Origin of the sequence: Vibrio sp. Evd11 (assembly GCF_900382755.1) — a bacterium.
GTDB lineage: Bacteria > Pseudomonadota > Gammaproteobacteria > Enterobacterales > Vibrionaceae > Vibrio > Vibrio lentus.
In genome coordinates, this window is the sequence record NZ_OSDX01000018.1 from 1 (window position 1) to 84682 (window position 84682).

The following is an 84682-nucleotide window of genomic DNA, read 5'->3' on the forward strand; positions in this document are numbered from 1 at the left end:
TGCTTAGCATGATCCTCATTTCATTGAAAATCAAGCACCTTCAATGATCACCGGTATATTTCCTTAAATAATTCCAGCCTTAATAAACCCAAAACAATGTTATTAATTAAAGAGAATCTAATTTAACTTCATCTAATATAATTTCCACTAATAAAACACTCGCTAATAAAAAGCCACTAACAGAAACTTTCCTTAATATAAAACTTGAACATTATCTGGCACAGATCAAATTTAAAACGCTCGTTCTATTTATATATTCATCAAATTAATCAACAGATTTAGTAATAATGGGAATTATGATGATAATTATACTTTTATCACTTATCGCATTTATGAATAGAACAAAAACCTCTCGAGGCCTTTCTATACCTAGCCTGACAAAAGACACAAGAGTAGTGACTTAAATATCATTAAATCCAATAGATCAACAATCAATCAATATGAATCCAAATATGTGATCTAAATATAACTTTTCATTATAAATCTACTATAGATTGACCAAATCTTATAAAAACAAAAAATACATTAAAGGGGTCGATTTTAAAAACAAAAAAATAATTACAAAAATAACAATATAAAAATATTCAATAACCCTTCATAAATATTTAAATAATGCCATCGAATGGTAGGGGGATTATTGTCTTTGTAAAAAGCTAATAACAAATCTAACAGGGCTAACAGGGCTAAACGATGAAAAAAATCACTAAAACACTCGTACTATCTTCGATTTCAATCGGGCTACTTTCTTCTTTTGCTTTCACTTCTCAAGCAGCGCCAGTTCAAATTAACCAAGCTTCAGCTGAACAAAACATACCTCAAGTCACCTACGATACGATAATTGGTGAGAATGGCGTCTTTATTGATTTAGATACCGACAACTTTATTCTCAAACAGCAAGAGTGGTATCAGATCCAAGCCTATGTCGAAGGTGCTTTAGCACTGCCCGTGACAGAAGCCAGTATGAAGTCGACTTTAAGTATTCCTAACGACATTCCTTTCTCTAATTTTCAAGCACTGGTCGAGCAATACTCAAACATTCACGATACTGCCTTTTATTGGAAAAAAGACCTTTACCCAAGCATCGTTGGCCTTTCATTAAGCTTGGCCAATTACGCACAAATTAAAGACTACATGCTCACCCCTTTGAGCGATGCTTTGAATGAAATGTTGGCCAAAGCATTCTCGCCACTGCCGGAAGATATAGAAACAGTAGAACGCAACAGAAAAATGGCGATTGCTTACCTAAAAAGCCTGCAGAACTTTTCCATGAAATACCAACAAGAAGTGTCTGACGTTGGCGGAAGTCTATTGGAATTTTCAGCCACACTGGACACGCAAAAATTGCAGCTAGATGTGTTGGAAGGTACCCATAACGGTTATCTAAGCGATGATGGCAGTGCGCTTCAGCAACGAGTGAATGACATCAATGCACGTATCACTCAACTCAACAAAGATTACACTCACTACGTTACGGTCGCCTCTACCGCAGTGACTTATGCTTGGTTCCCTCTGGTTGCAGGGCCAATTATGGGCGTCTACGGCGATAAAGCAGAAAAAGCACGCAAACTTCGTAACGAATTACAAAACGAAGTAAAAGAGCTTCAAGAGCAGTTAACTTACACGCAAAAAATATATAACTCTTATCATCGCTCTTCGGAGAGTATCGAGATAATTTCTCAGCAAATTGAAAATGCGATTCCACATATTAATAAGCTGAAACTGAATTGGCAGAAAATGAATGCCGACTTCACTTCACTGCTCGTTGCACTAGAACAAGCTCAAGATAATGCCGATATCATGAGAGACGATACCATGCTTGGTGCGATAGGCGCGCTTGCCAATACAACAGTTGCAGAAAGTAACTGGAGTAATATTAGTGAGAAAGCAAAAGCGTTCGCAAACAATGCATATATCCAAAAAATGGATTAGTCCCTATACCTATCGAAAAGTAGCGCGACAGATAAAATCGACGCTATATACAGAAACGCTATACACAGCAACGAAAATGCTAAAAATATAACAAGATAGCCAAATTACCTTCCGAATAAGAAGCCGCACCTTAAGCAAATTAAGGTGGCGGCTTCTGCTACCCAAAATTTGGTGACTACTAATTTCGACAGGACATAAATATGAGACTTCTACCTATTATTATTTCTCTTTCATTTTCTCCACAGGCTTTTTCTAGCGACTGGCTTGAACTGAACAATTTACCCAATTCAACCGAATACCCAACCTGGGTTCAATCTGCCTATTCCGATGTTGGCGTCTTATCGCGTTCAACATCCGATTTACACATCAACCTAAGTGACTGGATTGCAGAGCAGAACCTCTATGTCACTAAGCCTTCAAAAGTTGTCATTTTTGCAGATACGATTGAGGTTCCAGAGAACTTCAACTTGCTCGTAAATAACCAAAACATCCTGATTTTTGCGCGTAAAATTGTTGGCCAAGGCACGCCGACATTTGTGCTCGGACAACAAGGCTCTGCTGCCTCAATTTCTGTGATTGCGGGCGAGATAGAGACACCGATTAATGTGCTCGCTTTCCAAAGCGATGGCAGCATTACGCGAGACGCTCTAACAGGGAAAATCGGTGATGGTGAATCCGTTGTCTTAGCAGGAGAGCACTACCGAAGAACCACCATCGACTCAAACATTACCGGACAAATGAAACTGGCTACCGAACCTTTTACAGACATTATTAACCGCTCTTTTGATATGGCTGCTAGCTTGTTCGATACCAACCCAGAACTTAGCCTCGACCTCATCAACTGGGTTGAACAGAGCTTACGTTACTCAGGTTCAGTGGTAGAAGACGATCCAATCCTTTCAGACCTTTACCTGCAAACGGTCGCGTTCAAGCAGTTCATTAGCTTCAGTACCAAAGAGAGCCACTACGTACCTTATCTCGACAAAGTACTTTACCAAGACAAGTACGAAGCGTACCTGAATGCGATGGTTGCGTATCAAGCTCAGTGGGACATTATTCAAGACAGAAGCACCGTCATTGAAGACAAGATTGAAGCGGCTAAGTTGGCACTCGCTAACATCGAAGACGTTCTTAGAGCACAAACTTCAATCATCACACAAACCCAGTCCAACATAGACAAGATAGGCGATAGCCTGACCGAAGTAGATAGCCAATACAAAGCTCAGGAGTTAGTGACTCTCGATGCAAGAACGACTTATCTAGTTGGCGTAGAGAATTGGAAAACCCAGCAGCAACTCAACGCAGCTTTGGCGATTTTCAAAGCAATAGCCGAGATTGGCAGTGCAGTGAGTGGCGTGTTCACAGGCAACCTTTCAGGGGTCAATGACCTAACCGAGCAATTGGCTAAAACCCCAGAAGCATTAGAAAAAGCGAAAAACCTCGTCACCAATATCAAGTCTGTCACGGGCATTCTTGATAGCGTCACTAAAACGATTTCTGGTATCTCTCAGCTCACCGCGGATATTAAATCAACTATCAAGTTCCAGAAGATATCGGAAGCGATGGATGGCTTTAACTTCAACATCCCAACCATCAATGAAAGTAATCTAGCGTGGGATCTGATGATCACCGAGATCCGCAGCAACTTAAGATATGCCGATAGCTTAGGAATAAAAGGGACGAGACAGTACTTACTTGAGCTTGAGAAACAGGTGCTTCTGGGTAAGGCAATTAACATCACCCAGCTTAACTTTGCTCAGGAACAAGCAAAGCTGGTAGACTTGTTGTTAACCAATAACGTAACCATCAATCAACAGCAAAGATTGAATGATGCAATTGGGGGTTATCAGATAGATACCGACAACTTCGATTCGATTGAACGTGAACTGTCGAGAGTGTTGATGCACTTCAAACGTCCGATGTACGTTGCTTTATCTAACTATGTTCAGGCATACGAATATTGGGCATTGAAGCCAAGCGAGATCACGCCTTCTCTCAACAAAAGCTACTTGGACTACCAATTTGATTTGGCGTCCATCGAAAGTGAGTATGTGAATGCTCTGTCTTCTTTCCAACCCGCGCCACAAGATTTCACCATCGATAACTACACCATTTCCAGCCCAGAACAACTCGAAAGCTTTGCAACAACCGGACAGCTCAACTTCTCTATTCCATTAGAGCAAGTCCAACTCTGTTCGTTTGACCGCGTTAGGCTATCCACGGTACGAGTGTTCTTAGAGGGTGAAAACTTACCTTATGGCAAGCAACTCAACCTGCGTGTCTCCAGTTCAGGCAACTATGCCGATCGATACGAAAATCAAGATTACCAGTTCAGCTCTAACCCCGTGTCACGCGCGTTCTACTATCGCATTGATGATCCAACCACCAACGACATCAGCATCATTACCGATGGCGCCGTAGCGAATAAGTTCGAATACGCGTACTTCCAGCCCACCCCATTCACTTCATGGAATGTCACGCTTAACAACTTTAATAAAACCGAGCAAGCGAACAACCAGTACCTAAAAGATATCGAACAGATTCGCGTCGAATTCTTAGGTAGCGGTATTCCTAACGGCAACAGTTGCTCTAATTAGCTAAGTGCTATTTAGTTAACCGAAGCGTTGCTTTAATCCAAACAACCGAGGTTTAGGGGATAAGCCAACAACAAAAAGGCCGACATTACGTCGGCCTTGTTCATTCTTTTCGATTTTAAGAACTAGGTTTACGTCCTAATCCATCAAGCTCTTCGACTTGATCGCCTTCTTAGAAAGTTCTTTGGCAAAGGCTTTTATATCAGCTTCAAATTCATCGACGCTTTGGCGGATTTCATCCAGCTGAACCGTCTGCATCACTCGGTTTTCCATTACGATTTGGCCGTTAACGATGGTCGTGTCGATATTGCTTGGATTCGCTTGATAAACTAATGTCGCGTATGGGTCGTAACTTGGCATCATGTTCGCTGATTGTGTTTCTACAATCACGATATCCGCTTTTTTACCTGCTTCAAGAGAACCGATTTGATCTTCCATGTGTAGGGCTTTTGCGCCACCTAATGTTGCCATCTCAATCACCTGCTCAGGAATCATGATAGTGCGGTCTGAATGCTTTAAGCGTTGCATGTTGGCGGCGTAACTTAAAGTACGCATGATATCGACTTGGTTAGAGCTCATTGGGCCGTCTGTTCCCAAGCCGATTCGCATATCAGCACGGTACATATCCCACGCAGGTGCAATTCCCGTCGCGCCTTTAGCATTCGCCATTGGGTTATATGAGATACCTGCATCGGCTTGTTTCAATAACTTTTGGTCGTTCTCTGAAAGGTGGATACCGTGAGCAATCACTACGCGCTCGTCAAGCACACCAATTTCATCCATGTATTCAACTGGCGATGTCGCTTTGGTTTCGTCTTTGATGCGCTTTTCTTCATTCGGGAATTCAGCAACGTGAATCAACACGGGTACATCGTATTGAGCCGACAGTTTATTGATTTCCTGGAGCTTGTCTTTGCTGACGGTGTACACCGCGTGTGGTGCATAAGCGGGTGTGATTAACTCATCGTTTTTGTACTGCTCGATAAAACCTTTGGCATATTCAATTCCGCCATAAGGTTCTTTAGCATCGACCACTGGGAACTTAATCACCGTCTCGCCAAGCACTGCACGCAGGCCAACTTCTTTGGTCGCCTTGGCCATTTCGTCCATGTGGTAATACATGTCGGCATAAGTAGTTACACCGCTTTGTGCCAATTCAATAGAACCAAGCTTAGTCGCGTTGTAAATCAGTTCACGACTCAGTTTTTCTGCTTCTAGAGGAAAGAAGTAAGCGAACAAGCGGTTCGAAATACCCTCTTCCCCTAAGCCACGAAACGCGATCATAGGTAAATGGTTGTGCGCGTTCACCATGCCCGGCATAACGATTCCATCTTGAGCATCAATCACCTTTTTGGCGTGATATTGAGTGATCAAATCCTCGTTACCAACTGCGATAATCTGGTCGTCTTTCACCACTACCACGCCATCATCAATCACATCCATTTCAGAGTTGATGGTGAGAACCTGCCCGTTGGTGATGATCAAGTCGGCGTTGTATGTTTGCGTCGCGACCGTCGAACCACAGCCAGCCAGTAGAACGGCGCTGATGGTGCATGCCAAGCTTTTAAGCGTCATTGCTAAACCTTAATGTTGTGCGTGTAATAAATATAGAAGTCTAATATTAGCTTCTAGCTTTGATAAAAATGACGGAATTGAATTTTTGCCGATACTATAACGCTAACTTTAAATAAAATGGCATACCTAATCGAGCCAAATTCAAGATAAATAAGTTATTGCACAACAGGTCACAAAAGTAGCTTTGCACATATGCTCACTCACATGCACAAACAAAAAAGGCCTGCAATCGCAGACCCAAAAAAACGTTCAAATACCTTTAACTTTTCACGCCACAGCCTTTAATCACCAACTGTGTGATGAATTCAGCGGCATCTTCATAGTCTTGATCATCGAGCTGTTCTTTCTGCATCACGCTGCAAATCTGCCAGCCAAAATCGGCGTAAGTTTGAGTGGCCGCCCAAATGGTGAACATCAAGTGGTGTGCGGGAACATCATCCATTAAGCCTTGTGCTGACCACGTTGAGAACTTATCAAGAATCATCTGGGATTGCTTATACAGTTCATCACCGATCTCTTTCGGCAACACTTTCGCACCCGACATCACTTCATTGGCAAATACTTTAGAGGCATGTGGATGGTCGCGAGAAATAATCAGTTTGGTTTGAATATATTGAGATAAAGCTTCAACAGGATCGCTCAGCTCTTCAATCGGACGAGATGCTTCTAGCAAGGGCTGAGTGACGGTTTCAAGCACAGCGTTGTAGAGCTTATCTTTAGAGCTGAAATAATAGAATACGTTAGGTTTGGGAATGTCGGCCGCTTTTGCAATGTCAGCCATTTTTGTTGCGGCATAACCATGAGTGGCGAATTGTTCACACGCGACTTCGATGATTAAATCTTGATTCTTTTGTCTGATCCTAGACATATTGCATCCTTTACAGCTCGTTACTAAAATCATAGTAATCAACGTGCTTCATTAGTCCAGAAGATAATCTCAGAACTCAAGGTCACCGCATTGATAACAATAAAATGGCCGCTCTATTTGTTAAGAAGCGACCATTCCATACTGTGTTTTGAACTGTTCAAGTTAAAGAATCAATATTGCGCGGAAGTCATTCACATTGGTCAGCGTCGGCCCCGTGGTAAGAAGCACATCGACTTGCTTGAAGAAATCGTAGCTGTTGTTGGCATCGAGATAGTCTTGCGCTTTAAGCGACAAGCTCGAACCTTGCTGCCATGTTTGTGGGGTAATCCACGCACCCGCATTGTCTTCCACGCCATCAATCCCGTCGGTATCAGCTGCCAATGCAAATATGTTGTCTTGGCCTTTAAGCTCATTATACAAGCTCAATAAGAACTCACAGTTACGCCCACCGCGACCATTGCCTTTAACGGTTACTGTGGTTTCCCCGCCGGAAAGTATCACGCAAGGCGTCTCGAATGGGTGCTTGTTATTAGCCACTTGCTTAGCCAGCGCTGCATGAACCTTCGCCACTTCTCGCGCTTCTCCCTCTATGCAATCACTCAACACATAAGCCGGAATACCCAAGCCTTCAGCTTCTGCTGCAGCGGATTCCAATGCCGACATCGGGGTGGCGATAATATGGTGCTCCGCGTTCTTCCAACAGGCATCATCTGGCTTAATGGTCTCTGACTCTGGATTATTTAGCCATTCAAATGCCGAGCGTGGTGTTTCTATTTGATAACGTTCTAAAATGGCCATCGCATCAAAACGCGTGGTGGTGTCGGGTACGGTTGGGCCCGATGCAATCACACTGATGTCATCACCCGGCACGTCCGAAATCGCCAGTGACACTACCCTTGCTGGATACGCAGCTTTGGTGAGTCGACCGCCTTTTATCGAAGATAGATGTTTGCGAACACAATTCATCTCATCAATAGCGGCGCCTGATTTGAGCAGCGCTTTATTTATTTGTTGCTTCTCCGCCAAGCTGATGTCGCCACCGGGAAGACTTAGCAAAGCGGAACCGCCACCCGACAGTAGGCAAATAACCGTGTCATCTGCGCTCAAGCTACTCACCAATTGCAGCATACGTTGGCTCACTTCTAAGCCCATCGCATCTGGCACGGGGTGCGCTGCTTCAATCACCTCAATGTGTTCGCAAGGTGCGGTGTGTTCGTAGCGGGTCACGACTAAGCCTTCAAGATCACGCAGTGCGAGATCTTGCTGTTGTTTAACTTGCCAGACGGATTCGAGCTCTGCTGCCATTGATGCGGCCGCTTTTCCTGCTCCTATCACCACAGTACGCCCAGCTTGATTAGCAGAGCGATAAAAAATGTCTTGAGGAAGAAAAGGTTCGATGTGATTTTTAGGGAGTGCCTGATTTACAGCACTTGAGAAAAGGGTTTGTAGAAACTGCTTAGCATCAATGTCCATCAGCCACTCCTTAGTTGACGGAGAAAAAAAGAACCCCGATACAAGGCCAAAGGGTGCCTGCTAAGATCAAGTTGGAAAGGAACAACTTCAACCTCTGCCTCGTATCAGGAACGCGTATAAAAGGAGACGAAACTACGCGATTTATAAACAAACTGTTGAGCTACGAATCGATAGCAGCCCCAATTAATTAACGGATAATCGGTTGATTGACTAACCACTAAACGGACAAACCGTTAACTAGATTAACGAATCGAGTGGTCAGAACGTTTCTCAATCGCTTGGATAAGCGCAGAGTGGTCCCAGCCTTCACCGCCCATTTCGGCACACTCGCCAAACAGATCTTGTGCATTTGCCGTGTTCGGTAGCGCAACCCCTAGCTCCTGTGCGCCCGTTAGCGCAAGATTCAGGTCTTTCTGGTGAAGCGAGATTCTAAATCCAGGATCAAATGTACCTTCAACCATGCGCTCGCCATGCACTTCCAAGATCTTAGAGTTAGCAAAGCCACCTAATAGCGCCTGACGTACGCGTGCTGGATCAGCACCTGCTTTCGAAGCAAATACTAACGCCTCAGACACGGCTTCGATATTCAGAGCAACAATGATCTGGTTCGCCACCTTACAGGTTTGACCCGCACCGTTGTCTCCCACCAGCGTAATATTCTTACCCATGATTTCAAATAGCGGACGTGCTTTGTCAAAGGCGTCTTGCTCACCACCCACCATGATAGTCAGCGCAGCATTAATCGCGCCTACTTCACCACCTGATACCGGAGCATCAAGGTATGACGCGCCGCCTTCATTAATTCGAGCTGCAATTGCTTTGGTCGCGATTGGCGAGATCGAACTCATGTCGATAACCAGTTTTCCAGCTGCACCGCCTGCCATTAGGCCTTTCTCAACGCCATTGTCACCAAACAGGACATCTTCAACTTGTGGTGTATTCGGCACCATTAGGATAATGATATCTGCTGCTTCAGCCGCTTCCGCTGGTGAATGACAGACCGTTGCGCCTGCTGCCACAAGGTCGGCAGGTGCTGCATTAAAGTGATCCGACAGAATTAAATCGTGACCTGCTTTTTGAAGGTTACTCGCCATAGGTTTACCCATGATGCCAGTTCCGATAAATGCAATCTTAGACATGTTGTTCTCCTTAACGTTTGAGGGTTACCAGACGCAATTAACGGTACTGGTGTAGCCAACCAAGGCCTTCTGTCGTGGTTGTTTTTGGTTTGTATTCGCAGCCCACCCAGCCTTGATAGCCAAGCTCATCAAGATAATTGAGCACGAATGGGTAATTGATTTCTCCGGTACCCGGTTCGTGTCGGCCTGGATTATCCGCCAGTTGCACGTGTGCGATTTGGCCAATGTTTTGTTGCATGGTCGGCGTAAGATCGCCTTCCATAATTTGCATGTGATAAATATCGTATTGGATAGAAAGGTTATCGCTCCCTACCTCTTTGATGATCGCTTTGGCTTGCTCAGTCGTGTTCAAGAAGAAGCCCGGAATATAACGGGTATTGATCGCTTCTATCACTAAGCTAATGCCTTCTGCTGCTAGCGCGTTTGCCGCGTAATGCAGGTTAATCACAAACGCCGATTGCGCGTCTTGTTGGGTCACACCTTGCGGGACAATCCCGGCTAAGCAATTCACTTGAGTACAACAGAGTGCTTTTGCGTAAGCGATGGCTTTAGGTACACCCGCTTGAAATTCTTCAACTCGTGCTGGGTCGACCGCGATACCACGGTCGCCAGCGTCCCAATCACCCGCGGGCAAATTAAATAGCACTTGCTCTAGGTTATTAGCGTCGAGCTTTGCTTTGATTGCCTGAGCATCAAAGGCGTAAGGGAAAAGATATTCCACACCTTGAAAGCCCGCTTCTGCAGCGGCCTCAAAGCGATCCATAAAATCAACTTCCGTGAATAACATTGACAAGTTTGCTGCAAATTTTGCCATGACTCTGTCCTTATTCTTTATTTGGTGGAGCTACGGTTGCTTAGTAAAGCTCCGATTTCTTGGAGGCTTTTCCGTAGAGCTAAACCTCAGCTCTACGGATACACATTACTTAATGATTACTTGTACGCTAGTGCCGTTGGAGCATCGCCGCGGCTTTCGGCAAGTGGCTCAAATTCGTTGATGGCGTTGATCTCTACGCCCATCGCAATATTGGTCACTCGCTCAAGAATCAGCTCAACAACAACCGGTACTTTATGCTTATTCATCAACTCTTTGGCTTGTTCAAACGCAGCGGCAATTTGCTCTGGTTCACGAACTCGAATCGCCTTACAGCCTAAACCTTCAACAACCGCGACATGGTCAACACCGTAGCCTTCAAGTTCTGGCGCATTCTGGTTATCGAACGCCAGTTGGACACAATAATCGATACCAAACTGGCGCTGTGCTTGGCGAATCAAACCTAGATACGAGTTGTTCACCAACACATGAATGTATGGCAGGTTGAATTGAGCACCTACTGCCAGTTCTTCGATCATAAATTGGAAATCGTAATCACCAGAGATGGCAACGATATCGCGATTTGGATCAGCTGCTCTTACACCCAATGCGGCTGGTGTTGTCCAACCTAGTGGGCCTGCTTGACCACAGTTGATCCAGTTACGCGGCTTATAAACATGCAGGAACTGAGCGGCAGCGATTTGCGACAAACCAATGGTGCTCACATAGCAAGTATCACGACCAAATGCCTTGTTCATCTCTTCATAAACACGCATAGGTTTCATTGGTGCTTCATCGAAATTGGTTTTGCGCAGCATGGTCGATTTGCGTTCCTGACACTCACTTGCCCAAGCATTTCGGTTCGGCAGTTTGCCAGCATCACGCCACTCTTGCGCCACTTCAACCATTAGCTCTAGTGCTGCTTTCGCATCAGAAACAATACCTAAGTAGGGGCAGAACACGCGGCCGATTTGGGTTGGTTCAATATCAACGTGAACAAACTTACGACCTTCGGTGTAAACATCGACAGAGCCGGTATGACGGTTGGCCCAACGGTTACCGACACCAAACACAAAGTCAGAGTTAAGCATGGTTTCGTTGCCGTAACGGTGAGAAGTTTGTAGCCCTACCATGCCTGCCATTAATTCATGATCATCTGGGATCGAGCCCCAACCCATCAAGGTTGGAATCACAGGAACTCCAGTGATCTCGGCAAACTGTTGCAACAATTCGGACGCGCCAGCATTAATCACGCCACCACCCGATACAATCAGCGGTTTTTCCGATTGAGACATCATGGTTAATGCTTTCTCAACCTGCGCGCGGGTTGCTTGCGGTTTGTAAGGTTCTAGCGGTTCATAGGTATCGATATCAAACTCAATCTCAGCCAGCTGAACATCAATCGGTAGATCAATCAGGATTGGACCTGGGCGACCCGAACGCATTAAATGAAAGGCTTTTTGGAATGCGCGTGGCACTTGTGCAGGTTCCAGCACCGTAGTCGCCCACTTAGTCACTGGTTTAGCGATAGATTCAATGTCGACCGCTTGGAAATCTTCTTTGTGAAGACGAGCACGTGGCGCTTGGCCGGTGATGCATAGAATTGGAATCGAATCAGCAGACGCAGAATAAAGGCCCGTGATCATGTCCGTTCCCGCAGGACCAGAAGTACCAATACACACACCTATATTGCCTTGATTAGTACGCGTGTACCCTTCAGCCATATGGGATGCACCCTCTACGTGACGAGCTAAGACGTGGTCGATTCCTCCGAGCTTTTTCATAGCCGCATACATAGGGTTTATTGCTGCGCCGGGAACACCAAATGCGATGTCTACACCTTCACGTTTAAGCACTTCTACCGCTGCTTCAATCGCTTTCATAATTGCCATTCGAACCTCCAGTTCAGATTGTATACAATTAAACTAACTTTTGTGTACTATGAACCATCCTCACTATTTATCAACCCCAGAATGAAACAATTTTATTACATCAACCCATCACATTAAGTACGCACTTACCCTGAAAAGCTTACAATTCATTGCTTTACATAAAATATCTTTACGTAAAAATAAATTACAAAAAGATCAAATGATAAATAAATGTTAAATACCGTTTGCTTGTTTACAATTTCTACAATATAAATATCCTTAAAAAGAGCATTTTGTATACAAAGTGGCATCGTATTGTTTAAAGGAGACAACAATGATGAATGACGTAAAAGAGAGAGAAGAAGTACAATGTATGCAGGTACTTGGGAAGATGGACAACTCCGAGTACAAAGAGATCTTGTCTAAAGATGCATTAAAATTCTTAGAAGCTCTCGTCAATAAGTTTGGAGATCGCCGTCATACCCTGCTAAGTGACCGCGACGTAAAACAAGCTCAATATGACGAGGGTGAGTTACCCAATTTTAGAAAAGACACCATTTCCATTCGCCAGAATAAAGAATGGAAAGTGGCGACACCGCCACCAGAGCTACTCGATCGCCGAGTAGAGATCACCGGGCCTATCGAAAGAAAGATGGTGATCAACGCGCTAAACTCAGGCGCGAAAGTCTTCATGTGCTGCTTTGAAGATGCGTCTTCTCCTACTTGGGCCAATATGGTCGAAGGGCAAATCAACCTAAGAGATGCCAACCTTGGCACCATTAGTTATTTCGATGAGAAGAAGCAGAAGCGTTACCAATTAAACGACGATCCTGCACTGCTGATCGCACGCCCACGAGGGATCCACCTTCCTGAGCAATCCATCCAATTCAACAATCAGCCTATCGGCGGTTGCTTGATGGACTTCGCCTTGTACTTTTTCCACAACTATCAATCACGTGCACAACAAGGCTTAGGCGTTTACTACTACATTCCAAAGCTAGAAAGCATGGAAGAAGCACAATGGTGGGACGATATTTTCAGCTTCACCGAAAACTATTTCCACGTACCCAAAGGCACCATTCGTGCGACGGTTTTGATTGAGACACTTCCAGCCGTATTCCAAATGGAAGAGATCTTGTACGCCATGCGTGATCACATCGTGGCAATGAACTGTGGCCGTTGGGATTACATTTTCAGCTATATCAAAACGCTGAAGAACCATAAAAACCGCATCCTGCCAGATCGTCACGGAATCGGCATGGATCAAGAATTCCTCAACGCCTATAGCCAACTGTTGGTACGTACTTGTCATGCTCGCGGTGCACTGGCGATGGGGGGGATGTCAGCCTTTATTCCGGCAAAAGATCCGCAAGAAATGGCGCGTGTAACCGCCAAGGTTATCGAAGATAAACAAAGAGAATCTCAGAACGGACATGATGGTACTTGGGTAGCACACCCTGCACTGGTTGATTTGGCGATGTCGATATTCGATAAGCACCTCGATGGCAAAGTAAACCAATTGGATTTCCAAAGCCCAGAGCATGTAATCAACGCTGACACGCTACTCAAGCCTTGTGAAGGCAGTCGCGACGAAGCAGGAGTACGTAAGAATATACGCATTGCGCTTTATTACATTGAGGCTTGGATTCAAGGCTACGGCTGTGTACCTATCTACGGCCTTATGGAAGATGCCGCGACTGCTGAGATCTCGAGAGCCAATATTTGGCAATGGATCCACCACGGGGTAACACTCGATGATGGCCAAACCTTTACCAAATCACTATTCCACTCTTGGCTTTACCAAGAGCTAGACACCATAAAACATGAAGTCGGAGACTCGCGCTATGCAGCAGGTCGATTTGAAGAGACAGCTGATCTTTTCTATCAACTTTCTACAGCCGAAGAGTTCGCTGCCTTCCTCACTTTACCCAGCTATGGGCTATTACAAGAGTCCAGTTAGGACTCTTGTACCGAGCTGAATCAGTCAATGATTATTCACAACAGAGTAATGGTTGGCTGGCTTAGCTTGGTACACGGCCCCTTGAAAAACTAGGAGATAACATGGGAAGTTTGACTCTACAACAAGCGTTAACCATCATCGATGGCACCTTACAAGCAGGAAACAAGATCCACACTGAGCCTTTGACGGTCGCCGTCTTAGACAGCGGTGGCAAGCTGATTTCTTTGCAACGTCAAGACGGTTCTAGCATGATGCGACCAGACATCGCGATCGCTAAAGCGTGGGGAGCACTCGCACTGGGTTGTTCCTCGAGAAAACTCGCCCAAGATGCTGACAACCGACCAGCATTCATCTCCGCCGTAAACGTGCTGGCACACGGAAACATGGTGCCAGTTCCAGGGGGCCTACTAATTCGAGATAAGGACAAAACGGTACTTGGAGCCATTGGTGTCAGCGGTGACATCTCAGACATCGATGAAAGCTGCGCCATTAATGGTATTGGCTGCGCAGAGCTGTTCAGTGACGAGATGCTGCAAGCTTAACTAGCCAACTCGCTGTACTTGAGGTTCTTAGACAGGAATAAAAAAACCGAAGCCAGATAGCTTCGGTTTTTTATGAATCTAAAGGAAGATCAGCAAAACTACTCGTAAGCACTCAACCATGTTTTCAGCAGTTGGTTGGTGTTCTTCTTCTGGCTCGCAGACAAAGATTTAACCAGCTTTTTTTGCATTTCGACATGTTCAGTCATCATTTGGTCAATCAGAATAAGACCATCTTTGGTTAACTGAACACTCACGCTGCGTCTGTCTTCTTTGCTGTGCTCACGACTGATCAGCCCTTTAGCTTCCAATTTATCAAGGCGATTGGTCATCGCACCTGATGTCAGCATCATCGAATCTATAAGCTCAGAGGGAGTGAGTCGGTAAGGCTTTCCAGAACGTCGCAAGGTGGCTAGCACATCAAACTCACCGAGTTTCATGTCGTATTTTTTATGAAGCTCGGCAACCTGCGTCTCCATATACTTGGCAATACGCATAATCCGGCCCATCATTGCCATAGGCTCAGTTTCTAGCTCAGGCTTTTCCTTTGCCCATTGCTCTACTACGCGGTCGATAGCATCCATTTGCAATCTCGCTCCGTTATTAGTCTTGATTACTTCAAACTAGTTTAACATAAAGATACTTTACAACCACTAGTTCTCAGTATACAGTTCACACAATAGTTATCTTAACGTAAAGATATTTTAAATGAACATATTATTAGCAATGATCCCCGCGTTCTTTTGGGGAACAACCTATGCAGTGACGCAATTTACGCTACAGGAGTGGCCACCATTATTATTAGGTGCTTTGCGTGCGTTACCTGCTGGTTTGTTATTGCTAGCGGTAAAACCAACGCTGCCTAAAAAGGGCGAATGGCAGATCATTTTCACACTGGGCCTTATCAATATCGCGACCTTCTTTGGCTTGATCTTCGTAATGGCGCTAACGCTGCCTTCGGCCATCTCTGGCGTGGGTATGATCTCTGTGCCTGTATTTGCGATGATCTTTCACTGGGTAGTGAAAAAGCAGCGCCCGCATCTAATTCAAGCCCTTTCTGGTATTGGCTTGATCACCTTAGCGTGGATACTGTTTAACCCAAGCCAAATCACATTAAACCCGATCGGTTTAGGTGCCATGTTCGCCGCAATCATGTGTATTGTCATTGGCAGCAGCATTACCAAGTCACTGGGTAACCGCATGCACTGGTGGAAGGTGTTAACGTGGCAGCTTATTCTAGGCGGTACGATTTTGTCTGTTGCGTCTGGCGTTCATGCGTTCATCGACCCACAACCTTATGTTAACGCTGTGACTCATTTCGATACTCGTAATGCTATGGGCCTGTTGTGGGTGATTGGGCTAAATACGGCACTTGGTTACGGCATGTATGTGTGGTTACTACAACGTATGTCAGTGGTTGATTTCACGTTCGGTGGCATCGCAAACCCAGTAGCTGGGATCGTGACCGGTATGGTGTTAATGGGTGAATCATTTACAGCAGTCCAGTATTCACTAATGACCGGCATGATAGTGATGTCGCTGCTGCCGCAACTTATTATGGCAGTAAGACAAACCAAAACGGTCAAACCCATTACGCAGTAGAATCTATCGACTGTACTGAGAAAAAACGCGCCTTATACAGGCGCGTTTTTTGTTGGAGGCCAGGCTACCGGTGAACCAAAGAATCGTGCCCTACTTAATATGTCGAACCTTGGTCATCAACAGGGCTAAAGCAGTAAATAATTGAATAATGAAGCAGATAACAAAGATATTGGGTACGCCGAATTCTGATACCAAATAACCAGAAGCCGCCAAACCAAAGGGCATCAATAATTTAAACAGAGACCCCGTAATACCTGCAACTCGGCCTAAATGTTGCTCATCGAAAACTTCTTGGCGGTAACTCCAGATGCAAATACTGCTGTACACGCCAATCGTACTCACCCACATAAACGCGCCCATTAATGCCCATTTACCATCAAGACTAAACAGCCCATCACCAACAAAAGATGACATTAAAACTCCGCTAGCTTGGACGCCGTCTATGAATAATACAGGAATAATAAAACCGACCGCTTCAAGTGCAATAGAGACCATAAGTAAAACACCTAAGCCAATGCATTGACGAGCTTTGTCAGCAGTAAAAGAACCTAATAGGCCGCCAACTCCTGAAGCCGCAATCAAATACCCCACCTCCATATGATTGAGTGCCAATTCAGCTTTGGCAAAATAGATGGCTTGAATCCAAAAAATAGCACCCGTTGTGTTAATCACCATGACCACTAAAGTGATGTGCCACATGTTCTTATTCGCATACAAAATTAACCAGCCTTCTTTCAACGCGCTAAAAACCGACTGATGCGCAACGGGTAACGACGGCTTAAACTCCAACTTATTAAGCTGCCAAAAAGCGAGTAAGTACATGACTGCAATAAGTAAGAACACGTTGTGTAAAGCTGATAGGAGAAGCAATCCACCAGACAACACTGGACCAACCGTTTCTAGCAAACTGTACAAGGAACTCATTCTGGCAGTAGCTGTATTTTGCATTTGTTGAGGTAACACATTTTTCATCATCCCAATTCGCGCATTGTGATAGCCATAGTTAAACGCCATCATCAGGAATGCACACGGGAACAAAGCATGTAGAGGGTTGGAAAGCCAACGCACTGCAATATATGAGACAACCAACACCAACACTTGTCCAAGTAACATGCATTGCGACCACTGCTTCTTATTGAATTTATCAACCCACACACCAATGAACAGCGCCAATAAAAGATTGGGTAAAAACTCCACCGCTCTCATCCAGCCCATCATCTCTGAAGACTGCGTTAACTCGTACACCAACAAGGGCAGAGCAAGGTCATAAACCTTGGTCCCAAAAGCGACGAAGAACGCCGTCGAAAACAACACAATAAAGCTCGAGCTTTTCCAAATAGAGGACGTCGCCTCTGCTTTTTCTACACCTTCCATTTTTCATTCCTTTTAAAAACAATCGAATAACCCTATTATCGAGATTAAAAGATGAAGAAAAATAGAAATATAAAAAAAGGATTTCACCTTTATGCATTACTGGAAGGCACTGGCATTTTTACGTTCTCGGGTACTCATTAACCAACCAACTAAACTTTCGCTTACAGAAATTACTGAAGCTCTGGGTTGTACCAAACGTAACGCACAACTGATTATCAAAAAGCTAATAAACGAAGGCTGGATTGATTGGAAGTCAGGCGTTGGACGGGGCAACCTACCCATGCTCACTCTACTCAAAAACGTGAACCATGAGTTAGAACTGAGGATTGATGAGTTACTATCGGAAAACAAGGTCGACCAAGCTTTATAGCTTATTGAAGAGTCGCAACGTGATCAGTTTCTACTTGGTTATATCAGCCGCTATCAGAGCTTGCCGACTACGCTCGATATTCTGCAAATCCCTTTCTATCGAGGCACACATAGCCTAGACCCGATTGAAGTGACACGACGCACTGAAGCACACATCACCCGTTACTTGTTCAGTAACTTACTGCGTTTCAACACACGTACTCACTCGTTTGAAGGTGACCTTGCAATTGACTGGTACCAAGATGAAAATCGTTGGTATTTCACTTTGCGAAAAGGCTTAGTGTTTCATGACGGCTCATCGATTCTAGCGCAAGACATCAAAAGCCATTTCCAACGTTTGCTCAACAGCTCTCATCACAGTAGTCAGCAGTTTAATTGCATCTCAAATATCACGGTTGTAGACCCACTTCACCTCTATTTTGATATCAATGCCAACGCAGGATATCTTCCATCACTGTTATCTGGATCTGCTGCAGGTATTACGAAAAAGGTAGGAGATACGATTGTTGGTAGTGGCAGTTTTAAATTGGTCGAACAATCTGAATGGCTTACCAGGCTGGAAGCATTCAAACACTATCATGGTCACCGCCCTTGGGTAGATGGCATAGAGATATGGAATGTCGGCGATAAAGCCAAAGACTATGAGATGCACTGCGATATTGTTCATTCGCACCCGCATTACCAACACTCCTCAATATCGTTCGAGCTTGAAGAGATGGAACAGTGGGAAAAAGGTTGTGAACACGCATTGATAAACCCACATCGCCATCCTTGGTTCGGAGAAGCAAAGCGCGTTAAATCACTGAATGAATTACTCCGCATACTTGGTGTCGCTAAAGATATTCCTCAGCAGAGCATCAGGTATGCCTGTGGAATGCTTGCCACTTCTGACCAGCCATCAAGCTCTAAACTTATTAACACCAGTGACCAAAAAGTATTGAAAGCCGTCCAACATCTGGCTGACTCACTAACCAAACCGACCCAACCAATAAAGATTCTGACCTACCAATTGTTTGATCACATCAAAATGGCTCGCCATTATTGTGAGCGATTAAATAAACTTGGTTTTGCTTGCGAATATCAAGTGCTCGAATTCCCGGACTTTTGCCAAAAAAGCAATCTACAAAATGCGGATATATTGATCAGTGGTGAAGTGTTTTCAGACAATCTCGACAGCAGCTGGATGGGATGGCTACAAAGTTCTATTGCCTTAGAGGTTTGTTTAACTGACAAGCAAAAACAGTGGCGTAACAAAAGCCTTGAACAGCTATGGGGTCTCAATGACTACCACCAGCGACAATCGGCCTTTCTAGAGCTTGAGGCACAATTAATAGAGTTCGGTGTTTATAGACCGATTTTCCACGTAAAACAGCAACTCAATTATGCTAAAACAGTCAATCCCGTTGAACAGTTAGCGAATGGTTGGATCGATTTCAACCAAATCACTATGCGTCGCTGAGTAGCAATATTTCTAGATAAGAAATCACCCCTTTATAGTCTGATTAAATAAAGGGGCTTTTTGCTTCATATCATGTCTTTCATATCAATTGAGTATACAGCGATCGACTTAAATCAGTTTCGCCGCTTCGGCCTCAATTTCAACTTTCCATCGCTCATCAAAGAGTCCTTGAACGAACAATAATGTCGTTGGAAGTCCACCAACATCAAAGGGCAATCGTTGCTTAGCGACTTGGTAATCAGACATGTCATTCCGGTCAACTAAGTACAGCCTTACACTGATTAAATCTTCGATATCCATTTGGTTTGCCTGAAGCACGCCTCGCAGATTTTTCCAAGCCAGTACAACCTGTTGTTCCGCACTTTCAGCCACCATCCCTTCGCGATCAATCCCTAGTTGCCCAGCGATGTGCAACCGCGTTGAACCTGCGGGGATCAACGCACATTGATGATAATTAGCGGCCGGAGCGGGTACTGAAGAAGGGCTCCATATCTTATTCATCATTACCCCTCAGAGGCTGTGACGATTTTTGACATGACGGTGATAATTGGCATATCCGTAAGCATCGCGCCTAAACGGTCAAAATCACCAATATCTTTGCGCCAAGCAATGTATTCATTAAAGTGAGCGGTACTTTCCCATTCTTCACGTAAAACCAAGGCATTTTCTGCCAAATCTTTTTGATAAAGCTCCGCAGAAAGGTTGCCGTTAAAAGTACGAGTATCTGGCAATATTTCGTTAAAAAACTCACCGATCTCTGCCGTTTTATCTTCAGTATGGCTCAAGGTAAATTGCACTAAAATAGTCATCATTCTCTCCGTTTTCTTATTTTGTTAAGGTACGAGGAGAATCTTACTTGTTTGTTTAAATAGATAAATACAGTAATATTTGAAACATAGTTCGATTTAGTAAGACAATGAACCACCATGAAAAACGAATTGCATCGCATGCAAGTGTTCGCCCAAATTGTAGAATCGGGCTCCATAACGAAAGCGGCTGATAAGCTAGACCTCTCAAAGTCTGTCGTTAGCCATCACTTACAAGGGCTTGAGCAACACCTTGGTGTGAAATTACTCACTCGAACAACACGTCGCCAATCCTTAACCGATGCTGGACAACGTTTTTATCAACGATGCTTAGAAATGCGAAAATTAATGTCGCTTGCGGAAGAAGAAGTGCGCGAGTCCTGTTCTGATTTTGCAGGCACTATCACCATCACATCCCCACACACATTGATGACACATCTGATTGGACCTGCAATGTGTGAGTTTATGAAAAGTCACCCTCGTATCGAGCCTCAGCTATTGGCTAACGATATGCGCTTAGATCTTATCGAAAAATACATAGACCTGTCGGTTACCGTTGGGGCTCTTCCTGATTCAACGTCTCGTGCAATTAAGCTCGGAGAGCTTCATCAGGTACTGTGCTGTCACCCTGATTATCTTACTAAGGCGCAAATACCGCAGCCAATCACGCCAAGTGACCTCTCCCAATACGACTACATTGCCAATCAGTGGGAAGGTATCAACAGTCAAAGAAGCTTTGAAATTAATAAGGGCAAGGTAAGTACGTATCAATTCAGGGCAAGTCGAATCGGAGATAGCGTTCCGACCATCCGCATGATGGCCTTAAATGGGTTGGGGATTGCCTGTTTACCTAAACAAGCAATTGAAGTAGACCTGAAAAAAGGGACATTGGTAAACATCTTGCCCAAAGATCAAGTTCTTAAAGCCTCTTTCTATGTCGTACATAATTATGGGTTACAGGTGCCAGTCAGAATTCGCGCCTTTATTGAACACCTAAAACAACACGCTGAATCTTATTCTTAATATCTTTCAACCAAATTGCCATGCGTCGCTAAACTGGCGATTTATCGACCAACATTAAACCTCACAAAGAACAATGACTTTGTTTAAGCTATTTAAAATGAAATAATTTTCTTCAATACAACTATATTAAAGATTTAATTTCCACATAAAACTCAAATTAGAGATAAAAAGGCAAAACTTTTCTCCGACTACCTTTCTATACTGTGCCACGTCATTAAGGCGCCACAAGCCTATGATTTAAATAATTATTAATGAGTAGTCACCATGAATTCGAAGTCTCTAACTATCTTGCTTTTCGTCTCTGTTTGCTTAATTTGGGGAACCACTTGGTTCGCTATGGAAGTGGCATTGCATTCTATCCCACCTATTTTTGCCACTGCACTGCGCTTTTTCCTTGCAGCACCTCTGCTAGTCGTTTTAGCGAAAGTCTTTAATCAACCACTACTGTTCCCGAAAGGTAAGCGTCAATGGTTACTTATTGTGGCACTGATGTACTTCGCGATTCCGTTTACTTTGATGATCTACGGCGAGCAATACATCTCTTCGGGTTTAGCTTCGATCATCTTCGCGAACATGCCGGTCGCTGTCATGTTAATGTCTGGCTTATTCCTAGGCCTACGATTGGCAAAGCATCAAATATTCGGTTTGATCACGGCTGTTGTGAGCCTATGTTTAATCCTAGGCAGCGAAATGCAAATGGGTGGCGATGACTACTTAATGGGTACCGTTTGCTTAGGGCTTGCTGTCGCCATTCACGCTGTTATGTATGTGTTGGTTCAGAAACACTGCAAGGGTATTGAAGTGCTGACTTACAACGCATTACCGAGCTTTATTGCTTCCCTATTCTTGTTCGCTGTCTCGGCTATCGGTGAAAACGTCAATGTTGAATCATTCACTTGGGATTCGATTTCAGCCGTGATTTACCTAGGCTTTATCGCGAGTGTTGGGGGCATTGTTGCTTACTTCAAGCTAGGACAGGTTTCGTCACCTTTCCAAGCTTCTATCTGCTTCCTGATTTTCCCTGTAGTTGCTCTACTTATCTCTTGCTACGCCAATGGTGAAGTTCTGTCTGAACAGTCATTGTTTATGATGATTCCCCTACTTTGCGGCATCTTACTCACCAAGGCACCAAAGGGAATTTTCAAGCTGCGTACAGAATTAAAAACGGTAAGAAACTGATCCGACTGAAATCTGTTTAGCGGATTAGATATACCCATCCCACATATACAAAAAAGCTCCAATATCACTATTGGCGCTTTTTGTTTATTTCATAAGATCTGGACCAACATTAGCGCCAGCTAAACACCCGAACTTCATTTCCCTCTTTTGGCTTCTTAGGAATGTTTAAAGACAACGCCAAAGAAACCACTGCCATTGCTGCACCAATATAAAAAACTGTCGCAGGGGAAGACAACCAAATCACACCAAACGCGACTGGAATAACAACCGCGGCAATATGGTTGATGGTGAAAGAGACACCCGCGGTTGAAGCCATATCAGCAGGATCTGCTATTTTCTGGAAGTAGGTTTTGATCGCCAATGCCAACGCAAAGAACAGATGATCGACAACATACAGCGCGGCTGCCCATTCCGCCGTTTGTACTAAAGCATACCCAACGAACACACCAATCAAACCGACATACTCGAAGATCAGCGCCTTCCGCTCACCCACCACACCAATAAACTTACCAATGCGTTTGGCGAACAAGAAGTTAAACAGGTAGTTGATCAAGAACAGTAGCGTGATGTCAGCAGCCGAGTAACCGAACTTCTCTACCATCAAGAAGCCTGCGAACACCGTGAAGATTTGTCTTCTTGCGCCGCTCATAAACGTTAGCGCGTAGTAGAGCCAGTAACGCTTCCTCAACACCAGTTTTTTATTTTGCTGAGTCTTGGTTTGAAACTCAGGGAAACCAAAGGTCATCACCAATACTAAAATGAAACCGATGCCCCCAGTGATGCCATACACCAATGCAAAATCAAGCTTGAGTTGTTCTAACATCACCCAAATTGAGCCATAAGTGATTAACGAGGCCAACGCGCCAACGGAGATCATCTTACCTAACATCTCTGGCGCTTCTTCTTTACTCAGCCATTGCAGTGACAAAGACTGCTTCAGCGTTTCAAAATAGTGAAAGCCCGTCGACATCAAAATCGTAGTCAGCAATAAGCCTGTGAGTGTAGGAAATAAACCGGTAATCGCCGTGCCTACGGTTAACATCGCCAGCGATATCAACATAAAGCGTTGCTCACGAATGAATGCCAACACAAACACCACGGTAAACGCTAAGAAGCCTGGGATCTCACGAACACTTTGCAACAAGCCAATATCGGCACCATCAAAGTTCGCTTTCTCAATCACGAAGTTATTCAACAGAGCCATCCAGCTCGAAAACGCGATTGGTACAACAATCGAAATCAGTAATAAGAAGTTTTGCGGCGTTTTCCAGCTCGCTGTTGATGCACTCATGACAGCCAAATCCTAAATAGTAATCCAGTATCATACTCCGGTTTTATGGCAATTAACAAACGATTAACTTTTGTTTTGCTAGTGTTTATGGAGGGCATAAATGCATGGTGCGGAAACAGAACAATAAGAGGTTCTATCGAACCTTGAAGGACTCCTGTTCGTTTAACTCATTGAGCACTCGTAAGGTCAATTGCTCAGTATACGGGTTGATCTTCCAGTGCTCTGGGCTCCAACCTTTTACGAAACGTTGAAAATCAGCCCACGCCACGTAAAACATAGGTCGCCACGCAGCTTCGATTTCATCAAACGAAAGCTGTGGCTGATAATATGCCAATGCCTCTTCCAAGTATCGGAAGTATGTCTCTAATATATGTAACTCAAGTTCAGCGCAATCTTGCGGCCTCACCGCACTGCTCATAAACAGAGCCACGTCTTTCATCGCACAACCATGACCAACGTATTGAAAATCCACTGCAGCCGCGTTTTCACTTTCGGGATCAAAGCAGAAGTTTGCGAGTTTGGCGTCACCATGCACCAAAGTTGGATACGGACACTCTCTGAGTAAACGATCGATATGTTGCGCTTGGTTCTTCAATGGTAAGTCGGCCAACGCATTGAACTCATCAGGACGTGTGTCTAAATGCCAGTAAGTACCTATTTCCCATAATGATGCAGACTTTTCTTGGTCTATATGGATATGCTTCGCATGAAAATTAGCAAGCCACTTTAGGCAGGCATCACGTTGTTTTTGCTCTTCTAGAGTGTAACCAAACGCCAGTTCAGACTGAGTATGTTTGGTCGCCAGATCGTCAGAAACAGCAAGCACATCAAACTGAGAAGTTAACGGAAAGCCGATCTCCGCTAAGTCTTGCATCACAATCAGCCACTCGTTCTCTTGTAACTCACATTGCAGCCCAACAGGCACAGGGCAGCGCTCATCCCATTGCTGAGTGAACGATTGATACCAAGCCGTTTCCACTTGATAAGAGTGCACCTTTCGCTGATGAGATAATTTGGTGTTCCAGCCTTTAGGGTGTTCGGCTTTATCTGGCAGTGCGACATGCTTAACGATCACACTCTTCAGTTCAGTCTGGCCTTTTTGAAAAAAGACTAAGCGAACTAACTCGCCATATCCGCCCCATAGGCGTTGAATCACTTGGATATCAAACCCTTGATGGCAACCCAGTGACGTCGCTATTTTTTGATAAAGCTCATTTTGATAAAGCTCGGGTTGATTTTGACTTGTACTCACTTTTGATTGAGCAAGATTGTTTGACGGTATTGATTGAGACATATAACTCGTTGCTATGCTTTATCGGATAGAAGATGCGACCATTGTTTTTGTCTGTTCATGTAGTGCACGACATAACTGCACACTGGAACAATTTTAAAACCCGCCTGTTCAATTTCAGGTAATACCGATTCCATCATCACCTTGCCAAAGCCTTTGCCTTGCAGTTCATCAGGGATACGAGTCGAAGTAATATGTAGCACGTCTCCATCCTTCTGATACTTAACAACTGCGAACTGGTTTGGTTCTAGCTCAACCGTGATCTGGCTAGCTTGTTGGTCCCATTTTATGGCCTTCATTCTCAACTCCCGCAAATAATTGGTACGCCAAACAATAAAAGTTTGAAGTATCAGTTCCTTGTAATAGACTAACGCAAGTGCATATAAATAAAACTAAGTACTTACAAACACAATAAATAATTTAGAGTTACCTGCTTCATATAAAACTAGCAAATAAAAACATCACTCTATAAATTAATATAAAGTACTTCTGTTAAACCTAGCACGTAATAACACCTTGTTAGCAAGTTACCAATATAACTAACAGACGCATGTTGGCGCATGGAGAAACATAATGAACGCACCACTGAAGAAGCCTTTGGAGCATAATCAGGCACTTCAAGATCCTCGAAATCGCACTATTTCCACGATTAATAGTACCGATGCCCTTGCCATGATTGAACATGGCAGTGAACTGACGTTAAACGTATCGACTCCAGTTGGCACTAAATTTCTAGCGACCACGAAGTTTATCGGCACACACAGTGAGAACTGTATCTTGGTTGAAGTCCCTGAGGTTTCAAGCGATGACCTACGCTTTTTCTTTCAAGAAGGGTTTTGGATGACGGCCAGAGCTTATTCCTTAAGAGGAGAAGGCGCGCTTATCCACTTTAGATGTCAGATTCATCATAATATTGGCGAACCTTTCCCAATTTTGGTGTTATCGACCCCAAGTACGATGCAAGTGACTCAACTTCGTAAAGAAACTCGTTATGAAGTGAATTTAGACTCCAGAATCATCTTTAATGATCAGCGAATGAATTGTGAGATACGAGATCTTTCGAAAAGTGGTTGTCGCTTTGTCACATCACCCACGTCACGACCAATTCAGATCGCCGATAGAGTGTCTATCGAGATCACCCCTGGAAACTACAACGGTCCATTTATTCCTCCGCTACGAGGCATAGTGTGTAATTTGCAAAAATCGACACACTACGCACGTTACGGCGTCGAATTTGATGATGTTGGCCGTGCCAATGCGAAGAATCTACTGGGTAAACTCAAATTCGATGGCACTAAGCTTCGTCTACGTAATGCTTAAGCGTTCATCAGTTCCGATTTAACATCTATCTGAGCGCCTCTCTAAACGTCGAAAGATCAAAGAACCCAAACAAAAAACAGCCATCGATAATGTCGATGGCTGTTTCGTTTTAGCTAAATCAAAGGATAACGGTTATTTACCCGACCTTACTTAGCTAACGCGTTGAGCTATTTATAAAGCGTATTCAGCTACTTACGTAAAGCATTAAGCTTAGCTTGAGCGATACCAAAGATAGTATCGATAGGATAGCTCCCTTCATCGCTCGCCTCACCTGCCGCTTTACCCGTGAACAGCTCAATCGCTTCTGTCACATGATCAATCGCCCAGATGTTGAACTCGCCCTTTTCAACCGCTTTAACGATGTCGCTGCGCAGCATCAGGTTGTGAACGTTAGAGCGCGGAATAATTACCCCTTGCTCATTTGAACGTCCTTTGATTTCACACACATCAAAGAAGCCTTCAATTTTCTCGTTCACGCCACCAATTGGCTGAGACTCACCAAACTGGTTCATCGAGCCAGTAATCGCGATGTCTTGACGGTTCGGTTGCTTAGAAAAAGCAGACACTACCGCACAGAACTCGGCCATACTCGCACTATCTCCATCCACGCCACCATACGATTGCTCGAAGGTAATATTGGTCGTAAGCGGGACTTTCGCTGTTTTACCAAATACCGAAGAAAGATAAGCCGATAAGATCATCACCCCTTTCGAGTGAATACTGCCACCTAAGTCTACGTTTCTTTCAATATCAATCACTTCACCATCACCATAAGCTGTGGTGGCAGTAATTCGGTTTGGCGCACCAAACATGTGATCGGTGGTGCTGAGTACTGACAACGCATTAACCTGCCCGACAGCCTGGCCATCAACGTGTATCAAAGTCGTACCGTTGGTAAACGTCTCCATTACGCTGTCTTGCAGTCGTCCTACACGCATCTGTTGATTAGACAGTGCTTGGTCAACGTGGGTGGAACGAATCAGGTTCGATTTCGCCCCTCTCGCGACGTAGTTAGACTCACGAAGCAGGTTCGCAATGTGTGCAGAATGCAGCGATAACTTGCCTTGATCACCAGCCTGACGTGAACTGTGCTCAATGATGCGAGCAATCGCTTTACGATCACAATGCAGCATATTGTTGTCGTGCACGATGCTCGAAATGAAGCGTGCGTAATGCATTTCAGAATCCGCGGTACGCTTCATCTCATCTTCAAAATCAGCCGTCACACGGAACAGTTCACCAAACTCCGCATCGTAATGCTGCAGCAATTGGTAAGTGCGATAATCACCAAACAAAATGATTTTCACATCCAATGGAATCGGTTCTGGATCAAGTGATACTGCGCCCGTTAAGGTCACCTCTTTCTCCAATGAAGCGAAGCTCAGTTGGCGTGAACGTAGCGCTCGTTTAAGCCCTTCCCATACATACGGTTGCTCTAACACTTTCACCGCATCCATCAGCAACACACCACCATTAGCTCGGTGTAAGCTGCCCGCACGAATCAAAGAAAAATCGGTAAATACCGTGCCTTTGAATGTCGCCGTTTCGACATAACCAAACAGCGAGTGGTAGTTCGGATTCTCTTCGACCACAATCGGCAGAGACTGTTCTTTTTGGCTAACAATGACGTTAACTTTGTAACGACGTGGCATTTTCTTATCCAAAGAAGCCGTCGCGATTTCAGCTTGCTCAGTGCTCTCTTCTAAGAAAATATCCGCGTTTTCGACAATATCCTTACGCAGTGCCGTGAGGTACTTTTTGATCTCTGGGTATTGGCTGTAATCTTGCTTCAACTGCTTAACAAAGTGGGTTATCACATCCCTTGCTGTATCATCATTTAGCTTTTGAATTTTCTCTGTGTAAGTCTCTTCAAGCTCGGTCAATTCACGGGAAATGGTTCGTAACCCCACTTCCAATCCATCAATGGTTTTATCGAACTGATCTTGCTCTTCCGGCGAAAGCAGATCAAAGCTCTCTTCGGTATGAAGCTCCTCGCCGTTCATTGCAACAAACTGGTAATCGCCCTGAGTGGTAATCGTTAGGTTAATACCCTTTTCTTTCGCTTCTTGGCTAATGCTTTCTAGCGCTGCTTGCTGTTTGGCCGCCAGCTGGTTTTTAAGCCTGTCTGCACGGCTAAAGTACATCTCGTTATCAAACGCAAGAGGCATACCTTTAAGCAATTTACGCATCAATTTTTCGATATCTTGCTTTAAATTGCTGCCAACGCCGCTCGGTAACTTGAGCACTTTAGGTGTACGAATGTCTTCAAAATTCGCGATGTAACACCAATCAAAAAGCTCCTCGACTTCTTGAGGGTGACGGTTGAGATAACGCAAGATCATGGTTCGTTTACCGAGACCATTGCGTCCTATCGCGTAAATGTTGTAACCCTTTTCCTTAATTGACATCGCGAACTCAACGGCTTTTTGCGCCCGTTCCTGCCCGACGATCTCGTCAATTGGAGCCAGTTCTTTGGTCGACTTGCAGGGTAGCTTCTCTAGCTCTGCTACCTGATACAGCTGTTCTGTATTGAGTCTTTGAATCGCCATGGCCGCCTCCTTAGTCCTTTATTACTTGGGTGTAGATAAAATCAGTGTAGATGTAATTTCCTATAAATTTAGTGACTTACGCAACATCGCTGTTCAACTGAACAAATAACACACAATTTGAGCCGATTATTAAGAATAAAGGGTTATTTTATTTACCAACCTAACATGTAAATGATTTTAATTTGCAATTGATAATAAATATCATTAACATTTCCTGATATTATAAATTGAGGATGTGGATATGGAAATTGAACGATGCTGGATGCACTACCTAAAAGCTGAACAGTTAATGGAACAAGGTCACTGGCCTGAAGCACAACGCCTTTATAGTGATGTTCTCAATTCTCTTCCTCACCACATCCAAGACGCGGCGTACCAAAGCGACATCAAACCCTGTCAGTTTGCTTGCCTATTGGCAGGGTTAAGAGACGCAAGCGTAGCTCAATCAGAAATACTTAACCGTCAGGGGCTGCAACAGCAAGCCTTCGACACATTGAATCAATCTTACGCGCTGATGCAGTTTATCTCTCTAGAAAGCACTGAACTGATTCAACGTACTTATTCACTACTGGAGAAGCAAAGTGAAGATCTACTCAATCACTTGATCGCTTTTTGCAGTGCTCAGCGCAGCTCACATTGGATGCTTGAGCTAGAACAAATTCAGCGTGCTCATCACCATTTTGGGCAACTTAAAACAACGTCAGAAGTTCAATCTTCACCTAATGTCTTAAATTGATAAGGATATATCATGTCGGACCGGGCCATTCTCAAAGTCAATAACCTCTCCGTTAGCTTCACAACCAATGATGGAATCATTGATGCGGTTAAAAAGGTTAACTTTACCCTTAACTCCAGCGAAACCTTGGCCATTGTTGGTGAGTCGGGTTCAGGTAAATCAGTCTCTTCCAACGCACTGATGCGTTTGCTTCCTGATAACGCCATTATTGACCCTCAATCTCAAATAGAGTTTGAAGGACAATCGATACTCGAAAAAACAGAACGCCAAATGCAGTCGATTCGGGGTGATAGAATCGGCATGATCTTTCAAGAGCCGATGACCTCTTTGAACCCATATCTGCGTGTAGGCATTCAAGTAGCTGAGGCCATCATGTGTCACCGTAAAGTATCGAAGTCAAAGGCCAAACAGCGCGTACTTGAGCTGTTTGAGCTTGTTCATCTGCCAATGCCAGAGCAAGCCTACACTAAGTACCCTCACGAGTTTTCTGGTGGTCAACTGCAACGCATCATGATCGCAATGGCCTTGATTAATGAGCCCGATATTTTGATTGCCGACGAACCAACGACGGCATTGGATGTGACGGTTCAGGCGGAAGTGCTTTCTTTGATCAAAGAGATTCAAAGCAAGATGGGCATGGCGATTTTATTTATCACCCATGACCTTGGCGTAGTAAAACACTTTGCAGACCGCGTTCTGGTGATGTGTAAAGGTGAGCTCGTTGAAGAAGGTATGACCCAAGCTTTATTCGAAAACCCAAGACACGACTACACACGCATGCTAATTAACTCAATTCCGAAAGGCGCTAAGGTTCCTGTTGAGGCATCAGCCCCAGAGCTATTGTGTGCCGACGACATCCGAGTTCAATTCTTGGTTAAATCACATTTCATCAAGAGCAAAAATCAGTATTTCGAAGCCGTCAAAGGCATTTCGTTGAACCTTAAACAAGGCGAAACGCTAGGCATTGTGGGTGAATCCGGATCAGGAAAATCGACACTGGGACGAGCATTAATCGGCTTGCTGCCAAGTACCGGGCGTATTGTTTATAAAGGCCAAGATGTCAGTTTATTAACCGACAAAGAACGCCATAAACTCAAGAAAGATGTACAAATGGTGTTCCAAGACCCTTATGGTTCTTTGTCACCACGTATGACAGTTGGGGAGATCATCACCGAAGGCTTAACGGTGCATCAACCTCAACTCTCTAAGAAAGAACGATTGGAACGAGCACGCAAAGCGCTGATTGAAGTACGTCTTGAACCTAATTCAATTAACCGTTATCCACATGAGTTCTCGGGCGGGCAAAGACAACGTATCGCGATTGCTCGTGCGCTGATTCTTGAACCTTCTTTTATCTTGTTGGATGAACCAACGTCAGCACTCGATCGCTCGGTACAACTGACCGTGATTGACCTGTTGAAAGATATTCAAACCAAACACAACATCGGCTTCCTTTTCATCAGCCACGACCTCTCGGTAGTGAAAGCACTTTCGGATCGTGTTTTAGTAATGCAGAAAGGGGAAGTGATGGAAGAGGGCTCGGCGGAAGAGATTTTCAATGCACCGAAAAATGACTACACCAAGAAATTGATTGAAGCGTCATTCGACTTAGAAAATAAATCGAAAAAAAATGCCGCTTAAATTGAACTAATTAACATTAACAGCGTCTTATAAGTACATTCTGAATAATCTCCTAATGGATTGAAATCTAGAATGGATATAGCAAAACTGGTTTGGCCGCCAAAAGAGAAATGTCGCATGGATGCGACATTTTTCGTTTCTGGCGTATATGAAAAATCAACTCAGTGATTCGAACCAGTGATTATGAAGGTTTGTTAAAATTAACGGACTTTAAACAGGGTTAGCTGGTAGTCGGGTCATAGTCGCAGAGCGGCTTCGTTCAACTCGTTTTTAGACATTTCTGTGTCAGTGAATTTGCTAATTTAGCTTTTGACGGATTATCAGGGGTATGGCAAAACCTCTGTTCGAGTGGCCAGTTTTCTCATCCACTACAATGCTCTGCACTATCACAAAGATAAATTCTTATTCATATAAGCGCAATAAACGCGGTAACATATAAAAAGTCGTAATTTAAAGCGTTGTATCTATGTTACTCCACAAGAAATATAACAAGATCTTACCAACGGAAGACTTCATATCTGATGAAGTTATCCTATCAAGTGCTTGGAAAAAGTCTCACCAACATATCAGAGGGGTCAACTGGTATGTCGACGGTTTAGACTTAGACAAATCTGCTCTTGAGCTTGATTTAAGGGTTTCCTCTCTGTCAGAAGCTCTTAGGGAAAACGACCTTGAGTTATCTCCTCTAAAGTTAATACCTGCGCCAAAGTCACACCCATGGAAATTCAAAAAATCGGATGATGAATCTACTCTCACTTGGACTCCAGAAAACAAAGATAGTGAAGAGGATGATTCTGATAACCCTCGATTGCCAATGAGGCCTTTGGCCCATGTTTCGATAGATGACCAGACAATTTTTACAGCATTGATGATGCTGCTAGCTAACCATGTTGAAACTGAACAAGGAGACACTTCTACTCTGTTCTCTGACGTGCACGATAAGGGTTTAATAAACTACGGTAATAGGCTTCACTGTAAATATATTGATGACAATGCATCATACTCTTGGGGTAACAGCAATACTTATAGTAAGTTTTTTACCGACTATCAGCGCTTTCTAGAGCGACCTATCTACTTTGGTCGTGAAGCTAAACGAGTTAAAACAAGCAAAGAAGAAATCTATGAAATTCATTTAGACTTTTCTAAGTTTTACGACTCAGTTGATCGGACGATACTCACAGGAAAAATCAAGGATCTGGTCAAAGAAATAACTGGCAAAGAAACTGATGAATGTATTAGCCACGTTCTAGATCAATTTAAAGATTGGGAATGGACAGAAGAATCTCAAAACCTATATACAGAGGTGTGTAAAAATGAACACATACAGACCCTAGAAGATAATCAAGGCATACCTCAAGGGCTCGTCGCGGGTGGTTTTTTAGCAAACATTTACATGCTTGATTTCGACAAGGACATTGCTGAACTGATAGGTCAATATCTAGATGAAAACGAAAACATATTACTAGTAGATGCTTGTCGTTATGTGGACGATCTAAGACTTATCATCAAAACAGATAGAAACGAAGTATCTGAAAATGAAATCCGTGAAGTGATAGCAGCTCGTTTCAAACCATATCAAGATAATTTAGGCCTTATCCTTCAACCCCAAAAAACCAAAGTTAAAAAATTCAGTTCTAAAGAAGGAGCAATCTCATCTAAGCTTGCACACATACAGAATAAGCTTAGTGGTCCAATGCCACTACATGAACTAGATGAACAACTGGGACACCTTGAAGGACTAATTGAACTAACAGATAACCTTGAGGTTGAAGACTGGGATAGTAACGAAGTCGAGAACGATTGTATAAGTGAGTTAGCTTTTATTGACAGAACTTTCAATGATGTACGTAAAGATACTCTCCTCCGTTTTACAGCCAACAAAATCCATTCACTTCTTCGCCAAAAGCGCAGCATGATCGCACAAGAAGTTACCCCTTCTGGAGAACCTATTCCAGGGGCATGGGATTATCTGCAAGAGAGAATGGCCCGAAAACTAATATCAAAGTGGACTAAAGATCCTTCTCTTTTGCTACTTCTAAAAAAAGGACTAGAACTATTTCCGCATGCTCGAATACTGCGTCCAATCATACAAAGCCTTGAGAATATCCGAGACCAAGATGACCTCGCTCTTACCACTTTCGCTGAGTATTGCTTAAGTGAAATACTTCGTCACTCTGCTACCGCAATACATACAAAAGATAGGTGGGCGTTTCCTGCTCATTCCGATCCAGAAAGCTACTTTGAATGCCTAGAGGATTACGCATGCAGTAAATTCGAAGCACTAGATTCCTTTGAGGAAGCATTCAAAGAACAGATTTTGTTCTTTAGTCTTGTTCGTAATGACTCACCTCTTAAAGAGGTTATTGATAGCGAACCATTTGATCTAATTACCCAGCTACTAAATGGTTTCCGCAACGTAAACCTCAAGCAAAAACCTACCGAGTTCACTACAGCGGTTTTACTAGCCAACCAACTAGCACTGGATAAACGAAAGGTCTTGCGTTCTGTTTCAAGCTCATTGGAATCGATCTATAGTCGGCCTGCTCGCCCGACACTTTCCCCCCATTCCCAAAGAGCTAGACAGTTAAATAGAGGAGATCTAAGCGATATATGTAAAAGACTTATGCTCAATAGTCCTGATCTCTTTGAGCAATTATACTTAAAAGCGAAATCAACTGACCTAAAATGGCCTAAGAAAGCTCATCTTTTTGCCAACTATCTTGGGTTAAATGATTATGCAAAAATCAAAGGAAGTCTATCGTCCTACAATAATAAGTCGGTATCACTTCTTTCAGTAATCAGAGCAGATGACAATCCATTTAAGCATGAGAATGGCATACTTAAACTCGTTCAATCGTCACTAAATGAAATAGATAAAAACAACTTCGATACACCTATAGACATTGCGAACACTAAGGTTCGATGTAGTGACTGGGATGACTTATTGAGACTAAAATCATCTTGTGAGCTGAAGGTTGAGTTAGAGTATTTTGGCGACGATACCGAGTTATTTCACACTCCCCCTAAGTGGCTAACAGATGAACACAAACCCCTCTATTACATTGGGATGTTCATTAGAAGCTGTCTACTTGGGTCTGTCGACTGGAGCAGCAGCAATAGCCTTCAGTCTGAGAAGCCTGCCTATCGGGGTATAAAGTCCAATATGCTGAAAAGGCAGATCGGAATGATGCATTCACCCGAAGCATTTGGTGCTAGTAAATCGCCAATGAGTGATTGGTTGTCTACATTATTGTTCAAGCTATTACAGTGGCCAGGGGTTGAAAGCAACAATAGCTTATTTTCATGGCCGAAAACTTGGACTCTAGGCGAGCTAGAAAAGTGCATAAACAATCGAACTGGTGACCAAGCTAGGTCATATTGTACGCTCTCCAACATGCCGACCTATACAGAGAAGGTTAGGTTGGATTGGCCAAAAGACAAGAAGCACTTAAATGTTGTGATGGTTCAGCCACTTCTACCTTTAACAAAAGACTTCGATCTCTATGGTTTAAAATTAGATACACCAACATACCGAGCTAAGCATAGAAGACACGTAGCTTCCGTTTCAGAGTTAGTCTTACACAACATAGCTAGCGTCGATAGTGTAAATGAAACTCCAAATCTTAAAGGGAAAGTTGATCTTATCGTTTGGCCTGAACTTTCTGTTTCACCCGATGATCTGGACATTTTAGAAAGGCTTTCAGATAAAACGGGAGCTATTGTTTTTGCTGGAATTGGCTTTAGTCACATTCATAACGAACGTGACCTCAACAATTCAGCTATGTGGATCATCCCAAATAAAGGAGCCAATGGCAGGAGGTTTATTAAACGCCTTCAAGGAAAGAAAAACATGACTGTTGATGAGGTAAACCAAATTACACCTTGGAGACCATATCAACTAATCGTAGAAATGATTCACCCTGCTTTTGAAGAAAAAGACGGCTTCAAGCTGACAGGCTCTATATGCTATGACGCCACAGATATAAAGCTAAGTGCAGACCTGAAAGATAAATCACACGCGTATATTATTTCAGCGATGAACAAAGACATTGCGACCTTTGACAGCATGGTTGATGCGCTCTTTTATCATATGTATCAGCATGTTGTACTAGTTAACAGTGGTGAGTTTGGTGGGTCAGTTGCGAAAGCTCCTTATAAAGAGCGATTCCATAAGCTCATTACGCACACACACGGTTCCCATCAAGTATCGATATCTACATTTGAGATGAATATGTTCGATTTTAGAGATTGCGGTCAATCACTTAGAACCAACAAGAAAACAAAGACACCACCAGCAGGAAGCATAAAATGATTTGCCTAGACACCAACGCAGCTCAGCTTTTGACCTTTGAATTTTGGAATGAACGTGCTGATATCATAATGGCAATTGTTGCCATTTTAGCTTTGATACTTACGCTAAAGCAACTACGGTCAGGTCGGCTGGAATCTCGAAGAGCGACCGCTTATGCCACTTACCAAGAGTATTTGAAAAACTGCGCAGAAAATCCCAAATTAGCCTATGGGAATAGAAACGAAATTGTTTTAAATGGGGTTACTCAAGAAGAGTACCCGTGGTTTGTTTCACAAATGCTATTCACATTTGAACAGGTTCTAGAAACATCAAAGTCTGACAAACAATGGAAAACAGCAATACGCTCGCAGCTTGAAAGACATGCATGGTACTTAGAAGATTCAAACACCATAAAACGAAAAGAGTGGAGTGACGAACTAACGGCTTTAATAGGTGTAGCTATATCAAACTGGCAAATTAAGAAGTGTGCGAATGTGCAAGATGAACCTGTAACGAATGCTTATTAGTTCCAATCTTAGGTCAACAGGATGTTGGCCTAATAAACCTTATGAGGTTAAACCAATACCCAAACACAGTTTGGGGCAGAAGTGTTTTAGCTTACCTGCCCCATATTGAACAGTGTGAATGCGCAAATATCAGCAGTGAGGATAGCTTTACTCAGCGACATTCCTGCACCACGGTTCGCACTGACATCAATACGAATCATCAAGGGCGCACCACCTTGATGCTTTTCTTGAAACTAACGATACAATGATTTGGTCGACTCTCTGACGATTAAATCAATCGGAGGCAACCTTGCTTCATGCCTCTCGCCAGATAACAAGTTCAAGATCGACTGAGCACACACTCCACCAATCTCTTCAATCGGCTGTCTTAATGTCGTTAACGCTGGTGTGAAATACTTCGACGTTGGCAAGTCATCAAAGCCAATCACAGACACATCTTCTGGCACTTTATAACCGTGGTCAGACAGCGCCTTAATCGCACCGTAAGCCGTTTGGTCATTAGCAGCAAACAAAGCAGAGAAGTGAACCTTAGATTCAATCAACTCTACCGTTTTCTCGTAGCCAGATTCACTACTGAAATCACCTTGTTTAACAAGTTTTGGCATTACTTTTATACCCGCCTCTTGAAGTGCTTTCTTATAGCCTTCAAAGCGATTACCTGCATCAGGCTGGCTTGATAAGCCCTTGATGTGAGCAATATTCACATGTCCTTGTTGCAGTAAATGTAGGGTTGCCATATAGCCACCCAGCACGTTGTCGATATTGATGGAGCGGACATTATTCTCAACAAAATCGTAGCCAACCATCACGATAGGGATATCTTGTGCATACTTAGCAATCTCTTCCTGCGTAATGCTTCCTGTCACGATGATCATGCCATCCACGTTACTTTTCGCCAGATACTCCAACGCGTGCATTTCTAACTTTTTCTGCCAATGCCCTGTTGCGATCACTAATGAATAACCTTGAGCAATCAGCGTTTTCTCCATGTCATTGAGGATACGACTGGTGTAGGGGCTATCAGGGTGTTGCACTAAGACACCAATAGTGAGCGAGCGTCGGTTGGTGTTTTCTTGCATTTGGAAGTTAGGTTTGTAGCCCGTATCTTTAATGGCTTGCTCAATGTTTTGGCTTTTATCATCCGACACATAAGTGGTTCGATTAAGGAAGCGAGACACGGTGCTGGGAGAAACACCAGCCAGTCTTGCTACATCGTATACTGTTGTTTTTTTTGTTTTAGTGCGCATCTCGATACCCTAATCAAGTGACATTCGGGGAGCTTTAAGCTCCCCATCAGTTTCAACCTGCATACCACTGCTTTCGTTGAAAATCGTGTCATTAAGTTAATACAAGTAGGCGAAGATCATCCCCGGTCTAAAGTAGCGACCAGCCGTGTATTTCAAGCCAGTACTCAGTAGCCATTTGTGCAAGCCAGCGAGCTTTTCTAACGGGATTTCACCGCTCAACATTTTAACAAAATTATCAGTATCTTTCGTCAATGTTGGGTTGATACGACCGTCAGACAGCACACAGTTTTGATATTTAAGTACACTTAGCCAGTTTTTCGCATCACTTTGCGACAATTTAAATGCTTCTATAAGATCTTTCTCATTGACAGACACAGAGCAATTGAACCCCTCTGGCGCTGCAAATGGAATTTTCGAATAGTCATAGAGTACGGTATACACGGTATCCATCAATGTTTCTGCTTGCTGCGATTTACCTGCTAAATTCAACGCTGTAGCCACACTAAACTGAACACCAATCCACACATCTTGTGCCTGAAATGCTTCATGTGGTGAACCATCGGCTAACGTCATATTCGCAACACCCAGCTCAGGACTGTTAATTTCGAAGTTATGCTTATAAACATAGTCCAATGCGCGTTGGATATTATCTTGCGGGAAAATACCTTCTAAACCGATGAGCTTAAGGTAGCTGTCAGCCAACAAGGCATCGCCAAAGCTGTTGTCGGAATCTGGCACTAAATCTAAGTATTCTTGTGTAAAAGCTTGTGGCGCGGTCTCACTCAGCAAGCGTTTCTTAGAGACTCTTTGAGATACCTTACTGATGTTGATGGAGGTATCCGTTTCATTTAGATAGGCATTGAGCGTGTTCTTGTCAGCAATCGCATCACCCGTCAAAGTCAGGCCTAAGGTTTCCAGAGCTTGATAGCCAGAACCGGTTAGATGCTTGGCTTGAACTGGCGTCACGAAGAAGTGGTAGTAACCCTCTTTCTCATCCCACAAGCTTTGCTCAACCGTCGCTAGCGCCTTTTGAGAGCGCGTTAAATAACCCGCGGCTAACTCGCTTTCATTCATCAATTTTGCAAGTTCGCTTGCCGCTTGTAGACCTGCCACCCAAAGGCTCGCGCAGTAAATAGAGATGCCGTGAGACGCAAGGTTATCAAAGGTATCGTCTGTGCCTCGGGTTAGTGGTAAATCATCACCTTCAGCAATCAAGTTCGATAAGAAATCGATGCTTTCAGTTACGGCTTGCCAGCACTCTTTAACCACAGAGATATCTTGAGTGTTTTGATAATGGCGGTACACCATCAGAATGTATTTCGGCGCTAAGTCCTTCCATTCTTTCACGTTGTGCCAACTGTAAGCGTCTGGCTGGATGTCGAATGGACTGCCCAAGTCGTGGATCACCGCACCTCGAATGGCACGCACGCCTTGGTACTTGTCATCAATCAATTCGGCATTCGGCGTCGCTTCATATTCCCAGTATCGGCGCTCGGTAAAGTCTTCCGCCAAAATGGCTTTAGAGAACGCTTTCATCACACAGCCATCAAGCTCAGGCAACAGATAAAGCAATGAGAATGAACCGTAGAAGTACACATCCAGAGAGTTAAAGAATGGGTAGTCGACACACTCTTTCACCAAGAATTTATCTTCTTTATCCCATACCGTTGATTCGGCTAGGAAGGACAATGAGTTCATCGCCATCGTCGCATAACGCAGTGCCGATTCTGGCTGCGATATTTTGCTTTGAGCTTGTTCGAGGAAAGCCGTTTGTTGTTCGACGATCTGTTGCTCAATCGCTTCTAGCTCTGGCAATACGTCTTCTAACATCGGCAGAGCTGGTTGCGTTTGCGGGTAAAATTGCGTGTAAGCCTTATCTGAATACCAACCATTAAGCATGACTTTGCTGTGCGCCATTACCTGTGCAAAACGCAGATCAACAGACTCACCCGCTTCCAATTCAACCTGAACCACCACCAATGCGCTCAGAGCTTCACGCCCTGTGTAGATACCAGTTTGAAACTCAGTGTTTGTGCGGCCTGTTTTCAGTGCGAACTCTGTTTGTTGAGCACTCTTAGAGGTGTAAAGCGTTGGCTTAACAGAAATCGAGACCTTGCCAGATTCCGTCAAATGGTTATCCGCTTGAACACCAAACACCACCTCGCCTTCAATATCGCTCTGATAAGGCGATTGGCTAGACAGCTGAACACCGGTAAAGCTGTGACTTTCGCCTTTTAAGTTAACCACTTTATGCTGCTGAGCGATAGGATTTTGAGATAAGGTACAAGCCGAATCTTGAATGCCATCGCGACCTTTTTGATAGGTTGAACCAATCAAGTTTTGTAGCGGTTGAGCAAGCGTAATCACGCGAGTTTGCGCTGAATTATTGGTTAATTCGAAGTGATTCCAGTGCATCGGTAAAGAACAAAGGCGTTTGTTCTCTTTAACGATCGGAGATACTACCTTGCGTTTTATATTAATATTTTCGAAGCTACTGTATTTATATTCAGCCAATGGATACAAAGCTTGATATTCTATATCTCTGCCATTAACACTATCTATATCATTATTATCACCCGCGGTAAGTGATAATAACTTCGTTGTATAATTTATTAGTAAACCATTAAAGAAATCTAAGGCGACATATAATTGACAAATTGTTGAAGCAGAATCTTCTTCAATCAATAATTGAGTCTTATTTGAAAATTCAACGTTCCACTTTGTAAAGTTAGCTTTATTTTCTTGGTAGAAGCGACCATTTTTTAATGCTGCTCGAATCAGGTTAATCGCATTCGATATGTTTTTGCTTTCTATCTTGTTGCCATCAAACAAGGCAGGATAAAAATTCAGGTGAACGCTCAGCTCTTGCTCATCATTGACTTGCAGCGTATCGATGGTCGGCACATTCATCACCGACGCATAAAAATCATTAAAATTAATAACTTGCTCTGAACAGTCGACAAATATTCCCGGAATAAAACTGAAATTGGGTGTTTTGCCGTTTGGCGTCAGTGTAAATGTGTTACCAATTCCGCCCACCGCCATACCGGTATTTTCTGGTGTGGTAGAAATTGGCGTGTACCAAGGTTGAATAAATTCAACTGCATCACCTTTTTTACATAAATGTTCCGAATTTCCTGTGTAGCTCGTATATGGAATTTTATTATTCATTTTAAAACCGCCATTGAATATTTTTTTCTTCTTGTTAATATCTTTTTAAAATGGAGACATCAACATGTTTAAAATTATAAATGAAAAATTTGGAAATATTGACTCAGTCACATTAATAAACCACCAACATGGTATAGAACTTCAAATAATCAATGGATTTGGTGCTGTTATTAATAAATATACCGTAAATAACAGTCCATTCTCTTTTATTTGTGGTTATCAGAATTATGATGAACTGATCAACCAACATCCGTTCTTTTCCCGCAGTGCTAAATTATTCCCTTTTCCAAACCGTTTAAACTTAGGTCGTTACAGTTTCGATAACCAAAACCATCAACTCCCAGCTAACTTTCCTTGGTCTGATCACGCCGTACATGGCCTGCTCTACAACCAACCTTTTTCAATCACAAACAGCGTAGCCACTGAAGAATCCGCCAGTGTGACGTTGCAGTATCAAACGTCATCTTTGCATCCTGCTTTCCCGTTTGCGTTCAACCTTGAAGTCACTTTCACTATCGATATCACGGGTAAACTCACTTCCTCAACGATCGTCTCTAATCTTGGTGATTCTGCATTCCCATTCGGTGATGCTTGGCACCCTTATTTCTCACTCGGCACTGAGCTAGCACAATGTGGACTCGCTATGTCGCCTTGCTCTGAGGTCATACACGAAAACGACCTACCCAACGGTGAAAAACTGGCTTTTGACCGTTTGTCTTTGGGTGATTCACTCACCAATCAAAGCTTAAATCACTGCTTTGAATTTGATTCCAAGGCAACCAACCAACTTGCGTTTACACGCTCAGATTCGTCTGCCGCTATTCGCTATCAACAAGATGCAAGCTACCCATTCGTTCAGCTGTACACGCCGACGAGCGAACAAAGTATTGCAATAGAACCAATGACTTGCCCAGCTGATGCATTCAATAACCAGATAGGCTTATTGACGCTTAGCCCGAACCAATCTCAGACCTTTACTTGGCAATGCCAAGCCAGCTATCAACCACAGTGATGCAACCAAAATAAAGCGACACTAAAGAGAAACCAAAAAGCAATAAAGGGCGCATAAAGCGCCCTTCTCTTTGTTAACCTAAAATCACCTCGATGGTGTGTTCACCAGATGTAAACACTGGCGCCTTGTTACCTGAAATCGGGTCACCATTGACCTTCATTTCAACCACACCCTTACACACGTTATTCGGGTTAGTGACATGAATATGGTATGTCGCACCACGGAACTGACGACGGACTTTGAACTCTGGCCACTCAGCAGGAATACATGGGTCCACCAACAAGCCATCCACTTCAGGGCGAACACCCAGAATCCATTGCGTACCCGCAACGTATGTCCAAGATGAAGTACCTGAAAGCCATGCATTTCGGCCTAAACCAAACTGCTTATGTTCGTCACCCAAAATGTTTTGTGGGTAGCAGTAAGGCTCAGATTCGAAGGTATCGATGTCGTCGTTCTTAGAAGCCGGATTAATCTGACGGTAGTACTCGTAAGCACGTTCGCCGTTGCCCATTTTCGCTTCTGCGATCATCACCCAAGGGTTGGAATGCAGGAATATACCGCCGTTCTCTTTCGCACCTGGTGGGTAAGTCGAAACACCACCTAGCTGCGGATCAAAGCCGTTGTAACCAGGAGTTGAAAGCTTAATGCCATTCGCTGTATTCAGCTTGTTGTAAACCGAATCTAGCGCCTGAGTTGCACGTTCTTGAGTCGCGAAACCAGAGATCACAGGCCAGCTTTGACCGTTGGTGTAGATCTGCCCTTGCTCATTTTTATGAGAGCCGATTGGCAAACCTTGCTCATCAAAGTAACGAACAAACCATTCGCCATCCCAACCGCACTCATTCACCGTACTCTGCATCTGTTGGTACTGATCGTTAAACTTAGCCGTCAGTTGCGCTTCGCCACGCAGCTCACACAAGTCCAACATGTCGAGCAGTGCTTTACCGTACATGTTCGCCACCATCATCGACTCGGCACCGGTTGGCAGGTTTACCGTGTCATTCCAGTCAGCAAAACCTAATAACGGTAGGCCGTGTTCACCAGTATTGGTGTAGGTAAATTCAATCGCGCGGCACAGATGGTTCCAAACCGTTCCCGTTTCAACAGGGTTGCCCGCTTTGTCTTTTTGATAGAACGGGATCTCTTTATTCAAGAAGTCTGCATTGCCCGTTTCTTTCACATATTGCGTCACCGCGTAGATGATCCACAGGTGATCATCACCGTAGTAATCCGGACGATCTTCCTCTTCACGAGAGTCACCGGCGTTCGCTTCCATCGTTGATGGGAAGAACTGATGCATCGCAGAACCATTGGTGTTCTGAACAGACAACAGACGCTCGATGAACTCACGCGCCTCTTCCGGCATGTGGGTAATTACGCCCAATGTATCTTGCGAAGAATCACGGAAACCGATGCCACGAGCACCATAGCCAAGCTGATACAGAGACAAGTAACGAGACCAGTTTTTGGTTGTGTGACACTGACGTGGGTTATGTACGTTCAGCATCGAGTTCATTGCTGGGTCTGGCGTTTCAACCTGAACCGCTTGTAGGTAACCATCCCAATGTTCAGCCAGTTCAGCGAAAGCAGAATCGACCACTTGATGGTCTCGATATTTAGCCAACAGAGGAAGTGCGGCTTCTAGGCTCTGTTCTTGCGCGATTTGTACAATCGTACGTTCGGTCTGCTCTGGAGATAACCAACCTAGACGCAGGTTCAGTGCGCCAATGTTGTCGCCACGCAAACACTCGGTGTTGCCTAATTCATCATTGTTTAGTGCTTCTGGCGCTGCCCATGTACCGTAGCCCAAATTACCTAGGAACGATTGGCGATCACCATCAAAAGACGTCGCAGGGCGATCCGCTGTCATCAGATTCACTGCGTAATCGCGCTTCATGAAGGCATACTGCTCAAGCACGGTATGACCCGACTCTTGCTGGTGCGCTTTTAGCGTCATGGTTTGTGGAACCCAGTCCGCATTGAGTAGCTGTTTAAGCGCATCGAAGTGCGTGAATTCGTAAACAGGCACCACATCAACGTGCAGTGCTTTGTCTGAAATGTTGGTGACTTTGATGTCTTGTAGCAGTACTTGGTCAGCTTTTGGTACAAAGAACGTCGCTTCACAACGTACACCGAAGGCTTCTGCAATGATGGTGGTGTATGACAAACCAGTGTGGTTTTCGAACTTATCTAACGGCTTCAAGGTTGGCGTGTAGAAAGGTGAGAACACCTCTACGTTGCCCGCTTCGTCACGTACCTTGAGGTACATGGTCGAGCCTTTAAAATCTGAGTTTGGCAGTTGAGCAATGTACTTAGTGATACGGTTAAGTGCAGGATCGCCCTTACACAACAGGACGCCACCGTTGCTATCTACAATACCACCGAAATCTAATGTGCCGACATAGTTACACCATTTGATCGGTGTACACGGTGTGGTTGCTACGTATTCTTTGTTTTTATCGTCAAAATATCCGAATTTCATCATCACTATCCCTAGCCCCTCCCAAATCAGGAGGAGCCAAAACAATTTGTCGTAAGTTGGTTGGTGTCAGCTCAATGGCTGATTTAAATTGACTGGCTAGCTCGTAATTGACTAGCTCGCTAGCGAGTTCTCACTCAGAGCATCAAACAAGTGGAAAGCATCCAAATCCAAGTAAAGCGTCAGATCTTTTACATCCACTTCAGCCGCTTGGGTTTCAACCATCAGCGGTTGACCGCCAATTTCTGTTTTCAGAAGAATGCTTGCCCCCAGTAATTCCTTGTCTTTGATTTTCACAGGGAATGGCAGCACGCGGTCGTGGTCAACTTGCTCGGCACGCAGGTGAATGTCTGTTGGACGAACACCAAAATGCAGCGCTAAGTTCTTAGATGCCAGAGACTTAAAGCGCTCAGGCAGTGGGATATGAACATCGCCTATTTCAACGAAGTACTCGCCTTCTTTTTCAATCAGTTTTGCTTCCAACATGTTCATTGACGGGTTACCAATGAATTGCGCGACAAACTTGTTTGCAGGACGCTGGAACACCTCGGTTGGTGTACCAACTTGAGCAACATAACCGTCTTTCAGGATCACGATGCGATCCGCCAGTGTCATCGCTTCGATCTGATCGTGGGTTACGTAGATCGTAGTGGTTTTAAGCTCGCGGTGTAGGTGTTTGATCTCTTCGCGCATCACGCCACGAAGTTTTGCATCTAGGTTAGATAACGGCTCATCAAACAAGAACACTTTCGGAGTACGAACCATCGCACGGCCCATTGCTACACGCTGACGCTGACCACCAGAAAGCTCTTTTGGCTTACGGTTCAGTAGCGGGTCAAGCTCTAGCATTTTCGCTGCTTTTAGCACTTCTACGTCGATTTCTGCTTTTGGCATGCCCTTCAGTTTTAGCGCAAAGGCGATGTTCTCGTACACCGTCATATGTGGGTACAGAGCGTAGCTTTGGAATACCATCGCCAAGTCACGGTCTTTCGCGTCGACTTTATTCATCAACTTGCCGCCAACCACGATGTCACCAGAACTGATGCTTTCAAGGCCAGCTAGCATGCGTAGCGTTGTCGATTTACCACAGCCAGATGGGCCAAGGAAAACCACGAACTCACCGTCTTCAACCGTAAAATCAAACTCTTTGACGACTTCAACATCACCGAATGATTTTTTGATGTTCTTAAATTCTACTTTAGCCATTATCTGTTCTCCTCAGCGCGCTCTAGCAGCATATTTCGGTACGCAATTGCACTCTGTTTCAATGTTCTTTCTTGGGTGGTGTAGTCAACATGGACAATGCCAAAACGCTGGCAGTAGCCAAATGCCCACTCAAAGTTATCCATCAGGCTCCAAGCGAAGTAACCGTCGACTTTCACACCGGCTTCAACCGCGTTGTGAACCGCCTCGATGTGGCCTTGGAAATAACGAACTCGTTGGTCATCCATCACTTGTCCGTTTACACGTTCATCGTTGCCCGCTGCACCATTTTCAGTAATGTAGATAGGCGGCATATTTTCGTAACGAGCATCCAGTCTTACCAATAAATCGGTTAAACCTTGTGGGTTAATTTCCCAACCGATATAAGTGTGTTCTGCGTCAGTCTGTTTTACTGATTCAATGTCGCCGTTCTCATTGAAGCGAGCGACATTGCGTGTGTAGTAGTTGATACCGATGTAATCGACCGGTGCGCTGATGATGTCTAAATCACCTTCAAGGATCATCGGCATGTTCATCGCTTGGCGCTCAACCACTAACTGCGGGTACTCGCCTTTTAATACTGGGTCGATGAACCAGTGGTAGTTCTCGGCTTCGCAGTAATCTGCTGCCGCTTGGTCTTGTGGCGTCAGCGGGTAAGCTGGCGTCGCGTTGAATACCACACCATGCTTAGCATGAGGGGCATTTTTACGAAGGATCGGCATAGCCAAACCGTGTGCCAACATTAGGTGGTGAGATGCTAAGTAGCCCTCTTTTTCACCCTTAATACCTGGCGCGTGTTCGCCCCAACGGTAGCCTAGGAATGCAGACACAAACGGTTCATTGAGCGTGGTGTACACGTCAATGTTATCGCCAAAGTACTTACTCACCACTTCTGCGTATTCTGCGAATTTGTAAGACGTTTCTCGGTTTAGCCAGCCGCCTTTATCTTCAAGGTATTGCGGAAGATCCCAGTGATAAAGTGTCACATACACCTTCATGCCACGAGCATGACACTCATCGATGATCTGACCGTAAAACTCTAAACCTTGTTGGTTCACGACACCGTCTTGTGGCAGGATGCGCGGCCATGCAATAGAGAGACGGTAAGCATCAACGCCTAAGCCTTGAATCATCTCAATATCTTGTTGCCATAAGTGGTAGTGGTCACACGCCACATCACCACTGTCACCGTTATCGACCTTGCCCGGCGTCTTACAGAAAGTGTCCCAGATAGACGGTGTACGACCGCCCTCTTCAACGCCGCCTTCAATTTGGTATGAAGATGTCGCGACACCGAATACAAATTCCTTACTGCGTAACTTTGAATCACTTGGAAGTTGATATTTATTCATTGTTATAACCCTTAAACCTAACCTTTGACTGCGCCGGACGTTAAACCACTGATCATCTGTTTCGATGCGAACAAGTAAGTAATCACGAGCGGTAAAATAGAAATTGTGGTGCCTAGCATTACCGCGCCCCATGGCGTATTCGGAATACCTTGAACACTTCGAAGTGCTTGCGTAATGACATAGTTATCTGGGTTGTTTAGCACAACGAGAGGCTGCATGAACATGTTCCAGAAGAAAACGAACTGAACAATCGCCAGTGTTGCCAGTGCAGGCTTCATCAGTGGCAGTACCACGCTCCAGTACGTTCTGAACTCACCAGCGCCATCCAGTTTCGCCGCTTCAAGTAGCTCTTTTGGAATCGATGCAATCACGTGCTGACGCATCAAAAAGATACCAAATGGTGTGGTGGTGAACGGTAGCCATACCGCCATGTGGTTATCCAACAAGCCTAAGAATTTCACGATCATGAAGTAAGGGATCAAGCTAAGCACAGGCGGAATCGCCATTGAGCCAACCAGCATGCCGAACAGCACGTTCTTACCGCGGAACTTAAACACAGCAAACGCGTAGCCACCCATGCTACAAAACAGCAGCGAGATGGTGGTGCCTAAGAAAGCCACGTAAATCGAGTTAAACATCGCTTTCCAAAACGGCATGATTTCAAGCAATTTGGCGTAGTTAATCGCCAGGCTATCGCCAATCGCAAAGCTAATGCCCGTACCGAAAATTTCAGAACGGTCACGCGTTGATAGCAGTGCTGACCATACAAATGGAAAGACTGTAATTAGCGCTGAAACAACCAGTAAGATACCTAGCATGACCATCAAGATCTTAGTCAGAATGAACATGCTGCGTTCACTTGGTATCAGTCCACTTAGTGGTGAGGTATTTGTCTTAATTGATGTCGACATCTTAATGTTCCCCTAAGCCTTTCTTACCGAAGAGTAAAAATTGAACCAATGTACAAGTCGCGATGAGTGCAAACAGTAACCACGAGATAGCAGATGCTGTACCCATTTCTAACCATTCCCAGCCCACTTTGTAGAGGTACATCGAGATAGTTAAACCAGATTGGCCAGTACCACCTGTACCACGTGTTAGTACGAACGGTTCTTCAAACATTTGCAGGTTACCGATGATGGTCATCGTGATAGCAAAGAAGATGAATGGACGAATCATTGGTAGTGAAATGTTCCAGAAGCGGCGGAAGGCATTGGCACCATCCATACGCGCGGCTTCTAAGATGTCTTTAGGAATCGTCATTAAACCTGTGGTGTAAAGGACGATGTTAAAACCGGTGTATTTCCAGAAAACCATGATTGCGATAGACGGCTTCACCATAGTGGCATCGTCTAACCAACGGATGGGTTGGAAATCGTTAACCCAAGCGAATGCCCAACCAAACAGCGTGCTATCGGCCAGCGCCATTAGCGTTTGGTTAATAATTCCTGAGTTAGGAGAGTACATATTGAAGAAAATCAGTGACGCTGCGACCGTTGATGTAATGAACGGTAGAAAGTACGCCGATGTTAGCCAGTGACGCATACGGTCACCCATTGAAACCAACATGTAAGCCACTGGAATAGCGACTAAGTGCTGAGCCACGCCTGAAGTGATCGCTAGCCAAAGCGTGTTCTTCAATGAACGCCATAGCCATGGGTCCGTTAAAGCAATGTGATAGTTCTCAAAACCAACGAACTCCATCGCATCCATGCCTCTTACCGGGTTCCACTCGTGGAACGACAGGTAAACAGAGAACAACAGCGGGAAGATCCCAAATACAGAAAAAATGATCAGAAACGGCAGAAGAAATCCATACGGTGTAAGCGCTTTCAAATTTAGACGAGAAAAAAGGCTTTTGTCCGCAGGTTCTATCGTTGTGCTCGCTGTATGATTCATAGTAACGACCTCTTAAAAAGGAAGCGCGTTATCCACGCTTCCTCACTTACTTAAAATAAAAACAAATTAAAGATTACGCGTGCGACGCTTGATTAGACGCTCTGCCTCTTTAAGCGCCGTCTTGATGTCTTTGCCTTCATCAAGCACTTCCATCAATGCGTTCTCTAAGATAATAGAACGTGCAACGTGGTCGCCTTGTGCTGGAGAGACTGGTTTGATGTTCTGTGCCACTTCAGCAAACAGTAGACGAGCTTTTTGCCCACCTAGGAATTCCATCTCTTCTTGGAAAAGCTCATCGTCATACGTGGTGATGTTCGCTGGGAAAGCAGCAATCGTTTCGAAGTGTTTAAGCTGTACTTCACGATCCGTCGTCATGTATTCAATAAGCGCCCAAGCTTCATCTGGGTTTTCTGATTGAGTTGGGATAGATAGGAATGAACCGCCCCAGCTGCCGTAGATACCATCAGGTAGGTTTTCTACTGCCCACTTACCTTTAGTTTCAGGAGCAATCCAGTTGTTTAGGTGACCAAGAAGCCAAGCGCCAGAAAGTTGAGTTGCAAATGTGCCGTTGCGGAAGCCTTCGTACCATTCGTTAGACCAAGCCAGAATGCGGCCGTCTAAGCCTTTGTCGCGAATCTCTTTTGCGACTTCAAAAGCATGAACAAAACGCTCTGATGTCACGACTGGATTGCCATCTTTATCAAAGTACAGACCTTCACCTTCAGGAACCGTCGTGAAGATAATCGCTTGTGCCACGTCGGCTGCCGAAGCGATAAGTTGTACGTTTTGTTCTTTCAGTTTTTCACCAGCAGCGATGTATGAGTCCCAATCTTTGATTGCGTCTTCTACATTAATGCCGGCTTTTTCGAACACGTCAGTGCGGTAGTACATAACGCCAGGACCAAGGTCGACAGGGATTCCGTACATATCGCCATCAGCGCCTTTGCCCTGTGCCCATGCGTAAGGTGCGAATCGTTCTTCGTACTTATCTGCACCGTAGTTTTCAGACAAGTTAACTAGGCCGCCAGAACCCACGAATGGACCAATTTTCTCAACGTCCACAACAATCACATCACCCGCACCAGAACCCGTTGCAAGGTTCGTTGTCAGTTTCGTGTGGTGGTCACCGTGGTTGTTCATAAGGTAATCAACTTTGATACCCGTTTCCTTTTCGAAATCAGGCAGTAATACCTTCAGGCTGCTATCGAAATCAGGGAAACCGTCGAAACGAATTTCTTTGTCTGCTGCATTTGCAGCTGTTGTACCTAATCCTAAAGCAACCGCGCATGAAAGCGCTAAGGTCTTAAATTTCATGTTCTATCCTTAATATTTTTATAGGGTAACTGGTAAATCCGATACCGAGTTTCTAGTGACCAACGTCGGCAGCAATTTAAAGTTCACGTCATGTTTTATTTTCTTTAGCTTTTGCAGAGTGAGCTGCACAGCTTCAATGCTCATCTCTTCAATTGGGAAATTAATGGTGGTCAAACTAGGGGTCAGATAGCGCGCGAAGATGGTGTTATCGAAGCCCACCAGTGATACATCTTTCGGAACTGACAGCCCCTCTTGATGCAGCACCTCAAAGGCGCCAAATGCCATGTGATCATTCGAAGCAAATACTGCGGTGAAATGACACTTACGATTCATCAGCTTCTTCATAGCACTGATGCCCGTCTCTTCAGTAAAGCCCGCTTCCGAGACTAAGGCTTCATCGTATGGCACACCCGCTTCTTCCAAGGCCTTTCGATACCCCTGCAAACGCCCCCTAGCGTCTGCTTTATCTAAAGGCCCGGTAATACACGCGATATCTGTATGTCCCTTTTGCAAAAGATATTGAGTAGCGAGTAGCCCCCCGACTTCGTTATCAATATCAATACAACTCATCGCCATTTCTGGGATGAAGCGGTTAATTAAAACCACAGGGGTCCCCTGTTCTTCCAATTCAATTAAATAATCATCACTGAGCAATTGAGTATGAAGAATCAAAGCATCAACACGACGCCCCAGCAGAAACTCCACAGACTCGCGCTGCCCTTGTTCGGTGTTCGAACCCGCTGTAACCACAGCGTGATAACCAAAGCGGCGCAGGTTTTCTTCTATGCAATGCAAGATGCCTGAATAGAAAGAACCGCCAAGTTCAGGAACAACAACACCAACACTACCGGTACGACTTGACGCCAAAGCTTGAGCGATAGAGTTCGGGCGATAACCCAATTCTTTGATCGCTTTTTCAACCTTTAATTTCTTGTCATGACTGACTCTGCTAGTGCCATTAATAACTCTAGACACTGTCGCCTGAGACACACCTGCATGTTCTGATACGTGTTTAATTGTCGCCACTCGAACCTCGATACTTCATTAGCTTGTAACCGCTTACAAAACGATTATTAAAGAAAGGCGTCTTGGTTGAAGTGAGTGTCATCACACTAAAGTTGGAGGTAAAAAGGCCAGTTGTGGAAATCATGAAAGCGCTTACAGATTAACTTCACGCCATGAAACTATTTCATGAGATTATTGTTTATATTATCAAGATGGCGTTCGATTACTTACTCGCCAGATCAAACAAGTACACCAAAATCCATTTTTCTGAAGCGTAATTTGTTGATGAATCCGCAGCTGAAGGCAATATACACGGGGAAAGTGGCCTTGTTATTTCAATGGCCTTTCGAAATTGTATGAGAACATTTCATCTCATGAACACTCACATTAATGCTCCGCTGACCCGACACAAAAATGCCCAGCAAAAAGCTGGGCATGGAATCATTAAGACTCAGATAGATGTCTAATCCTTATTTTCAGATGGCTTCGGTAACTTAAATTCTTGAGTCAGTGAGAATTGCTGTTGCGACATGATTTCTAATTGCTGACCATGGGAAAAGAGTACCTGTGAACGTTGGGAGTTTTCTTCTGCCAATTCATGTATCTGGCTGATACTTTGCGTCACTTGGGATGCGACAACTTGATGCTCTGTGGTCGCCGTTGCGATCTGATGGCTTCTTTGTTCGACTTCATTGAGCAAGCCATACACGGTCGATATGGATTGATTCACTTCACCCGTTTGCTCAACACATTGCGCCATATCTGCAACGCACTGATTGATTTGTTCAACAGCCAATTTAGAACTGTTTTGAAGCCGTTCAATTTTATGGTGAATCTCTTGCGTTGATGCATTGGTTTTTGCGGCTAACACTCTCACTTCGTCGGCGACCACAGAGAACCCTCGACCTTGCTCGCCAGCACGAGCGGCTTCAATGGCTGCATTCAATGCCAACAAGTTAGTTTGTTCTGAAATACCGGAGATCACATCAAGAATAGAACCAATGCTGGCACTCTCTTTCTCAAGTTTGTCGATTGTGCTTGTTGATTCTGCCAACTTACTTTCCAAAACGCCCATTAGGTCAACATTCTTGCCCATGGTTTGTTGCCCTGCGCTTGAACTAGTGACAGCCGATGTCACCAGTGTCAGTGTTTGGTTGGCCGCTTGAGTTATTTCAGTCACGGAACATTCGATCTGTTCCATCGCCGTTGCCACCATTACGGTTTGATTGGTTTGGTCTAACATCGCCTCACGCAATGAACCACTGGTACTTTGATTATCTAGTGACGCTTCCTTTAAATGCAGCGATGATTGGCGCATGTTTTCAATCACGTGTGTTAAGTGACTGATCACCAAATTGACCTTGTCGCTCACTAAACCAAATTCATTATTGGCTTGATATTGAACCTGATAACTCAGGTCTTTGTTGGCGACTTGGTCTAAGGCACCTTGTACCAACTTGCTTGGCTTACGGATGCCTTTTGCGATATTAACGCCTATCAAAAGCGCAATCAGAACCGATACAATCGAAATAATTACCTGCATCAAAAGGGCTTGATTGGATGATTCCATCGACTCTTGATACAGGTTTGTTGCGGTGTGTTCGGCGTACGTAGAAAGTTCGTCGAAGTACCCTAGCTGCACATCAATCGCCTGTTCAATTTCAGCTCTTTGTTCAGCTATCGACTCATGCAACTTAACGGTTTCCATGTGCGTAGACACTGAGCCTTGCGCTGAAAAGGCATGGGAAGCGAGCAGTGACAAAGACTGCTTGCTCCGCCGCACTAAAGCCGGGGCCTGCGCCTCCAAATTGGCAACAGCCTCTTTAAATCGCTCGTGACGACTTTGTAGGCGTCGCTCTACTCCACGAACTTCCGATGACGTTTGCAGTGAAAAAGCCTCATTGGCTTCTGCCGCAATCAAGCTCAATTGAACCAGTAATGCTTCTACTGCTTTTTGCGTTGCATCTGAGCTCGCGCTCGCCAGTTGATTCACCAAGGTATTATTGAGTTGACCCACTACCGATTGAAATTGTGCCTGCTCCATCGAACCGAGGTCTTTCGTATCCAAATAAGAAACGTATAAGTTTAAGGTCTGGTCTATCTTATCGATGGTGGCAACGCCCGTTTCATCAATATTCTGGAGTATGGATTCAAGAGACGACCCTGCCGTGCTCTTGCCTTCAAACCAATTCAATTGCAGCTGATAATGCTCAATGTTATTTACAACAACTTGTTTGAGTGGCTCTAACTCATCAACATAATCCGCTGATAAATAAGGAATTGAGCTTCGGTTAATATCCAAAAAACGGATGGTAAGCGTAGAGGATTGGAGCATTAAAGGGGTGGCTTGTTGAGTGATGGTTTCGATGTGTGAGGTTATGTTCTTATTGCTGCTAATACTCAACCATGCGCTACCCAGCATGATCACGATCAGCGTGAAGAAACCTAAATAAACTCGAGACACAATGGAAGAAAGTCTCATCGTTATTCCTTGATCTAGTGGCGAAAAAAAGGGCACATAAAATGTGCCCAAGAATGGAGTTATTTAACGTGCCCTAATCAATCTGCCTTTAGGGCTAAAATGGACAGTATGTACTTACTATTTGTAACGTATGGCTATTTCAACATGAACGCTTTGAAAATATGCCTAATTCAAAGCGTTGCTCTTTCTATCTGTTGATTACCACCAAGCTTCAAACATTGCGCCGAACGACAATGTATCAACATTGGTTGTCTTCACTGTGTTGCCTTTCGTTTCTACATCACCCACGGTTGTGTAGAAGCGAAGCATTGGACGGCTCCAAGGTAAGCCACCTAGAGAAACGTTTTGAGACAGAGTTACTTTCCACGCGTTCTCTTCACCGTCGTCATCGTAATCAACCATGCCGTAGCCCGCTTCTAACCAAGTAGAATGAACATCATCCCATTGGTATTGTGGACGAACGATACCCGCGTATTCAGTATTCTCACGATCTAAGTCTGAGCCAGAATTGTCTTTGTAAGACACTAAGTAATCGATGATGAACTGTTCAGATGCCGCGTAGCTACCCTCAACACTTGCATACAAAGTCTGATAATCACCTTTAAGGTCATATACCGATGAATCTGCACCGTCACCATACTTAACAACCAGCTTGTTAGACTCACCCAAACCTAATGTTGCACCTACTAGGTATGCCGTTTCATCACTGACTTTTGGATCACCCGCTACGTCTGAGTCTGCTTCATCTGAAGCAAAACCATAGTTAGCATAGAGGTCTAGTTGGCCGATACCCGCGTTAATTGAGTGAAGTTTAGAAGTAATTGCGTATCGACCGTTGTCATTTACGAGGCCGCCTTTCACTTGGCCTACAAAGCCCATATCTAGCTTCGCACCGCCGAAATCTAAGTTGTTAAAGCCAGCACCTTGACCATCGTGTGTCATCCAGAAGTAATCGTTCAAACCTTGTTGCGGACGTTGATGGAAGTCGCGACCAGCCCACATGTAAAGTTCTGGTTGGCTTTCAAATACATTGGTTACACCAGCGTACATTTTTTTCATGCTCAAGCCGCCGTCGTCAGCCCAAGCGTCAGCTTCCCAGTGGTCAGCCATGAATACGATGTCCCAGATAGCGCCATTGTCAGCTTCGAAAAGCTTAGCTAGCTGAACCTCGCCACCATTAGCTTCGTTACCTAAACGACCGACAGAACGGCCTGTTGTACCGATGTCTACGTAACGCTCATCACCACTTTTGTAGTGAGCGCCGTAACGAGCGTAACCAGAGAAGACAATGCCATCTGGCACATTCGTTTCTGAAGTTAGAACCGCTTGTTGTTGGTCATCAGTGTACTTGATGTCTCCAACCTGAGATTCCAACTCTTGGATTCGTTGTTCTAGAGCAGCAAGATCCGTTTCTGCAGCGAAAGAAGAGAGTGAAGCAAGCGAAGCCGCCACTGCGACCGTTATTGGCAAAAGCTTAAATTTTTGCATTGTAATTCCCTATTATTTTTTTGAGTTTTCATCGAACAGGGAAATATTAAGCAATGAAAGAGTTGAAAAGTTGGTCGCTGTTCACACTGATAAATCAGCTTAAATGTCATGAAACTTTTAGAAAATTTACGGGGAAAACTACTGCATTCAGATCAATAAGTTATGAACAAACATGCGTGATATATCAGCTTGAAATCGCTTTCATTTCATCAGTAATGGTGGCGGCTATCACGGAAAAGGGTGTAGAAAAACAAAGAGAATTGGATGTGAATTTGATTGATTTTCATCTATATGAAAAGCCTCAAAATCTAAGGCAGATTTTGAGGCTTTTTGGACTGAGTCAAATACCCAGTTATCTAAAATTAAGTATTTTCTAGATTGAACCTAGGGACTCTATTCCCATATTGAACAGGGTAAATGCGTAGATATCAGCAGTGAGGTCGATCGCTTTACTCAGCGGCATTCCAGCACCATGGCCCGCATTAACATCGATACGAATCATCACGGGCGCACCGCCTTCATGCTTATCTTGCAGCTCTGAGATGAACTTATAAGAGTGAGCAGGTACCACGCGGTCATCGTGATCGGCAGTCGTCACCAGAGTTGCTGGATAATCCGTGCCGCGCACCACATTATGAACCGGAGAATAGCCAAGCAGATATTCGAACATCTCTTTATTTTGCGCGGATGTGCCATAGTCGTACGCCCAACCTTCGCCAGACGTGAATGTGTGGTAACGCAACATGTCCAACACACCAACCGCAGGTAAAGCCACTTGGAAAAGCTCTGGCCTTTGAGTCATACAAGCGCCTACCAGCAAGCCTCCGTTAGAGCCGCCGCGAATCGCCAACTTATCGCTACTGGTGTAGTTTTCTGCGATTAAGAACTCGGCAGCAGCAATGAAGTCGTCAAAGACATTCTGCTTTTTCTGCTGAGTTCCGGCTTTGTGCCACGCCTTACCATACTCACCACCGCCACGCAGATTTGGCACCGCATATACGCCACCCAGTTCTAGCCAACTGCCAACCGTGCCCGAGAAAGAAGGCGTTAGGCTAACGTTAAAGCCACCATAGGCGTACAACATAGTTGGATTATTGCCATCTAACACCAATCCCTTCTTATAAGAGATAAGCATCGGAACCTTGGTGCCATCCTTCGAGGTATAGAAGACTTGTTTAGACTCAAATTGATCCGACTCAAACGGAGACTCAGAGCGTTGGTAGATTTCAGAATTGCCTGATTCGACATCGAAAGAGAAAATCGTTGGCGGCGTTACATAGTTGGTAAAGGTGTAATAAAGCTGAGTTTGCTCGTTTTTTCCACCTAAGCCACTGGCCGTTCCCAGCCCAGGCAAATGAATTTCACGAACTAGGTTACCTTGGTAATCCAACTGCTCAATCTTAGACACCACATCGACCATGTAGTGGGCAAACAAGTAACCACCGCCCGTACTGATATCCAATGGCTGTGGCTTTTCAGGGATGATTTCGAGCCATTTCCCATCGCGAGTATCAAAGCTCACCACCTTGCCATTAGGCGCATCAAGATTGGTGTATAAAATGAAGGTCTCATCTTGGTTATCGATAAGATAAGTATCGCTATCCACATGATCAATCAGCGTATTCAGCTTTTGTTCTGGTGAGTTTAAATCGATATAGAACAGTCTGTTACCCGATGTCGACTCTCGCCCTAGAATGATCAAGTAACGGTCATCTTCGGTGGTGTAACCCGACACATAACGGTGCTGCTCGGTGTTATTCTCACCAAAAATCACCTTGTCGCTAGCTTGCTCTGTACCCAACTCATGGAAGTAAAGTTTGTGCTGTTCGGTACGTGCAGAAAGCTGGCTGCCGTCGGGCTTGTCGTAACTAGAGTAATAAAAGCCGCGATTACCCAACCAAGAAATGCCGGTAAATTTAGCGTCTGTGATTTCGACTTCAAGCTGCTGCTTAGTCTCGGTATCAATAACAAAGATCTTACGCCAGTCGCTTCCGCCCTCTGAAATACTGTATGCCACTAGGCTGTAATCTTTCGAAAACGACACCGAGCCCAGTGATGTGGTGCCATCTTCCGAGAAGGTATTCGGGTCTAGGAACACTTCAATCGACTGACCTTCTTTCTGACGATAAAGAATGCTGTGATTCTGCAGTCCATCATTCTTATAGAAATAGGTGTAATCCCCTCGCACAAACGGTTGTGAGCTCTTTTTGTAGTCTTGCGCTTTCGCTAATCGCTCTCGCAGTTCTGCGCGATACGGGATTTGAGCAAGGTAATCGAATGTGACTTCATTTTGACTCGCCACCCATTGCGCGGTTTCGTCACTTCTGTCGTCTTCTAACCAGCGATATGGGTCTTCGATTATCTGACCGAAATAGTCATCGCTGACGATCTGTTTGTTGGTGACTGGATATTGATACTCTTTTAAATAGCTCATCGTGATCCTTATTAAAAATAATGTGAAATCGTCAGATAACGCGTTCTGATGTGTTCAATCAATAACTTAATCTTGTTCGGTGGCTGGCGCGTAAACGGGTACACCGCATAAATACCCAGCTTTTTACCGACTAAATCAGGGAAGATGTCCACCAGCTGGCCGTTTCGAATATCGTGATACACCAGACAACGTGGCACGTACGCCACACCATGACCGCCCAAAGCGGCCTTTCTTAATGCCGTCGCGTTATCGGTAGAGAAAGAGCCAGAAACGCGCACGATGTATTTGTCGTTGTCGGTACAGCCATCCTTACTGTGTAAGAACTGCCACTCACTGGCGCCTGTCGTTTGATAAGCGTATTGCAAGCAATTGTGCTCGACCAAATCCTTGGGCTGCATCGGCTTACCGTTCTTAGCGATATAAGACGGCGAGGCACACACCACCCATTGTGAATCCAATATATGACGGGCAATAAGGCTTGAGTCTTCCAAGTAACCGGTTCGAATGACCAAGTCGAGACCATCCTCAACCAAATCAACAAATCGATTGTTAAGAGACATATCGACTGTTAAACCTGGGTGCATATTACAAAACTCGGCAACAGCGTCTGCGAGAATCAAATCTCCGGAGATAGTAGGCACTGACATTTTGATATGACCACTGACATTTTCACCAAAGCCTGAAACTGCGTCCATAGCCTCTTGAGCCGCCTGCTTCACATTTTTGGCTCCGTGTAACATTGCCTTACCCGCCTCGGTCAGGGTCAATTTACGTGTGGTTCGATATAATAGCTGCACGCCAATCTCTTCTTCCAAACGCGCAATTCTCTTACTAACTACCGAATTTGTAAGGTTATTTTGTTCTGCCACCTTACTAAAACTACCCAGCTCTACTACCTGTGAAAACAGGATCAAATCGTCTGCTCGCATTTGATTATGCCAATTTTGGAATTAATTATTTTCATTATTTCCCTATATCAATAAAAAATAAAGGGGTAAATTCACGCCAAATTAACAAAACAATTACAAAAACAGCTTTTGCAATCACATCGGTTACAAATAAAGCGACTCTAATTACAACAATTGAATCCATGAGATTCAGATTACACCTACAAAACTAATGACGTGTTATTCACTTCAAACATGAACGTTTGAAAACAAGTACGAGGAAGTACCCATGAGTGAAACTCTACTAGCTTTATTGGCCTTTTCGCCAATAGTTGTTGCAGCGATTCTGCTGGTTGGCCTTAACTGGCCAGCGAAAAAAGCGATGCCAGTGGCATTTGCATTAACCGTTGCTATTGCCCTATTTGCTTGGGATATGTCTGGCACTCGCGTGTTAGCTTCAGTATTCCAAGGCTTTGGCATTACGGTGTCGGTTCTCTGGATTGTGTTTGGCGCCATCTTCTTATTAAACACTTTAAAACACACTGGAGCTATCACCACCATCCGCAACGGCTTTACTGACATCTCAGCAGACCGTCGTGTGCAAGCGATCATCATCGCTTGGTGTTTTGGTTCATTCATTGAAGGGGCATCAGGCTTCGGCACACCGGCTGCAATCGCCGCTCCTTTACTGGTTGCAATCGGCTTCCCAGCATTAGCTGCGGTACTGATGGGTATGATGATTCAATCTACGCCGGTATCGTTCGGCGCAGTTGGTACACCTATCATCGTTGGCGTAAACAAAGGCTTGGATACGCACAAAATCGGTGAAAGCCTGATCGCCAATGGCTCAACATGGGATGCTTACCTACAACAGATCACATCAAGTGTTGCGATCATCCACGCCTGCGTTGGTGTGATGATTCCTGTATTGATGGCGATGATGCTGACTCGCTTCTTCGGTAAGAACAAAAGCTGGACTGAAGGTCTTGATATCCTGCCGTTCGCACTGTTCGCAGGTGCTGCTTTCACTATTCCTTACGCACTAACAGGTGTTTTCTTAGGTGCTGAGTTCCCATCACTGATTGGTGGTTTGGTTGGCCTTGCGATTGTTGTAACAGCAGCAAAGCGCGGCTTCCTAGTACCTAAATCAAAATGGGATTTTGAGAGCGAAGACAAGTGGCCAGCAGAATGGTTAGGTTCTTTGAAAATCGACCTTGATGACAACAACCAAAGCCATAAGAAAATGAGCATGGCGATGGCATGGGCACCTTACGTGCTGCTCGCTGTCACTCTAGTTGCTAGCCGTGTTAGCCCTGAGTTCAAAGGCCTGCTTAAGAGCGTTAGCCTTTCATTCAGCAACATCCTTGGCGAGACAGGCGTAAGTACAGCGATTCAACCTCTGTATCTACCTGGCGGTATCTTGGTATTCGTCGCACTGGTTGCTGTTCTAATGCAATCACGCAGCGCAACACCACTGGCTAAAGCCTTTGGTGAGTCGAGCAAAACTCTAATAGGCGCTGGCTTTGTGTTGGTGTTCACCATCCCAATGGTTCGTATCTTCATTAACTCAGGCGTGAACGGCGCAGATTTAGCCAGTATGCCTGTAACCACTGCAAACTTTGCAGCTGACCTAGTCGGCGGCGCATTCCCAGCGTTAAGTGCAACCGTCGGTGCGTTAGGTGCTTTCATTGCTGGTTCGAACACCGTTTCAAACATGATGTTCAGCCAGTTCCAATTCGAAGTAGCACAAACGCTGTCTATCTCTAGTGCTGTAGTTGTTGCTCTACAAGCTGTTGGCGCAGCTGCCGGTAACATGATTGCTATTCACAACGTGGTCGCCGCATCAGCAACCGTTGGCTTACTAGGACGTGAAGGCGCAACGTTACGTAAAACCATTATCCCAACGTTCTACTACCTGGTAATGACCGGAATCATTGGCCTAGTGGTTGTCTACGGTTTCAAAATGACAGACGCACTTATGTAAACCCATAAGTCGTTACAAAAGCACTTGGCGTTAATACTCAATTCCCCGACTGCAACACCGTCTAATAAGACAGTTGATGAGTTTCGGAATGGATACTAAAACACATCAACACCCTCGGGTATTAACGCCATTTTATTAAGAATTAAAGCAGCCCAAGCCAAGCTCTCATAGAAGGGCAACATCCCAAGAATTTAGGACTGAAATTATGATCATATCCGCATCGACTGATTACCGCGCCGCAGCAAAAGCAAAATTACCACCGTTTCTTTTTCACTACATTGACGGCGGTTCTTACGGAGAACATACCCTACGCCGCAACACGGCCGATCTTGCAGAGATCGCGCTCAAACAGCGTGTCCTCAATGACATGTCGGACCTAAATTTAGAAACCGAGTTGTTTGGCGAAAAGCTCGCGATGCCAATTGCATTAGCACCCGTTGGTCTAACAGGCATGTACGCACGACGTGGCGAAGTACAAGCTGCTAAAGCCGCAGACAATAAAGGCATCCCTTTTACAATGTCGACCGTGTCGGTATGCCCGATCGAAGAAGTCGCACCTATGATTGAGCGCCCAATGTGGTTCCAACTTTACGTACTAAAAGATCGTGGCTTCATGAAGAACGTATTGGAACGTGCCAAAGCGGCAGGCGTAACAACACTGGTCTTCACGGTGGATATGCCTGTACCTGGCGCTCGTTACCGTGACATGCACTCAGGAATGAGCGGTCCAAACGCAGCAATTCGTCGTGTATTTCAATCTATGCGTCATCCTAGTTGGGCCGTTGATGTTGGCCTACTAGGCAAGCCACACGATCTTGGCAATATCTCTACTTACCGTGGCTCTCCAACCAAACTGGAAGACTACATCGGTTGGTTGGGTGACAACTTCGACCCGTCGATTTCATGGAAAGACCTAGAGTGGATCCGTGATTTCTGGGACGGCCCGATGGTCATCAAAGGTATTCTTGATGAAGAAGATGCAAAAGACGCCGTGAGATTTGGTGCAGACGGTATCGTAGTTTCAAACCACGGTGGTCGTCAGCTTGATGGTGTTCTATCAAGTGCTAAGGCACTGCCTGCGATTGCAGATGCGGTAAAAGGCGACACCAAGATTCTGGTCGACTCTGGCATTCGTACTGGCTTAGATGTAGTTCGCATGATGGCGATGGGCGCAGACTGCACCTTGCTTGGTCGCTCTTTCGTCTACGCGTTAGCAGCGCAAGGACAAGCAGGTGTTGAGAACCTACTCGACCTTTACGACAAAGAGATGCGCGTTGCGATGACTCTAACTGGCGCCAAGACAATCAAAGACTTAACCCGTGATTCTCTGGTGGGGCTAGATTAAGCCTCCACGATTCAGATTCGGATTAATGCTTTGGTCTACTTAGACTGAAGTTCAATCGGTGTCACAGCAATTCCACTGCCGTTGTGACACCGTTTAAGCACTGGAAAATAATATAAAAGCTAGGGCGTGTTGATCTTTCGAGCTGATTTTTGCAGCGAGTTGCTGGGTATTTATACAAGGCAGAGGCGTCGATGTGTAGCTAGCCTACATGAGAAGCCGATAACGTAGTAAAAATGGCCAGCAAACGCTGCCCGAAGGGTTCGGCTAAAAGCGTTTTACTCTTTGTTGAGGGGGATTTGCTTAGAGTGCTAGGCTACTTCCCCCTCGCCGCGATTAAAACGCTTTTATCTCGAACAAAATTTAACCACGAAAGGTCAACACGCCCTAACCAGTGCCAATTAAGAAGCACAAGGAAGCAAAGATGGAGACAAACACATCCCATGAGCGAGTAATAGACGCACAAGCTTATCAGCAGCTTGAAGCGATACTGGCTCAAAGAATAGAAACAGAACGCATTGTCACTCAAGAGGCAAAGCGCTTGGCTTACGGCACCGATGCGAGTTTTTATCGCTTGGTGCCGAAAATGGTTCTAAGGCTCAAGAACTTAGACGAAGTGATATTCACCATTCAAAGTTGCCGTGAACTCGGTATTCATTTTACCTTTCGCGCCGCGGGCACCAGCCTGTCAGGACAAGCGGTTTCAGACTCGGTACTCATCACACTGACCGATGACTGGCGTGGTCATGAAATCGTAGATAACGGCAATCAGATCATCCTGCAACCGGGTGTGATTGGCGCAGATGCCAACAAATACCTTGCTCCTTTCCAACGTAAAATCGGCCCAGATCCAGCCTCTATCAATACCTGTAAAATCGGTGGTATTGCAGCGAATAACGCCAGTGGCATGTGTTGTGGTACTGCGCAAAACTCGTATCGCACCGTTGAGAGCATAAAAATCGTATTGAGTGATGGCTCCCTGCTTGATACGGCTGATAACGCAAGTGTTGAGGCATTCAAGCAATCACACAAAGAACTGTTTGAAGGCATTGTTGAATTACACCAACAGACAGCTTCAAACCAAGAACTCGCAGACAGAATCCGCCACAAGTACCGACTCAAAAACACCACTGGCTACGCTCTGAATGCTTTGGTCGATTACCACGACCCAATTGAGATCATCAAACACCTGATGATTGGCTCTGAAGGCACGCTAGGCTTCATCGCTGAGATCACTTACAACACGGTTATCGAACACCCGAATAAAGCTTCAGCGCTGTTGGTGTTTGCAGACATCGAACAAGCCAGTAAAGCCGTTACTACGCTATCAAAAACGCCGGTTGCTGCGGTGGAATTGATGGATGGCAGAGCACTTCGTTCAGTAGCTGACAAACCGGGTATGCCTGCATTTATGCCAAGCTTGGACTTAGAAGCCGCAGCGATTTTGGTTGAATCACACGCCAGCTCCCAGACGGACTTAGATTTACAATGTAAATCAATTTTGGACGCATTGACTGAGTACACGATTGTTGAATCGGTGCCTTTCACTTCCGATCCAAAGACAGTCGCAACCCTATGGGGCATCCGTAAAGGTATGTTCCCTGCGGTTGGAGCCGTTCGTGAAGTTGGCACTACCGTTATCATTGAAGACGTGGCTTTCCCTGTCGAAAACCTTGCTAATGGTATTCGAGAGCTGCAAGAGCTGTTCGATAAATACGACTACAGCGAAGCGATTATTTTTGGTCACGCCCTCGAAGGCAACCTGCATTTTGTGTTTACTCAAGGCTTTGATAGCCAAACAGAAATCGATCGCTACGGCGGTTTCATGGATGACGTTGCCGAACTGGTCGCGGTGAAATACCAAGGTTCACTGAAAGCAGAGCATGGCACTGGCCGTAATATGGCGCCTTATGTGGAGCTAGAATGGGGTAAAGATGGCTACGTCTTGATGCAACAAATCAAAGCCTTGTTTGATCCAGAAAGACTGCTCAACCCCGGCGTTATTATTAACGACAATCCAAATTCACACATCACCAATTTGAAGCCAATGCCTGCTGCTGACGACCTTGTCGACCGCTGTATTGAATGTGGCTTCTGTGAGCCTGTTTGTCCGTCTCGTACCTTAACCCTATCGCCACGCCAACGTATCGTGCTGTACCGCGAGTTACAACGCCGCCGTGCTGCGGGTGAAGAAATAGAAGCAAGCGAACTAGAAAAAACCTTCGAATATCAAGGTATTGATACCTGCGCCGCAACCGGCCTGTGTGCCGAGCGTTGCCCAGTGGGAATCAACACCGGTGATTTAATTAAGAAGCTTCGTATTGCCAAGTACGAGAAATTTACGCCAATCGCTAAGTGGACAGCGGATCATTTCTCGACCACCACTAAACTTACCAAGGCCGGCCTCAAAACCAACCAAGTGGCGAGTAAAGTATTAGGCGCAAATACCGTCGGCAAGCTAACCAACGGCCTGCGCTCAATGACTAAAGGCGCGACACCGGTTTGGATGCCGGAGATGCCGCAATCCAACAGTCATTCGCTAACCTCATCACCAGTGACGGCAGAAAACTCAAGCAATCATAAGAAGGTGGTTTACCTGCCTTCGTGTGCGAGTCGCACCATGGGACAACAGAGTGATGCGGGCGACCAACGTCCTCTAACTGAAGTGACCATGTCTTTACTTAATAAAGCCGGATTTGAGGTAATTCTTCCGAAGAAGCTAGACGACCAATGTTGTGGCATGCCTTACGACAGCAAAGGGATGACCGATTTAGCCCAATCTAAAGCGCAACAGCTCGAAGAAGTGTTGTGGCAGGCCAGTCGTCAGGGTGAATACCCAGTATTAATGGACACCAGCCCATGTGCTAAACGCAGTATTGAACAGTTCACCAAACCGTTAGAGGTATTAGAGCCGACAGGGTTTGTGAATCAATACCTCCTTGAGCACCTGACACTTGAGCCGCTGCAAGAAACCGTGATGCTGCATGTGACTTGTAGCTCTCGTCGAATGGGTTTGGAAGGCGCGATGTTGAGCCTTGCTAAAGCCTGTACCGAAGAGGTGATTGTTCCTGAGCATATTCAATGCTGTGGTTGGGCGGGTGACAAAGGTTTTACCACTCCAGAGCTGAATGAAGCGGCGGTACACCCACTCAAAGAACAAGTACCAAGCAACTGCACTCGCGGCTTTAGTAACAGCCGAACCTGTGAGATCGGTTTGTCGCATCACAGTGGCATTCCGTATCAATCCATCTTGTATTTGGTGGACGAGGTTGCGCAGCAGCATCATTCACGATGTAAAAGGTATTAGCTTTAACCTAAAACGAAAATGGCAGCCCAATCAGGCTGCCATTTCTTTATTCGATTTAAAACGTATTACCGAGCTAGATATTGCTGAGCTAACGGCTACTGAGTTAGGCGCATCAACTCTTCTGGTGAGTAGTGTTCTGCTTCTGCGCCTTTGGCGATCAAGTCGATCACTTTGAATTCACTCATGTCACCAAACTCTTTGGTTAAGTAATCACGAAACGCTTTCTCATTCGGCCATTTACCTCGCACGATATAGCCCTCTTCTTTGTCAAAATCTTCTGTTTCAAAGAATGAAAAATCGGTCATACCAATATTGTGGCAATACAAAACAAGATACATGTTGAATCCTTAACACTTAACTAGGGTCGGTTTAGCTTTTGAGCCGATCAAAAAGCTTCTCTACAAAGCAGGGCTCAAGGTTACAACATTAATGCTAAATCGAATACCCAATCGAATCGTCAATTTAGAAACCTCAGCAACCAACTCTTTGGGTTAATCATCAAACATCATGTTAATTGCAGAACCTAACAGAATCAGACCAACAATTGGTCCCATGACAGCGATTGGCGCGCGTTCAATGTAGGGTAAGTTCTCAGCAATCATCAAACCCCATTCAGGTGCAGGAGGCTTCGCTCCCAAGCCGATGAAGCTAAGCGAGGTCAGGCTCAATGTAATCACTGGCAGCCTCAACAACGCGTGTCTTAGCAATGGCGGCATCACATAAGGAATCAGATAGAAGCGGAAGATTCTAAGCTTGCTGGTGCCCCACAATGGCGCGAGATGAGTATAAGGCTGAGCCTTTGCTTCCACGATTAAACTTGAGCAGTGCGCCGCTAATGGCGCCCAAGATACCAATACAATCGCGATTAATGCACTGTTCGGATTCATCCCCGTTAAGCCCGCAACCAACAGACCTGCAATGATGTAAGGAATGCCCTTAGTGATCTCGATAAGGCCTTGGCTAAAGCGGGTATTGAAGCCCATGACGATGCCCGTCACCAAGCTCAAAAACGTTGCCAAGATACCCGCTTGGAAGGTCGAGACCATACCCGAGCCGATTCTCGCCAGTAAGTCTCGGCCAATGCCATCCGCACCCAAAGGCGCTTGCCAACTGGGATCAGCTAAACGTGAAAATTGACTGGTGTATGGGTCACGAAATGCCGCCCATACCACAATCGCAATTAGGAATGAGAATATTGAGAAGGCAACAGCACGCTTGGTGCGGCTTTGCGTAAAGCGAAACGAAGAGTGACTACTAATGAGCTTACCGCTTTTCAGGCTGTGACCCAGAATCAACTGCTGAACAAACAAGCTCATGCTGCTCACGGCAATTGAAAACAACAGCAATACCAACAGGCCGCCTTGCAACATTGGTAAATCTTGCGCCTTAACTGCGCCTAGAATCATGCGCCCGATACCCGGAATCGAGAAGATAAGCTCAACCGCAACCGCACCACCCGTTAAGCCAATAACGATCATGGCGATTTGTGGGATCAGGCTGCTCAATGCTCTTTTCAGCGCAAAGCGAATAATTTGGTTGGAATGAACGTTGGCACTGAGCCAAGTGATCACCCAAGGTTCATTTAAAACGCGTTGTAAACTGTCTCTGAGTAGACGACTAAACAAGCCACTGGCGGGCAGTGCGAGCGCTAAACTCGGTAGCCAGATGTCTTGCCAACCTTGCCAACCATACGGCGGCAGCCAACCTAACCAGATAGAGAACACCAGTATTAATACCGAGGCCACCACGTACTCTGGCAAGGATATTAATACGGTGCTTAAACTGCTATAACTCTGCCCTAATTTACCCTTCTTCCAACTGCGCAAGGTAGCAAGTAAGCCTGCACCGCACAGCACGAAAGTCATCACAAGTGCACTCGACATCAGAAACAGAGACGTCGACGCTGTCTTTTGAATGCCTAGTGCAACCGAAGAACCATCAATCCATGATTTCCCTAGGTCACCCGAAAAGGCACTTCCTATCCAGTCGATCAGGCGTTCGCTTGCCGAACGGTCAAGCTGAAGGTCAGCTCTCACCGCAGCTAAAGCTTCAGGCGTAAGCAAATGTTGTTGCCCCGCCCTCGCACGCAGAATGGATTGGCTTGGATCGATACCCGCAATGTCAGGCATCAAGCCAACAAGAATCACCACCACAATCAGTGAGGCGATTCTTGATAACCAAGGCGTCAAGAGAAATAAGGTTCGACGCAGAGTCTCAGCAGATAGCATCTATTTAGTTAGCCTGTTTCACTTGTTTGATCTGTGTAGTTTGGTCAACTAAACGGCGCTCACTTGGGTCACGAACCACATTGCTTACGCGCTCGCTTTCACCTTGAATCACACGTTCGTGAAGCAATGGGATAGCAGCAAAGTCATTCAAGATTTTTTGCTCAGCTTCGATGATCGCTTGCTGACGCAGTGCACCTAGCGGTTGTAGATCAGCGTGAGCCAGTGCTTTATCTACCTCTTGAGAACAGAACTGACCAAGGTTAAATGAACCCTTACAGCCAAAGTCACTCATCATGTAAGCCACTGGGTCACCCGAATCTAGAACCGTTGCGCGAGAAAGGATAAACGCATCAAACTTTCCTGATAGCGCATCGTTTTCGATCTGAGCGTATTCACGGATATCTAACTCAACTTTGAAGCCAGCCGCTTCAAGCTGTTGCTTCAGTAGCGCTGCCACTTCTGGAAGCTCAGCTCGGTCGGTAAAGGTACCGATAACAATGCTTTCACCGTTCGCTTTTAGCGTTTTATCGACGGCCTGACCTTCAGGTCGAATTGGCTCAGCCCAAGCAAGTGCAGGACCTAATAGACCTTGCGCGATATCCGCGTGGTTTTCATAAACAGTGCTAACGATCTGTTCTCTGTCTACCGCAGCCGCTGCAACCTTACGCAGGTTAATCTCGCTGAACACACCAGACTTATTGTTCAGGTAAAGCGTATTGGTTCGTGGCATTGCCACTTCGTAAAGTAGATTCGGATCGATGGTCGCGATTTGTGAAACGGGTACCGCTTCAACGATGTCTGCCGTTCCGGTTCTTAGAGCCGCAGCACGCGCAAAACCGTTAGGAACGTATTCTGCGATCACAGATTCAACCTGCGCTTTCTCACCCCAGTAGTCATCAAAACGTTTCAGTTTCGCGCTTGTTGTACCGTTAATTTCAGTCAATTCAAATGGACCAGTGCCCGCGCCCGTTGGGATCACACGACCATCTTCTTGGTACGCACTTGCTGCAAGAATCGCTAATTGAGGGCTTGATAAACGACTTGGTAAAAGAGGGTCATCAAAGCTGGTTTTGATCTCTACGCGGTAGTTGTCCATCGCTTTAACTTCTAGGTCTACACCATCTAGAATGCGCGGCTTAGGTGCTGCTTCAAGAGCTTTTTGTAGAGAGTTCACTACCGAGTTTGCCGTTAGCGTCGAACCATCGTGGAATTTAACGCCTTTGCGAACCGTAAATTGCCAAGTTAATGGATCAACCTGTTTCCAGTCCGTTGCCAGCATCGGCTGTGCTACCGAAGTAGGACTCAAGTTAACCAATGTTTCAGCCGTGCTCCAACGAGATAACTTAAAAGCGTCATCAGAAAGGGGTGACAAGCCGGTTCTTGGCGGTTGCATCATCGCAACTCGGATTTCAGATTTTACTGCGGCATCGCTCGACTCTGGTTGAGAGTCAAAACAGCCAGTCAAAGGCAGAGCCAACGCAAGCGCGCAAGCCAGTTTGATTGAATTAAAACGCATAGTTATTTTTCTCTGTAAGCTGTATTTCGTAATAAATAAGGTTGTGTTAACAAGTAGATTTCGATAGTGGCTGAGATTCGATCAGCAACTGAGTCGCAGGATGAGCAGGTGTACCCATCACTTGTTCGGTCGCTCCAAACTCCACCATTTCGCCATGGTCAAGAACCAGAACTTCTTCACAAAGCGCTTTTGCTGCGCCTAGGTCGTGTGTCACCAAAATAAGGCGCATATCGCGCTTCTTTTTCAATGAATTCAATAAATCCAATAACCTTTGACGATTCACCGGGTCAAGGCTGCTGGTTGGCTCATCGGCGACTAAAACTGCGGGTCTAACGACAAGCGCCCGAGCAATGGCCACACGTTGAGCTTGGCCTGTAGAGAGCTGATTAGATTTCAGTGATAACAAAGTGGCTGGCAAGCCAACGTCCGATAGACTCTCTTCAATGATGCTTTCATGATTACCAGAAACATCTAGGTTGCTTAGCGGCTCGGCTAAGATCTGTCGAACGGTATAGTAAGGATTGAGGCTGGTGTGGGGTTCTTGAGGCACCAATTGAATCAAGCGGCACACCGCGGCTTGTACTTTGCTATTACGAATTGGCAGCGAATGACCAAACAAGCTGATTAGCCCCACCGTCGGCTCTTTAAGGCCAAACAGCAGTTCAATCAGCGTAGATTTACCGGCACCAGAACGCCCAACAATGGCTAAACTTTTGTCTTCAACATTGAGGTCGATGTTTTGCAGCGCTTTGAACGCCTTGCCACCTAACCAACTCGGTATTGAGTAGTAATGAACACCGACATTCTCAAACTTAATCTCGATCGGAGTTTGTGTTTCTAAATCAATCACTGGCATTAACGGCGAGACTTCTGAATTTAATGATAAGGTCGAGCTCATGCGATTAGGTCTCTCAATGAACAGCAGAAAGCGTGAGAGCTTGATTCAAGCGCGTGTTTTGGTGCGCCATAAGCCACCACTCCACCATCATCGATCACCAACAACTTGTCACACGCGAGCGCGCTGTGCAGATCATGAGTAATCAACAAGCCACCGATTTGTCGCTGCTTAACATTGTCGCGAATAAGCTTAAGTATCTCTTGCTCTGTCACCGGATCTAACGCACTGGTTGGCTCATCGGCAATAATGAGGTCGGCGTTACTCAACAAGCCAATTGCAATACACACTCGTTGGCGTTGCCCTCCAGAAATTTGGCTCGGATATAACGGCAAGATAATTTCAGGATTAGGGAAACCAAGTTGTACTAGCAATTCAATGAGTTTAATTTTGTCTTGTGATTTGGGCTTAGTGCGAGTCCCCGTCAATGCCAAACTAAGTTGACCTTCGATTGAAACCAGAGGGTTTAAGGCTTGAAGGGCATCTTGGAAGATAACCGCAGGTCGTTGTGCTGCGGTTCTTTGCAGCATAGGCAAACCACATACCGCTTCACCAGACAGAGAAATATGACCTTCAACCTCGACCGTTTCTGGCAGAAAACCCGCAATCGCACGTGAAAGCATCGACTTACCAATGCCAGATGGACCCATGATCGCCAACAGCTCACCTCGATACACATCGAAGTGGATATCTTGGAAAAGTGTTCTCGAAGAGGTTTCGATCGTTAATCGGTCAACAGACAAAAGTGGGGCGTTCACGCAGGCACTCATAAGTATATGTTATAACATAACAACTCTATCATTAAGCCTGTATGATGAAAAGCGGACATTGAGCCAGATCGCAAAAAATTTGCCTGTGAAACCATCTATGGTCACAATCCGTTAGAAACAAAAAAGCGCCTAACTACAAGAAACAGTCAGGCGCTTTCGTAATGACTCTATATGACCTCAGCTTTGTGGTCGCTGTTATTACTTATGTCATTGGAAGGCATTTCCGCTTAACTTGAGCGATGAACGGATACAAGAATGCAATACGCCCAAGATAGAACAAAGTAAACGCCAACCATAGGCCATGATTGCCCCACAAATCGACCGAAAACGCCTGTACAGCCAAGAATAGCGCCAAGGTAGCGATGCTAGAGTCTCGAACCGGACGTGTGGTTCCTGTTCCCGTAAAGATGCCGTAAACCGTCAAACCAAAACCAGCCACCAGCGGGAACACAATCAGCCACGGAGCCATATCTTGGTATAGAACAACAAGCGTTGGGATATCGGTAAACAGGAAAACAATGCTGTCTTTAAATACCAAGGTCAGCAGCGTCAGCGCAGCAATAAAACCGGCTGTCCATTGGAAGTTAAGCCTTAACACACAGTCCAACATTGAAGGATTCTTCTGCCCTACCGCTTTGCCCGCGAACACACTCGATGCATTGGCAATACCATCAAACATGTAACTCACAATAAAGGTTACTTGCATCAAGATTGCGTTAGCAGCCAGAACATCGGTACCCAACTTTGAGCCTGTGCGCGCCATCATGTTAAAGAATACTAAGATACAAATCGTGCGTAACAGTAGGTCAGTATTTGATGAAATGATTGTCGAAAGGTCTTTCTTGGTCATCTTCGAGCCTTGCAGGAACTCAGAGATCGAGATGTTGCTCGTCTTCATCACCAGCATCATACCAATCGCAAAAGTAGTGATTTGTGCAATCAAGCTTGCGTAAGCCACACCAGCCACACCCAAGTCGAAATAAAGTACGAACACCGCATCCAAGACAATATTCAACACGTTACCAAACACTTGTGTGTATAAGACTTCTTTAGCTTTCGCTTGCCCCATCAACCAACCGATAATGGTGTAGTTGAGCAGCACAAAAGGCGCGCCATAAATCAAAATACTGAAGTAGATGCGCGCGTGCTCAGCCACGTTCGCTTCAGGTTCTATCACCCACATCGCACCTTGCCAGATGAGCGGCTGTATCAAAATGAAGAGCAAACCCACCAAACCAGATAGCACAAATGGACGCATCAAGCTGCCCGCTAACTCAGAGCGATTGCCCTTACCCAAGGCCATCGCACTTTGCCCTGTCGTACTAACACGGAAAAAGCCAAACAACCAATACATGGTGTTCATAATGATGGTACCGATCGCCACGCCACCAATCAGTTCAGCAATGCCAAGCTGTCCGATCACGGCGGTATCCACGGCGCCAAGCAGAGGCTGAGTCACCGTTGAGATGATGAAAGGGAAAGCGATTTTTAGATAATCTTTGTGGGTAATGGTCATATTCTAACGAGTGATATTAAGAACTATTTGCAATTAGAAGGGAATGCTATCGTTTAATCCGTACGTTGTCATCATCTACTGGGGTAAATTATCAACAAAGCGCTTTTCTGTTAATTCACCTACATAGAAATGCTTGTTGTCATTGGCACTGCTAATTCGTCTCAACAAAAGAGCAAAGCTTAATTCAAGAAAACACCACAACCATCGATTAAGTGAATTTGCGCTAGCGAGCCAAATAGGTAGCTTTAGGTCGGTTAGTAGAAACTCACCGGAAGATAAAAATCGAGTTCAAACACTTCTTCACTGTTGAGAAAATGATTCTGATGATAATGCACATAAGCAGGCGTTGAGCGCTGCTTGAAACCTGACGTAGGTAGCCACTTTTCTAACACCATACTGATCTGTGGTAGCAGTTCACCATAGCGGCCATTCAGTCGAAATACCGCATGTAAACCACCCGGAATCACCATCTGGTTCACGACACTGCGATACTTAATCGGCTCATCAATCGCGATACACGCCACATAACGGCACTGGTCCATTTCAACCCAAGCAGGGTTTGAGTGATGCAAACCAAACTGACTTGAAAAGTCACGCTGTTCGGAGTTCGCCCACGCTTTCAATATCAACCATGCGTTGCGAATGGAACGGTTATAGCCGGTGTGTCGAACATAAGCCGCCATGCGCTCCGGTGTTTCAACGATCTTCGGTTCGGGTAAAACTCGCTGCGCCACGTTCAAATAACCCGCCGCGACTTCGGGATCTTTCAAATAGGGTTTTTCTGCTATCTGTAAATCATGTTTACGCCACTCGCCCGGCGACATGTTAAAGGTCGCTTTGAATGCTCGGCTAAATGAAGACACCGAACTAAAGCCACATTTACTGGCAATCTCTACCACTGACGACGTGGTATCGAACATCAATTGATTGGCCGCATACTCCATTCGAGTACGTCGAATGTACTGATGCAGCGACTCCCCAACCACGCTTTTAAAGGTGCGGTGGAAGTGTTGTTCTGAATAAGCCGCAATCTCGGAGAGCGCTTTTGCCGACAAAGGCTGGCTGATGTCTTGGTGAATATGGAACAGAACATCATTGATTCGGGATATGTGTTGTCGTGACATTTTTCAAATAGCATAAATGGACATGTTTATGAGCATAAACGGACACGCTTGTTTTTACAATTGCCGTGTAATATCAAGCGATAGAATAAAAACGAAAAACGACGAGACACAACACATGGAAATCGCACAGTCATTACAACAGATTCAATCTTCATACATTCGAGAGATCCTCGCAGCCGCAAGCGATCCAAATGTCATCTCATTGGCCGGTGGTTTACCGGACGAGAAAACATTCCCTATCGATTTAATGAAGCCAACGCTAGAAAACCTAGCGAACATGCCTGAAGTTTTCCAATACGGTTCTACTGCGGGTTACGGCCCGTTGCTTGATCACCTTACGCAAAGCTACCAACTGCCAGAGACTCACACAGCAATGATCTGTACTGGCTCTCAGCAAGGTTTAGATTTGATTGCTCGTGCGTATGTTGATCCAAACGATGTGGTTGTGATGGAAGCGCCAAGCTACTTGGGTGCGATGCAAGTGTTTGGTTTGGTTCAAGCGAACATTGTGACTGTGTCTCAAACTGAATTTGGCCCTAACCTAGACGAGCTAGAAACGTGTTTTGCGCAGCAATCGCCAAAGATGTTCTATGCCGTACCAGATTTCCATAACCCGACAGGCGTTTGTTGGACAACAGAAACTCGTCAAAAAGTGGCTGAGCTTTGTATCAAATACAACGTGGCATTCATTGAAGATGCGCCATACCGTGAGCTACGTTTCACAGGCACAGAGCTGCCAATGGTTTCTTCATTCTGCCCTGATAACTCTATCGTTCTTCGTTCATTCTCTAAGATTGCATCGCCAGGTCTACGTATTGGCGCGGTAACAGGTAAACGCAGCTACCTTGAGCCACTCATCAAAGTGAAGCAAGGCGCGGACTTACACTCAAGTGTACCCATGCAAGCGCTGCTTGTTGGTCTTCTAAAACATGAAGATTTCAACCTGCATATGGAAAACATTCGTACTTTGTACAAGTCTCGTTATGAGGTGCTATTTTCAGAGCTAGAAAAACAGCTGCCTGCTGACTGTGTATTAAAATCCGTAGATGGTGGAATGTTCATTTGGGTTGAAATCCCAGAGTGTGACACCTTTGAACTGGCTAAAACTCTACTCTCTAATGGTGTGGCGGTTGTACCAAGCCCAGTATTCTATCCAAAGGCTGATGAAGCAAAAGCTGCACTGCGCTTAAACTTCACCAATGCCAACCCAGAAGAATTAACGGAAGCGGTGAAACGCTTAGCGGAAGTACTTAACCAAGCGTAATCGCTGATTAAGTCAGACAGATTCAATACCAAGGCCCTGCTGTTTTTACAGCAGGGCCTTTTTGGTTTGGGAATACGTGTTGTAATTCGAACCAGATAAAACGGTTTCATTGCATTTCTTAGTCCATAAACCACATAAATAGAAATGATAAATAGCCCTACTTTTGGTTGGTTTTTGTCCTTCCTTGGCTTGGTTATACTGCGGCGGATTTTAATAAGCCAATATGGGCAAACCTGAGTGAATTAAACTCAGTCTGTATCATAAAAGGCAACCGCTCTGGATTTACGTTCCAGCTCGCAGAAAGGAAAAACCATGTCTCAATATGTTGTATGTGCTCTGTATAAATTCGTAGCACTTGATGATTACCAAGAAATTCGCCAGCCACTCACTGACGTGTTAGAAGCTAACCAAATCCGCGGTACTTTGCTACTTGCGAGTGAAGGTATCAACGGCACCGTTGCAGGTAAGCGCGAATCTATCGACGCTCTTCTTCAATGGTTCAAACAAGATTCTCGTTTGGCTGATGTTGTTTACAAAGAGTCGTTCAACGAAGAACAACCATTCAACCGCACCAAGGTTAAGCTTAAGAAAGAGATCGTAACCATGGGCGTTGAGGGTATCGACCCACGCCACGTTGTCGGCACTTACGTGAAACCAAACGAGTGGAACGCTCTGATTTCTGATCCTGATGTAATTCTGGTTGATACCCGTAACGACTACGAAGTGGACATCGGCACATTCAAAAATGCTGTAAACCCAAACACAGAAACCTTCCGTGAATTCCCTCAGTACGTTGAAGAAAATCTTGATCCTAAGAAGCACAAGAAAGTCGCGATGTTCTGTACCGGCGGTATTCGTTGTGAAAAATCAACGGCCTACATGAAAGAGCAAGGCTTTGATGAAGTTTACCACCTTGAAGGCGGTATTCTTAAGTACCTAGAAGAAGTACCAGAAGAAGAGAGCATGTGGGAAGGCGACTGCTACGTATTTGATGGTCGTGTTGCAGTTAACCACCAGCTAGAGAAGAGCGGCTACGATGTGTGTAACGCATGTCGTTTGCCAATCACAGACGAAGACAAAGCGTCTCAGCACTTTGAGAAAGGCGTAAGCTGCCCTAAGTGTGTTGATAAGCACAGCGACGAGCAGAAAGCGCGTTTCCGCGAACGTGAAAAGCAAGTTCAACTGTCGAATGCTCGTGGCGAAACCCACGTAGGCGGCGATGCTGCTCACCTTATCGATCAACGTAAGAAAGAAAAGCTAGCACACAAAGAGCAGCAACGTTCTGGTAAGAAAGCGAAGTAGTTTTTAAGTTTACTAAAATAACAAAGGGCATCAGCGAATCCATAATGGAACGCCAATGCCCTTTTTTGATCCTGTTCTCGCTTTGTGTTTTGAGCCACATTTCTTTCGATAAATTGCTTCTATACTGTTAATAATTCGACTAGAGAGGAAGTGCCAATGCTCAATGAAAACCATGCCTTTATCTTAGATTTCCCAGATCTTAAATTAGACATTGTTCAGCTCAACCACGACGACGAAAAATTCAAAGCAGACATGCAGAAATACCACCAACTCGACTACGACATCCGTCAGCTAGAAATTTCTGGCAGCCCTATCGATGACGACAGCATGCACAACCTCAAAGTAGAACGCATGGAGCTAAAAGACTCGCTACACAAACAGCTCACGCGCCATCACGCGCTTAAGATCGTATAGAAAAATCAATCCAATACTTTATTCTAAGCCATGCACCACGCATGGCTTTTTGGTTTCATCACATCGCAAATCTAAGCTAATTCGGCTTCTTCAATTATGTTACTGTTTGCTTATTCAAAGGCGTTTGATAAGGAAGCAAGCCAAGTGGCAAGACAAGAAGAGAATATACAATTCCAGCTCGTTTCAAATCATGAATTCGAAGAACTATTTGCGTGTGTGAAACAAGGTATATTCATACACGTAGATGACGTTTTCGGTTGGGATGATGACTTTCAACGTCAACGCCTAATCAATGATTATCATCCCTCTTGGTTTCATTGGATATATCGCGAAAATGAGAGAGTAGGACTCGTCTGCTTTAAGCCTTATGACAACGCATACCATATTCATCTGCTGATCATTTTCCCTCAAAACCAAGGCCGCTCACTTGGCAAGCAAGTCATGACTCTCATACATAAGAGAGCCATGGAAGAGCAACGAAGCCAAGTCACTCTATCGAGCTTTAGAAGTAACACTCGCGCCATTAGCTTTTATCAGTCACTTGGCTACCGAGTTGTTGATGAAGGAGATGATGATTTTGTGGGATTGGCTCTCAACCTAGCTTACTCTCAGCCTAGCTAACTCTCAGCCTCGCTAACCATAGAGAAAATACAGATAGCGAGTAGATAGAGAGCGTTTACTTTAGCGCGCGCTTGAAATATCTAATTTCTCAATCAACGATGGAAAACCCCAACCGTTCTCGCCTTCGACCACAGGTTCTCCGGTCAAATACTCAAACAACGTTGGCGCTAAAGAGCCGTTAGCTTCGATTTTCAATTGCTGAGAATTATCGCCAATTGGCGCTCCCCAGAATCCAATGAAAGCATCTTTCTCTAAGTAATCCTCACCAGCATGACGACCCGGCACCTTAGTGTTGTAGCCAATTCCCGCTTTAGGGAACAAGTTAACCGTGCCAGCCCTATCTTCAAGGTAGATATTAGCCAGTTGATTCACTGAATCTGGTCGAAGTGTTGGCTGCGTCAATGAAGTCCACTCAGCACTGCTACACCACGTTGTCACATCCGCCTTAACCGCTCGGTTAATACACTTTTCGACCAATTGAGAATACTGTGAAAAATCAGCTTCGCTTGGTGATGCTAGGTATGGATTTAACCTTTGCGTATTGAGCAAAATCGGCGCTCGGTTGTCTTCCAATGACTCATAGAAAAGCTTGTCACCTTCACGTGTGATCAATTCATCAACCCGTTTAAAATCACGGTTGCCAATCACACGAACAGCGCAACGTTGTTGATCACATGTGCTTTCTCTTACGACCATATAATCAAGACTTTCAGGCAAGCGTTGCGCTATCTGATTAATGATGTCGATATTCTGACCAGCTGGCGCTGCAATCGGAGACCACTGCGTGAGTTCTTGATAAACCGGCTGAACCTGCCACCCGTGAGCCGAGTTAAAGAAGTCCATCATGAAATTACCACCAGCAGTAGAAGCAACCACAACATCCAACTCCTTCGAACTTGGGTAGCTTAGGGCATTGGTGATTTTAGGCCCTTCACCCTCGTCTGAAGATATCTTCTTAACCACAATTGGATACTCTAGCTCTGCTTGTAAGCCTTCAAATACCTGCTTTTCGGGATTGAGCGCGTAGAACACTGGCGTTAAACCATGATCTCCGGCCATGCCCCATAGCGTTTTATCATAAACGCCTGCACTGCGGTAAGTCGCTTCAATCTGGCGAATCCAATAGTCCAGTCGGTTAAGCTCTCCCGTCGGCATCAGAATTTCGTCACTAAAAGGACCGGTAAAGTGTGCGAAGTGATCCGGCCATGGGTTATACACCAAGGTGTAGTCTGGCATCCCTTTGCCATCTAACTCGGCAAACTGAGTAATCGACTGTTTAACCTGAGCCTTCTTTGAAAACTTAGTGAAAAAATCAAAGCCAGATATAGTCTGATACGCTTCAATATCTTCAATCAAGGCTTGACGCTTTTCTTGCAAAACCATTTCGACTTCTGAACGCTCTTGAAGCTCTTTAACGCAGCGTTTCTCACCATAATCACGCAGTGACTCACCCAAACCTAGGTTTACTAGCCCGTCGTAAGTGGTATGAGCATTCCAATCATATTGAGCGTTGCAGTTCAGCGTTTTTAGGTAATCAAGGCGATCAAACATGGTTTGTACCTTGTTGTCTGCCATCAACACATCTAACTGCAGGGCATCATTACCAAAGAAGTAATACGCTCGGTCGATCTCTCGGTCAACAAAGTGGAAATTAGGGATACCCGTACCACCTTGCCCCGATACTTTCGCGCCTGTTTTAATGATCGGTAAATTGCGTACGCTGATCGTCGGAGTAGAAGAGATACCCACTCGGCTAATATTGTCTCGATGCTCTTGATAGAGTTTTTTGAAGAACGGAAGATAATTCGGATCACGGTAGGTTTGTTCAGACAGAACTTCCATGAACCTCACTTGTTGTTGATGCTCAGGCTCAATCACCGTTTCTAACTGAGGTTTGTATTGCGCTCGGTTTTTATGGTTCTGATAAGCCACCGAAATGAAAGGTGAATCTTCATCGACCACCCCCTCAATCAACCCTTGCTGTAAACCATCGACCGTCACTTGGACCGCAAAACGTTTGTGTTGTTGGGAATCTAAGAATTGAATGAGCGCGTCAGGCTGGTCACTGAACGCTTGCTGCATCCAATCATCGAGTGCTGCTGCGCGTTCTTCTTTAAACACAAATTGTCGGTAAGCTTTGAGCAAATTTAAGCGCACAAAATCGATGAGCGTAATGGTGAGAGCTTGTGCTTTGTTATTCGGCTTATCAGCGTTTTCTGGTTTACCATCTTCTGCAATCGCCAACATTGCAGACTTCATGTCGCCGTCATCCATTCCCAATGCCGCTTTACCAATCAAATCAACGATGATCGGTTGAATCTGAGCGATGATCGCTAGATCTTCAGGGCTATTGGTTAAGTATGTGTAATTCGCAGGGAGCGTGTCCATATCCTGCCAAACACCAATTTCGAATAACGCATCGTAGATAACCACCATGTTGGCAATGAACTGTTCATCGATACGAATACCTTCATGATGCCCCGTTGCTTCAGTCGAGGTATCTGGCTCGTGATGCTCTGAGGTTGGCTTATCTCCAACATGATAGAGGCTATGTTCAAAGCCCTTTAATGCCTGCTCATCATAAACCGTCGACAAGTAAGATTTGAACACATCTTCACTGCCCAAACCTGAATAGCGGTCGTAATAACTATAGAGAAAATAACCCAAAGGAATTGAGTACGTCGGGTTGGATAACTGAGCAACGACTCTAGCTTTGGTTTTGACATCTAAAGGGAGGGCGAGAATATACGCATCTAATGTAACGCCACCAATCGTGAAAAGAGCCGCATCACGAGTGAGTTTGGCAGAATAACTTAGGCTTGAAAGCACCTGATTTTTCAACACTTCACTGGAGCTAAACACGCCACCAATGACGGGCGTTGTTGATATATCAGCCGCACTCGGACCTGACGCAAGCGCCAACGATAAGGCACTGAATAAACTGGCGTAACTGCGAACGTGAGAATAAGAGCTCATCAAATTTCCTTTAGATCAACACACTTCTATAAATTTAGCTTATTGTTTCAGCCTGCATTTATTAGTCAACCTATGAAAACGTTTGTTTTCTGATTCGAAGAGCTCTTATTGTTATGAAATGTTCATTCTTACTAATATCTCTAAGACTTTACCGCATACCCAAAGCCCAAAAGCTTTCTAATGTTATACGACAGTTATTCCCCTAGTTAAACGCTCTGGCCACTCGCCCTTTACTGCTCAATTCATAATGACCAATATAGGCTGGGATAAATACCGATTGCCCTTTAGTAAGTGTTAAGTGCTCGCCTTTCTGACTCACTAGCGTTAGATCAGCGTCTATTGCCATTAATATTTCAGCGCCGCTTGTGATCACTTCTTCTTGATGAGGACAATGGAAAATATTGAAATTGAAATCACTAACCGGGATCTCATAGCTATCACATTGATCTAATTTTGAGGGTGCTAATAATAAGCGTTCGAACGGGATTGGCGTAAACTCTGTACACGCAACTAACTCAGCCACATCAATGTGTTTTGGTGTTAAACCTGCTCGCAGCACGTTGTCTGAATTTGCCATGATCTCAAGCCCAGTTCCCTTAATGTAAGCATGCGGAGTGTTCGCATTCAAATACATCGCTTCACCCGGCTTTAGTGTGATCAAGTTAAGCAGCAGAACACAAAATAGTCCGATATCGTTTGGGTACTGATGGCTAAGCTCAGTAACCAAAGCAAACTCAGCTTGGTCTTGGTGAGCGGCTGCGTAAGTCAGAAGTTGCTCTAATGCTTGATGTTTACGTTGGTCATCTAGAGTTAACAGATCGCGGAAAAACGCTTCTAAGCCTAGAGAATCAAGGTGGTTGCCAAACTGTTCAACTAAGCCAGCCAGCTCACTCGAATCCAACTTTCTGAACAGAACCAATATTTCATCGAACTCTCGAAAGCCATTCATCGCTTGGTATTCAGTGATCGCGTAAACCAATTCAGGTTTGTGGTTCGAGTCTTTGTAATTACGATGTCCTGCGGTCAGAGGAATGCTTTCCTGTTCCTCTCTCGCAAAGCCTAATTCAGCTTGGTGCTTGTTTGGGTGGACCTGAACCGATAGCGCTTTTTCTGCTGCCAAGATCTTAAACAAGAACGGCAGTTCACCGAACTCCTGCGCAATATCATTTGATAGATAGGCAGGTTTATTCTTATTAATCAGCTCAGAGAGAGGCACCAAATGTTGGTCCAACTTGACCATTGAACAACCTTTCGGATGCGCTCCCATCCAAACTTCCGCTTGCGGCTCTTGTGACTCATTCTTAAAGCCAAACAGTTCACGTATCGAAGAAATGCTCCCCCATGCATAATTTTGGATGGTGTTTTCCATTGGGAAAAATGAGTGTTCTGAGAAGTGGCTGAGTGACATGGCGTTTTCCGTAGTGAGCCCTTTGAACACAATTCAGAGAGCTGATTTCTAATAACGTAAATAATTAGAAAGACTACAGAGAGCAGCTAGAACCCACATGAGATGAGGTCTTAGACGCAATAGGAAAAATTCTTAGAAACGGGTGAGAACGATGAAAAGCGTGAAAAGAGTCACATTTGAATGCTACGTATAAAAACGCTGAAGATAGGATAGCTGCACAATAACCAGAGGACCATTAGCAGCTATCTTATTGACGAGGAGAACCCTTAAAAACCAGAGCGAGCCTCTGTACTTTTCTGAGGTGATTGAGCTTGTAGGAAAGGCAGTAGCAGCAAGCCAATAACGGCCGCACAAGTAGAGATGGTAATGAAGAACCCACTCCAGCCATAAGTTTCTAGAACGAGCGCTAATGGGTAACCAGAGAGTGCTGCACCCATGTAAGCAAACAAGCCAACAAAGCCTGTTGCTGCCCCGGCAGAGTCTTTATGTGAGCATTCCGCGGCTGCCATGCCTATTAGCATTTGAGGGCCAAAAACAAAGAAGCCAACACAAAATAGACCTGCAGCTTGAAACACAAAATTAGTTAATGGCATAAGCCATAAAGCAGATACCGAGAGGAAAATACCAATCGCAAACAGGATGTTCATTGGACCGCGGTTACCACCAAACAATCTATCCGATCCCCAGCCAGCAACAAGTGAACCAACAAAACCACCAATCTCGAACAGAGACAAAGCAGCATTTGCGTTAATCAAACTGTAATGGTGTTCTTCGGTGAGATATAAATTACCCCAATCATTAACCGCTGTTCTTACGATGTAAACCAACACATAACTAAAAGCGAGCAACCAAATGTACTTGTTGCTGAACACGTAAGTTTTCAATATCTCTCGATAGCTTAACCCTTGCCCATGGTTCTCTTGCGCTAATTCTAGATGGTCATTGCGCCACTTCCCTACCGTCGGGAGGCCCATGGTGGTGGGCTTATCTCGTAAACGCCAACAGACGATAAGACCGATAAAAACACCAATTACACCCGGCCAGATAAAACCTGATCGCCAACTGTACTGGAGAGTTAGATAGCCCACGAGAATAGGAATCAATGCCCCACCAACGTTATGTGCTGTATTCCAGATTGCCCAACGGAATCCTCTTTCGGAGCGAGAATACCAAGTCGTCAGTAGCTTAGAACATGAAGGCCAACCCCAACCTTGGAACCAGGCATTGAGCACCCAAAGCGAGATAAAAGCTGCTAACGAACTTGAAAAGCCAAACGCAATGTTTATCAGACCAGTCGCGATTAAGCCAAGCCCCATAAAGTAGCGCGGGTTGGAACGGTCCGATATTGTTCCTGAGATAAATTTCGATAAGCCGTAAGAGAGATAAAAGAGCGTGCCAATTAAGCCGATATCACCTTTGTCTAAGCCAAGATCGGTGATCATGGCTGGCGCGGCATAATTAAAGGTTTTACGAGTGAAGTAAAAACCGGCATAACCAACATACATACCTATCATGATGTGAAGGCGCCAGTAGCGGTAACTCTGATTGACCTCATCATCACTTAGAGTATGACGATTTGACGTTGTTGAGCGCAGAAATCCAAACATACTCGTTCTCACACTTTAGGTAATGTAACGCTGATATTGGTGCCCGAAGAGGGACCATTAGCGTTGATTGTCATCTTGCCACCGAGCGCCTGAACACGCTCTTGCATACCACGAACACCCATCCCTTTGAGAAGATCTTGCGCTGTAAAACCAATGCCATTATCTGATATCTGAAGATAAGCCTGATCATCCAAAATCAGTTCAATTTTAATCTCGCTCGCACTGGCGTATTTATGGGCATTGTTTAAGGATTCTTGGCACAGTCGGAAGAGAGTGACCTTAAGCGTGTCACTCAAACATGAATAATCACCTTGCCAATTTAGCTGGATATCAACGCCGTGATCTGAAAACTCCATTTCCCGTATCAGCTGTTCAACGGAGTCCTTTAGATCAAGGTCATCCAACATTTTAGGTCTTAGTTTTGTGAGTAGGCGTTTAGTGGTGTCATAAACATTCAAAGACAATGACTCAATCGTGCCCGCACAACGAACACTCATTTCAGCGGCATCAACACGCTTAATAATGTTTGCTTGAGTGCGAATCGCCGTGATGTTCTGACCGATTTCATCGTGTAGCTCACGAGCAATGTCACGACGAACCGATTCTTCAGCAGTGATTAACTGACGTGAAAGATTTTGATTCCTGGAGAGCTCACTGCGCAATTTCGAATTGAGATCTTTTTGCTTTTGAACCGCAAGACCCAGCAATATGCCAGTGATGGTTTGAGCGGAAAGAGATAAGAGTAAATCGGTAATTTCGAGTTTGGACGTTCCACTGTGGGCAGCTATCAGCGCAACACTGTTTAACAGAGTCGCCAGTAAAGCGCCTTGCCACCCGTAGCGAACGGCTAGCAGGATAATAGGGATCGCCATACAAAATGGGGCGAAGCGCCTTAGTTCATCAGGCAAGCTGGTTTGTATCAAAATACTGGCCACCAGCAACACACTGTATAAAGCGATGTGACGGATTTTGAACTCTACAACATTATGGATTAAGTAAGAGCTCAGTGGCGCCCACTTATTTTGGAATAGATAGTTCCAGACCAGATAACACATAGGCACCAGCATCAATCCACCCGTGATACTCGCTAACCACACCATGTAAACGGCTGGAACATGAGAACCCACCACGGCAACGTTAATTAATGCGGTAACCATGATTAAGCTCGCCATCACTAACAAGTGACGATTTTGATCACCATAGTAATAACGCTTGGCAAATAGAGTGGCAGGAATACTTAATCCACTGGCGATGAGTATGGTCAGCCATTGGGGTTCATCAAGCAATAACGCTAACGCGATCGCAAGTCCCCACTCTGCAATATAGATAGCAGGCCAATAGTGAGTGCGAGTGTGCAGCGTCATTCCCAATCGAAGTGAGAATGGGAAAAGCAGAATGGCTAACTCAGGGTCATTAATAAAATAGAAGGCAATAACCCATAAACAAAACCATGCACAGCCAGCCATAAAAACCCCACATAGTGAGGTGGCTAGATAGGAGCGCATTAGTACTGATCTTGAGTGAACAATTTAGCTAACTCAACGTTGTTCTTAACATTGAGTTTGTCCATGGCATTGGCACGGTGTACATGCACCGTTTTATGACTAACTCCTAGCTCAACGGCGATAGATTTCACATCGAGCCCCGTTGCCAATAACTGACACACTTCGCTTTCTCTGCGGGTGAGTTGATTTAAAGAGGCTTTATTCTTCATTGGTGTCGCAAGCTTTATAGCGATATCGGGCGTGAGATAACAGCCACCATTTGCGCTCGTATGTACAGCTTGGATTAACTCATCTGGGCTACAGCGCTTACTGAGGTAGCCTTTAGCTCCTAACTCTAATGACTTCTCAACCATTGCCGGAGAGTCATGTACGCTCAGCATGATACTGGCAATGCCTGATGGAATTTCTTCCAATAAGCTCAAGCCACTTTCATCCTGCATTGAAATATCCAAGATAACGACATCAGGGTGACAACTTGGCAATCCGAGGCGCGCTTCTGCCGCAGAGTTAAATTCACCCACGACCGTAATATCAGTTTCAAGACTGAGTAATTGAGCAAAGCCCGAACGAACAATGACGTGGTCATCAACAAGTGCAACATTAATCATGATATCAACCAAAATTAAGAGTAAGAAAGAAAAATAGCCCCGATAGGTAATGCCGATCAGTTAGAACTAAAGTGATCGGTTGAACGATCCTTCAGAGCTGTC

General features: G+C 44.9%; 62 protein-coding genes. 23 read left to right on the forward strand and 39 right to left on the reverse strand.

The features are described from left to right. The first annotated feature begins 690 nt into the window (after positions 1-690). Complete coding sequence (locus ED652_RS10040) at positions 691-1929, forward strand: alpha-xenorhabdolysin family binary toxin subunit A (RefSeq protein ID WP_122054617.1); 1239 nt, start codon at positions 691-693, stop codon at positions 1927-1929. 200 nt (positions 1930-2129) lie between these two features. Further along, complete coding sequence (locus tag ED652_RS10045; protein WP_122054619.1) at positions 2130-4526, forward strand: hypothetical protein; 2397 nt, start codon at positions 2130-2132, stop codon at positions 4524-4526. Between the two features lie 135 nt (positions 4527-4661). Here ED652_RS10045 and ED652_RS10050 read toward each other — a convergent pair whose 3' ends face one another. The 6 genes from ED652_RS10050 to gcl all read right to left on the reverse strand — a co-directional run bounded on the left by ED652_RS10050 (position 4662) and on the right by gcl (position 12281). Continuing rightward, positions 4662-6098 carry an amidohydrolase gene (locus ED652_RS10050; RefSeq protein WP_122054620.1) on the reverse strand — a complete coding sequence of 479 codons (1437 nt, stop codon included), beginning with the start codon at positions 6096-6098 and terminating at the stop codon, positions 4662-4664. A 259-nt stretch (positions 6099-6357) separates the two neighbouring features. Continuing rightward, complete coding sequence (locus tag ED652_RS10055) at positions 6358-6966, reverse strand: TetR/AcrR family transcriptional regulator (protein ID WP_122054622.1); 609 nt, start codon at positions 6964-6966, stop codon at positions 6358-6360. Between the two features lie 162 nt (positions 6967-7128). Further along, positions 7129-8439, reverse strand: a complete 1311-nt coding sequence (locus tag ED652_RS10060) for a glycerate kinase (protein ID WP_122054624.1) — start codon at positions 8437-8439, stop codon at positions 7129-7131. A 242-nt stretch (positions 8440-8681) separates the two neighbouring features. After that, positions 8682-9578: a 2-hydroxy-3-oxopropionate reductase gene (locus ED652_RS10065; RefSeq protein ID WP_122054626.1), complete on the reverse strand. Its 897-nt coding sequence runs from the start codon at positions 9576-9578 to the stop codon at positions 8682-8684. 37 nt (positions 9579-9615) lie between these two features. After that, complete coding sequence (hyi, locus tag ED652_RS10070; RefSeq protein WP_122054628.1) at positions 9616-10392, reverse strand: hydroxypyruvate isomerase; 777 nt, start codon at positions 10390-10392, stop codon at positions 9616-9618. Between the two features lie 116 nt (positions 10393-10508). After that, positions 10509-12281, reverse strand: a complete 1773-nt coding sequence (gene gcl / locus ED652_RS10075) for a glyoxylate carboligase (protein ID WP_122054630.1) — start codon at positions 12279-12281, stop codon at positions 10509-10511. A 313-nt stretch (positions 12282-12594) separates the two neighbouring features. Here gcl and aceB point away from each other — a divergent pair, with 313 nt between their 5' ends. Together aceB and ED652_RS10085 are read left to right on the forward strand one after the other, a co-directional pair. Beyond that, positions 12595-14220: a malate synthase A gene (gene aceB, locus ED652_RS10080; protein ID WP_122054632.1), complete on the forward strand. Its 1626-nt coding sequence runs from the start codon at positions 12595-12597 to the stop codon at positions 14218-14220. Between the two features lie 101 nt (positions 14221-14321). After that, a complete protein-coding gene (locus ED652_RS10085) occupies positions 14322-14762 on the forward strand; it encodes a heme-binding protein (protein ID WP_004732837.1) in 441 nt (146 codons plus the stop codon). Between the two features lie 98 nt (positions 14763-14860). Here the strand turns inward: ED652_RS10085 and ED652_RS10090 are convergent, their stop codons facing one another. Continuing rightward, positions 14861-15343 carry a MarR family winged helix-turn-helix transcriptional regulator gene (locus ED652_RS10090; RefSeq protein ID WP_122054633.1) on the reverse strand — a complete coding sequence of 161 codons (483 nt, stop codon included), beginning with the start codon at positions 15341-15343 and terminating at the stop codon, positions 14861-14863. A 124-nt stretch (positions 15344-15467) separates the two neighbouring features. On the opposite strand from ED652_RS10090, the gene ED652_RS10095 reads away from it, so the two are divergent. Further along, positions 15468-16361, forward strand: a complete 894-nt coding sequence (locus ED652_RS10095) for a DMT family transporter (RefSeq protein WP_122054635.1) — start codon at positions 15468-15470, stop codon at positions 16359-16361. A gap of 90 nt (positions 16362-16451) precedes the next feature. Here the strand turns inward: ED652_RS10095 and ED652_RS10100 are convergent, their stop codons facing one another. After that, positions 16452-17735, reverse strand: coding sequence for an MFS transporter (locus tag ED652_RS10100; RefSeq protein WP_122054637.1), 1284 nt, complete (start codon positions 17733-17735; stop codon positions 16452-16454). Between the two features lie 91 nt (positions 17736-17826). Here ED652_RS10100 and ED652_RS23960 point away from each other — a divergent pair, with 91 nt between their 5' ends. Together ED652_RS23960 and ED652_RS10105 are read left to right on the forward strand one after the other, a co-directional pair. Further along, positions 17827-18105, forward strand: coding sequence for an SgrR family transcriptional regulator (locus ED652_RS23960; protein WP_254051689.1), 279 nt, complete (start codon positions 17827-17829; stop codon positions 18103-18105). A gap of 60 nt (positions 18106-18165) precedes the next feature. Beyond that, the gene (locus tag ED652_RS10105) at positions 18166-19563 is read left to right on the forward strand and encodes an ABC transporter substrate-binding protein (protein ID WP_254051690.1); all 1398 of its coding nucleotides are present in this window, start codon (positions 18166-18168) and stop codon (positions 19561-19563) included. 108 nt (positions 19564-19671) lie between these two features. Here ED652_RS10105 and ED652_RS10110 read toward each other — a convergent pair whose 3' ends face one another. Further along, entirely contained in the window at positions 19672-20067 is a 396-nt protein-coding gene (locus ED652_RS10110; RefSeq protein WP_122054638.1) for a RidA family protein, read from the reverse strand. Continuing rightward, entirely contained in the window at positions 20067-20375 is a 309-nt protein-coding gene (locus tag ED652_RS10115; protein WP_122054640.1) for a putative quinol monooxygenase, read from the reverse strand. The genes ED652_RS10110 and ED652_RS10115 overlap by 1 nt, the downstream gene beginning before the upstream one ends. A gap of 114 nt (positions 20376-20489) precedes the next feature. Between ED652_RS10115 and ED652_RS10120 the strand changes: the two genes are divergently transcribed. After that, positions 20490-21392: a LysR family transcriptional regulator gene (locus ED652_RS10120; RefSeq protein ID WP_122054642.1), complete on the forward strand. Its 903-nt coding sequence runs from the start codon at positions 20490-20492 to the stop codon at positions 21390-21392. Positions 21393-21656: 264 nt separating this feature from the next. Then, positions 21657-22571, forward strand: coding sequence for a DMT family transporter (locus ED652_RS10125; protein WP_102464660.1), 915 nt, complete (start codon positions 21657-21659; stop codon positions 22569-22571). Between the two features lie 109 nt (positions 22572-22680). On the opposite strand, the gene ED652_RS10130 is transcribed toward ED652_RS10125, so the two are convergent. From ED652_RS10130 to ED652_RS10140, 3 genes are all read right to left on the reverse strand, one after another. Next, on the reverse strand, positions 22681-23862 hold the full coding sequence (locus ED652_RS10130) for an MFS transporter (RefSeq protein WP_122054644.1): 1182 nt from the start codon (positions 23860-23862) through the stop codon (positions 22681-22683). A gap of 133 nt (positions 23863-23995) precedes the next feature. After that, positions 23996-25156 carry an aminoglycoside phosphotransferase family protein gene (locus tag ED652_RS10135; RefSeq protein WP_122054646.1) on the reverse strand — a complete coding sequence of 387 codons (1161 nt, stop codon included), beginning with the start codon at positions 25154-25156 and terminating at the stop codon, positions 23996-23998. Positions 25157-25167: 11 nt separating this feature from the next. Beyond that, the gene (locus ED652_RS10140) at positions 25168-25452 is read right to left on the reverse strand and encodes a GNAT family N-acetyltransferase (protein ID WP_029223601.1); all 285 of its coding nucleotides are present in this window, start codon (positions 25450-25452) and stop codon (positions 25168-25170) included. 274 nt (positions 25453-25726) lie between these two features. On the opposite strand from ED652_RS10140, the gene ED652_RS10145 reads away from it, so the two are divergent. Beyond that, positions 25727-26473 carry a flagellar brake protein gene (locus ED652_RS10145; RefSeq protein ID WP_102383783.1) on the forward strand — a complete coding sequence of 249 codons (747 nt, stop codon included), beginning with the start codon at positions 25727-25729 and terminating at the stop codon, positions 26471-26473. Between the two features lie 188 nt (positions 26474-26661). Here the strand turns inward: ED652_RS10145 and ED652_RS10150 are convergent, their stop codons facing one another. Continuing rightward, entirely contained in the window at positions 26662-29022 is a 2361-nt protein-coding gene (locus ED652_RS10150) for a Lon protease family protein (protein WP_017111390.1), read from the reverse strand. Positions 29023-29263: 241 nt separating this feature from the next. Here ED652_RS10150 and ED652_RS10155 point away from each other — a divergent pair, with 241 nt between their 5' ends. The 4 genes from ED652_RS10155 to ED652_RS10170 all read left to right on the forward strand — a co-directional run bounded on the left by ED652_RS10155 (position 29264) and on the right by ED652_RS10170 (position 36217). Next, positions 29264-29758 carry a hypothetical protein gene (locus tag ED652_RS10155; RefSeq protein WP_122054648.1) on the forward strand — a complete coding sequence of 165 codons (495 nt, stop codon included), beginning with the start codon at positions 29264-29266 and terminating at the stop codon, positions 29756-29758. A gap of 12 nt (positions 29759-29770) precedes the next feature. After that, positions 29771-31399, forward strand: coding sequence for an ABC transporter ATP-binding protein (locus ED652_RS10160; protein ID WP_102485798.1), 1629 nt, complete (start codon positions 29771-29773; stop codon positions 31397-31399). A 466-nt stretch (positions 31400-31865) separates the two neighbouring features. Further along, positions 31866-35711, forward strand: a complete 3846-nt coding sequence (locus ED652_RS10165; protein WP_122054650.1) for a reverse transcriptase domain-containing protein — start codon at positions 31866-31868, stop codon at positions 35709-35711. Further along, positions 35708-36217, forward strand: a complete 510-nt coding sequence (locus ED652_RS10170) for a hypothetical protein (protein ID WP_122054651.1) — start codon at positions 35708-35710, stop codon at positions 36215-36217. Before ED652_RS10165 ends, ED652_RS10170 begins: the two co-directional genes overlap by 4 nt. A 233-nt stretch (positions 36218-36450) precedes the next feature. Here the strand turns inward: ED652_RS10170 and ED652_RS10175 are convergent, their stop codons facing one another. Next, a complete protein-coding gene (locus ED652_RS10175; RefSeq protein WP_065105133.1) occupies positions 36451-37464 on the reverse strand; it encodes a LacI family DNA-binding transcriptional regulator in 1014 nt (337 codons plus the stop codon). Positions 37465-37560: 96 nt separating this feature from the next. Continuing rightward, positions 37561-40635: a GH116 family glycosyl hydrolase gene (locus ED652_RS10180; RefSeq protein ID WP_122054653.1), complete on the reverse strand. Its 3075-nt coding sequence runs from the start codon at positions 40633-40635 to the stop codon at positions 37561-37563. A gap of 64 nt (positions 40636-40699) precedes the next feature. Between ED652_RS10180 and ED652_RS10185 the strand changes: the two genes are divergently transcribed. Further along, on the forward strand, positions 40700-41647 hold the full coding sequence (locus tag ED652_RS10185) for an aldose 1-epimerase (protein ID WP_122054655.1): 948 nt from the start codon (positions 40700-40702) through the stop codon (positions 41645-41647). 73 nt (positions 41648-41720) lie between these two features. Here ED652_RS10185 and ED652_RS10190 read toward each other — a convergent pair whose 3' ends face one another. The 9 genes from ED652_RS10190 to ED652_RS10230 form a co-directional block, all read right to left on the reverse strand. Continuing rightward, positions 41721-44135 (reverse strand): glycosyl transferase, encoded by a 2415-nt coding sequence (locus ED652_RS10190; RefSeq protein ID WP_122054657.1) that lies wholly within the window; start codon positions 44133-44135, stop codon positions 41721-41723. 108 nt (positions 44136-44243) lie between these two features. Then, positions 44244-45335, reverse strand: a complete 1092-nt coding sequence (locus tag ED652_RS10195) for an ABC transporter ATP-binding protein (protein ID WP_009846155.1) — start codon at positions 45333-45335, stop codon at positions 44244-44246. Next, complete coding sequence (locus tag ED652_RS10200) at positions 45335-46684, reverse strand: GH1 family beta-glucosidase (protein ID WP_065681028.1); 1350 nt, start codon at positions 46682-46684, stop codon at positions 45335-45337. The genes ED652_RS10195 and ED652_RS10200 overlap by 1 nt, the downstream gene beginning before the upstream one ends. Positions 46685-46701: 17 nt before the next feature. Next, positions 46702-47595: a carbohydrate ABC transporter permease gene (locus tag ED652_RS10205; protein ID WP_009846153.1), complete on the reverse strand. Its 894-nt coding sequence runs from the start codon at positions 47593-47595 to the stop codon at positions 46702-46704. Between the two features lies 1 nt (position 47596). Beyond that, positions 47597-48583: a carbohydrate ABC transporter permease gene (locus ED652_RS10210; RefSeq protein WP_009846152.1), complete on the reverse strand. Its 987-nt coding sequence runs from the start codon at positions 48581-48583 to the stop codon at positions 47597-47599. 66 nt (positions 48584-48649) lie between these two features. Continuing rightward, positions 48650-49897, reverse strand: coding sequence for an ABC transporter substrate-binding protein (locus ED652_RS10215; protein ID WP_009846151.1), 1248 nt, complete (start codon positions 49895-49897; stop codon positions 48650-48652). Positions 49898-49915: 18 nt separating this feature from the next. Continuing rightward, a complete protein-coding gene (locus tag ED652_RS10220) occupies positions 49916-50923 on the reverse strand; it encodes a LacI family DNA-binding transcriptional regulator (protein ID WP_012601182.1) in 1008 nt (335 codons plus the stop codon). Between the two features lie 442 nt (positions 50924-51365). Continuing rightward, entirely contained in the window at positions 51366-53384 is a 2019-nt protein-coding gene (locus ED652_RS10225; protein ID WP_122054659.1) for a methyl-accepting chemotaxis protein, read from the reverse strand. 198 nt (positions 53385-53582) lie between these two features. After that, entirely contained in the window at positions 53583-54872 is a 1290-nt protein-coding gene (locus ED652_RS10230) for a carbohydrate porin (protein ID WP_102291500.1), read from the reverse strand. A 53-nt stretch (positions 54873-54925) separates the two neighbouring features. Between ED652_RS10230 and ED652_RS10235 the strand changes: the two genes are divergently transcribed. Beyond that, positions 54926-55249, forward strand: coding sequence for a hypothetical protein (locus tag ED652_RS10235; protein WP_122054661.1), 324 nt, complete (start codon positions 54926-54928; stop codon positions 55247-55249). On the opposite strand, the gene ED652_RS10240 is transcribed toward ED652_RS10235, so the two are convergent. Both ED652_RS10240 and ED652_RS10245 read right to left on the reverse strand, forming a co-directional pair. Beyond that, positions 55246-57306 (reverse strand): prolyl oligopeptidase family protein, encoded by a 2061-nt coding sequence (locus ED652_RS10240; RefSeq protein WP_122054662.1) that lies wholly within the window; start codon positions 57304-57306, stop codon positions 55246-55248. The genes ED652_RS10235 and ED652_RS10240 overlap by 4 nt on opposite strands. A gap of 11 nt (positions 57307-57317) precedes the next feature. Next, a complete protein-coding gene (locus ED652_RS10245; RefSeq protein WP_009846145.1) occupies positions 57318-58235 on the reverse strand; it encodes a LysR family transcriptional regulator in 918 nt (305 codons plus the stop codon). 247 nt (positions 58236-58482) lie between these two features. On the opposite strand from ED652_RS10245, the gene ED652_RS10250 reads away from it, so the two are divergent. The 3 genes from ED652_RS10250 (at position 58483) to ED652_RS10270 (ending at position 64826) form a co-directional block, all read left to right on the forward strand. After that, positions 58483-60177 (forward strand): L-lactate permease, encoded by a 1695-nt coding sequence (locus ED652_RS10250; RefSeq protein ID WP_122054664.1) that lies wholly within the window; start codon positions 58483-58485, stop codon positions 60175-60177. Between the two features lie 205 nt (positions 60178-60382). Beyond that, on the forward strand, positions 60383-61522 hold the full coding sequence (gene lldD, locus ED652_RS10255) for an FMN-dependent L-lactate dehydrogenase LldD (RefSeq protein ID WP_122054666.1): 1140 nt from the start codon (positions 60383-60385) through the stop codon (positions 61520-61522). A gap of 421 nt (positions 61523-61943) precedes the next feature. Beyond that, the gene (locus tag ED652_RS10270; RefSeq protein ID WP_122054667.1) at positions 61944-64826 is read left to right on the forward strand and encodes an FAD-binding and (Fe-S)-binding domain-containing protein; all 2883 of its coding nucleotides are present in this window, start codon (positions 61944-61946) and stop codon (positions 64824-64826) included. 95 nt (positions 64827-64921) lie between these two features. On the opposite strand, the gene ED652_RS10275 is transcribed toward ED652_RS10270, so the two are convergent. The 7 genes from ED652_RS10275 to ED652_RS10305 form a co-directional block, all read right to left on the reverse strand. Then, complete coding sequence (locus ED652_RS10275; RefSeq protein WP_122054669.1) at positions 64922-65164, reverse strand: hypothetical protein; 243 nt, start codon at positions 65162-65164, stop codon at positions 64922-64924. Positions 65165-65317: 153 nt separating this feature from the next. Next, a complete protein-coding gene (locus ED652_RS10280) occupies positions 65318-67054 on the reverse strand; it encodes an ABC transporter permease subunit (RefSeq protein WP_122054671.1) in 1737 nt (578 codons plus the stop codon). A 4-nt stretch (positions 67055-67058) separates the two neighbouring features. Beyond that, positions 67059-68570: an ABC transporter substrate-binding protein gene (locus tag ED652_RS10285; RefSeq protein ID WP_122054672.1), complete on the reverse strand. Its 1512-nt coding sequence runs from the start codon at positions 68568-68570 to the stop codon at positions 67059-67061. A gap of 46 nt (positions 68571-68616) precedes the next feature. Continuing rightward, complete coding sequence (locus tag ED652_RS10290; RefSeq protein WP_122054674.1) at positions 68617-69468, reverse strand: ABC transporter ATP-binding protein; 852 nt, start codon at positions 69466-69468, stop codon at positions 68617-68619. Next, on the reverse strand, positions 69465-70223 hold the full coding sequence (locus tag ED652_RS10295; protein WP_122054676.1) for an ATP-binding cassette domain-containing protein: 759 nt from the start codon (positions 70221-70223) through the stop codon (positions 69465-69467). Before ED652_RS10295 ends, ED652_RS10290 begins: the two co-directional genes overlap by 4 nt. A gap of 214 nt (positions 70224-70437) precedes the next feature. After that, entirely contained in the window at positions 70438-71751 is a 1314-nt protein-coding gene (locus tag ED652_RS10300) for an MATE family efflux transporter (protein WP_122054677.1), read from the reverse strand. Between the two features lie 254 nt (positions 71752-72005). Next, positions 72006-72875: a GyrI-like domain-containing protein gene (locus tag ED652_RS10305; protein WP_017111368.1), complete on the reverse strand. Its 870-nt coding sequence runs from the start codon at positions 72873-72875 to the stop codon at positions 72006-72008. Between the two features lie 115 nt (positions 72876-72990). On the opposite strand from ED652_RS10305, the gene ED652_RS10310 reads away from it, so the two are divergent. The 4 genes from ED652_RS10310 (at position 72991) to ED652_RS10325 (ending at position 76476) form a co-directional block, all read left to right on the forward strand. Next, a complete protein-coding gene (locus tag ED652_RS10310; protein ID WP_122054679.1) occupies positions 72991-74139 on the forward strand; it encodes a PLP-dependent aminotransferase family protein in 1149 nt (382 codons plus the stop codon). Positions 74140-74451: 312 nt separating this feature from the next. After that, positions 74452-75441 (forward strand): rhodanese-related sulfurtransferase, encoded by a 990-nt coding sequence (locus ED652_RS10315; protein ID WP_122054680.1) that lies wholly within the window; start codon positions 74452-74454, stop codon positions 75439-75441. A gap of 156 nt (positions 75442-75597) precedes the next feature. Continuing rightward, positions 75598-75855, forward strand: a complete 258-nt coding sequence (locus ED652_RS10320; protein ID WP_009846137.1) for a YdcH family protein — start codon at positions 75598-75600, stop codon at positions 75853-75855. Between the two features lie 96 nt (positions 75856-75951). Then, positions 75952-76476 carry an N-acetyltransferase gene (locus ED652_RS10325; RefSeq protein WP_122054682.1) on the forward strand — a complete coding sequence of 175 codons (525 nt, stop codon included), beginning with the start codon at positions 75952-75954 and terminating at the stop codon, positions 76474-76476. A 60-nt stretch (positions 76477-76536) separates the two neighbouring features. Here the strand turns inward: ED652_RS10325 and ED652_RS10330 are convergent, their stop codons facing one another. From ED652_RS10330 to uhpA, 5 genes are all read right to left on the reverse strand, one after another. Continuing rightward, positions 76537-79452 (reverse strand): alkaline phosphatase family protein, encoded by a 2916-nt coding sequence (locus tag ED652_RS10330; RefSeq protein ID WP_122054684.1) that lies wholly within the window; start codon positions 79450-79452, stop codon positions 76537-76539. 202 nt (positions 79453-79654) lie between these two features. Then, positions 79655-80860, reverse strand: coding sequence for a mannose-6-phosphate isomerase, class I (manA, locus tag ED652_RS10335; RefSeq protein ID WP_122054685.1), 1206 nt, complete (start codon positions 80858-80860; stop codon positions 79655-79657). Positions 80861-81126: 266 nt separating this feature from the next. Continuing rightward, a complete protein-coding gene (locus tag ED652_RS10340) occupies positions 81127-82467 on the reverse strand; it encodes an MFS transporter (RefSeq protein WP_122054687.1) in 1341 nt (446 codons plus the stop codon). Positions 82468-82475: 8 nt separating this feature from the next. Then, complete coding sequence (gene uhpB, locus ED652_RS10345) at positions 82476-83972, reverse strand: signal transduction histidine-protein kinase/phosphatase UhpB (protein WP_122054689.1); 1497 nt, start codon at positions 83970-83972, stop codon at positions 82476-82478. After that, the gene (gene uhpA, locus ED652_RS10350) at positions 83972-84580 is read right to left on the reverse strand and encodes a transcriptional regulator UhpA (RefSeq protein ID WP_004732761.1); all 609 of its coding nucleotides are present in this window, start codon (positions 84578-84580) and stop codon (positions 83972-83974) included. The genes uhpB and uhpA overlap by 1 nt, the downstream gene beginning before the upstream one ends. Positions 84581-84682: the final 102 nt, after the last annotated feature.

Bases quoted from the DNA above. Each gene is read 5' to 3' on its own strand.
- ED652_RS10280 (WP_122054671.1), bottom strand. From the start codon at position 67,054: ATGCTATCTGCTGAGACTCTGCGTCGAACCTTATTTCTCTTGACGCCT.
- uhpB (WP_122054689.1), bottom strand. From the start codon at position 83,972: ATGCGCTCCTATCTAGCCACCTCACTATGTGGGGTTTTTATGGCTGGC.
- ED652_RS10060 (WP_122054624.1), bottom strand. From the start codon at position 8,439: ATGGACATTGATGCTAAGCAGTTTCTACAAACCCTTTTCTCAAGTGCT.
- ED652_RS10135 (WP_122054646.1), bottom strand. From the start codon at position 25,156: ATGTCTCAATCAATACCGTCAAACAATCTTGCTCAATCAAAAGTGAGT.
- ED652_RS10195 (WP_009846155.1), bottom strand. From the start codon at position 45,335: ATGGCTAAAGTAGAATTTAAGAACATCAAAAAATCATTCGGTGATGTT.
- lldD (WP_122054666.1), top strand. From the start codon at position 60,383: ATGATCATATCCGCATCGACTGATTACCGCGCCGCAGCAAAAGCAAAA.
- ED652_RS10160 (WP_102485798.1), top strand. From the start codon at position 29,771: ATGTCGGACCGGGCCATTCTCAAAGTCAATAACCTCTCCGTTAGCTTC.
- ED652_RS10065 (WP_122054626.1), bottom strand. From the start codon at position 9,578: ATGTCTAAGATTGCATTTATCGGAACTGGCATCATGGGTAAACCTATG.
- ED652_RS23960 (WP_254051689.1), top strand. From the start codon at position 17,827: ATGCATTACTGGAAGGCACTGGCATTTTTACGTTCTCGGGTACTCATT.
- ED652_RS10290 (WP_122054674.1), bottom strand. From the start codon at position 69,468: ATGAGCTCGACCTTATCATTAAATTCAGAAGTCTCGCCGTTAATGCCA.
- ED652_RS10045 (WP_122054619.1), top strand. From the start codon at position 2,130: ATGAGACTTCTACCTATTATTATTTCTCTTTCATTTTCTCCACAGGCT.
- ED652_RS10040 (WP_122054617.1), top strand. From the start codon at position 691: ATGAAAAAAATCACTAAAACACTCGTACTATCTTCGATTTCAATCGGG.
- ED652_RS10340 (WP_122054687.1), bottom strand. From the start codon at position 82,467: ATGTTTGGATTTCTGCGCTCAACAACGTCAAATCGTCATACTCTAAGT.
- gcl (WP_122054630.1), bottom strand. From the start codon at position 12,281: ATGGCAATTATGAAAGCGATTGAAGCAGCGGTAGAAGTGCTTAAACGT.
- ED652_RS10200 (WP_065681028.1), bottom strand. From the start codon at position 46,684: ATGAATAAATATCAACTTCCAAGTGATTCAAAGTTACGCAGTAAGGAA.
- ED652_RS10210 (WP_009846152.1), bottom strand. From the start codon at position 48,583: ATGAATCATACAGCGAGCACAACGATAGAACCTGCGGACAAAAGCCTT.
- ED652_RS10320 (WP_009846137.1), top strand. From the start codon at position 75,598: ATGCTCAATGAAAACCATGCCTTTATCTTAGATTTCCCAGATCTTAAA.
- ED652_RS10115 (WP_122054640.1), bottom strand. From the start codon at position 20,375: ATGATGACTATTTTAGTGCAATTTACCTTGAGCCATACTGAAGATAAA.
- ED652_RS10175 (WP_065105133.1), bottom strand. From the start codon at position 37,464: ATGCGCACTAAAACAAAAAAAACAACAGTATACGATGTAGCAAGACTG.
- ED652_RS10315 (WP_122054680.1), top strand. From the start codon at position 74,452: ATGTCTCAATATGTTGTATGTGCTCTGTATAAATTCGTAGCACTTGAT.
- ED652_RS10095 (WP_122054635.1), top strand. From the start codon at position 15,468: ATGAACATATTATTAGCAATGATCCCCGCGTTCTTTTGGGGAACAACC.
- ED652_RS10205 (WP_009846153.1), bottom strand. From the start codon at position 47,595: ATGTCGACATCAATTAAGACAAATACCTCACCACTAAGTGGACTGATA.
- ED652_RS10285 (WP_122054672.1), bottom strand. From the start codon at position 68,570: ATGCGTTTTAATTCAATCAAACTGGCTTGCGCGCTTGCGTTGGCTCTG.
- ED652_RS10325 (WP_122054682.1), top strand. From the start codon at position 75,952: ATGTTACTGTTTGCTTATTCAAAGGCGTTTGATAAGGAAGCAAGCCAA.
- ED652_RS10170 (WP_122054651.1), top strand. From the start codon at position 35,708: ATGATTTGCCTAGACACCAACGCAGCTCAGCTTTTGACCTTTGAATTT.
- ED652_RS10130 (WP_122054644.1), bottom strand. From the start codon at position 23,862: ATGAGTGCATCAACAGCGAGCTGGAAAACGCCGCAAAACTTCTTATTA.
- hyi (WP_122054628.1), bottom strand. From the start codon at position 10,392: ATGGCAAAATTTGCAGCAAACTTGTCAATGTTATTCACGGAAGTTGAT.
- aceB (WP_122054632.1), top strand. From the start codon at position 12,595: ATGATGAATGACGTAAAAGAGAGAGAAGAAGTACAATGTATGCAGGTA.
- uhpA (WP_004732761.1), bottom strand. From the start codon at position 84,580: ATGATTAATGTTGCACTTGTTGATGACCACGTCATTGTTCGTTCGGGC.
- ED652_RS10180 (WP_122054653.1), bottom strand. From the start codon at position 40,635: ATGAATAATAAAATTCCATATACGAGCTACACAGGAAATTCGGAACAT.
- ED652_RS10215 (WP_009846151.1), bottom strand. From the start codon at position 49,897: ATGAAATTTAAGACCTTAGCGCTTTCATGCGCGGTTGCTTTAGGATTA.
- manA (WP_122054685.1), bottom strand. From the start codon at position 80,860: ATGTCACTCAGCCACTTCTCAGAACACTCATTTTTCCCAATGGAAAAC.
- ED652_RS10240 (WP_122054662.1), bottom strand. From the start codon at position 57,306: ATGAGCTATTTAAAAGAGTATCAATATCCAGTCACCAACAAACAGATC.
- ED652_RS10125 (WP_102464660.1), top strand. From the start codon at position 21,657: ATGAATTCGAAGTCTCTAACTATCTTGCTTTTCGTCTCTGTTTGCTTA.
- ED652_RS10165 (WP_122054650.1), top strand. From the start codon at position 31,866: ATGTTACTCCACAAGAAATATAACAAGATCTTACCAACGGAAGACTTC.
- ED652_RS10110 (WP_122054638.1), bottom strand. From the start codon at position 20,067: ATGATGAATAAGATATGGAGCCCTTCTTCAGTACCCGCTCCGGCCGCT.
- ED652_RS10050 (WP_122054620.1), bottom strand. From the start codon at position 6,098: ATGACGCTTAAAAGCTTGGCATGCACCATCAGCGCCGTTCTACTGGCT.
- ED652_RS10230 (WP_102291500.1), bottom strand. From the start codon at position 54,872: ATGCAAAAATTTAAGCTTTTGCCAATAACGGTCGCAGTGGCGGCTTCG.
- ED652_RS10310 (WP_122054679.1), top strand. From the start codon at position 72,991: ATGGAAATCGCACAGTCATTACAACAGATTCAATCTTCATACATTCGA.
- ED652_RS10300 (WP_122054677.1), bottom strand. From the start codon at position 71,751: ATGACCATTACCCACAAAGATTATCTAAAAATCGCTTTCCCTTTCATC.
- ED652_RS10225 (WP_122054659.1), bottom strand. From the start codon at position 53,384: ATGAGACTTTCTTCCATTGTGTCTCGAGTTTATTTAGGTTTCTTCACG.
- ED652_RS10055 (WP_122054622.1), bottom strand. From the start codon at position 6,966: ATGTCTAGGATCAGACAAAAGAATCAAGATTTAATCATCGAAGTCGCG.
- ED652_RS10270 (WP_122054667.1), top strand. From the start codon at position 61,944: ATGGAGACAAACACATCCCATGAGCGAGTAATAGACGCACAAGCTTAT.
- ED652_RS10330 (WP_122054684.1), bottom strand. From the start codon at position 79,452: ATGAGCTCTTATTCTCACGTTCGCAGTTACGCCAGTTTATTCAGTGCC.
- ED652_RS10305 (WP_017111368.1), bottom strand. From the start codon at position 72,875: ATGTCACGACAACACATATCCCGAATCAATGATGTTCTGTTCCATATT.
- ED652_RS10120 (WP_122054642.1), top strand. From the start codon at position 20,490: ATGAAAAACGAATTGCATCGCATGCAAGTGTTCGCCCAAATTGTAGAA.
- ED652_RS10150 (WP_017111390.1), bottom strand. From the start codon at position 29,022: ATGGCGATTCAAAGACTCAATACAGAACAGCTGTATCAGGTAGCAGAG.
- ED652_RS10155 (WP_122054648.1), top strand. From the start codon at position 29,264: ATGGAAATTGAACGATGCTGGATGCACTACCTAAAAGCTGAACAGTTA.
- ED652_RS10245 (WP_009846145.1), bottom strand. From the start codon at position 58,235: ATGCGAGCAGACGATTTGATCCTGTTTTCACAGGTAGTAGAGCTGGGT.
- ED652_RS10145 (WP_102383783.1), top strand. From the start codon at position 25,727: ATGAACGCACCACTGAAGAAGCCTTTGGAGCATAATCAGGCACTTCAA.
- ED652_RS10185 (WP_122054655.1), top strand. From the start codon at position 40,700: ATGTTTAAAATTATAAATGAAAAATTTGGAAATATTGACTCAGTCACA.
- ED652_RS10235 (WP_122054661.1), top strand. From the start codon at position 54,926: ATGAAAGAGTTGAAAAGTTGGTCGCTGTTCACACTGATAAATCAGCTT.
- ED652_RS10100 (WP_122054637.1), bottom strand. From the start codon at position 17,735: ATGGAAGGTGTAGAAAAAGCAGAGGCGACGTCCTCTATTTGGAAAAGC.
- ED652_RS10085 (WP_004732837.1), top strand. From the start codon at position 14,322: ATGGGAAGTTTGACTCTACAACAAGCGTTAACCATCATCGATGGCACC.
- ED652_RS10140 (WP_029223601.1), bottom strand. From the start codon at position 25,452: ATGAAGGCCATAAAATGGGACCAACAAGCTAGCCAGATCACGGTTGAG.
- ED652_RS10275 (WP_122054669.1), bottom strand. From the start codon at position 65,164: ATGTATCTTGTTTTGTATTGCCACAATATTGGTATGACCGATTTTTCA.
- ED652_RS10250 (WP_122054664.1), top strand. From the start codon at position 58,483: ATGAGTGAAACTCTACTAGCTTTATTGGCCTTTTCGCCAATAGTTGTT.
- ED652_RS10190 (WP_122054657.1), bottom strand. From the start codon at position 44,135: ATGATGAAATTCGGATATTTTGACGATAAAAACAAAGAATACGTAGCA.
- ED652_RS10090 (WP_122054633.1), bottom strand. From the start codon at position 15,343: ATGGATGCTATCGACCGCGTAGTAGAGCAATGGGCAAAGGAAAAGCCT.